Here is a 115,343-nt window from a genome sequence, read left to right on the forward strand (position 1 = left end):
ATGCGGCACCTTCTCCGGAATAATCGGATTAGGTGCCGCATTTTTATTTTCTCGCTTGAATTTACTCAAAAACCTTAAGTTTTTCAGTGGCCTCCACAAAAAGTGCGCTTCTTTTCTTATTTCAATTCCTTCTACAGTCATCCTTCCAAGGCTGCCTTCTGAGCAGCAACCTTCCGGCGATACTCCAAAGCCGGTAATCCGCCCCAACCCCAGTTGTCCGTGTCTACTTCCTCAATCACAACGAAAGTCGATTCCAACGGCTTATTCAGCACCTTAAGCAGCAATTCGCTTACGCCCTTGATGAGAGCTGCTTTTTCTTCGGCGGTCACTGAATCTCGGTCAGGCGTCGTGCCCTCCCGTGTCACTTGAATGTTTACGATCGGCATAAATCTTCTCCTCCATTCGTTTACTATCGTATTTTTGCTGCACTCCTTCAGCTAGAATTAGTGCCCAGCGCTTTGACCGCCATCAACGTGAAGAATTTCACCCGTTACGAACTTCGCTGAATCCAGATACAGCACCGCATCAACAATCTCTTGCTGCTCGCCCATGCGTCCCATCGGATGCAGCTTAGACAAAAATTCGAACGTTTCAGGAGCATGCATAGGCGTTTTGATTACGCCTGGTGAGATTGCGTTTACGCGAATGCCACGTTTCGCATATTCGATCGCCAAAGCTTTCGTCGTCGAGTTCACGCCGCCCTTCGTTAAGTTCGCAAGCGCGGAAGGCACTTGCTCTGAAGGAGAATCCGTCAGACTAGTCGTGATATTGATGACATGGCCTGCACCTTGTTTCAACATTTGCACAAGTGCACGCTGTGTCAGATGGAAAAATCCAACTACGTTCGTACCCATGTATCTCGTGAATTCTTCTTCGGTGTATTCCGTGAACGGCTTCGCGATGAAAATACCCGCATTATTGATTAGTGTGTCAATCCGGCCGAACTTAGCCAACGCTTCGTCGACTAGACGCTGCGCGACTTTGGACTCCATGACATCACCAGCAACAATATGCACTTGCTTCCCTGTTGGATCTATATCTTTCGCGGCATCGGCCAACGCTTGTTCACGTCGTCCGTTGATGACGACATTTGCTCCTCGCTTCACCAATTCGACTGCCATTGCTTTACCAAGTCCACTGCTGCCACCAGTAATCACATATACTTTATCTTGATTGCTCATTATTTTTTCCTCCCGGGTTCCTATTAGTATTGTTGCTCAAAACGTTTGGCTTGATGCTCAGCTGCCTGTATAAGACGGTTTCTTACTGCTGTTTGAAAGCATTGATCAGATCTGCAGGCGACTGAAGACCCGTTAATGCGTGATTATCGTTGATGATGTAATAAGGAACGCCTCTGATACCAAGCTTCTGCGCATCGCGCTGTCCTTCTTCCACATGATCAAGTCCTTCTCCGTTGAGAAGTCTTGCCTTAAGTGCCGCGGGGTCATTCGTGATCCCACTCGCTTGTGCGATTTCCACAAGACTGTCCACATCGCCAATATTAACGCCTTCCTCAAAATATGCTGTATACAATCGTTCAAGCAATTGCGACTGCAGATGCTCCGGCGTAATGGCAATCAGCTGATGTGACAACACTGAATTTGGCGTATATTTGACCAAATCCATATTATAATTCAGTCCAAAATGAGCGCCAGTTTGATTATATTGTTTCATTCTTGCTTCGAATTGGGCTTCTCCACCTAAGCGGCCGATCATCACTTTACGGTAATCCTCGCCTTCCTTGCGAATACCAGGATTCAGCTGAAACGCATGATAGCGAACTGTAGCGTTCATGCCTTCTGGCAGGTCTTTTAAAGCAGTTCTCAAACTAGCATCACCCATTCGGCACCATGGGCACACGGTATCCATATATACGTCGATTGTTACGTTTTTCATTTACGCCACCTCCACAGGTTTAACTGTCTTAATGTGCTCTATATATGCTTTGCTACTCTGTGCCAAACGCTCAGGCGTTACGTCGGAAGTGTCGTTAACTGAGAAGTGCGGCAAGTAAACGGCGCTGATGAAACGCGCGCTTGCTTGAATCGGAGCCAAAATTTGTTCCAATGTCAAACGGTTAGATCCAGTAGGCTGATACGATTCTGTTGTGCCATACGTCGAGATAGCTACGCCAATTTCTTTGCCAGTCGTTGCTGTTGCTTCCGGACCATACGCCCAGTTGTATTGCAGAACTGTATCGAACCATGTTTTGAGTAGCGGCGGCATGTTGTACCAGTAAAGCGGGTATTGGAAAATGATACGGTCATGCGTTTCGACCAGTTGCTGTTCGCGCTGAACGTCGATATTTGCGCTTGGATATTCCTTGTACAGCTCGTGGATCGTGATATCGCCATTCTTCTTTAGTTCGTCTACCCATGCTTTATTCCAATTGGATGATTCTAGATTAGGGTGTGCGACGATTACAAGTGTTCTCATCAGATTCGCTCCATTCAATTCTTAGATTTTATTTTTTTGGAAAATGTATTCAGATTTTGCCTACCTATTAAAAGGTAGAAGAAACTCAAAAACGATCCAGCTCATTCTCTGTATTCGCAAAATACGAATGAATACTCGACGTGATGCGTATGTCGACTTTCACAGCAGTATGCGAAAAACTGTGTTGTTGTTGTTCATGTATCGTATTCTACCTTTCAGTAGATAGAATGTCAATAGCCTTTTTCGGCCATACTAGTATTAAGGTAATCTTCAATCATAGGAATGGCCGAGAACCGCCCTTCTTGCAGGAAATTCCCGACCCATTATGACTTGATGAGTTTTCAATTCATATAGCGATATTGGAGCAATTTCTTCAAATTTGATATTTTCTGCAGCAGCCTCTCACCGACATTCGTTTCCCTTACCAGCTTCCGCTCCAGTTCTTTGTCTACCAGCCTTTTTAACGACAAGACATCCGTTCCATTGCATAACACATCTTCTTTTGAAATAAATTTCTGATGGGCAACGAGTTGCATGCCAAATGAATTATATAACAAGGTATATCCGGCGATGCCTGTTGTAGATTGATAGGCTTTGGAAAAACCGCCGTCAATAACAATCATTTTCCCGTTTGCTTTAACTGGGTTCTCTCCACGAATTTCTTTAACGGGTGTGTGGCCGTTTATGATATGTCCATGATCCGGATTCAAATCAAACTCCAGCAAGATATTCCGGCAGATCTCCTCATTTTCACGCAAATGGTAATACGGATTTTTTCTCTCCTTATACGTTTCTTTATTTTGGATAAAGTACCGTTCGAAAGTAGTCATTTCACACTTTCCAAATAGCGAGGAACATTCCCCTGTCCAGATGTACCAGACCATATCCGTAGCTAGATCATCTGTCTCTTCTGGATGCGTAAATGCGTAACGTATATAATATTCAAATACATCAAGCAGCTTACGGCCCGAATATGTCTTATCTTCAATCTGCATTTCTTTCATGTTTCCTTCTTCATCCAATGGAATACAGCCGTGATATAACAAATTTCCGTTGTATTTTAGATACATGCTGCCCTTTTTCATAAAAAAATTCATATGTCTCGCTAGCTTTTCGGAATGCTGAACAGAGAACAGCAGCTTTTCCATCACCTCTTGTTCTTCCTCCAGCAATTTTTCAGGCTGCAGTGGATTTACAGTTGCGAAGCAAGTGTTTTCCAGTGGGTACGTTTTACCGCCGATCTTGATTTCAGCTTTGTCATAATGGATATAATTAAGCAAAAGCCTTTCCGACATATTAAAGTAAGGGCGTCTCTTAATAATAGGCATTTCCAGTTTGAACTGAATCATGGCAATAGCTTGATGAATTTTGGTAATTTGCAGGATTTCCTGCTCCGAACCGTGACGCTCGCTCTGAAGCTTCGGCCGAAAAGCCGGATTATCCGTATAGTATTTCTCTGCCAAGTTCAGCAAGGGACGAAGATTGATGCCATATACGTCTTCGATGATGTTCAGATTGTCGTATCTGGCGCAGATTCGGATAATATTCGCAAGGCAAACTAGGGAACCCGCATAAGCGCCTATCCACAGGACATCATGGTTTCCCCACTGAATGTCTACAGAATGGTAGTTGATCAGCGTGTCCATAATTTTATCGGGATCTGGCCCGCGGTCATAAATATCCCCGACCACATGAAGATGGTCAACCACCAGGCGCTGGGTCGTATATGCAAGGCCGATAATGAGCTTATCCGATTGACCTAAAGAAATAATTTGCCGGTATATTTCCTCATAATAAGGGTCCTTATTATTGGTCGAATCCGTCTTGTATAGCAGTTCTTCTACAATATATACAAACTGATCCGGCAGAGCTATACGCAATTTCGAGCGCGTATATTTGGATGACGCAAAAGAAATGAGTTTAAGCATTTGTTCAATCGTTTGTCTATACCATCGGTTCAAGTCTTGTTTATTGCATAGATCTCCTTTAACCAGCTGTATTTTTTCTTCCGGATAATAGACTAACGCCGTAAAATCATTGACTTCATGATCCGTCCAAACATCTCGGAACAACGCCTTGATTTTCTCTTTTACGGTACCCGATCCATTTCTTAATACATGCTGAAAAGCCTGGAACTCCCCATGCAAATCACTGACAAAATGCTCAGTTCCCTTCGGAAGGTTGGAGATCGCTTCAAGATTGATGATTTCTGTTACAACTTTTTCTTCCGTATCATATTTCTGGGCCAATAAATCTAGAAATTGCTCATTCAAAAGAGAAGTCCCCCTTCTAGGAGATATGGTAATTCCGTGGTTCTCTTTGGTACTCTTAATATCAGCTAGTATAACTGAACCTTCACGAACTTAAACAAAAAGGAAGCAGCTGCCGTGCACGGCGATCTGCTCCTCCTGATTATTCAACTATTCTTCCTCCATTAGAGTTCAACAAACCGCACTTTGTTTCTAACTTTTGAGACAGAAATTCCTTATGTCCTTCAGAGAGCTTTGTGGAAAAGCCTGACCCAAGCCTTCTATACTCACTGTTAAACCCTGTGTTCCCAATTCAATTTGACTGTTTGGTCTCCCTCCACTTCACTACGTTAAAAATTTCACGAGTGTCAATTATGAACCCGGGGAATTGTTCCAACAGGAATGTGCAGAAGATCTTCACTGATCGTCCATAGCCTTTCTGCCGATGCCGAATCGATGGCCCACGAACGAACTCCGCGTTGCAGAGGACTGTCTGCCGATACAACCTCCGCGATATCGCCGTCTTCGCAATAGACACCACCTTTGCCTTTAAGTATCGGACTGACTGCACACCATACGGATGTCGCGGCGCCTTGCTCAGTTGATTTGAAACCTCCAGAAGACCTATAAGTGCCATCTTCGTTCCGTATTACCCCCCAACCCGCTAAATCTTCATTGCTCAAGTGTCGGGCCAAACCAGACAGGATGGCGCCAGGATGAACCGCAAAAGCGCGTACTCCGTACTCTCGTCCTCGTTTATCGAGCTCAATAGCAAATAATGAGCATGCAGTCTTCGATTCTCCATAAGAGACAACCTTGTCGTACGTTCTCATATTAAAATGCAGGTCGTCGAAATCGATAGGCCCTGCTATATGGCCGATCGACGAAAGAGCGACAACTCTAGCATTCCCTGCTCGTTTTAGTGGTTCCCATAACTTATTCGTTAGTTGAAAATGCCCTAAGTAATTCGTCGCAAAATGGGTATCGAATCCCCGCTCATCTTTAATCGTTGGAGGAAAACTAACGCCAGCATTTAAAATTAATAGATCGAGCGCACGATTGGAATTCTGAAAGACGCTGGAAAATTGATTGATAGATGATGGATCCGCCAGATCAAGACGAATCACCTCAACATTTTTTAGTTGTTTGAGTACTTCGTGAGCTTTTTTTGTATCACGGGCGCCGACAATGACAGTTGCACCGGCTTCAACAAGTGCTCTGGTTGTTTCGAGTCCGATTCCTCCATGTCCACCTGTAACGATAGCAAGTTTTCCAGTAAGATCTTGCCCAGCCACTACCTCTTGCGCGGTCGTTTCAGGTCCGAATCCCGACATTAACGGTTTTTGTTCAGTCTTCATGGTTGTTTGCTCCTCTATAATATAGTTAGACAAAAATCATTAAATGTCTATGTGTCTATACTATACAAGTGGACAAAGTTTGTAAAGTGTATAAAATGGATATATGGACAATACAAAAAAACTTGAAATTGTTGCGACGGCGTTAGAGGTATTCTTCAAGTATGGTTACAAACGGGTAGCGATGAACGAAATTGCAGAGGCCGCAGGCATTTCGCGCGCAGGTCTATATTTGTACTTTAAAAGTAAGGAGGAAATTTTTAACGCCACTATTGTTCACCACGGCGATAATCTCATAAGAGAGATTGAGAACGGTCTGTTGTCCCAAAATACAACGGAAGACAAAATTTTATTTGCCCTTGAAGTGTGGGCGATCCGTAATTTCGACGATTCGTTGCACTCTCCAGAACACAAAGAAATAACGGATAGCTCTTACCAATTTGCCCGCGAAGCGCTCAACACAAGCTACGGTAAATTGGAAGCCTTGCTGGCCGACTTGCTGGAAATGTATCCTACTGCCACAAGTGGTATTCCTCCAGCGAGATTGGCACATCTGCTAACCGGTGCGTTGCGCGGATTTAAAACTGTCGCCAATAGCTCCAACGAGCTTCGCCATTTAATTCAGGACTTGCTCCAAATCGTCCTTCCAGACATCAGGAAAACGTGATCATTTTAATGTTAGGCCATAATTCAAAAAAGGAGCTCGATATTGGGCAAAAAAAAGAAAGGAGTGCGTCTGCAGCTCCTTTCGAGATATTTAAGTAGTGATTCTATAGATGTCTTAACTTGTCCGGATTTGCGACAGTATAAATCACTTCGATCTTATGATCTCGATAAGCAAAAGAATAAACATATTGGATCCCTTCATCCAAAAAAAGTGGATTCGGGGGTGTTCATTCATCATGAGGAACGAGTACGTAAATTTACCCGCTTGCATGTTGATCACATTTTGATGAAGCTTCTGCACTTGCTCAATCCCGCCAATAGGCACTTGTGCCGCGCTTACTTTGCCTCCGCCGTCTCCATTCAAATTTTACCTGTATGACGGGCAATTGGCAATGGATGTGAAGTGTGACAGAAAAGTAAAAAAATTTATGGGAAATACGGTTAACCGAATTTTCCAATTAGTTCCCTATTTATGCTGATTTCAAATCTTCACTTTACCACTATTTATAATAGGGTTCACCGTACATGATCTTAAAAGCCACTCGTTTTCGCAGTGGCAGCCTCATTTTATAGTTATTGAGAAGTAACGTTTCTGCGTTAACGCAATTGATAATCTTTGTGACCTTTCGTTCACAAGTATTGCCCCTTAACTGCTGGTAGCTGCTTATATATGTCGTTAGCCTGCACAATTTCGATAATTGCATTTGCCAGTTTAGTCATCATTTTACCATCTTCGTTACTATCACATTCTGTCCAATGATAGTGGCGCTTTCCACTGTTGATATGAACCGTCAAATCATAACTTACATAAGGATTTCTATTGCATTTGTTAGATAATTCTTTATCACCTAAGTAATTTGCAAGAACCATCTCTTTATATATTTTTTGACGATCTTCTTTATTAAAATGAAAATCACTAACCTCGGTCACTTCCCCATTTTGAAGGTCTTTAACTATATTATTATTGATTGTATTTATTTCATTTTTTTGGTTCACCCCATATCTTAAATCAAATTCAAAAGTGTCTTGATTCTCCACATCAAATGGTATTTGGAGAACCTCAATTTCTTTCCTATCTCCATCACACCCCGATAGCGTATATTTCAGGAATTTATCAGTCTCGTTTCTTTCTAACTTTGCACAAGTGCATGTTTTAACAAGTGGCGAACCGAATTTGTCTTTTGTTGTATCATTTCTCATTTCATACTTATTATCCTTATATGTTAAATCGTTGAAGATTGGATCTCCCTCAATGGTGTAATGAACCACTCGTTGGGTACTATTTGTTTTATTAATAAAAGCATCCAACTTTTCGCGATTTTTCACGATGATTCCGTGGCTATTTATAACATCTTCCTTCTCATTAATTTTGTAGCTGATTTGCATGTCTCCATTTTTTTGTTGTTTAGCACAACCTACTAACATCGAGAGAGCCACTAGAACAATCATATAATTGATTAGTTTCATTTTTCAGGAAACCTCCTTATCTTCTAGCCTAGTTGCAGACAACTCCTATCTGGTACTCGTCTTCGTAAATAAGAATACCAGGTAGATCTTTTGAAATGGATTTAATTATCTCGATGTTATTCATAAGATAATGATAATTTAGGTGAACTCAATTAATTTCTTATCTATCTCTCCAATTTGTCCAATATGCGATGAACCGTCCCACAGAATAATTGCCCTAGCTTCTTCATTTTCAATAAAATCATCAAGTTGGCATAGTTGACCTGAAAACAAAGCACCAAACTCAGTCCTTTCTGGACCATGAAAACTTGGTTTGAGTCTAAATTTCATTAACCCTTTGAAGTCAACTTCTTCTAACTTTTGATTGGTCTCCTCAAATAATTCCCTAATTACACATTGCTTTGCAGATTCTCCTTCTTCGATAATACCTCCGGGCAATTCCCAAATGTTCCTCCATTTATTATGCATGAAGAGGTACTTCCCCTGGTATTTTACAACAATTAACGCATGTGTTAGTGGTGCATCGAGTTGGATAACATCTAGTTGACTCTCTGCAATTTCTAAGAATTCTAAGAAAATATTACCTTTCGCATCTGTCATGATTACCATTTCTTAACCCCTCCATTTACATATGTGTTAAAACAAAAAACGCGCAGGACCCATTGGGCCTGCGCGTTGTATATCGCAGGATGGGAAGCGCGAAGAGCGTTAACCCATCCCAAATCTTTAGGAATGTGCTAACGCCTATCATGATGAGGTTGTTTAAAAATCAAATTATACATGTAATTACCCCATTTCCACTAATATTATGGTAATAATAACCATTAAGTAGTCATGCGTCAAGACTTAATTTATTCAGCCAACTGACAACTGCAACCGACCGTTATATTACGACTTGCATACCGAAATTTGCTAACAGTATCTCACCATTAAACATAACAGCAGCCTCTTCCTTCAATAACAGCGTATCACCAAAATGAGGCAAATGTGATAAAAGTAACTTCTTTGCAGCTGCCACCGAAGCTAGCTTCCCTGCTTCATGTGAATTCATATGACCATATTGAGATGCATTGAACCCTGCATAAAAAGAAGATTCAGTAATAAGTAGATCCGCATCTTTAAGGAAAGGTACAAGTTGTTCATCGTATCGAGTATCAGCGGTATATACCAATACTTTCCCTTCAAATTCAACCCTCACTCCTAAGCAATATCCATCATGATTGGTACGGAAGAAGGTTAACTTTAAGCCATCCTCAAATGTTACAGCAGCACTTTCGTTAACTCCTGTTTCATGAGTGCCTTTCATAACAGGAATTGACCATTCTTCTTCAATTTCCTCCGCTGTTAGGAGCCTCAGCGGCGTGTCTCTACGTTGTAGATCCATATCAATTAAACATGCATACTGGAGGCAACCTAAGTCTGCCATATGATCATAATGTCGGTGTGATAGAAATACAGATGTTAATTCTTTTAATTCAATAAATTTTTGTAAAGCTGACAATACACCACTTCCACAATCGAGTAAAATTTTGTGATTACCGACTTCTAATAGATAGCCTGAAGTTGCTTCACCAGCTTTTGGAAATGCGCCCCATCTCCCAATGACCCTTATTTTCATTTGAATGCTTCCTCTCATTTTCGTTCTCTTATTATTACTTACCATATTGTAGAATTATAAGAACGATTTCGGTATCACAGTGGATTTATGAGCTATAAACCAAACTAAAGAAACCCAGAATATGAAAAAGCATAACGGGATAAAAAAACTTTTGAATACGGATCTCCAGTTATAAACTTGTCGCCTATAAGAAAGCCATTGATCTACTAGAAAAAATAATATTGCTGCAAGAAGACTGATATAAAGGAGAACCATGCCAAATGCAAGATGTAATAGGCCCATTAGAATAAATTTATTCAAATTAGATTTTCGTAGTGGTGTATATTCAAAAATGTTATAGACTATAAATTCACAGATTAATGATGTTAATGTTCCATAGATTAATATTACTGGGAGTGCATAAGTAAAATATATGGGGATCGAGGAAATACTATCTTTTATATACCCTTTAAATGAATTGTATTCAAGGATAGGAATATCGCTCCAAACACTTGGCTCAAACCAAGCGAAAATAATTACAAAAATACAAGAAGAGACTGATGCACTGATTAACTTTCGTGAGATTAAACTACTAATAAACAACGCAATCCCCTTCTTTCCGATAAATTTTAAGCTTGTAAAAAATCGTGCATTCGATGGCATTTACTTTGGTGAATTCTTCTGGTTTGTGGCAGCAACCTCATCAACGTCATCAGAATTGCTCAGGAATTTGAGCACACGTTGTAAAAGCAAAGCAGTCGCATCAGCATCGTATGACGACAAACTGCTATCAGCGAAGTAGTGTTGGTTGCCTGGGTACACATACAAATCGGCATGATTCGCAGAGGAAACGAGCTCTTGAGCTGCCTCTAAGTCACCTTCCTCAACAAAATAGGGATCGGCGTCCATCCCGTGAATCTGCACCGGCAGCTCCGCTGGCCAAGGTGAGCCGAACATTGAGGTCGGCACACACGAGTAAAATAATAGCGCGCCACGGGCACCTTCTCGGGTCTGGGCAAGCTTCTGTGCCGATAAAACACCGAGTGAAAACCCAGCATAGATCATATCACACGGCAACTCACTTGCCACGCGTGCACCGCGCGCTATCATCTCTTCGAATCCAAGCTCATTCACGTAGGCCATACCGTCATCGATTGAGGCAAACACACGACCTTCAAAAAGGTCATGCACATGCACAGTGTGTCCCCTCGCTCTGAGCTCGTCGGCAAACGTAAGAATACCCTTGGTCAGCCCCAGCGCGTGGTGAAATAAAAGAACCTCAGCCATCTATTTTATCCTCCTGTTTGGAACAATTATTGTAAGTTATCCATCTATTCCACATGATCTTCTACCAATTCAATAATATCTAAAGAATCATAGTTCGCTTTCATTTTCTCAACTAATGATCTCACTCCAAAAATCTCTGTGAACGTGTGACTTCCCACGATCAGGTTCATTTTAATAAACTTTGCATACTGGATTGTGTACAAGACTTTCTCTCCAGTGATATAAACATCGCATTCGGAATAATGGGCATCGCGAAGGCATTTTGTAGAGTTTCCGGCTCCTGTAATCATTCCCACTCTTTTTATTAGCTTTTCGGAGTTTTTCCACGATTTTATGGTTTCACCTAGGACCGTGCTAACCCGTTCACTTAATTCTTGAAAGCTAATCGGATACTCGAACTCTCCTATACCAGGCAGACTCCGACCATCGCTCTCAATGGATTTTTGAATAACATGATCTATGCCAATTGCCTTAAATAATGAAGTACACGTGCCAAATTCAACATAATCCAGTGGCAAATGCACAAAAAAATGACTGATTCCATGGGATGCCAGGAGTCTATGACATTCTTCTTTCATTCCAAAAACAAAATCCCATGCATCATGGTGGGTCACGATAAGATCAACTTTCTTTTTTGCGGCTTGTTCAATTATTTCAGGAGTCATATTTGTTGCATACCCAATTCGATGAATGCATTCAGGACCATAGGTATAAAATGCAAATTCCTCTCCATATTCAGATTGGTTTAGGAGACCAACAAATAAGGTTTCGATTAATTCATGAAATTGTTCTGTATTCACGCATATCCCCCCAGTTATTAACATTTCATATGGATACTTGTATTCGGCGAAATACACAACAAACCTGCGCGTTGAAACTAATATCTGTGTAAACAGCCAAAAAGGAACCATCAGACTGCGCGGCAGTTAACGATCCCTATTAGACTATCTACTTTATTGCGTTAGCACGAGCTCCCCATAATCCACTACTAGCCAGAAATTTCCGCCGTAATCCTTACGATTAACCATATGAATCTTGTAGACGAAGCCGTCCTTTGTAATAACCCCAATCCATTGCTGACCGTCTTGATCACTTAATGGCAATAGGGTCTCTACTTCTTTCTGCAGAGTCGTCTTGACGAAAGATTGTAAAACTTCTCTGCGATCCTCTTGCGTTTTTTTGGACCAAATCTCCTTTATCTGAGGCTGTGTGTACGATATAGTGACTAGATCATCCACGTTCTGGAGCACTTCCCGAAGTGCATCCCCATCCTCCAAGAGTTTCGCAGGGACTTTCGGACGTAATATTTCTCCTTTGGTAACGAAGACCGTATAGCTTTCCTGCTCCCACTCTACAGGCTTTCCAAGCAACTCGGATAGCTGACGAATGCTGACATAGGTACGCCCATATTCCTGAATCGTCCTCATTTCAATCTGAGGATTGTCTTGATTAATTGTGAGCATCCGATCCGGCAGTTCGAGCGTGATCTGCCTCTTGTCCTCGATATATCCAACCTTATATCCCATCGCTTCAGTCATTGCACGCAGCGGCACCCAAACACGCCCCTCTTTGCCGTCTAGATACGCAGGAACATCAGTCAGCAGTTGTTCTCCAAAAAAGTTAATTCTTACGGCATCGTATTGCTTTATTTTGATACCGGACTGATCCTTCACATAGAGGTACTGTGTTGCATTTACAGGCAACCATCTATCAAAATAAGGGCAATTAGGACACTCAATTGGAAAATCACCTTGGCGTGGACTTTGTGACAGCACCTTAGAGAAGCTTGCGTTCAAAGTGAACCAACGGTCGCCTTGTTCCAAAACATATCCATCACCACCACTCGTTGGTGTAAATGTGACGTAATTCATTCCGGTCAGAAGTGGTGACAACTCGGATAGTCGAATGCTTTTTTCTTCCTTCCCTTCTGCAGAATATACGGTAATCGTCCCCAGCTCTTGTAAGGCTAACTTTCCATCCTTCATTGGAATGACGTTAACATTACTTTTTACCGGCAGTGTGTATAGAATCTTATTAGAATCAGGGTTAACCGCAGCCACTTGAACCTGCCCACCTGAAAGCGAGTTTAACGTCACGTACAAGACTCCACCGCCAAACTGAACGTCGAACACATACTGATTCGGATTTTCTTCCTGGCCGAGAGCCTCCGCCAAATCGATCGTCAACGGACCGTTCGCCTCATGCCAACCAAAGCGAAGAAGTTGGAGAGAACGATCCCTCTTAATTTTATCACCGCGTGGTGTGGCGATCGAGTCGTCGATTACTCCTTTTTTTATCGTCCAAAATCGTTCCTTCTCATCCATGGTTACCGCGGACAGTCCTCTTCCTCGACGCTCTGTTTCGGCCGGAACCGGTATATTCGATGAACCACTCGAACTGTTTTGCAGTACCATAATCAGAAATTCGACCAACTCCCCATTGGCATTATTGGAAAGTACCGACGTTGTTGGGTTTTGATTATTTACGAATATCGCTTTACTACCATCCCAGAATGAGTGTATGGATCTCATATAAAATCCATCCTGATAGCCTATCTCCTTCACCGTCTTCGTTTTGCCAAATAAGAAACGATCTCCTTGTTCCTTTACCGATAATATAGCAGAGTCTGATTGGGCATTTTGTGCTGCTTGCTCCGCATGGATACTGGAAAGCGGCATTGCAGTATGTATGCCTGTGATTGCTATTAAAACTACGATGAATTTCTTAAGTCGTTTCATTGTTCACCTCAATTTCCTTTTTTTGTATGCTTAACCATTAGACATTTCTTTCAGCTAAAAGTTGCGATTCACGCTCTCGCTGGAAAAAGACGTGTAACCCAAAACACTACATTCCCATTAAAATAAAAAAACACTTGATCTTAAGATCAAGTGCACTTGTCTAGGCTTGAAAAAGCACAAGCTTTGTGCTCAAGCAAGCAACTGCCAGCTGCGACGACGTCCTTGCGCACAATTTATTTTTGTGCAGACCTTTGTAATATAAAGGCAACTACCTCTACAATCAACCATTTACAATAATCGACAGTCTCTATTAGGAAGTTAGTAACTTAACTCATAATAAAGCCGCTACTTAATTCATTTATCATTATTACTGACTCTTATTCGATGTTAAACTCTCTCAAATTACATTCAGAATAATATCTTTTAGTTCCATCAAAGTCTTGATTCGATAGGTAGCTTGTGAGAAGTCATGTGTTTTTGTGAAGTCGTTATGCACAATAGCACAGTCGATACCAGCCGCCACGGCTGAATTCAAGCCTCTGTTTGAATCCTCTACAACCAAGGTCTTTTCTTTGGTAGCTCCGAAGCGTTTTAGGCCGGTCAAGTATGGTTCTGGGTGCGGCTTGGTGCGCTCGTAGTCTTCACGAACCAGTACGAAGTCCATGAATTGTCTAATCTGACGTTTTCATGAATAAGTTGAAAATCCGCACGTTTTGCAGTCGTCACGATGGCCATTCGGACGTACTTGGATAGTTCGGCAAGAGTTTCAACTACGCCTTCTATCTCTATAGCTTCAGTTCTTAGATATTCCTGATAATAGGCATTGCGGACCTCGCGCTGTTTGCTGATGGTCTGTTCATCTATACCAGCGGCCATAGCTTGGGACCAAGTGCCCAATGGCTGGGTCATGTCGCGAAGGTACTGATCTTTATCCAAGGTAAATCCAATGTCAGCCAGTGCGCGTTCTCCCGCCTTGTAATACCAGAATTCAGTATCAACAAGAACACCATCATGATCGAAGAGTATGTACTTTTTCATTGTTTCGTTCTCCTTTGTAAGCTGTGGAGTCAATGAGTGCCATCACGCGACCGCTCACGATTAGTATACCACTATGGATTTCAGCAAAAACTGTACATTGTACCAAGCATTGGACAGACAGATGGAGTCACCTTCTCATTGAAAAAGCCTATGAACGAAATGCATTGTGTTCATAGGCTCTATACTAGAATAATTTCGTCACATACTGATAAACTTCTCCATTTGTCATATAACATATATCCTTACGACCACTTATAATCTTACAAAAATACTCAAAACTGTCCCAGCTCTTATATTTATCAAATTCAAAGCTATGGCCCCATACATAAAAAAGCATATCTTCATGAGCATCTGCTTCTACAAATTTTTCTGCAAGTTGTATCAACTGTTCATCATTTTGATGGCAGGTTGGCTGCCACTCCATGAAATTACTTGGCAAATGAAAAGAATTATGAGAATGAATATTCCGAGCGTAACGGATTGGCGTATTGTTCAAGATTGTTTCAATGGTAAATTCATTATAGTAAGGACCTCCAGGGTAGGCCATGCCTAGTATAGTTTTACCAGAAAGTTCTGTTAAACTTTTATAATCTTGGTTAACTTCTTCAATAATCTTCTCTTTCGAGCAATTTAGTAAATTGGGATGGGTTACCGTATGGACCGCAATCTCATGATTTTTATATAATTCTTTTACTTCGGATGCTTGAACTTCATCGTGACATACTTCAATGCCTTCGTGCACAATCGTATGTACTTGTCCAAAAAATCCAGAGTTCAAATTAAAGGTACATTTCAAATTATATGTATCAATTAGATTAATAAAGCGTCTATCCTGAATCGTTCCATCATCAAAGCTCATCGTAAACATTTTTTTAGCTAATTTTTGACCCAAATCACATAGCCTCCAATACTTTTAAAAGAATACATGTGGTACAAGTGATGTATTCCACAATGCTTTGTTATATCCTTTTTTCTCTGCCGTTGTTGCAGCAAAAAGGGATCATCAAACTGCGTGGCAGTCGACGATCCCTATTCAACATCTATGTCATCGTAGATTTTTATACTTAGAACAAAACCTAACGATACCATGTTAATCAACAGCGAGGTGCCTCCATAGCTGATAAAAGGAAGCGTGATTCCCGTTATTGGCATGATGCCGATCAGCATCCCGATATTTTCAAAAACTTGAAACAAAAACATAGCGGAAATCCCACCAATGATATAAATACCTGTTTGGCTGCGAATGTTAAGTGCGATAATGATCATTCGATAAATGAGTAGAAAATAAAGGAAAAGTAGCACCGATGCTCCTACAAATCCAAATTCTTCTCCCACTACAACGAATATAGAATCTGCATACGTATATGGAACCTGACCAGTCTGTACGGAAGTTCCCTGAAGATAGCCATCTCCTTCCAACGAGCCTGATCCGATTGCTTTAATCGCTTGTTTCATGTGATACGTTGCTTTTTCAGAGGCCTGGTCTGGCAAAAGGACGGCATCTACCCTATCCAACCAATACTCTTTATGTTTGGAGGCCATGAATTGTTTTATTTCCGGATGATAATTGATATAGCTCCAGAGGGAGCTTCCGCTTACGATTATCATAATTATTAGACCTATCCAAGCATGCTTGTAATTAATATGCCCGAACCAACAGACCACAATAAAAATAACCAAATACGCAATGGAATTACCCAAATCTGGTTGCATGAGAACCAAGAGAAAAGGAATTACGGTTATAACACCCATTGGAAGTATTTCTTTAAACAGGCTTAATGTCTCTACTTCTCTTTTGGATAGAAAATACGATAAAAACAAGATTAAAATGAGCTTACACAGTTCTGCTGGTTGAAAGCCAATCCCACCGGGAAGAATAAACCACCCCTGAGCATTGTTGATAGTATCCCCTTTAAAAAATAATAAGACCAGCAGCCCCACACCAATGGCATAGTACACCGGCGAAAAACGCAATATGAGTTTATAGTTAATAAATAGCATAATAAATAAGACCATAAACCCTAAACCGTAAAAATACATCATTTTAATGTAGGATTGAGAATAATCTAGATTCGTTCGTGTTGCGCTGTAGATGCAGAATATACTGATGATCATAAAGACCAGCAGCAGCAACAAAATAATGGCATCCAGCCCTTTCATAATTCTTTTCAACATGTAAGCAAATTGCGTTCCTCCGAGGATATTCTCAATAATGAATCACCTATTTCTGGATATGTTAACTAAGCTACATATAAGTATAAGAAAAACAGTTAAATAAAAAGTGAGGTATTTATTAAATATTCCTTAAATTATCCGGTGCAGTTTTTTGAATCTCTATTGGACTAAACTCCCGTTATTCAAATGAAAACAGGGAACAGCTGCCGTGTGGCAAACTGCTCCCTGTTTATTATGCAATCGTTATTCTCAAAGCTGTCTCTGGAACCATTGCTCTGATTCAGTAATCAAAGCACTTCATTGTAACTAACAGTGATTACATATCCCCCCCAATCTAGCCCTACTAATGCAGGTGAGCAATACTAGCAAAATCAACAAATTTAAATCCTTCAGAGTCTAGTCTTATTTTCGTTATAGAGCACTCTGAAACCAGATTACTTTGTTCAATTGTAAAATTCGGATGTTTAGTATTAAGCTCTTCTTGAGAAAATTCATTCAACAAAAAGTCTGTAATTAACCCACCGTGAGTCACGATAACCGTGTTTTCCAGTCGATATTGAACAGATATATCTAATAAAAATGAAGATAATCGTTGACCTGCCATTCTTGCGGAATCTCCTATGGGAGGCAAAAAATCTCTTTCCTTGGTACATCGATCCCACATTTCAACAAATTCCTGGAAAGTTTGTCCTGGCAGGTCACCCCAATTAGCACGTTCTCGTAAGCGAGTATCCTCAATAATCTGTAAGCTTGTAGCATTCCCTATAACCTGAGCGGTCTGTTTTGCTCGATTAAGTGGACTACTGAATATGCTAGTTATACGCATTTGTTTCATGTGGCTTGCTGTCGCATGCGCTTGCTCTAAACCCTCAGCTGTAATAGAGACATCACCAACATTTTTTTCTTTTACAGCATGCCTAACAAGGTAAAAATCAATGCTCATCTTTACCACTCTTTCCATGTGATTTCACAATTGTTTAATTAGGTGGGTATCTAATTAGATTATATGATAATTTCAAAGTTTTTAAAAGAAGAATTTATAAACACATTAGATTATCAATTGTTTTTCACTTTGTATTATGCTCATTTTGTTCGCTCTACAGCATACAGAAAAAAATCCATATCTATATTCCTAAAATTCTTAGTATCTTTATCAATAATGTTCATACCGTTTCGAATAGCAACTTTTTGAGAGCTTATATTGGTGTCCCTAATAATAGAATAAACCCTATTTGCATGAAGAACTGAGAAAGCGTATTCCTTGCAAGCAATTGCCGCTTCTGTTGCGTAACCTTTGTGCCAATGCGCTTTTTGAAACAAAAATCCTATCTCTAAAATTTCTTTTTCTCTCCAGACTTGCTTTGTCAAGCCACATTGACCAATCATCTCGTTTGTTTCTTTTAATACAACAGCCCAAAGTCCAAAACCATACGCTTCATATCTTTTAAGATGTCTATTAAGCCAATTTTGTGCTTCTTCTAAGTTGAATGCACTTTCATAAGCAGCACGCATTACTTCCTCATCACACAATATTTTGCACAATGCATCATAATCGGACTGCACCATTTCTCTAATGATAAGACGATTTGTTTCTATCAAAACTCTCCCACCTTTCTATTAACCATTCAATCAATAGCCCCCTTATTGCCGTTGCGACGGATCGAAACACTAGCTTATTTATTTGAGTGTTCTGCTGGTGAAAAAAAGACAAGTGTAGTGAGGTCTTCTGTTATATCATAGAATCTATGTTCTTTGTTTGCCTCTACGAATAGGACATCCCCTTTACTAATTTCACTACAGGTATCTCCATTCTGAAATGAAGATTTCCCTTCAATTACCAAATAAACCTCATCTTCTGTATGAGGCTTTTGGTTGTCTTTTTCACCTTTATTCAATTTATAGAGCCCGACACTCATCGAAGGGACCTTCAGAAATTCATAATATGAAGTGTTCTCTACATTTTTAAGCTGATTTAGATGATTATACAATTCAATTAAATTAAAATTCAAAGTCTAGTCTCCTCTCATTGCCATAATATCTGTTACATTAAATTATAACGACACTTTGTCCCATTCATACTGTAAGATGCCGAATACAAGGGAATCTCTCCATCCGTCCTTTATTAATAATGCATCCCTCAATCTTCCTTCTTGTGTCATGCCTACTTTACTAAGAACTTTAGCTGAGCCAATATTTCTGGGATCACATGTAGCGTAGATTCGATGAAGATGAAATTCTTTAAAGCCGCAGTTAACTAATAATTTGGCAACTTCTGTAGCAATTCCTTTTCCCCAATAATCAGGATGTATGATATAGGCGATCTCGCCGCTTAAATTTGTTCTACTTCTAATATTAATTTCTCCTGCACCAATCATTTTCCCCGTGCTTTGCTCAATTATCGCAAAAACAAAACGGTTTCTAGGCGTTTTCTTTGCATCCTCTAGAATTTGTCTGACAAACACTTGAGTTTGTTCTTCATTGTTAGGACCCCAAGGTTGAAAACGGCAAACAATTTCCTGCGAAGCATATTTATGTACATCTATCCAGTCATTAAAATTAAATTCACGCAAATGAACTCTATCACCTATAAGAGTGCTCACTCATAAATCTCTCCTAGTATCGTCCCATATTTTTTTATAATAATCTGCTTTGACCATACCATAAAACACTAAATCCTCGTGTACTCCCCATTTCAATACATGTTGAGGAAAAGTACCTTCTTCTTTCATGCCAATTTTATTCATTACCTTATAAGAACCAGGGTTTTTCGTCATGGCAGCAGCAAAAATACGGTTTAATTCTAACTCTTCGAATCCAAATTTTACTATCCTGTTGGCAGCTTCTGTTGCAAATCCTTGTCCCCAAAAAGGCTGACCGATCCAGTAAGCAAGCTCAGCACGCTTATGATTTTTGGAAACACCTAAGCTCATACATCCAATTAATGAATCATTTTCCTTTTTCACCAAAGCAAAAGTATAAATATCCCCTTTTTCCAAAGATCGAAGGGTGTTTTCAATCCAAGCTTCAGCCACCCCATCTGGATATGGATGAGGAATTGATAGTGTTGTGCCAGCCACTTCAACGTTCCCAGCTAAAACTTGAACCATTTTTGCATCAGATTGTTTGAAAAGCCGAAGACTCAAGCGATGTGTTTCAAAATTAAGTATCATTTCTTCTCCTCCGTAAAAGCAAAATTCACTATTTTATCCGTTCAGCTCTCGAGATTAAGAAGAAACTGCCGTGTACCTTGATAGGCGTCTTTCCATCCCATCTTCGCATAGAATCGCAGCCCATCGAGTCCCTTGAAATAATAAGCGCCAATTAGACGAGCTTTGAAGTTTGGTATAGTGATATCACATTTGGCTTGAAACTCTTGGTACGCATGAATGACACCGCTCCGTGACATATGCCGATCGAGAATCGCAAGGTCCACGAGAGGATCGCCGTACATACAGTTGCCGTCAATGATACCGGTAATATACTCGCCATCCGACAAGATATTCCACTGGTGAAAGTCTCCGTGAATAAAACCTCTGTGCGGTTCGTTATACGACAGACAGCTCATTAAGCGGTTATAGATTTCTTCATAAACGTCTCGCTCTAAGCAAGAAGTTCGATAAAGGTCGTGCCAATTCTCCCAGAATGTCCCGGTCTGATCCTCCGCGTTAAACGCAATGACGAAGTCTTTCCAGGAGGCGTAAGTTCCATTGCCATCAGGACCGATCCATCCATACCCGTTCGATGATCCGACGTCCACGGCAGCCAGTTTGGTCAAGATGCTAATAAGCTCAGGTAAGAGAGCGGCCTGTTGCTCTACTGTGTAATCAGCTAGATTGCGTCCGCCTATCCGTTCAGTGATGATATAGGTCAACGGACCGGTTTTCCCTAACGCCAAGCATTTCGGAAATGCAATGCCTTGGCCCGACAGCAAGTCAGAAACAAAGCTCTCCGTCTGATATGCGCCTTCCAAATCGCTGAATTTTACGACGTAACCATTGGCTTCATGAACAAAGGAAAATACGCTGCTCAAGTTCCCCCCAGCCAGTGGCGTTATCTCGGCCGCACCAGGTCCCAAATGCTTCCGCAACACTGCCTCGATTTCACTCACGGCCAAACTTGGTTTTTCATAAGCGGTCATGGTCTCAGCTCCTGTTCATATTAGTCATATATTGTCATTTTGGTATGTAGCAAGTTACATGGAACACTCAACAACATAAAAGAAAGTTCCTTCTCCATAGCCATCTTTGACGCCATGTACAACTACATGATTGAATCCATTAGACTTGATTGTATTTTCAAATTCTTCTAAAGCATAAAGTCGAAGCGGGAAATCCATCATTTCCGTTTTACGAATCTGCCCATTAATGACCGACTGATATTTGAACCTGGTCGTCAACATACTTTCTTTCTCGTTGTACTGAACTTTTTTGTAGGTAATAATCCATTCATCCTCAAACTGTACCCTTTCTGTTTCTACCCAATCAGGAAACTCCTTTATTCCACTGTGTTTTAACATAATCGTTAATAACAATTTCCCATTACTTTTTAGAGCAGATTTTAAATTAGTAAGACTTTTATCAACTAACGCATCTGGCAAAAGAGAAAAAGAACCAAAAGGAATGATGATTAAATCAAATTGATGATTCCCTTTATATTCTTCTATTTTTCCATACCAAACATTTGGCTTGAGGTTTAGTTTCTCCCCCTTTGCTTTACATACTTTAAGCATTTCCTCTGAAATATCAAAACCTTCAATACGAATGCCATTTTGCATAAAAGGAATCAGCATTCTACCATTCCCGCACATAGGTTCCAGTACTTTCATATTCTCGTCTTTAATAAAAGAAAGGTAGAAATCCAGTTCTTTCCCTTCAGACAGCGATTTACTGCTTTCATACAATTTTGTGCAAAGTTCGCCATAGTAATCAGACATACGGATGCTCCTCATATTCTCTTATTAGTAAGTAATTCCATATTCTTTTGAACTTTCCTGTCTGTTTAGCGGAACCCCAAGTTAACTTCTTTGATAATGATTTCTTTTGTAAGATTCGCTTCTACTTCCAAATATAGGGTATAGTAGCAGTAGTTGAAAATACTTTTCAGGAGGCTACAGCTATGTCACAAAAGATTTGGATTAACCTGCCCGTCAAAGATGTTGAGAAGTCAACTGCCTTTTTCAATGCAATTGGCTTCCACGCTGTGAGCTTTGGTAACGAGAGAGCCACTCTTGCCATAGATCAAACAACGATTCTACTGTTCCCGGATGCGGTGTTTGAGAAATTTACAGGTTCACAAATCGCGAATACTTTGCAAAGCGCTGAGGTCATATTTTCCATTGGTGCTGAAAGCAAAGAAGAAGTAGATACCTTTATTCAAAAAGTAGAGATTGCCGGAGGCAGTATCTTTGGCAAACCGAGTGAAATTGACGGATGGATGTATGGCGCAGGATTTGCCGATCTGGACGGTCACCGCTGGAATCTGCTGTACATGGATGAGAGCAAAATGCCGAAACGCTAATAAATAGGTAAACGCCGGTCACCTGCTTAAGGTTACTGGCGTTTTTTACTATCTATAATTGCCTACTTTGTTGGATAGCCAGTCTTTCAATGCATCTTCATGTTGTGCATTAAAAAGCGGTGGTAAATCCTCAACAGCAAAAAATCTTACCTCTAATGATTCTGCTCCGTCTGCAACTATCTCTCCACTCACTAATTTGCACTGAAAGAAAAAAGCAATAGTCTGAGCTTCATCGCCATTTGGATATTTATCGAAATATTTGGTATATACGCCGATTAAATGTTCAACATTCACTGTTAAACCCGTTTCTTCAAAAATCTCGCGAATCGCTGTTTCCTCAGCTGATTCTCCAAGCTCCATTGCTCCGCCTGGAAATCCCCAAGCATTTCGATCTCCTCGTTTTTGTAATAAAATTTCATTCTTTTCATTGTAAATAATACCGCCTGCAAAGTTAAGAAATAGTAAATCATTTCCAACCTTTTCTCGAATAAAACGAATATAGTTTGGATTTTCTTTCATATTACCCTCCAATATTGAACTTGTTAATTGTATCCTGTTCCACCTGCTCTACTGAGGTTATAACGATTTATAGCGTCCTATCTTCGTTTTAACATTCTCAAGCAGAGGCGCAGCTAAAGCTCTTGCTTTCTTTGCTCCTTCAAGCAGGATACTGTCAATTATTTCTGGTGATGCCATTAACTCATTGTATCTTTTTCGCGGTTCTTCTAAATAATCATTCATAACTCGAAATAGCTCTTGCTTTGCTTCTCCCCAACTAATTCCTTTTTGATAGTTCTCCCTTAATTCTTGAATTTGGCTTGGGTTTGCAAATTCCTTGTACAATAAAAATACATTAGATGTATCTGGATCTTTGGGCTCGTTAGGAGGTATAGAATCCGTTTTAATTTTGTTTATTAGTTTTTTCAGACTATCAGCTGATTCAAAAAGTGGTATTGTATTCTTGTAGCTCTTACTCATTTTTCTTCCATCAAGTCCAGGAATGACATACGTGTTTTCATCCACAACATAGTTAGGCAATTTGAATGTGTCTCCATAGCTCCTGTTGAAGCCATCTGCGATATCTCTTGCTATTTCAACATATTGAATCTGATCCTTACCAACTGGAACTTTGTCAGATTGAAATAACAAAATATCCGCTGTCATTAGAATCGGGTACGTGAACAAGCCCATATTAACGCCGGTGTCCGTGTCCAATCCCAGCTGCTGATTATGATCAATAATTGCTTTATATGCATGAGCACGATTCATTAATCCCTTGGGTGTCAGACAAGATAGTATCCAATTCAGTTCGAATATCTCTGGAACATCCGATTGTCTATAAAAAATGACTCTATCCGGATCTAGCCCTAATGCCAACCACGTTGCTGCGATTCCATAAGACAGTTCATTGAACTCGTCTCTGTTCTGAATAAATGTTAATGCGTGATAGTCCGCAATAAAGAAAAGTGCGATGCAATCACTCTCTTTTGCGATTTGCAGTGCAGGTTTTATTGCAGCGATGTAGTTCCCTAAATGAACTTTTCCAGTAGGCTTAATACCTGTTAAAACAATTTCATTTGTCATGTTATCCCTCCTCAGCATATAACAAAAAGGGGTATTCTCATCCATAAAAGGACGAGAATACCCCGTGATACCACCTTAATTAGCCCAAATATAGATTTGGACTCACTCTGACGCATCGAAACATGGAATCTGTTTGAATGCGCGTCTCTTGTAACGACGAGACTTTCGCCAAAGCCTACTCAACGAATTTTCGGTTTGGATGCTCAGAAGCCCACTTCAGCATAATCCCTACACTGATTCACACCAACCATCAGCTCTCTGGAGTACTCGTTATGCTTACTCTCTTCATCATCGCAAAGTAATATTGTATTAATTAACTTTTACAACACAATTGAGCATTTGTCAAATACTAGGTGATATCTAATATAACCGCTTCTTAGTCTTTATAGAGCTAACGTTATCCGTTAGATTCAATGCTATTCGATTTTCGAAACAATCCAGTAAGTAAACCTGAAACACCAAACATTGAGCTTGATGCTTCCATTTCGAGCATATCCCGTAATTCGATTACTTGAAAACCATTAAAAATTTCTCTTAATTTTTCGTCCGTGTTACCTAACCCACCTCTGAGGCTCCTTAGTCTATACACTTCCCAATCAGATATATCTGAGCCCCCAAGTGCTCCACCAACCTTAAAACAAGTAATCGCAAATAAACCATTTGGCTTTAGCGCTTTCTTTAATAATGATAAATAACTCATCCTTCGATGAGGTGCGATATGGTGAAAACAACCCGAGTCATAAACAATGTCATATACACCTTCTTCAATATCTAATTCAAATATATTTTGTTTGATAAAATGAACTGAGACATTTTTATCCGCTGCACGTTGCTTGGCCCAATCAAGTGCCTCTTTGGATAAGTCCACAGCATCAACTTCACAGCCCTGTTCTGCAAAGTAGATTGCATTTCTCCCTGGCCCACAACCTAGTTCCAACACCTTTCCTGACTTTACATATCCTTGTTTAAAATACTGAACTAAATTTTCGTCAGGTAAATTCACGAAAAAAGGGACTTTCATTTCCTTTTCCGAATAAAAGTTATCCCAATTAAATCGTGATTGCTCTTTTAACAACATATCTAGCATGTTCAAGACATCATCATCATTTAAAATTGATTCTTTCATCGAATCCCTCCTAACTTATAGGTAAATTATACCATAGTTAATGCCCTAATAACTTAACAAGGAGCAGCTGCTACGGCAGTCTGCTCCTTGACTATTAAATGCTATAGTTCATTTTACTTTTGAGCTAGACGATTCTTATACTCGATATTGAATTCTTCCGTTATCTTTTGGTAGTTAGCATCTTTCTTAAGCGAGTCAATATATTTATCCCACTCTTCTAATGTAATTTTCCCAATGATGACTTGCGTTTTCATGTCAGATATTTTTTTCTTGTAGTCGGCGCCGATCTTGATATCTGTATTGGACACGAGCCCAATCGCCGGATTTCCGATGGAAATCTTCGCTCTTTCTTCGGTGATTTTCATGTTTCTCTGATACGTCTCTTTAGGCATGCCAGCCGCATACTGCCATAAATCAACAACAGGCGTACTGAACATTTTCCCCCACGTTGCCGTTCCTACGCTATCTGCCACCGCTTTATCATTAGACACTTTTAAACCATCCGTAAGCGTGTAATGAACATCTTTGATACCATACAATGTTAAATCCAACCCTTCACCGCCGGATCCGTAATTCACGAATTTTAAAATAGCCTTCATCTTCTCTTCCGGTACCGATTTCGGTATAGCGAGCACACCGTTCATCCCTGTACTTTGGGGCACATAAGCTTTGCCTCCCGCTTTGGGAGCTAAGGAGATCATCGGCGTCCACTCTACCTTAGGATCTTTCTTCCACTGGTCCATAGTATATCTAAACAGCGCCTCTGGCGTTTCAATTGTAATTCCAGCTCTACCACTTGTAGCAAGTTCCCAGTATTGATTTTCTTTCAATACAGGAAAGTCTTGCGGAATTAAGCCTTCTTGGTATAGTTTGCGTTGGTAAATGAGTGATTCTCTCATTTCCGGTTCCAGATACATATTAACCAGCTTGCCATCGACGGCCTTCCACATGCCAACTGTCCCTAAGAATACTTCGTCTATGGTTGCGGAACCTCGCATCGTATAACCAATTGTATCCTTTTTACCATCTGGCGCATTCTCCTTAAATGCCTTCATCACTGTATATAGCTCATCCATATTCGTTGGCATCTTGAGCCCAAGTTTATCCAGCCAATCTTTACGAATGTCGAAGAAGCCGCCTCCATCCAAAGGCCGTCCCGCAGGAATTGCATAACTTTTGCCATCAATTTTAGTATTGCTCCACGTTTTTGGATTAATGGCCACTAGGTTCGGATAATCTTTGATATATGGTGTCAGATCCCAGAAAGCTCCCTGCTTCACCATTTGACGGAATAAAGCTGTCGTGATGTCCGGAATTTTAATCAAATCGGCAATGTCGCCTGCAGCTAGTGCCACATTGACACGGTCTGCATAATCACTTCCCGGGATCCATTGTACCGTCAATTTGGTGTTTGTTCTTTTCTCAAATTCTTTTAGAACCGGATTATCAGTACCCGGAGGCTGGGTTATTGTGAAATCTGCCATGATTTTAATCTCGGTAGGCTTCGCAGGCGCTTGGGTCCCTTCATTCGGAGTCGACACCCCCTCCTTATTTGGAGCCGAAGATGGCGTTGAGGAACAGGCTACTGTAAGGGATAAGAAGGCAACCATTGTAGATAAAACGAGAAGCGTTTTTTGTTTATTTAACAATTTGGTTTCACCGTTTTTCATTTTTAACTCATCTCCCGTAAATGTAGTTGATAAACCGCTTCACCTTACCTAGGCTGCGCTTACATTATGTTTGCTAGTGTACCTTAAGTTACACCGTCCAGCCATATGCTCTAACTTTGTTTTCATAATTCGCATCATCAATATGTAAACCGAAGCCAGGAGACGAAGGCACGGAGATTTTACCCTCCTTAATCCTATAGCCTGATGTGTCGATACCTGGAATCTGTGCCTCATCCCATTCAACAAACATAAATCCTTCGATGGCCGGATAAACCTGAGCGGAAGCGAAGTTGCCGTAAAAACCACCGTAATTGTGTGGAGCTGCTTTTACTCCGCTTTTTGCCAATCTTTTGGCTAATTTCAACCAATTTACAATCCCATAATCTTTCAAATCGTACTGAATCGCATCGATCAAGCCCTGCTCAGCCCATTCCACAATTGGTCCTGCTGCTAACCCTTCCCCATCTGTGATGAGTACGTTCAATTTCTCCTCTGCCAGCCACTCCTTCAGATTGCGGTAGAGCCTGTCATCTTCGTGAAAAGCTTCCTCTAGCCACAGCAGGTTGGACTGTGCTGTTTCTTTCAACACATGTTTGGTCAGGTTCAAATTGTACCCATTGTTGGCGTCAATAGAAATGTTACATTGTGGACCAACGGCATCCCTAATTCCGTTCACAATCGCAATATCTCGTTGGGTGCCTGCCATGACATCCATATGCATCGCACCACGGCCTACTTTTATTTTGAAACCACGGAAACCTTCGTTATAGCCTTCCATGGCTTCTTCCTGGAGCAGTGCAACCGCATCCTTATCAGAACTCAAATGTAGATCATCGAAGTACAAAGAAGTATCGTAGCAAGGAACAGATAATGGAGATTCCCACTTTCTAGGGCTCAACAATTGATACACGGGAATATCTCTTACTTTAGCAAGCCAATCCAACAATGGGAATTGAATGCTTTGAAACCGGTCTTTAATCCATTGCTCTTCACAAAATATGTCGCTGACGGATGCTCCGATCATGGTTTCAGCAGCTTCACGAGAAATACGAGACCAACTATAACCCGTGATCCCCCCTATCGTTATTCGAACCAGAGGAAAACTTACTTCTTTTCCATGTACACCAAGCCTTGCATTACAGCCCGCCAATCTCCTACGTTCACCTTTCATTAGCACCTGCTCGATTTTTTCAATACGCCAATTTCTTTCCAAGTCCGCAAAGTTAGTCATTTTATCCTAATCTCCTTTATGATCCTATTTTTTGTCAAGCCTGCTGGATGAATCAGCTCTGATTATCCTTTTACAGAACCTAACATCACACCTTTTGTAAAATGCTTTTGCAAGAAGGGGTAGACCATCAAAATGGGAACCGTAGACACAACAACAGCGGCCATCTTAATCGTTTGCGTAGGCAATTGCTTATCCGAAGCCATCTCTACCGCCACTGCTCCGCCGACTGAAGTATCGGAGTCAATGAGCATATTGCGCAGGACAATTTGTAAAGGCACCTTCGTAAAATCATTGATATACAGCACGGCGCTAAAGAACGTATTCCAGTAGGCAACTGCATAAAACAACCCGAATGCGGCTAGCGATGCGACAGAAAGCGGTAAAATAATGCGGAAAAAGATGCTTAAATCGTTACACCCATCAATCATTGCAGCTTCTTCCAACTCTACGGGAATACTGTCAAAGAAACTTTTCATCAATATCACATACCAGCCGCTGGTCAAAACAGGGACAATCAACGCCCATACACTGTTTATGAGGCCAAGATCGCGGACTAAAAGATAGGTGGGAATAATGCCTGGATTAAAAAGGATCGTAAACATCACCATGATCATCATGGCTTTCCTTCCACGCAGTCTCTTCCGTGATAGTCCGAATGCGAAGGCTGAGGTTACGATGAGGCTTAATATTGTTCCCACCGTTGCTAGAAAAGCACTAACCCCTGTTGCACGAATGAAAGCGGAAGTGGAAAGCAAATACTCATAAGCACCCACACTCCATTTACTCGGGAACAGGACAAAACCATATTTTTCTACGTATTCACTAGGTTCCGTAAAGGAAACAACGAATACGTAATACAAAGGAAATAACGTAATAATGCCAACAACCACAAGTAGCAGGATATTCGCTATTCCAAATATACGGTCACCTAAGCTTTCTCTCATTGCATGTCCTCCTCAAGCTTAATACACTCCCTCTTCGCCGAAGCGTTTGGCCAGCCAATTAGCCCCTACCACAAGCACAAGTCCAATAACTGATTTAAATAAACCGGCTGCAGTCGTATAACTGAATTGCCCTTGTTGAATCCCATTTCGATATACATACGTTTCGAAGACGTCGGCCACGTTGGCAACTGCGCCATTGCTCATCAAAAACACTTGTTCAAAACCAACATCCATAATTTGCCCTAGGCGTAGAATTAGAAGGATAATGATGACATTACGAATACCCGGCAATGTAATATGCCACATTTGTCTAATTCGACTGGCACCATCCATCTTCGCTGCTTCATAAAGTTGTGAGTCTATACCAGTAATGGCAGCAAGGAAAATAATCGTTCCCCAGCCTGTGTCTTTCCAAATATTTTGACCAGTAAGCAGACCCCAGAAGAAATTTTCGTTCGTCAGAAAATCAATTTTGGAAAAACCTGCATATTCGAGCATCATATTCACAATTCCATTCGATTGCGAAAGCAATAAAAAGGTAATCCCTGCAATAATGACCCACGAAAGAAAATGCGGCAAGTACACAATGGATTGTATAACGCGTTTAAAATATTTGTTCGTTACTTCATTCATACATAGTGATAATAAAATCGGAAGTGGAAAGAAAAAGAACAGACTCAACAAACTAATCATTATGGTATTACGGAACAAAATAAAGAAACTGGGGTTCGTAAAAAAGCGAACGAAATTTTCAAAGCCTACCCAAGTACTCTTAAACACGCCCATATAAGGTGAATAATCCTGAAAGGCGATAACCAGCCCCCACATTGGGTAATATTTGAAAATAAGAAAATAGAGGACACCTGGAAGAACCAATAGATATAGGTACTTGTCACGCTTGAATTCGGACCACAGTGAAGTCTTTGCCTTCCTTTGAAGAAGTTGCCGTTGATTTGTCTTCGTCACTTGGATACCCATGTACCAATCCTCCCTTCCCTTACTGGTAATCAGCTGATGGCCTAAATGTAAAGCACTTGCCGGGTGAAGGCAATAATAATAAATTATTACTACGCCTAGAAAAATTTCCAGCTATCGTCTTTTTTTGAAATGAATAAAAAAGCCCTTCAGACACGTTAGAAAGGGCTTGTATACGATGATTGCGTATGCTTTTCCCGATACTGACGGGGAGTGATATCTTCACTCTTCTTGAACATTCGGATTAGGTAGGACGGTTGATAATGCAATTGCTCCGCGATATCATTGATTTTCAAATCCGTTGTAACGAGTAACTCCTTACACTTCTCTATCCTCATTCGAACTATCGTATCGATAAAATTGATTCCGTTGATTTGCTTGAACGCTTTGCTTAGCTTGGAAGGACTCATTTGCAACTGATCCGCGTACATTTCAAGCGATACATCCAGTAAAATATCCTTCTGCATTTGCAAAATAAGATTATCAACGATCTCTCTTAAATGGCTATCGTAAGTAATGGTTAACGTTTTTACAAAAGGCCTTATCAGCTTGTATTGGAACCACTCCACGATCTGGTCCGGCTCGGACAGCTGCATAAGCTGCTCATAAAGATGAACCCCTCCATATAAGGCAAATAGGTTGGATTCGTGCTTGATAATCGCATGATGAATAGTTCCGAGCAGTTTCATCATCCCTTGGTGAACCATTAATTCAGCGTTATTATTTTTTTGCAGCTCAAGCATGAATTGCTTGATGAGACGCATTGCCTCATCTTCAAGTCCCATACTAACTGTATGCACAATCTCTCTTTCCAGCTCAAAAGGGAAATGATTCTGACTCGTGGTCGTCAACATGAACTGACTCATATCCAACATTTGATTGGATGTATGATGATCTCGAAACCGCAGTGCTTTTCTCGTCTGCTCCAGAATCTTAGGTATGTCCTTCATCGAATCCGTTATTCGGCTAGTCACGATCGTAACCTTTAAATTCAGCACATTATTGATCGCTACGATGTAGTCGTGAGCAAGCTTGTTGAAATTTGCTTTAATCGCTTCATCTGAACTGTTGGGATCTAGAACAAAAAGCACACCAATGGATAAATCCTGAAAGTTAATGATATGAACCAAATTTGCTTTCTCGGTACTTAGCTCCTTAATAATATTAGAAGCCGCAAACGTGACCAGCTGAGCATCTCGCTCCGAAAATTTTCCGCCTAAGTCCGAGATACCGTGAAACTGCGCGACCATTATGGCAAACCTTTTATATGCCACATCCCAATCCAGCTGCTTCAATTTCTGAATAAGCTCGGATTCCGTATGCGTGTACAAATTACCTTGCAAAAATTGCAGTAAAAAGCTCTCGCGGAGCGCAGGTATGGACTGCTTAATCTGAATGGAAAGATCTTGTTCTACTTGAAGCTGCATCTTCCATTGATGCTCGATATACGTAATTTCATCTTTTTCGTTCAACTTATTATTTCTGGAGCTTTCAAAAAGACTCTTCAACCGATGAATCGGATCATATATTTTATTGGAAGCAAACCAAGACAGTGCCAACCCCATAGTCAATCCAAACACACTAATCCAGAGAATAAACTTTGACAAGGAAGTAACGGGAGCTACGATTTGTGATATCGGTGTAGCGGAGACAACCGTCCATTTACTACCTAACTTGGCTATCTTCCCGTACGAAACGTTATATTTTTGATGATGCCAATCGAACTTAAACATATTTTCATTGGTATTTTGTACGCTTATTTGGCTCTTTAACGCATCTTCCAGCGTCAGTAACTCTTGACTGTCTTCATGACTTGGCAGCGTAGTTAAATAGTCTCCATTTTCATTAAAAAGAAAAGCGACGCCTTCCCCTGATACGAGTTTCTGAACCATCGTGTTTAATTTATTTTGATCTAAATAAATAATGAACATTCCGAAGGAACCATACATTTGTCCACCTGGAAGCTTAATAATGATCGCTTTATTAAGCGAGTCGGGCATATTTAACTTTTTCAATGAATAATTCCAATAGATCGTTCGCTCTGTATCCAACAATGCATTCAACAGGTTTCGGTCCTCATCTGTTCGGACAGAATGAAACCCCGCCTCATCTCCGATAATCTTATCTGAACCACGTAAGTACAGGTTTACACTGTTAATAAGAGAATTCGATTCCGTTATAAGTGAAAACGATTTCATAAGTTCATTGGTTGTTTGGAACTCCTGAACGAAATCCAACTTCTTCAATGTCTCGTCCAAACTTCGATCGAAAGCAAGTCGCACCACAGAGTGCTCCAAATTAGCCAAATCATCTGTCAATTGCTGGATCGATGATTGGAGTTGATTCTGATGAGCTTTGTTCACTTCGGTTTCGATCCGTTCTGTTCCAATATAATAAATAATGACACCTATAACAGCGATAGGAATGCAGGTAATGAGAAGAACTATACCTAAATTTTTCCAAAATATCGTTCCCCTGCTTTTACTAAGCAGCATATTCATCTCCACTTCTTCACTCCCTTGGCAGTATAATTTCACATGAACAGATCAAGGAGCACTAGAAAGCTATTAAACTAGAGCTATTTATTGTCATATACAAAGCCGAGCTTAAACAAAAAAGATTGGATTTTTTCAACATTTACATTTTTAGGTAAAACAGTATCTAGAATTAGTTCTCCCTCAACATACTCAAGATCCAGGTCCTTATAGTGTTCTTTTAAGTCCGATAAATTTGTTATTAATTGATTAGGTAATGGAGAGATGCTTCGACTAGCAAGTCTTTCTGACCAAGTTGGCTCATCACTGCAGATACAATGTATGATTATTAACTCCCCACCTCTTTCTGTAATCCAAATTTCTAGTTGTCTTACATCTACAATATTATTTAGTCCATAATCGAGTATAATTGTGGCATTTGAATGAATTACGGTTTCTAAGAACCGATAAAGCAAATCGAAGCAAATTTTGTTTCTTGAACCATGCTCTGCAACGAATCCAGCAACAGAATCATAAATATCATCCTTATGTAATACGGGCACATTGATTCTCTTAGCTAGATCGTTGGAAAACGTCGATTTACCAGTTCCGGCTCTTCCTCTAAATAAAATGATTTTAGGCATACAATCCCTCCATGCTTTTCAATCTTTCACCTAATTTCAAAAAGACTCCAGAAAGTGGAAAAAAGTTCAAATCTAATTTATTTCTTAATGGGTACAGGAAATTAACATTTTCCCGTTATCTTCAGCTAAAAGTCAAGTTAGCCTAACAATTTGGTTAATGGTTTATCATCCCAAATTTGCACTTCGATGTACCTCTCGGGTCCATCTTTTCCCTGACTGTTCCATTCTTGTGGTAATCCAAATTCTTCAATTACATGATAAATCTCATTTAACGTATACACCTGACCTCGATATTTCTTTCCATCTTGATACCTCATGGTTGGAAACAAATCCCCATATGTAAAACTTAGAGTCATTGAGTCGAATTCTGCAATTGGAATTCGAAGCACCTTACCTTGATTATACCAGTCCATGAGCCGCGGACACTCTCCAACAGTCATGTAATGGGGATAACTTCGAATAGGTTTACCACCTTTTTCTATAAATAATTCCCTTGCTCTATTTTCAAGATTTCGACGAATCGTAAGATAGTCCATTGATCTTTTACTCGCAAATCCTCTTTTCTGAACACGAAGATCATTGAGAACTCTTTCAGCTTCTTCGGGTTCTAAATCAGATAAATTACAAAAGGGTCCTACGGAATCATCGTAATAATGGTATAGGAATTCAATCATCCAAACGCCACCTATTTTTGCAAAATGAATTAAGTCACTCTCTATCTTCGTTAAGCGTTATCTTGAATAATACTTATTACTTGCTGTTTCACATTCTCAACTTTATTACTGTCGTCAATTGCAAAAAAAATAATTAGCTTCGTGCAGTTCTGGTTTTGTCCATTCGCCATTGTCCAATCGAGTTTCCTGCCGACTAAGCACTTCTTCAAAAGAAACTGTAATATTCAATGCAGAACTTCGTCCACTCATGAGGATTCTTTTTTGAAGAACATTAAATGGGAGATCGAAAAAAACAATTATGCTTATGAATCCATTGACATGCAAATCCTCGAGCAACTTTGTACGAGACAAATAATCGAGGTTTGAATTGCAAAGAATGAGGTGCTTGTCTGTTTGAGAAATAGCATAATCCAGAATGGTTCGCGTTATAGCATGTTTTAGTATTTTAGAATCTTGAGGCGAAACTACCTCGTATAGTAGGACGTAAGGAAACCAGCATGATTATCTTGGTCAATTACCACTGAATTTGATAATCTACTTTCGATGTCTTTTGCAAACGTGGATTTTCCACTATGCTTTTTCCAACAGTAATAATTACGAAACGTTTCATCTGGATTAACTCCTTACATTTAGAACTGTTCCATGTCCCTGATACTGAGAGCCACTTATTCAGGCAGAATTTTGCCTGCTTCGAGCTTTGTTAGCGATGAAACATCGTACTTACTGCCTGCTCTCATATTTAATTCACGAATCTGTTCCTTCTGAGTCTTGGTAGCTGGTTGTTTCTGTAAGCATTGGCATAGGCGAAAACGAATGTCGTGTTAGGATATGCAACCAATGCCTCCTCCAACTTGATAATGGAAAACCCTTTTCTAACTTATCTTTTGCTTCTTGAAGAGCCATGGGATCCTTAAATTAATACCAGAAAAAAAAGGGATGATCCGATCAGGATACCTCTTGTAATTTGTCCAATTAGACATGTCATGCAAGACTGCGATTCCCCTAGAAACCTCGCCAAATAAGACAACTCGATCTACATTTGCATTTTCCCACAAGCTTAACTTTCCATAAATACCCAGAACTGAACCATGGTTGTGAGCATCTGCTACTGGAATTCCATCGAATTCTTTAACCCAGTCCTGGATGCTTTTCTGCTTCGTACTGGTTGAAGCCTTTTCAATACACTTCCACCTCCCTTATTGTTCACGATCTTATCAGAAAGTTCTAGCGTTTATAATTTTTATTTGGTAAGAAGCTACTCTATCAGTTTATTTTATTGGAAAAGTTTGGACAATATAATTAATAATTTTATTCAATGATTCACTCAATAAAAAAAGCCTGATTTCTCAGGCACTCACATTTGTTAAATATCGAGAATTTATCAATTTCAATTAACGCTCGTAACCCGGATCTTCGTAATCTGTATTTGTAAGTTTATTAAGGATGTTCGTATCATGAATATGAGCCTTCGTCTTATCAGTTCCCAAATCGTAGATGAATTGATAGAGTTTGAGTAGATCATCGTTAAATTGATCCGTAGCTTTATCGTGATCGGCGGATTTATACGGAATTGCTGCTCTAAATTGTGTCACATCATCGTCTCGCTTTAGTTGCTCAAGCATTTGAGAAAGCCTTTCGAGCTCTTCCTCTGTCCCGCGGACTTCAAGCTGTTCATTCATGGAAGCTTCCCTATCTATACTTTTATTGGATACAGAGACGTAAAGCGTATGTATAGCAGACATGCCAAACACTCCTTTTCATATAGACTACTTCCTATTAAAGCCAATACGGCTTATTTGAAACAGCATTTGCGAGGTCATACACGCTTTCACACTGTAAAAAGGATTATTCAATCATTTTATCGAACACCTAAGCCATCTAGGAAATTACACTACCCAACTTAATAAAATCTAGAGGAACAAACGACAAGGAGTGAAGTTATGAAATTATTGCTCACATCTGCAGGTGTTAATAACAAAAGTATACACGACGCGCTAGTTGACATGTTGGACAAGCCGATCGCCGACTCTAACGCTCTGTGCATTCCCACTGCGATGTACGGACACCCCTGGGTTGGCCCTGGCGTCAAAGCCTGGCAGTTCATCAGCGGGATTTCCGAGAATCCTATGTTCAAAAATCCCATGGTTGATCTGGGCTGGAAGTCCGTTGGCGTGCTGGAGCTAACAGCGTTGCCGAGCATCAATAGAGACCGCTGGGTGCCGCTGGTCCAAGAGACGGATGTCCTACTGGTGTCTGGCGGGGACGCCCTCTATCTGTATCACTGGATGCGACAGTCCGGACTCGCAGATCTTTTGCCATCGCTGCAGGCAGTTTATGTCGGAATGAGCGCCGGGAGTATGGTGATGGCACCTAACATTGGGGAATTTTTCGTTGGCTGGACTCCCCCCACTGGTGGTGATGAAACGCTGAGTCTGGTTGATTTTGCAATATTTCCTCATCTGGATCACGAAATGCTGCCTGGAAACACCATGGCTGCTGCAGAGAGATGGGCCGCGGGGATGCAAGGACCGACGTATGCGATTGATGATCAGACCGCCATCAAAGTAATTGACGGAGCAGTCGAAGTTATTTCTGAAGGGAATTGGAAACATTTCTTGCCCTAGTATTTTCCTGCGTGGAGTTAACTAACAACGTTAGTGATACTCCTTTTCTTACTTGTAGCCAATCCTTCTTCCCAGGCTGCCAAGATTTCATAACAAAGCAATCAATTCTTGTAACGAATTTATTATGTAATCTGGAGAATAATTTGCTGGCAATACTTTATTTTTCCGATTAATCCAAGCAACCTTAACTCCTGCGTTTTGGGCACCTGCAACATCACTAGAGAGTGAGTCACCAACATGTAGAACCTCTAAAGGGTTGAGTTTATATGCTTTAAGGGCTTGCTGAAACATATCCAGTCTTGGCTTATATGATTTGACATCCTCACTGGTAATCAGGTTATCGAATGATAATCCATTATGATTTATTGCTGATTGAATGTCATTTCGGTCGATGTTTGAAAGGATTATTTTGGGGGTGGTGATACTGTTTAAAAATACATTTGTATCCTCAAATAGTTGGGGAGCTTGCCAGTGATTAAATAAAATTTCGCTAAGTTCTCTTGGATTTTCAAATGAGTTGAAAAAGGAAATCGTATCCTCTAACGATAGTATTTCGATTTCTCGTTGCGTTCTAAAGTTAGCACCATACGATGAATAAAAGGTTTTCGAAAAAGAATTCCACCAGTATTTCCCAATCTCTTCAGTCGTAGTTGGAGTTGAAGTTGATTTCAATATTTTCCTACATATTTCCTCCACTAACACATCATCTTCGTGTACGAGTGTACCGTAGAAATCAAGAAACACCGCTTTATACATAATTCCCTACACATCCTTTCTTCACCTCTATATCGTTGTACCACTTTACCACAGTAACGCGCTTAGGTTCATTTGTATATACAATTTCACTTCATTTGATTAGCACAGACTTTACGCCACTTCAATGACAAAGAGGAGCTGCCGTCAAGCAAGCCCCTCCATCTTTTGTTCTCCTATCGTTTTCTTGCCTTAATTACAAAAGTGACAGGAAGCATCTTCGCTTTTTCCGCAAATTTGTCACCGCTAGTTCGCGATTGCAAAATATCATCATCAGATTCCTCAATCAATTGCTCAATAACAAATCCCGCTTTTGCCAACGCATTCACATAGGTTGATAGTTTACGGTCCGATAATGTTAGCATACTTCCGCCAAGAGATAGCTTGTACCAAGATTCGTCGAAATAAGATTTTTTGAAAATAAGCCTTTGATCTTCTGCAGCAACACATTTCTGTATAGGGTGAGACCAGCTGAAAATAAATACGCAGTCTTTTTTTAGATAAGATGCGATCCGGCGAAAAGTACCTTCAAGATCGGTGGTCCAGCCTATTGCATACACAGAATAAACAAAGTCAAAATAATCATTTGGTAGGCCACATTCTTCTTCCATGGGAGAACAGATTAATTTTGCTGAAAGTCCAAACTCCGTCAAATGTTGCTTTGTCTTCTCGAGTTGGTTTTCTGATATATCCATTCCCCAAAGTTCAGATGCGTTGCGTTCCCCTAGAAATTGCAAAGATTGACCGCTTCCACAGCCTATTTCGAGTACCTTTTTTCCTGTGACATCGCCAAAAAGCTGGCATTTTTCTTCTGAGACAAATGCGCCATAAAGAGGAAGCGAGGTTGCGCCTAAAACATCATTTCCATTTGTATCCCAAAATAAGCTGTTTGTTTCATGAATAACACTCGTAAGCATGTCGCCGACCGAGATGACACTAATCTCACTACCGCCAACACTACTTTTCCCATAAGTAGAATGCTTGTCCATACAGTCACACTCCCAAAAAGAGATTCAATCATTATCAATATGTGATTACACCACAAATTTCTCAAGAGCAACAGCAACACCATCATTATCATTTGATTCGGTAATGTGTTTTGCCGAATTTTTCAGCTCAATGATCGCGTTTTCCATAGCGATCGGAAATCCGCATGTATGGAATAGTCCTAAATCGTTAAAGTCATCACCAAATACCATTACATTTTCTGGCTTCACCCCGATGTCAGTAAGCACCCATTGCACGGCATCTTCCTTGGATGCTGATTTGTGCATAATTTGAACCAATACGCCTCCATCGGTTGCAATTACGTTCAGATGGTTACCGAATTGCTCGACAACATCTCTCCAGTTGTTATAACCATGAACCAATATTTTTGTAGGGGACAATGAACTTATAAAATCCCTATTAACAACCAGCGGTTTAGGATCATTTGCACGGATACCAAAATGACTAAGTTGCGTATCATGAATTGGCGAACATGTGTACCATGAGTCATTGACCTCGTATGAAATAATCGACTGGTGTGCATGAAACGCAATGAAATTGTTAATCTGTTGGCTTATTGCCATTGGGATGCTAATGTGCCGCTGAATTTGCTTTGACTTACATGTTATTAAAGCACCATTGTAATAAACCAAGTAATCTACAAAAGGAAAATTTTTCACAAATTGATTTGCTGCTCTTGGTGGTCGTGCCGTTGCAACAATGATATGAATACCCGAATCAAAACATCTTTTAACACTCTGATAATTTCTAAGTGATATCGATTTGTCACTGTCGAGCAATGTACCGTCCAAATCTAACACAATGGCCTCTATTTCCGACATCTGTCTTCTCTCCTTCAACGTATTTTTTCCAATAATACCCTGATTTTAGGAGATATGCTAGACTGAATTACTCAAGTATCCTGATAGCTAATGTACAAGCTAATTTTTCATAGCCCAGTCTCAACTTCCCAACTTCAAGGTGTCATTTAACAAGTTGCCTACATGTTTCGGCGTCATTTGAAATAAAACACCGTCACCAAAATGCACACTATTAACATGGCACCCAAGATCCATACATCATAGTCTTTATCCGTCATAAACCACATTTTATATGCTACATTCACTTGTTTTGTTGGCGTATTTCCCTCACCCAATTGCTTGTCAATCTGGTTAAGTAACTGTACTTCTTTAACTGGAGCGCAAGGACTACTCACTAACTCTCCGTCAAGATTTTGGATGTAAAGAAAGTATGATTTTCCTTTTTCAAACGGAAATCCCCACGTATAATCCACTGCCACAATGATTTGTGAGGGAACCTCCATGTTCCAGCTTCTATCCACATCAACCAGTATGTTAGTAACATACTCCTTAGGTCCGATAAAACCCTTTTGCTTGATTTCACCCTTAATCTGAATGACTTCACCATATACGGCTCCTCCGAATGTCAGCAGTCGCTCTTTAGGATCATCATCTACCTTGCCACAAGATAAGGCATTCACATCATTTGGGGACGAAACAAGAAATATAAGAATAACGATCAGTAACGACAAACAGACTTTAAACTTCAATCTACTCAACCCCTACATGTGTAAAGTACTTTAAAGTAAAGACGAGACATCTATCCATATGTTTCAAAAATTCCCAAATTTGTCGAACAGGCACCACTCCTTCAAACAAAAAAAGCCCGCAATAACAATCACGGGCTCGCCAATGTTTCCTTTAGGAGATTGAAGCTTCGTAAATAGACCGAATGGAACGAGTCAGCATCTCGTTGAACTGCTCATCCGATTGTTGATCTGACAAACCTTCAGCCAATGCACGAGAGAAGCTAGCGATCAAGCCTTGATTCCGAGCCAGCCGTTCGTTGGCTTCGTCCCGTTCATATCCGCCTGATAGTGCGACGACCCGTGCGACATGTGGATCTTCCATCAGATCACTGTAGAAGTTATCCTCGGATGGAATTGAGAGTTTCAACATGATAGACATATCAGGCGCAAGTGTTGACAGTTGTTTGACGATCTCGTCCTTTAAGATCCGTTCCGATTCCCTTTTGTCGTGGCTGTTAATATCGACTTCAGGCTCGATGATAGGAACAAGTCCCGCGGACCAAATTTGTTTGCCCAACTCAAACTGCTGTTCAACTACCCTGCGAATCCCCTTCGGATTCGCTTCGTGAATGACCGAACGCATCTTAGTTCCAAAGATGTTGCGCTCGACTGCACGCTGGAGCAAACCGCTTAGATCGGGCATAGGCTTCAGTACCTGCACGCCGTCTTCTAACTCTGCCAAGCCCTTATCTATTTTTAAAAATGGTACGATGCCTTTCTTCTCCCACAAGAAGTCGGCTGTCAACAGCCCATCGATCTCCCGGTCCATCGTGTTCTCAAAAAGAATGGCACCAATGATGGATTGTGCGTCAAACGCAGGACTCATGATAATGCGCGTCCTCATCTCATGCACCAGCGCAAACATCTCCTCATCGTCAGAAAAACGATTTGCCTCGATGCCGTACTGCTGGAGTGCTTTCGGTGTGCTCCCTCCACTTTGGTCCAGCGCTGCTATAAACCCTTGCCCCGTATGAATTCGCTCCAATTGCTTCTTGTTCATGTATACAGATCCTCCCTTAATTGCTGTTTTTCTTTCATTGTACATGAAAAGGGTTCAGAATAAAAAAGGGAGTGGTCAATTCCCTCCGACCGACCGATGTAGTGCCCCAACCAGCTCGACAAAGTGACGCCCGCGCTCTTCAAAGTTAAGATATTGGTCATATGCCGTGCACGCAGGACTCAGCAGCACAGTGTCCCCAGGTACAGCCAAATTGTGAGCCTGAGCCACCGCTTCGACCAGTCCTTCGCATTGGACAATAGGCGGGCAATTCGGCACTTTTCGCGCCTCAATCTCGATTTGATTGGCCGCTTCTCCGATTAACAGCAGCAACTTGACATGTTCAGGCAGCTGCTTAGCCATCTCATCAAACGGAACTTTCTTATCTCGCCCGCCGGCGATCAGCAGCACTTTGCCCACATGCGCATGCAATGTAGCAACAGTACGAGCTGGGCTCGAGCCAATTGAATTGTTGTAATAGTGTACACCATCCACTTCTGCTACCCACTGGTTTCGGTGCTCCACGCCAACGAAATTGCGCACCGCTTCTAAGATGGCTTCATCAGACACGGTCCCCCGCACAGCCGTCATGGCAGCCATAACGTTCTCCACGTTATACCAACCCGGTATACGAATATCACTGATGGGCAATAGACCATCGATTATGCCATGTTCGACAGTATGCATGCCGAAATACTTGGTCCGTCCTCGCCCGCACAGATCGGAGGTCGCTGGATTGTCGCCGTTTAGGACGGCAAAGTCATTAGCACCCTGGAAATCCAGCAAGCGGCGCTTGGCAGCGGTATATTCATCTATCCCGCGGTGCCAGTCGAGATGATTAGGCGAAAGGTTGGTAATTACCGCCACATGGGGAGAGCGCGTCATGTCCATCAGCTGAAAGCTGGACAGCTCGACCGCGCACACATCCATCGACGACATCTCGCCCGCACGTGTTAGAAGTGGCGTCCCAATGTTGCCGCCAAGATGAACCGTACGTCCCCCGTCAGCCAACATGTCTACAATCAACGAAGTAGTGGTCGTTTTGCCGTCCGATCCGGTCACGCCAACAATAGGACAAGGGCACAGCGCAAAGAACTCCGCCATCTCACTGGTCACACGGCTGCCGCTAGCACGAGCCATTTCCAACGCCGGATGGTCAGGACGCATGCCTGGCGTGCGGAATACGACGTCGCCTCCAACGCGATCCAGATAATTCTCGCCCAGCAGTAACCTGACGCCTAGTTGGTCCCACTCCTCCCGGGGCAAGGCCGGGTTGCGATCACGTAGTGTGACGTGAGCCCCTTCTGAGCACAGCATGCGGATCAGAGGTGAATTGCTGACGCCGGCACCGATGACGTTCACATCCCGTCTGGCCAGTGATTGGATATAGGTGTCAAAAGCAGGATTCATAAGCACCTCCGCTTAGAGATTTGTTATTCACTAAATATACCACATATTGGAATCAATCTTCGTTTACAGTTGGGTTCAGCATTCACCAATTACATGATCATTTCTTTTAAGAAAAGATAAAATCCATATCGTGTACATAATGACAACCATAAAAACTGACAAATAAAACAACACATTGAATACATAAAATTTCATATATTGACCGATAAAATCATATCCAAATGCTAGTATGAACAAATAGCTTATTCCCCGCATGGCATTATAGATCCAACTATCGCTCTTAATTAGGAACTCATCGATTCGAATTTCTCTTTTGAACGTATTTCTATAACATAAACCAAACAAAACCAAGTGGACAATAATATGAACGATTGCAAACATAAAACTTCCCATAATTGCAGCAATGAATGGTATTCCCATGCTATCTCCATCAGAGGGGAGTTGTAAGGATTCAACGTACTCATTATCAACAATCATATGCCAAACTGAGGCGGTAAAGAGAAAACAAGAAAATATGGAAGCCAAAATGCTAATCGTAAAAAAATGGTATTTATTTAGTTTCAGATAATCCCCCCCCTTATTTTGCAATAAGATCACAATTGAATTAATAAAATTCTACCATAAATTGGAACAAATATCGTATAAAACTAAAAAAGGCCAACCAGTAATCTTTGGTTGACCTAATAATACGAAGAAGCTGTCCAGAATCCTGTTCTTTAATAGAACAAAAGTAAGATTTTGCACGCATAGGTTACCTGTCTAGGGGAAAAGTTCCAAAAACATATTCATTTGAATATGTTTTTCTATTCTTATTGGAATTATTTGAAAATAAAAAAAGCCCAAGTAATGGGCTTTCAGGATGGTCACCTCGCTGTTTCGGCTATAAATTAATGAATTAAAGTAGAAAATACGGATTACAAGTTATTTCTTCTTGACCGGGATCCAAATCTCCCCCGTAACCTGCCCTGCCGTTCCATAATACATTTCGAAGCTCGGACCTTCAACTTGTTCATATTCCGATGTTGGAAACCATTCCGAATAAATCCGTCCCCATAACTTTATTAAATCACATTGTGGTTCCGGGAAAATCGCCCACGTTAATTCCGGAACAAATAGTTTTGTAAATCTATCCGGAAGTTCAATCCCTTTTGGCAGAAAATAACTCACCATATATCTTAAAGATGTACCCGTATGATCATATAAGGCAGCGTGCAAGATTGTGTTACTAAAGCGTCCAAGTAGTTTATTCATACCTTCAACACTGCCATCAACATCACATTGTTGACGGAATTGAGCAACTTCCTCATATACTTTTTGGGGATCGGAATTAATTAGACCCGAAGCTCCAAACATTTCAAAAGAACCTTTTGACTCGATGCGGTAATTCATTTCGATATCTCCTTTAATTGAAATATGAAAGGACATTCGAGGATAGGCTTTTAGAGTAACGCCTTTATCGCGCGCAGATATCGGTATTATCCCATGAAGATTCTTAAACGCCCGTGAAAACGCCTCTGGCGAATCATATCCATATTTCATAGCTACATCAATAACCTTTGCATTCGTTGTCTGCAAATCAAATGCTGCCAATGTCAACCGTCGACGTCGAATGTACTCAGATAACGATACGCCAGTAATAAACGGGAACATTCTTTGAAAATGATACGTAGAGCAACAGGCGATCTGCGCTATTTTATCATATGAGATTTCGTCCGCTAAATTCGTTTCAATATATGCTATGGCGCTATTCATCCTTTCCAACCAATCCATCGTTTTACCTCCCTTCAAGATAAATGTTATCTCAGTTACGAAATGATTACCGTGCATTATCTGCACGAAAAAGTCAGTACTCTCCGTTAAAGCCTTCATATCATGGGTGAATGGATCACCCGCATAAATCTCGACTAAATCCCCCTCAAATTCCAAATTCCATAATGATGCAAATTCATTTCCTGTTCTGCGTGCAGATCTATTCAAATAGTTCTCTGTTTACAGCTTCAATACCTGTTACCCCCGTCCCATTAGATAGGCGGCTTTTGGAATAGTTAAATTAGAAGGAATTCATTTTAGACTATAGCAATATAATTAGGAGAGACAACCATTAGGTAGAGATACGTGGCTTTGGTTTGAGTAAAAAGTCGTTGATTTTTTCCCCGATTGTATTATATATTTATTTATAATAATTATTATTTAAAATTTAATTTAATCTGATTGGAGAGGTATAAATGAACCCAATGGACACTGCTAACTCTGGAAAATGCCCGTTCTCTCATGGAAATGGAAGCGCTACGAGTCACAAATCTAGTGGCACAACGAATAAAAACTGGTGGCCTAATCAATTGAATTTGAACATCCTCCATCAACATGATCGCAAATCCAATCCTCTAGGCGACGATTTCAATTATGCCGAGGAGTTCGAGAAACTAGACTACCCCGCGCTTAAACAAGATCTACGTGAACTCATGACGAACAGCCAAGATTGGTGGCCTGCTGACTTCGGACATTATGGTCCCTTCTTTATTCGAATGGCTTGGCACTCCGCAGGTACATATCGGACAGGTGATGGGCGCGGAGGTGCTGGAACTGGCACACAGCGTTTTGCTCCACTGAATAGCTGGCCTGACAACGGCAACCTAGATAAAGCTCGTAGACTCCTCTGGCCGATTAAGCAGAAGTATGGCAACAAAATCTCTTGGGCAGACTTGTTCATTCTTACTGGCAATGTGGCTATTGAATCGATGGGCGGTAAAACGTTTGGTTTCGGCGGCGGTCGTGCAGATGTTTGGCATCCCGAAGAGGATATTTACTGGGGTGTAGAAACCGAGTGGCTGGGAGATAAGCGTTATACTGGCGATCGTGAGCTTGAGAATCCCCTCGCTGCCGTTCAGATGGGACTTATCTATGTAAATCCAGAAGGACCGAACGGCAAGCCCGATCCGCTTGCTAGTGCTCGCGACATCCGCGATACTTTCAAACGTATGGGTATGAACGATGAAGAAACCGTTGCCCTCGTTGCTGGTGGACACACATTCGGTAAAGCGCACGGCGCAGGAGATGCCGCTCATGTAGGTGCAGAGCCGGAAGCGGCTGCTATTGAAGCTTTAGGCTTAGGTTGGATCAGCACACATGGCTCTGGCAAAGGCCGGGATACCATCACTAGCGGTATTGAAGGTGCTTGGACAGCGAATCCAACACAATGGGATAATGGTTTCTTCGAACTTCTATTCGGATATGAATGGACACTAACGAAGAGCCCTGCTGGCGCTCATCAGTGGACTCCAGTCAATCCTGCTGAAGAGCATCTGGCACCAGACGCTGAGGATCCTTCCATTCGTGTGAAGACAATCATGACTACCGCAGATATGGCCTTGCGTGTCGATCCAGCGTACGAGAAAATCTCCCGTCGTTATTATGAGAATCCAGACGAATTTGCAGATGCGTTTGCTCGTGCATGGTTTAAGCTCACCCACCGGGATATGGGGCCACTTGCCAGATATTTAGGACCAGAAGTTCCTGAAGAAGTTCTGATCTGGCAAGACGCTGTACCGACAGTGACCTACACATTGACAGAGGCAGATGTTGAAGATATCAAAGCCAAGATTCTAACATCTGGACTTACTGTCAGTGAACTCGTATCTACAGCTTGGGCCTCAGCCAGTACCTTCCGTGGTACGGATATGCGCGGCGGCGCCAATGGCGCTCGCATTCGACTCGCCCCACAAAGTGACTGGGAAGTCAATCAACCAGATCAACTGACCAGAGTGCTTACCATACTCGAAGGTATTCAAGAAGACCTAAATGTTGAAATCAGCATCGCTGATTTGATCGTACTTGGCGGCAGTGCCGCGGTGGAAAAAGCAGCACGTGATGCAGGCTTTCAAGTAACGGTTCCGTTTACTTCTGGACGTGGTGATGCAGCCGAAGATCAAACCGACGTAGAGAGTTTCGCCGTGTTAGAGCCAATGGCTGATGGTTTCCGTAACTATCAGAAGAAACAATATCGTGTAAGCTCCGCTGAGCTTCTAGTCGATAAGGCACACCTGCTTAACTTAACTGCACCAGAAATGACAGCACTTGTTGGCGGTATGCGTGTTCTAGGTACGAACTTCGGTGGCACTAAGCATGGCGTATTCACTGACCGTGTAGGTACACTCACCAACGACTTCTTCGTAAACTTGCTCGATATGGGCATACACTGGAACCCTATCGGTGATGATGTGTTTGAAGGACGCGATCGCAATACTGGTAAAGTCGTTCGTTCTGCTACGACAGTTGACCTCGTCTTCGGTTCAAACTCCGTTCTACGCGCCATTGCAGAAGTGTATGCGCAAGACGATAATAAAGAAAAGTTCGTGCGTGACTTCATAGCTGGTTGGGTCAAGGTCATGAATGCCGATCGATTTGATTTGAAATCGTAACGTAATCTTATCCTTGTTAAGGAAAGAGCTGTATATCTCATGATATACAGCTCTTTCCTTTCTTTTTTACGGATATATACTTATATAACCAATACATGATATTGTTGGAATAAATATAGAAAAAACGCCACGTAAACTACTTCATTCAAAAAGGAATGACAATGTGAACAATTCGAAAGTATCGCAAGTGTTACTAGCCAAATTCAATCGTTATCATTTTCTACTTATTGCTACCTCGATACTGCTTGTTTCTTTACTTAGTTATTATCACAACGATTTTAAATTTCCTCGCAATTATCACTATGAAAAACAGAAAGCTTCCAATGGTGTCCTATTGCATACCATTCGGACAACCCCTGATAATATTCGACTTCAGGCCATTGATACAAATGTCACCAAAACGTCCTATTATGGTATTAACGGGGGCTTCTTCTGGGAAGGGGCACTGTTAAGCATTGCAGTTATGAACGATCAACCGCTGCAAGGTTTGCCTGGTGATTACGGTTCTGGCTGGTACAACACGGGCATTGACACGAACTTAAAACGCGGAACACTCGTATGGGATGACATCACTCAACACTTCTCCATTCAAGTCGTCACGCACGCTGGAGAGTTGACTGTCACAGATAAACACCACTATTGGGCTCAGGGGGGTGTCAGTATGCGGCTTAACGATAGCACCCGTTGGGAGAATGACATGATTTTAGAGGAGATGCCAGCCTATGACGAACGTCGTATGCGTACAGCAATTGTCTATGATCATCTGGAGAACATGTATATGATAGTTACTCCTACATCTTGTACGATAGCAGAGTTCCGAGCAGCTATTCTTGAAACGTTAGGTGACCGGAAATTAGTTGACGGCATCTATTTGGACGGAGATGGTTCCTCCCAGATGCAGTGTCGCTATATCCGGTTGCATGGAGATCAACGTCAAATCTATCAAATGCTAACCCTAATCCAGTAATATAACTCCTGGTTCATCTCAATCTCCTGTTAGATCCTCGCGAACGTGATGTAATCGACTTGCGCAGGCTCTGCAGATGCGATCCGAAGTGCCTGATTGATCTGTCCGCGATGATATTGACCATGCAAGATGACCTGCAACAGGATATCTCGAACAGACGTTCGGAACGGAACCCCACTCATGTTCGAATAGTTGACCATCTCGTCCAACTCTGACTCTTGGAGCGCTTCGATATAGACGCGATATTGCTCGGCGTTTTCTTCGAACATTGTCCTGATCACGATCAGATCTTCCGCTTCCTCCCACAACGAATAATGCGCGTTGCTCTTGTTCTGCAAACGGGATAACCAGACTCGTTCCGCGACCGCAACGTGCCGAACCAGCTTCAAAATGTCATTGTTCATCGTCTCATTTTCCTCGAGCGCGTCCAAGATGCGTCTGTTCGCCCAATACAGGTGGTTCATCATTCCTTTAATCGACTTCATTTCGATTTCCCCCTATTCTTCTCATCGTTGTTCTAACACTACAAAAACTGTACGGACAAGAAGCAGCTCCCCGCCGTGGGGAGCTGCTTCTTTCTTATCTCACTAATTTATGTACACTCGAATTTATAACGTATTGGATGCTTGCTTCAGTAGCCCAGACAACGTTAAGAGATCTGGCGTGCTCCCTTCCTTTAACTTAATCCACTTTCGTTCAGCTGGACCTTCAAATTCTTTCGGAAAATCAATGCCGTTTGCATTCATGATCATAAAGGCAATTGCATCTTTAGAGGGCGAAATAACCGCTGCGTAATGTCCATTCTTCAGAAAGTGTGGTTTCTTGTACTGAATCCGTTCTACGGCATCCGGAATCGTCTCATGAACCAAGTTGCGCAAAGTCAAACTGATATCTGCTTGCCATTTCGGCAAATTTTCTATGTAGGCAGTAACTTCCGGATTCATACTTCAGATCACTCCAATTGGTATTATTTTACTTACGCTAAAAGTATACTGTTGCTTGTACTTGCAGTCAACGCTTTAGTATCGCGTATCCCGCACGCCACAAAACGCATCTACAGGGCTAACACCTTTGAAAGATGAGTCACCCATGATCTTCAATATCGTTTGTCTGATGATGTTCTGGGTTGGCTCATAAGCGTTAATGTACGTTTTCACCATGGGGACATCGTACAAATGGAAAGGATTATGCAGCGAAACGAATACGGTCGGCATCGAGCTGACATACCAAGGAATTTCTGGCCCCATGGGAGAAAGCCACTTAATCCTGGCGTAGTTCTCTTGGGCAAATTGCTGAACATTTGCAAACAAGAATACCGCATCGAACGAATTGACGAACTCCGTTACTTTTTGCCGTTTGAAGAGCTGTACAGCAACTGGCTCACCAGGTCTCTCCCGTTTTATTCGTTCTGCTTCAGCTAAAGGAGACTCATAAAGGGTAACCTCGAAACCTACCCGCTTAAGTTCTTCAGATACTAACGTTCGTACCCCTGCCTGCTTAAGTCCAAAAAACATCATCTCGTCCCCCAGCATATATACCATAATACGCGGATGCGTTTCTGGCCGAATCGGCAAGTCGGGGCGAGTCTGCTTCACCAGCGTAATCGAGCGATCGGCCACTTCTTCGGCAATAGCCAAGTGTTCGCTGCAGCCAATTCGGCTTAAACCCGACTTCGGAGGAATCAGCGTCCCCTCCTGCTGCTTGCGATGCAGCCCGATTGAAGCCTTGAGCCCAAGTATGCGACGCAGGGCGTCATGCAGACGCTGTTCCGTAATGACACCGTTCTTATAACCGTCCATCATGAACTGGTAATCCTCTTCTGGATCATTAAAGAACAAGAACATATCGCAGCCCGCCGCAATCGCCTGAGGCAGAATGGCGGAGCGTTCCATCGCGGAAGTTAAACCAATCATTCGTGAGGCATCGGTGAGTACCAACCCGTTAAACCCGAGCTGTTCCCGTAAAAGACCTGTGACGAGTTCCGGTGACAGCGTCGCCGGAAGAAGATCTTCCTCCGCCAAATTCGCGTTAAGCCGCATGGAATACGAAGGAAGCTTGATATGTCCAACCATGACGCTTTGCACACCTGCTTCAATCATTCCTTTGTATACTTTGCCAAAGGTTTGGTCCCACTCCTCGCACGACAGCGTATTGACGCTGGTCAGCAAATGATGGTCTCGTTCGTCAACCCCGTCACCGGGGAAGTGCTTCATCGCCGCCGCGAAACCGCTTTCACAAATACCTTTGAAATAGGCTTTTGACATGTCCAGCACATCATCTGGATCATCCGCAAAGCAGCGTGTCATCGTGACAGGGTTGCGCCAATTATAGTTAATGTCGACCACCGGAGCAAACGTCCAGTTACAGCCGACCGCTGCACCTTCAACCCCACTTACATACCCCATCTGGTATGCATATTTCGGATCTCCGGTTGCACCAATCTGCACATGCGTGCCGATTAATGTTCCGTCTGTGCAAGCGCCATTGCCTCCGGATTCCATATTAGCAGCAATTAAGAGAGGAATTTTACTCTGTTGGTGCAAATATTTATTCTGCTCATAGATCTTTTCCGATGTATTCGGATTGTAGCGTACGCCTCCGATATGGTATTTATCTAACATCTCCTGCAAATATTCCTCATCATGACGATACCCTAAATTAATAAAAAGTTGTCCAATTTTTTCGTTCAGACTCATAGAGTCAATCGTTTGTTCTACCCACTGAATGTCTTCATCCTTCAAATGAAACGGTGCCGTCTTTAAATTCAACATACTACACATCCTCCCCAGTGGTTTTGAGTCAACGTTACAATAGTCACTATATAAATTCTATTCATATGAACCTAATCCCTTGTTGTTGCAAAATAGGACAAAAAGAGAGCAGCCACTTAGCCTGCTCCCTCCTATCGCGTATCATTCTGACAGTACAAGGTCCAGCCAACATTTCGCCTCACGGTATAGAACTGGATTGTTTTCAGGTGTGTAATATGCCAGAATTGCCACCGCCTGTGATAAGACCCATCCACGGGCTCTAGCCCACGTAGCGTCGTCCGTCGGTAGATATTTGCGGAACTCATCACGAGCCTCGGGTGAGTGTAACTTCCATGCAACCATGACATCGCATGCGGGATCACCAATGCCCATTTCACCCCAATCGATCACCCCGGTGATGCGCTTATTTCGAACGAGCCAGTTCCGCACGTCAAGGTCGCCATGATGCCAAACTGGCGCGCCGTCCCACGGAGGTGCAGCTAGCGCTGACTCCCACACATCCGTAATGGCAGAATGGCCATCGAAACGCTCCAGCCAGGGACGGAACTCCTTATCCCGTTGAGCCAAAGGAATACCACGCCCCTGGGGCCCACCTGAGGGATCAAGTTGTTGCAGCACTGAAATGAACATCGCTAGATCACGCGCAGCCTGAAGCGCGTCAATCTGCGCTATCGGCACCGACTCGCCTTCAACCCACGAATGTATTTCCCAAAACCACGGATATTCACGACTCGGATGTCCTTCAGCGATAGGTACAGGGGTTTCAAGCGGTACCATTGGCGAGAGCTTGGACAGCCATACAAATTCACGACTGCTAGGTGTCGTTGGCCCCATGCGACGTGCAAGCCGAACGGCATATTGTTCACCTAATCTGAAGATGGCATTCACTGTGCCAGCCGGCTCAACTCGTCTCAAGCTAAGCTCTGCCCAGTGAGGGAACTGCGCGGCAAGCAATCGGCGTACGAGTGCCTCATTAATTTCCATTTCGTCGACGTGCATTTTTACACCCATTAGCGGAACCCCCGTTTGCTATCAACATACACTTGTTTCATCTATCCTTATTTCAATTGTTCCATGGACAGATCTCAACATCTACATTAATAAGGTATCAAATAAATATAGTTTTGAGTTAATAATACTCATTTATAAGTAAACTATCCAAGTCACTGCAACTTGAATCTGTGCAGATGATCGGTCAAATGTTCTCTCTTTAAGATTTCAATCTGCTTGTTCCCTATCAGGTCATAATGTGGATATTCATCACGCAGATGTATGTAAGCTGGATTTAAACCATTGGCTAGGCACCATTTCTTTAATCGTTCCAAATCACAGCAGCCTACTTTAGTAATCGTTTTTACTCCTGGAAAACGAGGTTCTAGCCAATAATGCGTCAAAAAGGCAATTTCTCCTTGTAAACATTTGCGTTTCCATTCATTGAGTTCAAGTCTCGAAATTCCGAAAGCCACGTCATCACTCTCCTATTGCGTCCCAAGCTCCTATTAATATGGAATAGTATGAAACTTTTCCTTGGAAAAACATACACTGACAAACAAAAAAACGCGATAAGCGATGGACGTTGTCCTACATCCTTGCCGCGTTTCAGGTTATCTTACCTTAGATTCTCCGGAAGCCATTCGGCAGCCGACCACTGTCGCGAATAGCACGAATCTGTCTCAGTGTCAGGAATTTGTCAGTCGAGATCAGTGAATTTGCATCGTTGCCGCTAATGATATTATCGAAATCGCTGACGTTCCTTACTCCGTGAAAGACTTTAAACGTCCCCCTGAATCTAGTTAGGCTAAAGAGTACAAGCGTTGCACCCGGATTCGTGGAGAAAAACCGAAGGCTCTCCATTCCTCCTAATGGTATGTCGAAGTTAGGGATACCGATGTTGCCGCTCAAGATGGCATTGCCTCCCTGGAAATACTTCTCACTGTAAACGGTCAAGCGGGGGTAGGTGACTTTTGCTTGGACTGGCATTGGCGTTCAACCTCCTTTCACTGTCTACGATATGTGGACAAGCGAAGGAATGTTTGTACGTATGTCAGTGATAATAAAATCCGGGCGTTCTCCCACCGTTCAAAAATGTCATTTAATAGCTTTGTGAACGAGGATGTTGACTGAGATTATTTAAAATCTCCTGATCTATCGGTATGTTCAGTTGCTTTAACGCGAGTAACACTGCGCCAGCTACTGGTGAGAATGAAGGTTGAATAAGCTTATATGTCTTGTTGTTACCCTGACTCAATTGGGAAGCGAGCCTTCGTTGGAAATAATCACTATTAACAACACTACCTACGAATGAAACACTTACTTCTGAATCGGAGAAGTAAGCTGCGAGCATTTCAACCCCAGCAACTATTTGATGAATTGCACGGTCGCAAACTACTGCGGCCAATTTACTATTTTGAAGCGCCGCCTTGGTAATTAAAGGGGCCATTTGACCAAACTTTTTATTACGTTCTCGTTGATCTATAATAAATCCCTGCTTTGCAAGTTGAGATAACTCTGTGACAGTGGTCAAACCCCAAGATTGTAAGATCTCAATAACCAAATCATGATCACTATCGTCGATGTTACCCGAAAGAATTTCGAAAGTGGCGTCATAAGCTAGAAATCGAGCAGCACTAGCTGCATAGTGATGTAGATCATAATTCCTGATCTGCTCTCCTTCCTCATTTATCGCATAAATAATTGATCCTGTTCCAGCTATCACAATAATGCCCGGTTCTGTAAGAAGTGCTCCGCGATGAGCTACTACCGCATCATTGACGTGTTGTTTCAGGCAATTCAACCCTTCAAGTGCGGTCAATGGCAATACCCAGTCAAGATCAGCTTTCGAATCAAAACCAGCAATTCCCGCCGTCAACGCTTGCACATGTTGCACATTTCTTCCCGCCTGGGCAAGTGCTTCTTCGATTGCTTGTTGTACATTTTCTCTTGCATGCAAATCCTTATGTATGGAAGAAGCTCCCTTCTCAATGTAGGACAGGACGTTTCCTGCAAGATCTACGGCCATTACTCTCGTATGAGTGCCGCCACCATCCATACCAATAACAATATCTTTCGCTCCCTGTACGATGATTGATCACTCCTTTTTCAAACATATCAAACATTAACGTTAGGTAAAGGTTAACAGCTTATCGAATTGGTACAGCTAGGATGATATGCAGCAATTCATTCATTTTAAAATGCTTGGTGATGTAGCCATTCGATTCAAATACATCAACGAGTTCTGAAAGCGGAATATAATCCTCGCCCTTCTCACCTACTGCGCCTTCTATACTGTCCGTCATTAAGTCAGCGATACAGATTCGACCATGTGGTTTCAATACTCTACGCATTTCTTTAATAGCCAGCCGCTTTTGATCATCCGTAAGGTGATGAAAGGCAAAACTCGAAACGACAAAATCAAATTTTCCGTCCAGGTAGGGCAGCGCTAGGAAATTGCCAAGCTTGGTTTCCATCTCTGGAAATTTACGTTGACACTTCTTTAACATCTCAATAGATTGGTCGACTCCCGCCATTACTACGCCTTCAACAATTAGACGACCGGCTAGATTCCCAGTTCCCGTTCCGATATCAAGTCCCCGTTCCCCACGAACAGGTGACACCCACTTCACGATGAGGCGCAGCGCTTCCTCGTAATCTTTATATTTCCGTTGGTTTTCTTGCACCAACTGATCGTGTTCGCTCGCCAAGTGGTCAAACCCCCATTTGTCCTCCCATGTCCGCTGTTCTCTCAACCTTCTTGAACCTTCCGCGAGCGTATAGATGTCATCCAGCTGAAGTACTTGATTATTCTTGAGGCTCTCAATCATTTCGTCTGTCGTTTCAATAATCTGTTTCATTTCGATCCACTTGGCAAACATCACCGACCTTTGGAGCTCCAAAAAATATTGCAATTGGTTGTATCCCTGTACTTCAATATCCGACAGTACCTTCTGGATATCGCTAACCACCATCCCAGATTCCCGTAAGGCAATGATCGTCTGTAAGCGCCAGATGTCTTCTTCGTCAAACACGCGGTAGTGGTTGTCATTTTGCTTGGAAGGCGCGATGAGGCCTTTTTCTTCGTAAAAACGAATGGCCCTTTGTGATATTTTCAATCTGTCTGAAACCTCTTTTATTTTCATCAGGAACCACCTTTAATTTACATGACATGTATATGATCACCAATCACATATCATCTTGACCTTCACTTTACGTCAGGGTTTAGTATAAAACAAGACAAAGGAGGCTGTCATGATGAAAAAATTAATTAAAGGCGCGACTATCCTAACTATGACAAGCAATGAACCATTTGTAGGGGACATACTCATTGACGGAGATCTTATATCGGACATTCAAACTGTCATTACTACTGAAGTCGATGAAGTGATTTTCGCCGAAGGAAAGGCAGCGTTACCTGGGCTTATTAACGCTCACCAACATACGCCAATGAGCTTATTGAGAGGATTTTCTGACGATCTCAAGCTTATGGACTGGTTAAACAAAAAAATGCTGCCTGCTGAAGCCCGAATGACGCCTGAGGACATTTACTGGGGCGCAAAACTCGCGATGGCCGAAATGATCAAATCGGGTACGACGGCTTTTGCCGACATGTATATCCACATGAATGAAATCGCAGCTGCGATCGAAGAAGTCGGCATGCGGGCTTCTTTAACTCGCGGGTTGGTCTTCCTTGAAAATGACGGAGGTCGCCGAATGTCAGAGGCGCTTGATCTCATCCATCGCTGGAGCGGTAAAGCCGAGGGCCTCATCACCACAATGATAGGTCCCCACTCTCCTTACACGGTTCCTCCCCAGCCCTTTACAGAGATAATCGCCCTTGCTGAGCAGGAGAACATTGCCATACACACGCATCTCGCGGAAACGAAAGAAGAAGTAAGTAAGATTCGTGAAAAGTATAATCAAACGCCGACCGAATATTTATATCACCTCGGTATGTTTGAAAAAGCTCATGTGCTCTTGGCTCACAGCGTTCATGTTAATCGCCGCGACATAGGGTATTTAAAAGGTATGCGAGGTGGCGTGTCGCATAATCCGGTAAGCAACCTCAAACTTGGATGCGGTATTGCCCCCATTATGGAGATGATTGAACAAGGAATTACTGTAGGAATTGGAACAGACGGAGCTGGCAGCGCCGCAACGTTAGATATGTTTGCGGAAATAAGAGCGGCAACTTGGTTGCAAAAACTGGATTACGGTGACCCCACGAAACTTCCCGCGTTTGATGTTCTTCGCATGGCAACGGTTGGAAGTGCACAACTGTTGAATATCGGGCATGAAGTTGGCACTCTGGAAATCGGAAAAAAAGCGGATATGATTCTGATCGATTTGAGAAAACCCCATCTACAGCCGATCCATAATATTCATTCGCTGCTCGCCTATTGCGCTAACGGATCGGATGTAGACACAACCATCGTAAACGGCAAGGTGTTGATGAAAGATCGCCAACTGCTGACGATCGACGAAGATGAGTTGTTCAAGCAAGTAACCATACGATCGAAACGTATCGTCGACGGTATCTGACACCACTTCCTACAAACGCGGGCATATCTGCTCGCGTTTATTATGCGAATACAATGATTGGTACGTTATTCGTATGGCATAACAATCGTGGATAATTCGCCCGGCCTATAGTAAGGATAGTCCATCATGATTTGGACCTTTTTCGCCACATCCGCATTCGATAATGATTCAATGAGGTACAAACCTAAATCAATAGAAGCTGAAACACCGCCGCCCGTAAAAATATCCCCATCCCGTACAATACGGGCTTTAACTACCTCTGAACAATAAGGTGTCAACAATTCGTATGCAGATGGGTTCGTTGTCGCCTTTTTTCCATGTAAGAATCCTGCAGCTCCTAAAAGCAATGCCCCTGTACAGACAGATACTTTGTACTGTACATCGCTCGCGCTTCGAATCCATGCAACAAATTCCGTATCATATCTTAAGTCTCTAGTGGACATTCCTCCAGGAATAAAAATTAAATCGTACCCGGATAAGTCTGGGCTAACGTGCTTTATTTTTATTGTCATGCCTCGATCGTCCGTAATCTCTTCTTTGTTTGCACAGAGATCCCATGTTAATCCTTCTTTGACTTTTAGAATTCTTAACCAAGATACCGCTTCGTAAAACCCAACAAAATCTAAGGCTGTCATCTTATCAAACAGAATATAAGCTATTTTCATTTCGTAACACCTGCCTTTTTTATTAATAGAAATAAAAAAAGTACCTGATCCAAGATCAAATACTTTGCCCAGGCGAACGGCGTATGACATATGTGCTTCCTTGTGGTACTCCACGTTTTCGCCAGTCGCACATACGATTACAGTAATACTATTTTCAATTGCATGCAATATTATATTTTCTAGTAGGCAGCTGCTTTCTTCTCATATTGCTCGATGACACGTACGGAATCCACTTTCAGCTTCTGATATAAAGAGATGTATCTATCTAACTCGTGGCTAATTGCAATCACATTTTCATTAGTAAGACTACTATGTACTAATGCTTCTTGAACCATTTGAAGTCGCAATGTTTCGATTTTTTCTAAGAGGAATTGCTCCATTTACGTATCTCCAATCCTGTTCAATAAGTCGACTAGGATATTATAAAACAGATAAAAACAAAAGGTTGTTACTATTTGTCGAAATTATAAAATAATATTTCAACAAAATATCCACCTCTTGATTTTATGTTTCAAACAAAAAGCTTCCTTACTTGCGCTTCCAACAAATTAAAAGTTACTTCTTTAAAAGTAGGTGCAACCTTTTCATTACCCTATCCGTTTATGATTCTGAAAGCCCAGAAATACAAACAAATCCCACTATGAGGTGAACCAGAAATGAAAAAAACGATCAAAACACTTACACTAACAGCAGCAACTGCATTGCTCTCACTTACTTTAATTGGTCAAAGCTTTGCGGCATCCGCTACCTTTACTGACTTGGATAACGTTGCGACAAAAGATAAAATTATCTCGCTACAACAAGCTGGTATCGTCTCAGGTATCACTACTGACCTATTTGCTCCTCTAGAAAAGCTTTCAACTGCTCAAGCCGTTCAGCTGTATGTGAATGCTCTTGGTCTTAATCTAGACCTTATCCGTTTCGTGAAAGAGCCAAAGGCAACTGACTATTTTGCCAATGCTTCTAACGATGCTTGGTACGCAAATGCGTTCATTGTTGCTGCAGCCAACGGTGTGGAACTTCCTAAAGATCTAGATCCAAATAAGAAAATTACACGTGAAGAATTCACACATCAGCTTGTACGTGCAATTGAAATTAGCAAAGGTCTTCCTCTTATTAACCCGGTTCTGGAAGATATCAAAGATACAGACCAACTGAATGTAGAATATTCGGGGTCTATCCAACGTGCCCTTAAATACGGGATTATCAAACTGAATGCTGAAGGTAAATTTAATCCTAAAAATGAGATTACACGCGCAGATGCGGCAGAGGAAATTTTCAATGCACTAGCTTATTTGAAGGCTCATCCAACTCCAATTGTATCCGCAGACCCTATTACTGCAACACAAAGTGTTGAATTGATCAAAGGTGCTCTAGGTGAGCTTGGCACAGATATTCAGATTAAAATTGACCCTGATGCCAAAGTAACGCGCGAGTCGTTCACATACATGCTCATTCATACGCTTCAAACCAGCGAGAAACTGCCGTTAATTAAAATATCACCTGTCGAAATAAAAGATAATGATAAGATGGATATCTTACATGTTGGTGCTATCCAAACAGCACTTGCTTTAGATATTGTTGAATTAAATGCGGACGGTGCTTTTAATCCACAAGATGGTATCACGCTGACAGAAGCGACTGACATTGTGAAGAATGCAACGAAAGCTGTTGAAAGTTTCAAACAAAAGTAAATAATTAAGGTCATTAACTAATTGTTTCAGAACATAAAAAGCAGACCCTATTCATAACGAATCGGTCTGCTTTTTTCTGTGTATTTCACGTTTTATCGTGCACGTTCTACGATCAAAGCACAAGCACGCTCTATCTCCTCCATCGTTGTATAACGCCCTACGGAGAATCGTACTGTACCCGCCGCAACCTCCGGCGTCAATTCCATGGCTTTCAAGACCGGTGACATCGCACTGCTTCCTGTATGGCAAGCCGACCCTGTCGTAGCCGCAATCTCGGGAATCTGAGCCAAAATTTCTTGCCCAATCCTATCTAAAAAACTGACGTTTAACGTATTGGGCAATCGTTGATCGGGGTGTCCATTCCTTCTGATTCGAGACTGAAATGCCTCCGATAATCGTTCCCACATCAAGTTCGTTAAGGCCAACGTATCCGCGATATTATCCCTGCTGTAGGCAAGCTCAATCGCTTTTCCTAGACCTACAATGTATGGCACGTTCTCCGTACCTGCCCTTCGGCCCGACTCGTGACTCGCACCGTGATTGTGAGGCGTGACAGCGGTTCCTTCTTTTATGATTAAAGCTCCTACCCCCTTGGGAGCATACAGCTTATGCCCAGCAAGAGTCATTAAATCAACTCCCATGTCATGCCAGTTCACATCTATTTTGCCTATTGATTGTGCAGCATCCGTATGGAGAAGAACCCCGTGGCGTCTTGTGATTTCAGCGATTTCCTGAATGGATTGAACAGTTCCCGTTTCATTATTGGCATGCATGATAGAAACCAGAATCGTCTCATCGGTTATCGCTGCCTGAAGTTGTTCCAAATCTACTATCCCATACGCATCCACATCTAAATAGGTCACTCTCGCTCCTAAAGATTCGAGAAAAGCACACGGCTGTAGCACAGATGGATGCTCAATTTTCGTCGTAATAATATGATTGCCACGATGCTTATTGGCAAAATAAACGCCTTTAATGGCATGATTATTCGACTCGCTGCCACCACTCGTAAATACAACTTCATTGGGATGACATCCGATACTAACGGCAATACGATGTCTAGCAAGATGAATGGCTTCTTCAAGTTTCTCGGATGCCCAATGAGAAGACGATGGATTACCGAAGTGTCCGTATACATACGGAAGCATTTCCTCAATTACAGCTGGATCGATCGGAGTACTTGCATTATAGTCGAGATAAATACGCGATTTTGCATCTTTATTTTGTTCACGGTGCTCACTTGTCATCATTTCGTGCACTCCCCATGTACGCCTATTCAATTATGTAGATCAAGCTGAATATAGGCTTTAACAGCATGTACAGCTTCATCTAGATTATGGACATTCAAGGGATGTATGTCTTGTATGTCTCGCTCATGTTTGTTCATTGCGTGTTCATATCGCGGATCATAATAGTGAGTTAAGAGCAGATCAACAGCTTTATCAAAATAATCGCTCTGCAAAGCTATTTCAATTTCCTTTGCGATCGGAGTGTGGATTCGGTCTTTAATATGTTGATACGCTTCCAGTAACGGTTCTTTATTTTCCCAAGGACGGTAATCCTCGATAATATGTCGAACACGTTCATGTATCGGCATTTGAATGTACAAGTGTGTACCGGTTTCCTTTTTATTAAAAAGGATATCTGGCATGACCGCCTTGCCAATACGTTTACTTTCACCTTCTATGAGAAGATATGGAGAATCCTTTAGTTTCATGAAATCTGTTACAAAATGAGCTTCAAAAGTCTTCTGATTGTTCGCTTGGAGTCCCACATGTCCAAATATAGATCCACGATGCCCCGCATAGGCTTCTAGGTCCAGAACGGGATACCCTTCCGACTGTAGACGCCTCAGAATGGCTGATTTACCTGCTCCGGTATTCCCAGAAATCACATATACACGTGGTTTGAACTCCATCTTCTCAAGCGTATCTACAACCCATCTACGATAGGAACGAAATCCCCCTGTCAACCGATATGTGCGTATGCCCATTAATGAAAGTACTGTAGCTGACGTATGACTCCGCATGCCGCCGCGCCAACAGAATACAGCTTTGGGCTCTTTGATGGCTTCGATTGTTTTGACAAATGCCGGGAGCTTAGCAGATATGATCTCTAATCCCCGATCTTTAGCTGCTTGTACACTAACTTGCTTATATATGGTACCTATTTCTGCACGTTCGTTATCATCAAAAAATGGAATATTGATACTACCAGGAATCGTGGCATCCTGAAACTCAGAAGGCGAACGTACATCAATCATAACCAATTTCTTCTTATCATTGAGCGCCAAAAGCTCATCTATGCTGATGTCTTGAAACAATAATCTCGCTCCTTAAAAGATGTCTTTATTTAGATAACAACGATACGACCAGGATGATCATCCGTTGTTTCTCCGATTAGGCTCGCTTCCACACCAGCAAGCTTCAATTTACTCAGTAAGTCCTCTGCTTGATCACCAGCCACAGCGATCAGCAGCCCTCCCGATGTGACAGCATCACACAATATCCATTGGCCGATTTGATCCAACGTATCAGGGAATGTAACGTCTTTCTGAACATGAGCGAAATTATTTTTCGTGCCGCCAGGAACAAACCCTTCTTCAGCCAATTCCCTAACTCGTGGCAATAGAGGTACATCATTAGCAGTAATACGTATGCCGATTTGGCTGCCTTTGGCCATCTCAAGTGAGTGCCCGATCAAACCGAATCCCGTCACATCTGTGCAGGCGTGTACGTCGAATGGCTCCATAGTCTCTGCTGCTGTTTTGTTCAACGTAGCCATAACCTGTGTGACACGAGCAACCTCTTCTTCATCTAACCGATCTTTCTTAATCGAAGTTGTCAATATGCCCACACCAATCGGTTTCGTTAAAATCAATTTATCCCCTAGACGCGCTCCTGCATTGGTACGTATCTTCTGTGGATGGACTAATCCTGTTACAGCTAGACCGAATTTAGGTTCGTTATCTTCAATCGAATGCCCGCCAACAAGCGTGATGCCAGCTTCCTTCATTTTATCGCCAGCACCTCGTAATATATCAGCCAACACTTCTTTATCCAGTGTACGTATCGGAAAAGCAACGATATTTAATGCCGTTAATGGTCTCCCACCCATGGCATAAATGTCACTTATCGCATTCGCAGCGGCTACTTGTCCGAACGAGTATGGATCATCAACAATCGGCGTGAAAAAATCTACCGTTTGTACGAGCGCAAGATCTTCACTTAATTGATAGACCCCCGCATCATCACTTGTGTCGATACCAACAAGCAGATTAGGATTTGGTAGAGCTGGAGGTAATTTTTTAATAACTTCTGAGAGATCTGCAGGACCAATTTTGCAGCCACAGCCACCCTTGGTTGAATAGGAGGTTAGTTTAATTTTATCAGTAGTCGACATGATTTTCTTCCTTCCTTTGCTCAGCAGAATAATTATGATTACATGTGTTCTAAGTTTCATAATAACCGATTTATCCGGGCAATATCTAATTTTTGATGAAGAAAAGACTGCCGAATGATCGGCAGCCTCATCTATCCTAACATCGCAGCTTGTCGCTTATACAGATCTTCTAGTACTAAGCAAGCCATCGCCTCAACTACAGGTACAATTCTCGGGCAAATACAAGGATCATGCCTGCCTTCTGTCCGAATGTCTTGCTCCTCTCCCTTTACATTCAGCGTTCTCTGGGTAACTGATATAGAAGAAGTCGGTTTGACACTTATGCGGAAAATAATTTCTTGTCCCGTACTGATTCCGCCCAGAATGCCGCCAGAATGATTGCTGAGAAATCCGGATTTATCCATCTCATCATTATGTTCACTGCCTAGCATGGAAGCTGCAGCAAAGCCTGCGCCGAATTCGATACCTTTAACAGCACCGATAGAGAGCATCGCTTTGGCCAATTCGGCATCTAATTTATCAAATACAGGCTCCCCAAGTCCTGGCTGAACGCCACGAATCCGACATTCCACGATGCCGCCACAACTATCGCCAATCGCGGCTAATTGCTCAATCTTTTCAATCATTTTGGCGCCAGCAATTGGATCGCACGCCCTTACCGCATTCAGCTCAATGGCATGTTCATCAAAAGTTTCACAAGGGATTCCACCGACTTCTTGGGTATAGGCTAACACCTGTACGCCTCTTTGCTCTAAAAGTTTACGAGCTACGGCTCCGCCAGCTACTCTACCCGCGGTTTCCCGTCCTGAAGCTCGCCCACTTCCCCGATGGTCGCGGATTCCGTATTTCTGAAGATAGGTGAAATCCGCATGACCAGGCCGAAAAGAATGCTGAATGTCGTTGTAGGCTTCTGGTTTCATATCTTGATTATATAGGCTTACAAAAAGCGGTGTCCCCGTTGTTTTCCCTTCGAAAACCCCAGATAAGATGTGAATCTTATCGTATTCTTTGCGTGGTGAAGTCACAGAGGATTGACCTGGTTTTCTCCTGTCCATTTGCTTTTGAATATACGCCTCATCGATCTCGACGCCAGGAGTAACACCATCTACGATGACGCCTACAGCGGCACCATGGGATTCCCCAAAAGTTGTAATTTTAAAAATTTCACCAAACGTATTCCCTGCCATATGCCTTGTTCCCCCTGTGTTAGTAAGTAATTTCTACGCCTAGTGCGGACAATTGTTCAAAATAGTCTGGACACGTTTTGGATACGCAGCCTGGGTCGTTGATTCGAATGTTTTCAACTCTTAAGCCGATTAAAGATAACGCCATGGCCATGCGATGATCATCATGCGAATCGACTAGGGCTGATTGCGGTTTCCCTGGATATACGGTTAATCCATCCTCATGCTCATCTACATGCACCCCGAGCTTGCGAAGCTCTGTGCATATCGCAGCAATCCGATCGCATTCATGATGGCGAATATGCGCAGCATCCGTTAGTGTAATGGGTCCATCCGTAAAAGGAGCCAAAGCCGCAATCGTCAAAGTTTGATCGGACCATTTCTTCATACTGAGCGTAAATCCACCTTTAAGATGAGTTGTACCCTGTACTTCTACAAAGTCATCGCCGCGTGTGACAGTACAACCCATTTGCTCCAAAACATCTAAAATCTCAATATCTGGTTGACTCGTGCGTCTCGCATCAATGCCATCAATTCTCACGCTGCCCGCTGTTAGCGCTGCTAACGCCCAGAAATAACTACAGGTAGAAACATCTGGCTCCAGTTGGAGTGTCTGCGCTTGATAGGTCCCCGATGGAACGATGATAGATTGGCCATCCTCGGTGAACTGTGGTGCGGCACCGAACGAACGCATGATATCCACGGTCATTTGCACATAATCCCGTTGCACGATTTCTCCCTCAATCTCGATCGTAAGCGGCGTTTCCGTGTAAGGTGCAGCTAACAAAAGTCCACTAATAAATTGGCTGGACGTTGAGCCTGGAAGGCTTACATGGCCACCAGCTAATCCGGACGCCTGGAGTTTGTAAGGCAATCGATGTTGCCCCTCCTGATAGTCAAATACTGCTCCAAGGCTAGAAAGTGCAGTTAGCAACGGCGCCAGAGGCCGCTCGCTCAATCGTCTGCTTCCTTTGATCTCCCAATTGCCATTCCCTATTGCCAAAGCAGCAGGTAAGAATCGAGCAATCGTGCCTGCAGCACCCATATATAGTTCCCCAGATGGTTGCGGCCATTTCCCTCCACATCCCTCTACATAAGCAGTTTCGCCATCAACAACTACAGACACACCTAGTTTAGTTAATGCGTCTATGCACCAGTACGAGTCATCGCTTTTCAATAGGCCATCTAATCTGGATTTACCTTCAGCCAAGGCTGCGATGATCAACGCTCGGTTCGTTAAACTTTTACTGCCAGGTACTCGAATTGTTCCTTCTACCTTGGATGTTGGAGGACTTATCTGTACTTCTTTCGCCTTGTTCGTAGACCACGGAGAACGAGCTTCTAAATCCGGTTGATGTAACACCATGTTAGCCACCTCTTTTGAATTATTTCGTTAAACCAATTATAATGAGTGAAATGAAATAAATGAAATTGGAATTTTACTATTTTGTCATAGAGGTGTTCTATATCACATGATGAATTTGGAATGGTATCGTATCTTCTTACATACGGCGAAGTGCCGAAATTTAACGAAAGCTGCGCAAGAACTTCATATTACCCAACCTTCCGTGAGTTATGCTATTAAGCAGATTGAAGAAACGGTAGGTCTCAAATTGTTTCATCGGTTATCCAAAGGGGTAGAGCTCACAGAAGAAGGACGCACGCTTTTTGATTATGTAGAGCAATCCTTTGCGTTGCTGCAATCAGGGCAGAAACATCTTCAGAATCTTAAGCAATTACATCAAGGTGAACTTCGTATTGGGGCCAGTGATTCACTGATTAAGCACCTCTTACTTCCTCAGTTAAATTCGTTTCATCAGCAATATCCTGGAATTCGAATTCGGCTTTCACATGGAAAAACGAACGAGATTACGAAACGCCTTAAGGAAGGGGAAATCGACTGCGCCATCGTGCACATGCCGATCGAAGATCCGGAACTATCTATTCACACGTTAGCCGTATTAGAGGATTGTTTTGTGGTTGGGGATGCTTTCCAAGAGCTTGCGGAACGTAAACTCACTACGAAAGAGCTAGCTGGGCTTCCATTAATCTTTCTATCTCCTGGCAGCAGTACCCGAGTGTTCATCGAAAAGTGGTTTGCTGCTAAGGGGTTCGATGTGAATCCCGATATCGAATTAGGAAATATTGATCTCCTATCAGAGTTTGCAAGATTAGGGTATGGTGTTGCCTTCATAAGCAAGTCATTTGTTCTTGAGGAGCTACGATCAGGCATACTGTTCGAACTCACCATAGATGAACCCCTTCCACCGCGAAGTATTGGGTTGGCGGTTCGCAGAGATATGAAATTGTCGCTTGCTGCCGAAGGCTTTGTCGAGATTCTTCAATCGTAAATTTGCCATAATTGAACGATTTTCCCTTTTGCAATGTCCCTATTTAAGAAGTAATTAATATGGTTAAGGAGTATACGCATGAAAAAATTTCTAACATCACGATTGAAGTGGCATACGAAGATGGAACAACTGGAGTCTTATTGGGAAGCCAACCTATTGAAATGGAAGAAACGGTTAAATCCTTTGACCAATAAAATCGGATTTGGCATCTATTTTTATAAAAATTTGACCCTAAATTTGAATCGATTGAACAAAGAAATCTTACAGATTGCTGAAGATCATATCAACCTTTCGCTTCTCAAGAAATCCGAATTCCCAAGCTTTATTTCCGTTGTTGATGGCATAAGTGCTTCCACGCTAGTAATGAAAATACCAAACCATATTACAAAGCAGATCACGTCGATGGTCAGAGCTCTACCAGGCTTCAAATCATTACAAGCCATTGCATGTGAGTATGGGTATAAATGTGAGCTGCATTACAATCAGGGGAAAGCATTTTTCGGTTCATTGCAGATTCACTTTATCAAAATTAACACCTTTCCTTCCTTACCAGCTTGAAGCACCAATACCGCGGCAAAATAAAAAAATCTCCACTTATGGAGATTTTTTTCTATGTCTGCTATTCAATTGTGTAACGAATAAATGCTAGTAAGGCTAATAAGCCTGCAGCAATTGATATCACATATAAAGAAGTAAGCCTTACCCACTTCGTACCTGTTTTTTGAAAATAGGACTGATCCCCTTCACGGTTTTTACGAGAAAAGCCGATGATAAACGTCGATAATAAGCCAAATAATAAAATAACTGAAAATATCACCAAATAGATAGACGTATGCATAAGAAAACCAACCACCCTTCTCTTGTCTAGTTACACGCTCTTCTTCTAAATTATATAGGAGCTTGTCTTATAAATCATCTACATCCGCTTTCATGTTCATACAAATTTCAAATAAAAATGTTTGTAATGACGTGGAAATGTCACTTTTATCACAAGTGAGTTAACTTAACTTATATTATGTAAACTTTATGCGATTATAATTAATATACAGTAGCGGAAATATTGGTTATACTCGTATTTTCATTTGAACAGCTCACCATACAAGCGTTATGCTACTCACATAGACTACACCTATTGGAGGTCATAACCATGTTAAAAATCGGAATTATACTAGGCAGTACTCGCCCAGGACGCAGAGGTGAAGTCGTTGCTCAGTGGATACACGAAGTTGCAAGTAAACGAACGGATGCCCTGTTTGAGATCGTCGATCTGGCAGATTTTAATTTGCCGCTTTATGATGAACCTCATCCACCGATGATGATGAAATACACGAAAGAACATACGATAGCTTGGTCGAACGCTATTCGTGCCTATGATGGTTATATCTTCTTAACTCCGGAGTATAACCACGCTGTGCCTGCTGCTCTTAAGAACGCAATTGACTTCCTATTCAATGAATGGAAGGATAAAGCCGCTGGCATCGTCAGCTATGGTGGAGGTACGGGTGGAGCGCGTGCTGCTGAAAACCTCAGGCTTATTTTAAGTGAATTGCATATAGCTAGTGTACGTGCACAAGTGACATTATCCCTCTTCACCGATTTTGAAAACTTCACCGTGCTCAAACCAAATCCGCGTCAAGATGCTGCTGCAAACACGATGTTTGACCAAGTCATTGCTTGGAGTGGCGCTTTGAAGTCATTACGATAAAGAAAAAAGCTGCATTAGGAAAACCCTAATTCAGCTTTTTTTCACTCTCATCGAATCGCAAAGTGAATATGATCGCCCATTCGATTCTACTTAGCGCTTCTGGTGTGAAGTCCAATGTACGGATTTCGTTCGTGCTTGTCGCGTGCATCCCCCACACATGAGCAGGCTCATTGGTTCGCAATGTTCGCGGATCCCTACTCTCGAGAATCAGTCCCGTTCCTGTCAGTTTACCATCCCAAGGAACAGTAAACACGTACGTATTGGTGCCAGAATCGCGGCGCGTACCGACTTTAATCGTGCTCATAGCCGCTTGAGCATCGATAGTTACTTTATCCATCGAAATGATAACTTCCAACGCATCACGATTTCTTGCCTCAGAGCTATAGAACATATCGCCAATACTACCGATCGTCTTCACTTTCTGCCCATTTTGCCATAGATCAATATCTAATGTAGCGTGCGGGTTCATTCCCTTATAGCTCAATTTAAATGCACCTGACCAAGCCCCCAAGAATGGACGAAACTTAGCACCTTCCCCTTTGAACAGGTCGACCGGTGTAAGTGTGATTTCGCTCGCTCTGACGCTTGGCTTGGATTCAACCCCTGTACAACTAGCTATCCATAGTGCTAGCAGAGATATCATAAAAATGAAGCTAGTTGACTTTAATTTTCTAATGATGATGGCTAACCTCACTCTCGCAGCCTATTTGTTTACATAACTTATATTATGTAACTTATTTTAATTATTCCAATTTGAAGCTCGTTCTTATTTTACTAATCTGGTCGGTCATAGCCTTAAATTCCGCTTTAAGCGTATCATCATGAGGATTATATTCCACATCGCCTGGAGGGATTAAAAGGAACACATGCTTCTCGTCCTCTCTTATCTTGTAAAGCTGTCCTACGCCCTTCGCGGTGGGCCCATTCGCAAGCCAATCTTCCTTTGTCCATACGGAAATGCTAAACACGACACCACCAAAGGCACTATTCGCCTTATGTATAAAAAGGAAGTTCACCCGTTCAGATGCTTCATCTAACCGCTCCTCAACTTCATACTTCCCTTCCCAACTAGTCGGGATATTCAAGGAGAAATGATATTTCGGATTGGCATACATCGTATGTGGGACCTCGCTAATTATTCGATTGTTAACTGCCCCAATATAAAGGTAAACGGCATCGTAATGTCTGAAATCACCATCCCCTTCCGTGACAAACGTTTGGGTATCAACCCCAAATTGATTTCCCGAGATGGCAGCTTCTCCTATTTTCTCATTATTCTCGTTGTAGAAGGACAAGCCCGCTCCGATCATATTCTGACTGTTGCCAACACCGCTAATCGTCAATTGACCTGTCACCTTGGTCTTATTTCCTGATTTCGTTGCAATTAAATTACCAACCGAAACTTTCGCGTAATCAGGATCTACGATGTCCAATGCTTTGTTTTTAATCAGAATTTTTTCGGATTCCGAATCATAATCAATCGCAGCTCCTAAATGTTCAGCGACAAAGCGCACCGGGACATACACATGTCCGTCCACATTCAGAACCTGATACTCCTTGTTCATAGCTACTTGACTGCCATTGATCTCAAAACTAGCTGGAAACAATAACGCTTGAATAGTATCTGATGCGAAGGCAACAGACGTGCCTGCAAGAAGAAGACCACAACTCACGCCTAGAATAAATTTCTTCATCGTTGATTCACCTCCTCTGAAAATCCCATATTTTAACAAACATAACATATTAGACGCATGGTCTAAGTAAATGTTTCATCATACAAAATGAAAAAAAAGCCGAGCAACTTTCGCTCGACTTGAATGACTTATTTAATGGATTGGATAACCGCGGTCCATTTATCATTTTCCCAATCAATCTGTGCCCCAAGTGCCTCTGTCACGAAACGTAAAGGGACATACGTGGAACCTTCACTCGATATGAACGGAGCCATCGAAAGTGTCTGCCTTATTCCGTTTACTAGCGCTTGTTGCTTTCCAATGGTGAGTACAATCGTTTTGGCGTCTTTGATGAGCGTGATTTCGCTGCGTGTTCCCTCCCATAGTACTTTAGCTCCCATGGCCTCAAACACCCCGCGAAGCGGGATAAAGGTACTTCCATCTATTATTTTAGCTTTAGGCGTAACTTCGATATAGGTACCATTGATGCGAATACCAACGTCATTAGGATGATATTGTTTCGGGCGGTCTGTTTTCACGGGATTACCTTTAGGTTCCGATTTAGGCAGATCTGGGTTGTCTACTGTTGTGAAAGACCATGTTTTATTCTCAACGGATACCGTATAAGTTTCCCCATAGGCAAGCTCATATTTGGGGATGATATGCCATGCGTTCGTATCGCCAAGTTCTTGCTTTAATTTGAAAATCTCGATGGCTTGTCCTTCCCTATTCACTAGCGAGGCGGTCACATCCGACTTATCTTGGTCTACCCCCGCATAGGTGATAAAATAACCCGACTTCTCCAAATCAAATGTTTCCAACGGATTCGGGATCTCAAGGCCATAGAAGCCAATCGGCACCCCCTTCTGACCATCATAGGGATACACACCTGTTCCTGTATGGGTGAACCATCTCTTTGCAGAATTTAGGACAATCGCATGCTTGTTATAACCTACACCCAATAAGGACATGTCAGGGAGAATTAAGCTTGATCTATGAAGCGGAGCATCCAATAGGGACTGCACACCAATCTCCGGCGAATCCGTATCGAACGACACATCCTCAAATACACCGAACTTATCCGTATCAAAACCTGCTGCTGCTGCCCGATCCCAAGGAAGTTGACCTGAGTATCCTTGTTTACTTGGTGTTTCTGTATGTCCATTCTCCTGGTTCATGGACAGATAACTCGCATGTTTATCGGCCGCTGTGGTAAGTGCAGGATCTAGACTCATCGCTTGAATTCCCATGTGGGACCTTACTTCGTTCAGGTAGTTTAGTGCTGCGATTGCGCTGCTGGGGTCGTTTGCCGCGGCTAGCGAGCTAGGATTGCCAATCACGATGGATAAGGCTGTAATGGCCATTGTCAACTTGACATTCATCTTCCACAAATTTCTCATCGTACCTCCGTATTACATGGTTTACTTGCTATAAATTATATATTTTCGACAAATTCCAACGTTTTCCTGCAAAAAAAGGCATAAAAAAGCCGTCAAGTCCTAACTCGGCAGCCTGGATACTCGTACAGTTCTCATCCTTTTAATCTAATTGAACTTCTTTATCTGGAAATCTTACATAGTCAAACATGCTTTTGACCTGAGCAACTGTATTTCGTTCAGCTGATAATTCCGGTAACTCATGTTCACCAAAGAATTGCACTTCGCTCGTTTCCACACCGCCCAGAGCCTTCCCGCCAGTTATTCGACACAGAATAAACATCTTATAAATATGATAAGGCTCTGGCGGATGGTCATGAAACTTTTTATCCAGAACAGCGAGTAATTTCACAGGGACTACTTCAAATCCGGCTTCCTCTTGAATCTCTTTCACAGCAACTTCCGAAGGCGAGTAGCCAATATCAGCCCACCCCCCAGGCAGTGACCACGCACCATCTGCTTTTTCCTTCACGAGTAAAATTTTGTTATCTTCAAAAACCACACCTCGAATATCAACCTTCGGCGTTGCGTAACCCGTTTCATTAGCAAAACTAAGGTTAATTGTATCCATCCCCACCATGGTGTAGGTATCAAGAATGTCCTTACTGATTTCTCGCAAAGCTTGGAAGCGTTCCAGATCGAAGACATCCTTCGAATATGTTAAACCAATTTGAGCAATTGCTTGGATTTGCTTCGCCCAGTCTAACCATTTATGGCTTACATTGTGTTCATTTTTAATCAACTTGTGAAACTGATCTACGCTTGTAAATAGACCATCAGGCTCCATTTCGAAATGACTGCTTTGGTACGTAGACAGCCATTGAACACCATAAGTCCGTAAGCCCGCTGCTTTACCAGCCTTAATATCCGCATTACTGTCGCCTACAAAGACGGCTTCATCTCGGGTAACACCGAGAAAATCCAGCGCTGTGATGATCCCTTCGGGATGCGGCTTAGGCTGTTCTACATCATCACCTGTTATCACAATATCAAAGAAATTCGATAATTTCAGACTCTCGGAAGAGATCTGATACGCTTTTCTACTTTTGCCGGTGATAATACCCATTTTCACTTCTATCGTTTTCAAATAGGTGAGTAGTTGGTACATCTCGTTTGACATAGGAACTTCTTCAGCATGATGGTTCTCGTACATGTGGTAATAGTCAGCAATAGCTGCTTGCACAGTCTCTTTATTTCTAAGATTTCCAGCGATAATGTCATCCTCTGTTGGCCCAAACATAGCGATTAATTCATCTGTTGATACATCCCGATCATCGTACTTTTTAAATACATGTTTAAACGCATAAAAAGATAAAGGTAATGTATCCGCTAGTGTCCCATCAAAGTCGAATAATACAGCTTTTATCGCCATCCCATTACACCCCTATTTTTCTTCCAATATATAACAAATGCGAGGAAATCCCTAGAATAGAGGGGTCGCGAGCTAATTTTATGAGTACATCAATGAACTCGCCGCTTTCTCCTCGGTCAGACCAATATTGTTTCTGTTCCTGTGATATGAGTGCAGCAAGGTTGGATGAACCGATCAGCTCTAACGTCTCAAACCCCTGACTTTCCATAAAAGGCTTGATGTCTTCTACATTGAAATAGTAAGCGCCTGTAAATCGGCCTGCATCCGTATGATTAAAAATGCCGTCTTCTTTAAAATGTGAAATAGCGGCCATATTGTCATTCGGTTTCCAAGCATTCGGGAAGAGCAAAGAGGTAAGCAACATCCGCATCCGACTTTGAAAAGCGACAAATACAATACCATCGTTCTTCGTTACACGATACAGTTCTTTCGCGGCCGCTATTCGATCACCTTCATCCTGCAAATGATACAGAGGTCCGAGCATCAACGAAGCATCGAAGCTATCATCTGAAATTCCCCCTAAGGATGTGGCGTTCAATGTATGAAATCCTTGAAACTTATCCGCTAATCCCAACTCACTTGCTTTGCCCTTCGCGAGCTCGACGAGATTAGGTGTTAGATCAGAAAGCGTCACGTTATAGCCGAGCTTGGCGAGCTCCATGGCATATTTGCCGGGGCCAGCCCCATTATCCAGGACATGCCCTGATTGTGGGAGATACGCCTTCATGTAGTGCCAATTTACCGTAAACTCTATCGGCTCGCGATCCAATCTTCCCCACTCATCAAACTTCGCATAATAATCGATCACATTCTTCATCGGTTTTCCCTCCCTTTTGTGAAAAAACAAAAAAGACCTATCGCCTACAAAGAGGCGACAGGTCTAACCAGCGCGGTACCACTCTTCTTGATTTGCATTATTCGTGCATACAAATCCTCGAGACCTGATGACGGGGGTTAACCGTTAAGATCTACATGACACTTCGACCTTACCACTCATGGGTGAGTTGGGGATTCTATTGACTGTCTTCCACCTAAGCGACAGCTCTCTGGACAATAGGCGTTCCTTACTAGTCCCAATCATTGCGTTTGGCTATGAAATTATGGAATGTGATGTAAGTTTATTCTCCCATATACTTCCTGTCAATGATTATATTTGTTAAATCTAAAGATGTTACAAATGCGTTTTCAATTGATCGATGATTTCCGCATATTCTTCTTCTGTCAGTTGCTTATTGTCAGCAGGATTCATTTCGAACATTTTCCCCCACGTGTATCCATCCTTATATTTCGGCACAATATGGAAATGAACATGAGGCATGGTATCGCCGAAGGCGCCGTAATTAATTTTGTCTGGAGAAAAAGCACGCTCAATGGCAGAAGCAGCTTGTGCTACATCGCGCATGTACGCATCCTGGTTTTCTTGCGACAAGTGGTAGAATTCGGTATGATGCTCATTCAAAGCGACAATACAACGGCCCTTATACGTTTGTTCTCTAAATAAATACAACGTCGAAACACGCAATTGACCAATTTCAATCATCAAGCTCGCTAATGCCTCATTCTTGCTGCAATAATTACATACTTGGCTCATGTGAAAGTCTCCTATTCTAGCAGTCAGATAGTGGGAATGTTTACTAGTATCATAGCACACTCATCTTCGATCTGAACAGTAAGGCTCCGCTAGCTTCCTCACGCGCTCGATCCCCTCCCACATGTCGCCAGGACCATCATAAACAAGTGTTAGGGGCCCTTTATAGCCAGCTTCCTTAGCAATGTCTAAGCATCTTGTAAATTCTATCTCATCTGGCAAGCCATCGGCATTCGTTTGTGCTTTGGCATGGATGGATTCACTATGCGGAATCGTCAAGGCAAGCGCATCAAATTTGTCCGAGCCTTTGAAATTGCCGAAATCCGATGTAAATCCGATAAGATCTCCGCATCCTGTCAAAATCTCTAGACAATTGTCCGCGGTGGAGGACAACGATTTGAAATTCTCTGTAACTACGCGTACACCATGTTCAGCACCATACTGTCCTAGCTCCCGCAGTGCTTCGATGGATCGCAACAAGGCTTCACGGTCTGATGGCTCTGCTTCCCCAGCGATGATGCGCACCCTTTCGGCACCTGAGCTTGCCGCGATATCAATCCAGTCTTTCATCCAAGCGATGTCTGATTGTCTACGGAACTCATCTGGGCTAGAGATATCACCATATTCAAGCAATAACGTATAGAATCGCAGGCCAGCTTCTGTGCACGCTTGCTTCAAATTTTGTAGATAATCCTCACCCGTCTCAGGAAAATGAAAATGACATACCTCCATTGACGAGAAACCCTTCGCTGCTAATTCAGCTGGCAACTGGATCAGAGAAAGTAACTCAGGTTGTTCTTGTGTGTCTGTGAATGGCGTACGTGTATGTTCGTCCCAGCGTGTCCAACGCAGCGGCCCTAGATTCCGATGTAAACTCCAACTCGTTAGTGATAGAAATGGCATAGCTTCCATCCTTTCGTTTGTCCTATTTGGCAATATCTTAGCAAACTCATAGGTGAATCACCATATTCGAAATCGCAAATAGATGTCTTATTCTGCTATTATCTGAAGCAAACTCCTTTGAAAACAATAGTACACCTCATTAATAATTAATGACATTAACTAAAGAGATGACTATATGTAAGATAACAAAAAGAGCAGGTCACCTAAGCTCCTGCCCTCCTATTTCTCAACTATTTCATACGCTCCAGAAGATCCGCTAAACGTTCATAAGAGTCTTGCATCCCTTGCTCCATGCCGGAATGGAGCATGCCATCACGATCAGCAACAGATTGGAACACAGATTCCATCACCAGCTTAGTTTGACCGCCGTCTAGCGCTTCAAATCTTGCCGTTTCCAAGATTACATGACCTTTCTCTGGAAGTCCTTCAAATTCAAACGTTTGAATAATCCGTTCAGGTGCAGCGACTTCGTGATACACGCCGCGAAAGGCAAATTCATTCCCATGACTATCCTTATGGATATAACGCCAGCTGCCTCCGCTCCATGGTTCGAATGTCACCAACTGCATCGTCAGTTGCCGAGGTCCAAGCCACTCAGCGAACAGCTTTGCATCCGTAAAAGCTTTGAATACAAGCTCACGTGGTGCATTGAACACTCGTGTCATACAAATCTGCTGACCTCCGGGCTCGTAAGTGAGAATCGCTTCATGTTCGATCATCCTATAGCACTTCCTTTCTTCTAATTACTTGCCTATGATGCGATTCGACCAAAAGCCTTCAACGTCATCAAATTATGCAGGGTCAAATACCCCTGCCATTCCAGCTTAGCTTGCCCCCATGCTTCCTCAAATCTTCCCCACGACCAATTTGGACTCCAGGTTCCATCCTGACCTTGCGCAAGTATCAATGCGTCCAAATCGCCAGCTAGTACATCCTGATACTTGGCATAAAAAGGAGATTCAGGACCATCCACAATTTGAAGTGGAACCGCACAGTAGCCATTTCGATCTTCTGCTCGTTTTATTACGCAGTTGTCCATGAACTTTTCCATTGTAGGTCTGATGTCGTGCTGCAGCTCCTTAGGTAAGCGCACAAATAGTCTGGTATAGCAAAACAGTTCGTGCATTTCCAGTAGGCTCGATGTTTGCAAAAGATGCGTAAATGCCCTCGTTTGTAAGACTTCAGTTAATGAAGGATCTGCAATCTCACTAAAGGCATAGAAATAACCAAGAATCTCCGCATTTGGGTTTCCCCAGTGCGCTTGAAAACCCTCATAATTCCACCAAATTGCACGCGGCGCGTCATTGGCAGCTTCTGGAATGATCTCCCAGCCTTGATTCTCCGCGATGTAGGTTTGTTTGAGATAATCAAAGCAATCCTCAATCAATCCTAATCTAACATTGGAATTGAGCTTGGATGCATACTGAAGCGCAAGCGTTGTAGCAAGTACAGATGAGGCATCTGCTCGTAGATCAGGTTCCAGCGCACGACCGAAACCTTTATCGTCGTTCTGATAACTTCGAAGTGCTTGAATGACACCTTCAGGATCCCCACCTTCGAATTCATACAGAAACATCGCCTTATCAATCTCTCTTACCTGACTAAGTAGAAAGTTCCTCGATTTTTCAAATTGCTCGCTTGTCAACATCATCCGTTCTTCCCCCTATCATCCCATGCAATAGCTGAATCATTGACTTATGTACCAAGCTCATGCTGCTTCCTTCGATAATAGATCACTGCGCCAAACACCACTACACAGGCCATCGAGACCCAAGAACTATATAGAAAGACTTGTCGCATGCCATAGGCTGCACTCATAATACCTCCCACGAAGCTGCCGATGATACGAGCGGCTCCGAGGCTAAGCAGGCCATTGAGTGTCTGTCCGCTTGCTTTCCACTCAGGAGGCACTTCACGATTAATAATTGTCGCTAAGGTCACGGATAGAACGATAAAGATAAGTCCATGCAAGACTTGTACAGGTAATATCCAATACGCAACTTCAATCTCTGAAAATAAGAACCAACGAAAAGCTGAAGCTAGTGCTGCCACGAGTAAAATGACGGAGACCGGAACACGTTTGAATATGATGCCTGAGAATAACAGAAAAGGCAGCTCACTTAAGGACGATATCGCCATCGACCAGCCTAACATCACACTGTCTCCGCCCATTTCCTTAAAGTAGATCGGGAAAAAAGCATAATAATAGCCAAGCGTAATTTGGATAATAAAATTGATGCTGAGATAGAACATCAGTTTGCCATTTTTGAACAATTCACGGAACTTCCGCCCCATAACATTCGCAGGCCGCCCTGCAGCAGCTGGAAACCTCCATAGACAGAAAAGCCCAGCTACCATCGTACAGGCATAAACAGGGAACATAGAACCGATATAGGACTTTGCAATGAAACCGAAAAGAAGTGACATCAAGGCGAAGCCTATCGTACCACCTAGACGAATCCAGCCAAAGCTCCATGTGGGATGTCGATCTAGTTCCTCCAATGTAATCGCATCGCTAAGTGCAAATATCGAAGTCTGAAAAAAAGTAAAGATACAAATAAACATAAGGATATAGAAGAATTCATGAGAAAGCGGAAAAAATAAAATTGAGATTCCACTTCCAATAAGTAATACACGCAGGACTTGGTTCTTCGATTTGGCACGATCACCAAAAGCCCCCCACACGGGTTGACCAATCATAGCAATCAACGGCCCTAGACTCAATAGGAGCCCAATCTGTTCTTGAGAGAATTTCGCGTTGTTGAGATAGACAGGCATGAATGTCCCATACACCGCGTTCCCCATATAAATGACAACATAAAATAGTAAAAATGCAATCAGTTTCGTCGGCATACCCGTCTTCCCTTGTTGTGAGTTAAACAATGCCAATCCTCATACGATATCCAAATAATATCGATCGTTCTTCACCAGCGAACGCCTTCTCCACAAGCTCGCGAAATTCCGCTGCTTCTGACTCTAGTTCTTTCGCACCTAACTTTAGTGCGGTTTGCAAGCTGCCCTGACTTAACGCGAGGTTTACATATCGGTTCGCATCGCAGGACTCCCAATTGTGAAACACGATTTCTCTCGCATAGCGAAATAGACCCGAAGCTTCAATTTGCTTCAAATGCTCGTCCTTCTTCCATTTATGCGCTTGCTCATGCTCCGGTGCAAGTTCAACAGCTCGCTGGTCGCCTAACGTTGTCAGCTTCAAGTACTGCTGCTCGATTTGCCAGTCAATGACTGGCGGCCAGTCACAATCATAAGCGGCGAACACTCCGCCAGGGCGAAGGATACGAGCAAATTCACGCAATGTGCTTTGCGGCTCCATCCAGTGAAACGATTGTGAGCATGTCACAATATCAGCAGAACCAGATGGCAACCCCAACTCGTGGGAGAGTCCGTTTTGGAAAATAAGAGATGCTGGCTTGTCCATTGCTTCCCACTTTGCTACGGCAACCGCACGCATATCATCGCTTGGCTCAACCCCGATAATCTGATCTGCGTCATCAATCCACAGAAAGGAAGACAGGCCTGTACCGCACCCTACATCTACAACAGTTTGAGGTTTTCGACCCAAATAAGCAGTCAAAATTTGAATGACTTCCTGTGGAGCCGTTGGACGGCTGCCATCGTATAAAGCACCAAATCCAGTAAAGCGCTTTACATTACTTGTGCGAATATGTTCGATCATACGTTCCCCTCCTCGGATTGGTCACAAAAAAAGCTCAACCGTAGGATGAGCTTCTAACTAATTATTTAACGTACATGCACGTGCAATCGTCCCTCGAGATGGTGGATGCCTTTATCCTGAACGGCTTCCTTGGCGATCACATGAATTCGCTTCAACCACTCTTCTGGCTTATAATTGCGAGTTGCCGCTTGAACTAACCGCTCCGCATGATCATAACAGGTATCATAGCCACCTAATTTACGAATGACCTCAACATAGTCAACAACAAGCTTCCGAGCATCTTGCGGGGTATAATCAAAACTCTGAACAATGGCATCAACGATTCCACGTTCATACAGATTCAACCGAACTTGTGTTTTCATAGTAGATCCACCTGCCTCCCGTAAAAATGTTATAACCAGTGAAACGAAGGGATGCTTCCCATTTCTCTGAGGAAAACACCACTTGATTGCCAAGTCGTAAAGCATCTAATTTCCGACCTCGCGTAGTTCGCAGAATTTGATCATAAAACCAATGTACATCTCTATTTAATTGTACTGCTTCTTCAATAATTCGTCCAGTATCACCATCCGCCATCGGACCAATGATAATATCAGGGTGCTTATGACAGGGGTCTGGTTCCCCTTTTTTCATGACACTGCGATGCGACATCACAAACTCAGCCCAAGCCAAGGAATCACTTAGAAAAATGAGCGGCTCCATCTTCGAAGGAATCGCGATCATCTCAATTTCAAGCACACATGGATGCTCGTGCCCCATAATCGATCGGGCCGATGCTTTTCGTGCCCAGTTCCTCGCCTGCGCCGCTGAGATTGTTGTATAAAATCCTTTGCCAAAATCACGGCCAGGTCGAAAAAATTTGCTATCCAATAATTTAACTTGAAAAAGGTTGACGAGATTGTCCGTTGTTCCATGATATAAACGTTGTGGTGTTATTATATCCATTTCGCTTCCCCCTGAAACCCCATCCCCTTCTTTGTTGGGCTAGTAAGCGCCACGAATGTGTTCATGTACTTGCGTTGTATAAAAGCTTTGCAAACGTGCAAGCTCATTAGGTGTAAAAGGCGGCACTTCTAAAGTGGCCAAATTATCCTCAATTTGCTTCACATTTTTAAAGCCTGGAATGATGCACGTAATATTGGGATTCTCCAGAATCCAGCGCATGGAAGCACGTGCCATGTTACCACGCACCTCACCGATCCAAGCTAACTCCTTCGCGAGTTCTACGCCTTTGGTAAATGGCAGCCCTGCGAACGTTTCACCTACGTTAAACTGGTCACCGTTGGCATTAAAATTACGGTGATCATCTGCAGCAAATGTGCTGGCAGCCGTGAACTTTCCGGTTAATAAGCCGCTTGCCAAAGGAAGCCTTACTAAAATGCCAACGCCAGCAGCGTTCGCTTGAGGAAAGAGTGCTTCTGCTGGCTTTTGACGGAACAAGTTAAAAATCACTTGCAGCGCTTTAACACCAGGAACCGTGAGACAGAACAACCCTTCCTCTACGGTTTCAACGCTCACGCCATAGTGACGAATTTTGCCCTCGGCTTTCAATTTCTCAAGTACCTCGAAGACAGTACCGTCTTTCAATATGGCCAGAGGCGGACAATGAATTTGGTAGAGATCGATTCGCTCACGATTCAAACGTTTCAAACTATTTTCAGCAAATTGGCGTACGGCTTGTTCCGAATAGGTGGCAAGATCGTGGATATCACCAGAACGGCAAAACTTCGTAGCAATATGTATATCATCTTCTTTGCCTTTCGTTGCTTTCGCGAGTAGCTCTTCTGCATGTCCTGACCCATAGACATCTGCCGTATCAAAAAAGTTAACGCCTGCGTCCATCGCACGATGTAACCCTCGTATGGATTCATCATCATTGGACTCCCCCCAACCACCACCGATGGCCCAAGTTCCGAAGCTAACCTCACTAATTTGAAGTTCTGTATCACCCAGTTGACGGTATTTCACATCATTCACTCCTCTTATGTAGAACTTTATTTATGGACTTCCCTTGTTTACATCACTATCCATTTCGCCATAGCATCAGTGGAAACCTGCCTATTTATGCAAAAAAAAAGGAGTCCGTCTATGCCGGAACCCCCTCGATTGCTTCGTATGAAAGAAAAACTAGCGCTTCCTTTTGTTATACCCTTTCTCCTCATACGGCTCTAACTTCTCTAGCCATAGTTCAAGCAAAGCATCAATTTCGGCTCGATAGCTTTTCAGATCCGCGGCATCCAACATGACTTCATCCCGAGGCTCGATGCGATCAAGTACTTCAAATACGAAGCTTTGGCCACCGTACGTCGCCCAGTCCTTTGACAGCTCATTGAATGTATTGGTATTCATCTGCTTGCAAAATTCAAGCCGATTCTTCATTCCATCTAGATCCATGCTGCAATTTACAAATATTTTATCGTTCTGTGTGTTACGAATTTGATAGACACCCATCGCGCGAAACGATTGCTTATAGGTAGTGGCTAGCTCCTTTTTCTTCTGTTTGTCCAACATGTCAATCAGTACCCCATTTCTTTCAAAATCCTGGACAGTGTGCTCAGCCGCTCCCCGATCAGCTCTCCGTCATCACTCAAAGCTTGGCTGAACAACTTGATATCTTCGTTAATTTTCTCATTATCTGTACATACCTCAACCGTCATGGCATCCCCTTGAAGACCAATTCGGTCAATAATAGGATTTTCGGGATTATATGAGTTCTCATAGCGGTAAGCCTCTTCTTGGAAATGCAGTTTTGTCCGGCAGACAAGGATGGCTAGATCTAGCACACGGTGCAGTGGCAGCTCCTCGGATTGACGTGACCATTTCTCACCGGTATAACGCCAGACTTTAGCCGAGATATCGACTTTACCTCTATCGTTCCACTGGGCAAGACCTAGCGAAAGCCCTTGTGTATCCGTATTTTGTGTATATCTACCGTCAATATTGGCATAATTCTCTGCAACGATGACTGGTTTATGTTTAAGAGTTGTTGGTATTTTCATTATGATTCCTCCAAGGGATACAAAGTATGGTTCTTTTTTTAAAATAGGATTTTTTATTTAGTAATTTACTAAATTACTAATTGATAAACCGATGAGATGAGTATACCTCAGCTTTTTTTTCAAGTCAATGGATACCTCTCCCGAATGATACTCACATCTGCATGATGTATAGGTATCTTCAAATTTGGCTAAACTAGATAGACGCGAACGGCGTTCCCCATACAGAAAAACTCCCACAATTGAGCCTCTTTGGCACAGGTTGCGGGAGTTTTTCCTTTTACACTTATAAGTCCTGACTTAACCGAATCATGTCTCGACATTGAATCCCGTTTTCAAAAATAGGTTCCTTATAATGCCTTGTAAAAAAATCAAAATCGACACCATAGATACGAAAACCGCACTTCTGATAGAGACTAAGCTGCTGAACACCAGAATTACCTGTACCTACCTCAATGGTCCGATAGTTGAATGTCCTCGCCGTTTCCACCGCGTGCTTGACGAGTTCCTTTCCATAGCCCCTGCCTTGTTTCTTCGTAATTACAGCCATGTTCACCAGCTCAACCGTTTTCGGTCTCGTTGGGAGCAGCAAATAGGAGCCGATAATTTCATGTTTATCTTCCAAAACGTAGCATTTGCTTTGATAGACATAAGATTCAACCATCGCAAGCTCAGGGTCAGCCAAAAGAAATAAGTGAATTGGATATTCCTCGGTCAGCTGCAATTCTCTAATGTGCAACATCCTGGGTTCCTCCATCCTTAGTAAGCTTTTATTCACAAGTGAAACCTTGCTTTAATCAGCGCCGCAACGTCTTCTGGAGTCACATCTGAATTGTTGATTCGCAAATAATTGTCTCTAGTAATTTCGCCTTCATATGAGTTCAATCGATGCTTCTCCATACTTAAGCGTAAATTCTGTTCAGATGTGACAACATCTCGCTTTGTAGGCTAATGAGCGAGCCGATGAGGCGTATTATTTCGTTAAACTCTTTCCTCCATTGACGCTTCAAGCTCAACGAAACAGACCTCGCCACTACCAATTTCATCTCTGCACCTCACTAACTTTTCCCTCAACCTATTTTATCATGCTCCCTACCCATTTATTTGGAAAAAATAAGTAGTATTCAAATTTTCCTAGCTTAGGAGCTCAGGAAAAGGGGAAGATACTCGGAGTAGAGATACTCGAATTTCTCGAGTATCTCCATCGCCTGGGGCCTCCCCAGCCAGCATCTAAAAAAGGATGCGAATATACATCTTTTTCCACTAGAGAAGTCACGTTCTATTAGGAAAGATGCGAATATGCATCTTTTTTCACCGAATTTACCCTTTTCATGGATTAACGGTAAAAAAGGATGTATTTTCGCAGCAATTCCTCGATAAACGGTCTATTTCCATTGAAAAAGATGTATTTTCGCAGTTCTCTGCTCATACCGTCAAAAAAAACAGCCGCCATAGGCAGCCGTTTCTTAGTTATAAGTGATTTTCAAGCCTAATTCAGCAGCACGCACGAGCGCGCCGTCTGAGAATTTCGGCTTTTTGTATTTGACTTCGAACTCTTCCTTGGTAAGCGGCGTCCAGTTAAAATCTCGGTTCTGGTACACCCACGTTTTGGTTCCCCAATCGACATGAATGGTACGACTTGCTACCTTTTTCACAACACCGATTTCAAGAATAACGCCTGTTTTGCCAAAAAACTTTGCACAATACTTCCCTACCATTTCACTCATGATTCTTCCTCATTTCCACTAGTCAAATCTCGCAGGATGGCAATCGCGATTTCGAAGGTATCTTCTTCGGACTGAAACTCATCCAAGAAAGATTTTCTAAAAACCTGATGAATCGCTTGTCCCAACCCTGCTACGCTTATATCTTCTGCATGCTTAGTTATGTAAATGGTTACGCTGCGCGCTTCACCATCGTACTCATCCTCAAGACTTCCAGGCTCAAGCAATTCCATGGGATCCCACTGATCCAGATGATACTTCACAACGCCAATAATGGGTGAAGGATCATACGGCAGGGATGCTAAATACGTATTTTCTTTCATTATTTCCTTCTTTATACACCAAAGCATGTAATTCATCTTGGTTTCACGCGATACAGCTCGAAACTTCACAGAGATGGCCTCCTTTGTTGAACACCAGCTTAACCTGCTGCTTTAGGGATAATCAGATCAATCCGTTGCGGTGTTGCCCCATAGCAGTTTATCATGTTCCCAAAAGGATGCCAACTTTTTATATTTAATCACATAAATCATTAATGGCATTAATCATAAAAAACTTCGTCTCAGCCAACCGATTCTGATTGTTATTGTGATCCTCAGGCTCCAACCAACCAAAACCATCGCCTGCATATCTGGGAAAAACGTGCACGTGAACATGGCCTAAATCGTTGAAAATACCGCCATTCTGGATGATTGTAACGCCATCAGGTTGAAAGCATTTTTTAATTAGACGAGACATCTTCATGGAGGTTGTAAGCATTGCGGCTGCAACCTCTTCCTCCATCTCATCCAATTCAGCAACGTGTTTTTTGGGAATCAGCAAAACATGTCCTTCATTCAACGGTGCAATATCTAAGATTACCGTCAACCACTCATTTTCATATACGACATGTGCCTCAACTTGTCCATTCGCTAACTGACAACCTAAGCAAGATTTCTCCATCCTACATCCACCCTTCCTACTCCCAAGTTACTCCTTACACTTCAACCAGCACTTACTTATTCCTTTCCTTGCTGAAAATTACCTTCCAAAACAAAACAAAAACAGCCCCTCAACAGAGTGACTGTAGATTAAGCTATCTCGCCGATTAACTAGAATACGTATAAAATCCTTGCCCTGATTTACGTCCGAGACGCCCTGCCTTTACATATTTCCTTAATAGCGGACAAGGGCGATACTTTGAATCCTTGAAGCCTTCATGAAGTATTTCCATGATGGATAAGCAGGTGTCCAGACCAATTAAATCGGCCAGTTCTAGCGGTCCCATTGGATGATTCATTCCTAGCTTCATCACTGTATCTACAGCATCAACCGTTGCTACCCCTTCATAAACAGTAAAAACAGCTTCATTAATCATCGGCATAAGAATGCGATTCGAGACGAATCCAGGAAAATCCTGCACTTCCACAGGTGTTTTACCAAGTTCCTGACTAAGCTGAAAGATCGCATCAAAGACAACTTGTGAGGTTTCTAGACCACGAATGATTTCGATCAACGGCATAACGGGAACCGGGTTCATGAAATGCATGCCGATGACCTGTGACGGGCGAGTAGTCGCCGCCGCAATCTCCGTAATCGGTAATGATGACGTATTCGTCGCCAATATTACATGAGGTGCACAGATGCCGTCCAGCTTTTGAAAAAGCGCTGTTTTCCAAGCCATATTCTCGGATATCGCCTCAATCACAAGATCCACTTGCACTGCCTCGTCAATAACTGGCGCAGGCAGAATACGACTAAGTATTTCCGCCTTCTCTACTTCCGTTAATTTGCCTTTGATAACACGACGTTCTAGTTGCTGTCGAATACTCGTTACGCCTGTGTCGAGCAGTTGTGTGGATAGATCGTGCCACAGCACAGTACGCCCTGCGGATGCAGCAACTTGCGCAATGCCACTTCCCATCTGCCCAGCGCCAACTACCATTATGGTTTGAATGGACATGGTATCTCGCTCCTACGACTTCTTTCTAACCCTTATCCCTTAATCCACGCGCAGCAAAATGGCATCGCCTTGCGCCGTTCCACTGCATATGGCTGCAATCCCATAACCACCACCATTTCTGCGGAGCTCGTGAATTAAAGTGAGAATAATTCGCGTGCCGCTAGCACCAATCGGATGACCGAGCGCAATCGCGCCTCCGTTGACATTGACCCGCTGCGTGTCCCAACCTAACAGGCTTTCGCACGTAAGTACGACAGCGGCAAAAGCTTCATTCACCTCAAATTGATCGATCTGATCCAACTTCATTCCCGTTTGCTGCAGCAGCTTTCGTATTGCTAAAGCAGGTGTAGTTGCGATATATGGCGCACGCTCACCCACACTCGCATGGCCAATAATTGTCGCGATCGGTACAATGCCTTGATCTAACGCCTCATCCTTTGCCATGACAACCAGAGCAGCCGCCCCATCATTCACGCCAGGTGCGTTTCCCGCTGTAATGCTGCCTCGTTTATCAAAAACTGGCGTTAATGCAGATAGCTTAGACAGATCCGTGTCCACACGCGGTCCTTCATCGTGAATCACCACATTCTTTCCAACATGAACGGGTATAATTTCCTCAGCTAAATACCCTTTTGACATGGCTTCCAAAGCTAATTGATGACTACGCAGTGCCCATTCATCCTGTTCCTGACGTCCAATCATGTACTCGGCCGCAACGCGACTTCCATGAACAACCATATGCACATTGTCGAATGGGCAAGTCAGACCATCGTGAATCATGAGATCAATAAGCCGCTGTTCACCCATTCGTGCGCCCCAACGCGCATGCGTCGCCAGATATGGAGCCGAGCTCATACTCTCCATGCCGCCTGCTACAAGTGTTGACGCATCGCCGGCACGGATGATTTGGTCCGCCATGGTCACACTCCGCATGCCTGAAGCGCACACTTTGTTAATTGTCTCTGACGTGATCTGCCAGGCGAGTCCGGCCCTGCGTGCCGCCTGACGCGAAGGAATTTGTCCTGCACCTCCTTGCAATACCATACCCATCAAAACTTCCTCAATCGACGAAGGATCCAGAGACGCACGTCGTATAGCTTCTTTTATCGCAATCCCACCTAATTCGACAGCTGAAATCTCTTTCAGTGCGCCACCGAATTTGCCAAATGGGGTTCTTGCTCCGCCAACGATGACACTTTCTCTCATACACCTCGCCCTCCAGTCCTTCACTTCTTACTCATCAAACGAACAATCGCTCTCTGCTGCTCTTCCATCGTGGCTTCGACCATCTGGAGCATCTTCGCATCGCGCATGTAACGTTCAACTGGAAATGCCTTCGTATACCCGTAGCCGCCTAACGTTTGAACGGCTTCAATGGTTACGGCCATCACCGTTTCTCCCGCGAAAAGATTGGAGATCAGCTTTTTGCTATTGACGTTGTCGTTATCATTGCCGTTACCAATGTCCTTTTCTCCGCCGTCCGCACCTCCCCCCTGACTCTCACGCCATGCAGCTTGATACGTAAGCAATCTAGCTGCTTCGATGTGCACAGCCATATTCGCAAGCTTGAATGCGACAGCCTGCTGCTGCGCGATTGGCTTACCGAATTGCATGCGCGTCTTTGCATACGCAATGGCTGCCTCCATGGCTGCTTGCGCGAGCCCAACCGCAAGTGCGGCAATGCCGCTGCGGGCACTTTCTAGGGTTCGCGAAGCAATCTGATAACCATCTCCTTCCTCGCCAAGTCGATTCGCCACTGGAATACGGCAGTCCACAAGTTCTAACGAGAGGCTAGGAGCACCTAGCGTGCCGAGTTTTTTTTCCTTTTTGCCTAGGACGAACCCAGGTGTGCCTTTCTCAAGTATAAATGCGCTGCACCCATGTACCGATAGATCATCTCCAGTCGCTGCAAACACGACAAAGATATCCGCTTCTGCCGCATTGGTAACGAAGGCTTTCGTACCTCGCAACACATATTCATCACCATCCCGTACAGCGCTTGTATGCAGCTCTAGGTTGATATCAGACCATGTAAATGCGCCAAGTTTCACAGCACTCCCCATTGGGCCCAGATACAGCTGCTTTTGCTCCTCAGTGCCAAACATCGAAATGGCCGCACTTGCCAAAGCACTATGCACAAACAGCGTATATCCAGTCGATGCACATGCACGAGCTAATTCCTCCAAGACCAAACTATGCGTGAAAGCATCCAAGCCAAGTCCGCCATACGCCTCAGGCACAAGAATCCCAGCTAAGCCAAGCTCACCCATACTCTTGAATAACGAGCGATCAAACCGCTCTTCTTCATCACGAAGCACCGACTTCGGCGCAACCTCCCCAGCTGCAAAATCACGCACCATGCTGCGAATCATTTCCAATTCCTCTGAAAGGCTGTAATCCATGTGGAGCCCTCCCTCAAGCCGCTTGCACCTCTAACTCTTTTCCTCCCATGTTGATCGTGCAATAGAACCGTCCAAGGTCTCATAATCTTCATACCGTATGGCCTTATATAACTCGCTGCGCGTTTGCATGGCATCGAGAGATCCGACCTGCGTCCCTGCCTGACGTATTTCCTCAAAAACCCGTTCATAGGCCTTCGCAGCCACACGAAGCGACGTAACCGGATAGAGAACCATCCGGATGCCCCAGCTTTCAAATTGCGCTGCCGTATAATACGGCGTCCGTCCGAATTCGGTCATATTGGCCAAAAGAGGTGCATCTACTTCCTTGCGAAAATGTTGAAAATCCGCCTCGCTTTCTAATGCTTCCGGGAAAATCGCATCCGCTCCAGCGGCGAGATAGTCTTTAGCTCTTTGAATTGCTTCCGCCATGCCTTCGACACTTTTCGCATCCGTGCGTGCAAGAACGTACAATGTCGGGCTAACCGCTTTGAGCGTGCGGATTTTTTGGCACATTTCTTCTGAAGAAATGAGCTTCTTACCACTCAGATGGCCGCATTTCTTGGGCATATCTTGATCCTCTATTTGCACAGCGGCGACCTTCGCCTCCACCATCTCCTTCGCTGTTCGAGCGACATTCAGGATGCCGCCGTATCCCGTATCAATATCAACCAATAATGGAAGTCCTGCTGCGCGGACCAACTCACGTGCGCGATCCGCTACCTCATTGGAATAAATAAGCCCCAGATCAGGCAACCCTCTACTCGCCGTATATGCGGCTCCTGATAAGTACAGGGCCGAAAACCCAGCTTGTTTAGCCATTCTAGCGGCCATGCCATCGTGGGTACCGACAATTTGGAACAGGGAACCCGCTTCCACTAAACGTCGCCACTGTGCAGCTAACTGCGCTTGACTGGGCTCCTCCTCAATCAGCCATGACATAGTGACCTCCTACTTCTTCACATTCAACCGCTCGCAGCAGCTCAAATCACGAAAAGGGACATATAAGCAGGAACGGTCGTCTGAATGAGCTCCTCGTAATCAAGTGAAATCTTCATAATTTCTTCTGTCTGTTTCCGCGGAAAACGCGTTTGCACATTGGCTTTAAACTTATCGATAACCTTCGGCAACCCTTCAGCACGCCGCCGGCGGTGTCCGATTGGATATTCACAGACGATTTTTTCCGTAGAGGTTCCATCTTTAAAGTAAATTTGAATGCTGTTTGCTATGGATCGCTTATCTGGATCCAAATAATCCTTGCTATATTGCTCGTTCTCTACAACGACCATGCGCTCACGAAGCGCATCAATGCGGGAATCCGCTGCAATATCATCTTCGTAATGCTCAGCAGTTAACGTCCCATAAAGTAGGCCAATGGCAACCATGTATTGAAGGCAATGATCCCGATCTGCCGGATTATGCAGGGGACCTTTTTTATCTATAATGCGCAGGGCAGATTTATGAGTAGTTAACATAATTTTAGTTATGTCAACTAATCTATCCTTGATACGGTCATGAAGTGTAAGTGCGCACTCAACGGCTGTTTGGGCATGAAATTCTGCAGGAAACGAAATTTTAAATAAAATATGTTCCATGACGTAACTGCGCAAGGGGCGCGCTAGCGTTAACGTCTTGCCTTCGAAGAGTACGTCTTGAAAGCCCCAATTCGGCGCCGTCAATGCAGAAGCATACCCCATTTCCCCGCCTACGGCCATGAAGGCCAAACGAACCGCTCTACTTGTCGCATCGCCTGCTGCCCATGATTTTCTAGGTCCTGTATTCGGCGCATGGCGATACGTGCGTAAGCTGGCTCCATCGATCCAAGCATTAGAAACGGCGCTGCATACCTCCTCCTTCGTACCTCCCAGCATAACTGTCGCCACGGCGGTTGATGCCACTTTAACCAGATGGACATGATCCAATCCGACGCCGTTCAAGCTATTTTCCAAAGCGAGCACGCCTTGAATTTCATGAGCTTTGATTGCCATGGTCAAGACGTCCTTTATAGTGAATGGAACGCCTCCCTCTGCCATTCGCTTGCGACTGACGTAATCGGCAACAGCGAGAATACTACCTAAATTGTCGGAGGGATGCCCCCATTCTGCCGCTAGCCAGGTATCGTTGTAATCGAGCCACCGAATCATACACCCGATATTGAACGCCGCTTGAACCGGGTCCAATTCGTAGCGAGTTCCAGGCACACGTGCACCGCCTAGGACCTCAGCACCTGGAACAATCGGACCGAGATGCTTCGTACAAGCCGGAAAACGCAGGGCAAGCAAGCCTGTTCCCAATGAGTCCAGTAGAACATGGTGCGCAATCTGATACGCTTCCTCACCTTCAATCTCGGCATGCAAGGCGTATTCTGCAATTTCTACAATAAGCGGGTCAAAAATCATCTCCCTCTGAGCAGGTTCTCTAGGCGTACTCATACGATCTCGTCCTCGCTTTCAGTAAGACTTTGTGCTTGAGGCGGGTGCAAATCTCGCCCACCGGTATAACGGACCCGAGGTCGGAAAAGACGATTGTTCGCATGCTGCTCCATCACATGTGCACTGATACCAACGGTGCGCGCAGCAAGAAAAACAGGTGTAAACAGCTCAATTGGAATGCCAAGCAAGTAGTAGACAGGAGCAGCATAGTAATCTAGATTGGGATGGAGACCTTTCTCCCTCCGCATAACGTCTTCCCCTCGTACACACATGTCGTAAAGCTCCTGCTGATTACAAGCGGGTGCAAGCTTAGCCAAAGCCTCCTTCATTAGCAGGGCACGTGGGTCCGGTTTTCGCATATAGACACGATGACCAAAGCCCATGATGCGCTCTTTCCGAGCAAGCTTAGACCGAATTAAGGCTTCGAGATCATCTTCGGAACCTGCTTCCAGCAGCATGTGCATGACCGCTTCGTTCGCTCCGCCGTGCAATGTGCCTTTGAGAGAGGCTACCGCGCCAACAAGCGCACCATATAAATCCGACTGCGTTGAGGCGATAACGCGAGCCGTAAACGTTGAATTCGGTAATTCGTGTTCGCTGTACACAATAAGAGACTGATCGAAAATCGCTTCTTCCATCGGAGAAGGAATCGTTCCCGTGATCATATACAAAAAGTTAGCCGTATACGATAACTTAGACTCAGGTTCAATGAGCGGTTGCTTCGTAATAGCTCGATAGCCGTAAGCAACAATTTGCGGTACTTTAGCTAAAAGGCGAATAGCTTTACGACGGTTGGCCTCAGGTGATCGATCATCAAGCTCCTCTTCAAAGCTCGCTAGCGCGGAAATACTCGTTCGAAGTACATCCATCATATCCGCTTGATCTGGCATCAAATGCAGCATAGCCCGCACATTTGGAGGTAATCCATAGACCGCTTGAATTTGTGATTGAATCGCATGGCGTCTAGTTTCATTCGGCAATTCACCCTCTAACAGCAAACCAACGACATCTAAGTACGTCATGTACTCAGCAAGTTCCATCAAATCGTACCCGCGAATCACAATTTCTTCTTTCTCAACATCGAGAAATGAAATACTGGTCTCACTGGCAATGACATGCTCAAGTCCAGGCAAGTAGTGATCACTCATGTTTTCGCACTCCCTTCCTACATACTTTCAGAAAGCAGCAAACGCGAAATCACAATACGCTGAATCTCATTCGTCCCTTCATAAATTTGTGTTACTTTGGCATCTCGCAAATAGCGCTCAACCTTCGACTCCTTCAAACAACCCCATGCGCCACAGAGCTGCACAGCCCGCAAACAGACTTTAACCGCCGTATCACTGGCAAAAAGCTTCGCTATGGCAGCCTGCTTCCCGTACGAGAGCCCTTGGCTTTTGCGCCAAGCGGCTTGATAGGTCAGCAGTCTTGCGGCCTCAATGTGCGTCGCCATCTCGGAGATATGAGCATCGAATAGCTCGCCGCTGAGCGAGCCAGCTCCTGCTCCATAAGCAACTACAGCGTCCAAGGCTCCTTGGCCGATACCCGTTGCTTGCGCAGCAATCCCAATCCGCCCGCCATCCAGACTTCGCATAGCGATGCGAAATCCTTCTCCGTCGGGCCCTAGCCGGTTCTCAGCCGGTACTCTGCACCCCTCAAATCTTAACTCCATCGTAGTGGATGAGCGGATGCCTAGCTTTTTTTCCTTGGTACCGAAAATAAGCCCTTCCATCCCTTTTTCAACAATGAAGGCCGTGCAGCTCCTCGGCTTATTCATCGCATTCGTCACTGCAAAAACGATATACACTTCCGCCTCCCCGCCGTTCGTCACGAAGAGCTTGGAGCCGTCAATCACGTAGAAGTCTCCATCCTTCGTTGCTGTCGTGCGCATGGCACCAGCATCTGAGCCGGATTCGCTTTCCGTTAGACAGTAGGCGCCCAGCTTATGCCCTCCAGCCATAGGGAGCAAAAACGTTTGCTTCTGTGCATCCGTACCATACGTATGAATCGCCCAGCTGGCTAGCGATGTATGCACAGAGAGCATGACACTCGTGGAAGCACACACGCGAGATAGCTCTTCAATGACCATCGCATATGTTAGAAAATCAGCCCCCCCGCCGCCAAATGCTTGAGGCCAAGGGATCCCGGTCCAGCCAAGTTCACCTAGGCTGTCGAAAATACCACGATCAAATCGTTCCAACTCATCCCTTTCTGCTGAAGTAGGTTCCACGCGAGTAAGTGCAAACTCACGTACTTTCTTTCGCATGTCTTGCTGAGCTGATGTATAGGAGAAATGCATGCGACGACCTCCTTCGACGTGTTCATGCTGCTCACTCCTGATTGGCCGAGGTTGATTGGGTCGATCGTAATTCTTCGGACAAGCTGTAAACGCTTTCAATATATGTTATGTATACACGCTTTTGTTAGCCAATAGACTGCGCCGCGACAAAAAATGAAAAATACGCCTGCAATAAAAACCCCTTCCGTTCATCACGGAAGGGGTTCGTATTCACATCGTTAAAGCTCATTTGCTTCCTTTTTTATGGTGGTTATGCCCTTTATCATCGTGAGCATGATGGTCTTACTTTTTAATAACAAGCTCAGCCGTAATAGGTAAGTGATCCGCTGCTATCGTGTCTATGACCTTTCCTGTTTTAATTTTCACATCATCAGATGTATATATATAGTCAATGCGACGATTAGGCTTGTCTGAATAATAATAAGAGGTGTAGGCATCATTCATGCCCAGTTCTGCAAATACGTCATGATACTGCGCAGACATTTTTATTATTTCTGGACTATCTGGCGTGGCATTGAAGTCTCCCACTAAGATGCTTGTTCCTTTACTTTTATGGACAATGTCAAGGATCTCATTGACTTGAATATCTCTTTGTTCAGCTCTCTTATTGTCCAGATGCGTATTGTAAAAATTAATGTGATTTCCTCTCACGTTAATAACTGTTTTCGCAAGACCGCGTTGTTCTGAGGGATATTGCGTATTATCGAGCAAATGATTTTCGCTAGAAAGAATAGGATATTTACTTAAAATAACCGTTCCGTATTGACGACGAGGTTCCCCCACATTTAAAGGATTGTTGTCAAGATTCGCAGCAAACTCGTAATGCATACCTAAATAATTGGCTAACCATTTCGCTTGATCTTCGAAATTACTGCGTGCGGAAAAATGATTATCGACTTCCTGCAAACCAATGATATCAGCACCCGAAGATTTAATAACGTCACCAATTCTGTTCAAATTTAGAATGTCATCCATGCCTTCGGCATGGTGAATATTATACTCCATCACTTTGATGGCCGTCTCTTTTCCATTCGTTAAATCTGCGGCATAAGATGCCTGACTTAATGAAAACATAGGAATCATAGACATCAATACAACCGAAGAGATAATAACTGACTTTTTAAGCATGTTCAACATCCTCTCGAAGTTATCAATGATAGGCGAATATGCTACTATAATTTCATATTCTGGTTTCTATTTCCATAGGCTGATAGATGTAGATTGCTCTTTGCAAATATTGTCTTTTACTAGGACCATGTGTAAAGGAATTGTAATTATAGCGAAAAAAAGAGGCGCAGATCATCTGCCCCTCTTCCCTATCATGCTATTCAGATTTCATCTCAACGCCCGCCGGCAATACCCGCTCGACATGCTCACGAAGTGATGTATTCGTATATAGCTCGTCGCTGAAAATCGCGATAATTCCACTGTCCTCACGCGTTCGGATCAATCTCCCCATACCTTGACGCAGGCGAAGCAACATGTAAGGAATATCCACTTCTTCATAAGGTGAAGCCGCAGCCTCTCGTTTCGCATTAAACACAGGGTCTTGCGGAGGAAACGGCAGTGCCCAGACAATGACATTCGAAAGTGATGGACCAGGAATATCAAGTCCCTCCCACAAGCTTACGGCAGCTAAAACACTGTGTTCATCCTCCTGGAATGAGGCGATCACATGCGAAATCTCGCGATCTCCTTCATAGAGGAAAGTGAGATCTTTACAGTCCGGATGAGAGGACATCTCAACCTTGAAGCGTTGTAATTCCTGATGCGTCGGGAACAGAATCAACGCTCTGCCTTCCGTTCTTTTCAACAATGCAACAGCTGAATTCAGCTTCTCTTGGAACGTTCCGCCTTCTTTGAAGCGCGGGGCAATGACTTCCATCCGTTCGACATAATCATAGGGAGAATCTACGGAGAAAGAGAGATATTTCTCTAAGCCTAAGCTATTTGCCACATAGTCAAAGCTGCCTTCTACCGAAAGTGTCGCCGAGGAGAAGACGATCGGCATTTTAGAAGAAAACACATGCTCCTTCAACACTTCCTTCACCGTTCTAGGCATAATGACAAGACTGAGTCCAGTAATGCTTTCCGTCGCCCAACAAATGAAGCTATGATCATTGCGGAATAAGGCAAGAGCCTTTTGCATCATTTCCAAATGTTCCTCGACGATCTTTAGCTGATAGTCATTGAGCGTAAACATCTCTCCTTCAAAGACGAGCTCCTCTTCGATCTCGGACAAAATATCACAGAACGTATGAATCTCCCTTTTCAAAAGATCACTCATGATGATTTGTTTACGATCAGAGCCTGCAATCGGACGACAGCAGCTTTCAAGAACCTCGAACATACGTTCGCTCTGCTCGATTGCTCGATCAATACAAACCGCTAAAGTTTCGCGAACTTCCCCTTTTAACAAGCGAATGACCAATTCCTCGAAAATGACATGCTTGAGCTTATAGGTCAACGCTTTTTGGGCAGCGGATTCCATTAAATGCCCTTCATCAAATACAACCGTGCAGTGATCAGGCAGCAATGGCAGCTGTCCTTCTCGTTTTCTAGCGTCATAAGTCCATACATGCTCCATGTAGAAATCATGCGAACATATAATTAAATCCGTCGATTTGCGGTAGGATTCCCGGGATAACGTTTGTCCACAACGATGGCGTTTATCACATACAAAGCAGTCTTGGTACGCATCCCAGTTCATTCGGTGCCATTGTTCATCGTTCAATTGCGGGTAGTTTTTACGATCACCGTAAGCATAGAACGTTTGTAGTGCTTCACGCGTGTGAACAAAATCAGGAAGGCTCTCGTAGACTTCACGGTATAGTCCTGTATCTTCGTGGCCAAATCTAGCTTCATCCAGCTTGACTAAGCATGCATATTGATCTGGCGACTTCGCGAGTCGTGCATCAATTTCCATATTCAAATGGCGAGAAATTTTGTCGATATCCCCGCCTGGTTTTACAAGCTGCTCAATTAACGATTCATCGGCACAGGCGATGATGGCCGGTTTCTTCGTAAAACGCGAATAACATAGTGCGTATAGCAGATAGACTAACGTTTTGCCTGTCCCAACGCCAGCTTCCGCAAAAATCGTCTGCTTCTCCGCATAGGCCCGCTCCAGCTGAAAAGCCATATAAATTTGTTCATCCCGAACCTCAAAACCTGCTTCAGGCAATATGTCATAAAAGATATCCGCAATCCAGTCGGACACTTGCTGCATATATGGCTGCGCATGATCATATGCAAATGGATAACGTCCCACGTTAATGCCCCCAACCTCTAGTTAAGAATCAAACTTGTATTATCTCATGGATATTAAATAAAAGCAAAAATGCTCACTCCGCAAGTAACTTTGCTTAACGGAATGAGCCTTCTTTTACATACTAAAACGTTCGCGATAGCCGCATTTCCGGCATAGTTCCTCAACCACTTCACGTCTGGAAAAGCCTTCGAATAACCGATTTGCACGTTCTCCCTCAACGATTTCGGAGAAAGGCGTGTGGTTAATATTCCCCAGATTGATAACCCCTTCGCCATCCAAACAGCAAGGAATAACGGTGCCATCTACGAGAATACCAGCCTGATTACGCAGAGCATGACAGAAACCGGGACCTGAAATCTCCTCCGCCTTCAAATCCGGCCACTGGAACTCGTGATCCTGATTCAAATAGACACGATCCGTAAGCTTTACACCAGTTCCGCGGACGAACTTTTCATCGATTTTGTAATCAAGCTCGAACTCTTTCTCTAGCAATTCCAGCACTTCACGATTTCGATTCCGTTCCAAATTCGTCTGATTATCCGTATCCAAATTCCATAACCGGAAGGAAATAATGACATTGGATTTCGCAACAATTTCCTTGGCAAATCGCAGGATACTGGTCACATAGCCTTCCTTATCTTCAGAGCCCTCATGGCCGTCAAAGCTGTGCAGGGAAAAATTCATTTGGCGAAGCGCCGGCTTATCGAGCAGCTTGTGCCTATTTTTGTTAATGAGTGTCCCATTCGTCGTGATATTTACTTTGAAGCCCTTTTCGTGGCTCAAATCTAGTAATTCATCGATTTTGGGATGGAGAAGCGGCTCCCCCTTCACATGCAAGTAAATGTGATCCGTGTGCGGCTTGATTTGGTCAAGGATATTCGTAAACGTATCTATTTTGATGAAATTCGCTTGACGTTTCGTCTGTGGACAGAATGTGCAAGCCAAATTGCATACGCTCGTTATTTCAATATAAAATTTCTTGAACTTCTTCATGGTCGGACTCCGTTTCTTCTTAACGCTACTATGATAGAGGCTATTATACCAAGCAAGGGCGATGAAAGAAAGGATTTCACATCGATTAGAAAAAGAACTGCACAATCCAGCCGATAAAATACGCCGACGGCACTAGAAAAACCTGTGCAAGCAACGTCCCTAAGAAGCGTGTCGTCATGAGTAATGCGTAGATTTTGCCTAACTGACTCCGTTGGGTTTCGTCGTGCAATGCCTTGTCCGTAATTAGACCCAACTGAGGATCAATAAAGATGGTTAACAAAATAGTAGCAATCCCGTTAATTAGTCCCGAAGCTTGTGAGGCAGTCGTCGCGTGATCTGGCCATAAATGAGCCGCATAAAGCGAGGCAAGAACTCCTACTGAGTAGAAAGCTGTCACAATGATATTAATGAACAGAAACCTTTTAGAGATGCCAAGATACCGGAACTGACTGAGCTTTACCTTGGGTTTTTTGATATATTTGGTCGTGTTCTTGAGTTGTGTGATCGTGACATTGGTGAGCATTTTCGGCAGCGATCCTGCGAGTTCAAGCCGAGCAATAACTCTAGCACTGATGGAGATAAAAGTCGGGAATAACGCGATCGCGATGACCGTCCCGATAGAAGAAGCAAGCAGAGATATGCGTAAATATCGGACCAAATCAAACGTTGGCTCATGCTTCGCAAAATCAACAAAATGCGCAGTCATCGGCGCCTGTATCAGATTCGCTGTGCGCGAAACGAGCACGACGATGCCGACCAGCGACAGCGCTACCGCGAGTTTGTTCACCCGAACACCTGCATAACGAATCGAGTACGATAGCGTCTCAGCCGTATGAATAATCATCGTTAATACAAAAACCAAAATGAGCGTGTTGATCATCCGAAGGGTTCATCCTTTACTTGAGTGATAGGTAAGATACAGTGAATGGAAACGAAGGTGAAAACTCAAACGGAAAGCCAATAGGAAACCCAAAAGGAAACCCACCTTCTGTTAGCAGCATTAGGTGGGTTTCTTGGTGTTTGGATGAGGCAATTGTGACTTTGGAGCGAGCTTCCTCCCCCTCCGTTCGGTGGTTCGGACAGGAATAGATGGAAAATAGGTTGTTAATTTCGCCGATTTCACCCAAATGGACAACTTAACTGGAAAATATGTAGCTATTTTCACGGATTTCAACGTTTTCAGCGCATATCATTGAAATTAACTACAGAAAATCCAGTTAATTGAATTTTCTGTAAGAAATCCGGAAGATTAACTGTAGTTTTTACAGTTAATTGATTTAATTTGTTTAATGGGTTAGTTGTTGAAAATGATGTTGCTGAATGAGTTTCGACAGAATCAAATCTATTGTGTTCTTCTATTCGTGATGAAGCACGAATTCCCTTTATTAATCGTCATGCAGCGTGCAGGAGCTTTGTCCCTGACTACGCTTTACGGTCGTCGCCGTACCACAGCTCACGGAATGTGGAGCTGTGGCGCAGCAGTTCCTCCGACGTGCCTTCCGCTTCGATGTGGCCGTCCTTCATCACGATGATGTGATCGGCGCGCGTCAACGCGGTTTTGCGGTGCGATACCACGAGACATGTCGCATCACTGCGACGCTCGAACATTCGCTCCCAGAGCTTCTGCTCCGTCTCGACGTCGAGCGCGCTCGACAGGTCGTCGAAGACATACAGCTCGGCGTCCCGCACGAGCATACGAGCTGCGGCCGTCCGCTGCGCTTGGCCGCCGGAGAGCTTCACCCCGCGCGGGCCGATGACCGTGTCCAGCCCGCCAGGCAGCTGCGCGACGTCGTACTCGAGCACCGCCGCGTTCAAAGCCTGCTGCAAGCTGTCATCTTGCTCCGCTTGCCCGAGCAAAATATTATTGCGCAGCGTATCGCTGTATAACCGCGGCACCTGCGCGGTATAGGCGCTCTGCGGCGGTGTAAAGAAGGTGCCCGGATCTTCAACGGGCACGCCATTCCACGCAATCGTTCCTTTCTCCTTGGGCAGCAGCCCAAGGAGGGAACGAACCAGCGTGGTTTTGCCTGAGCCGATCGTTCCCGTAATAACGGTGAACGATCCTCTTTGCATGGCGAAGTGAATGTCAGCGATCCCTCTACCCGTATCCGGGTAGGTGTAGCTGAGACCATTCACTTCCAGGTGCTGCAGCGGAGGCGCAACGACGCTGTCTGGGCTCTTCACATCAACCTTTTCCACCCGCTCTTTTTTCAAATAAAGCGGCTTTACCATCGTCAACACTTTTGCCGATGCACCTTGCAGCAAGAACGTCAAGCGTTCTAGTGAAACACTCATTTGCTTAAAATACGTGATAAACTTCCCGACATTCGTAATAAACTGTGTCACGAAGGTCAAATAGTAGACAAATAATGCAAGATCACCAACAGTGAACGTCCCTGCTCTCATTTTGGTACCTGCTAACAGAAGCAGTAAACCTGTACCCAAATTCACAGAGTTAGAAAAGACTGAATCGAGAAGTTCGCTCATTAAGCGGTCCTTCAGCATCGCTTTTCGACGCGCATCACCGAAGCTGCGGAACCGCTCCATCACGCGATTCTCGGCGCCAGCAACTTGAATGGCCTGCACATTACCGAACATTTCGCTGATTTCTCCGGTTACCTTGGAGGTAGATTCGCGGCTGGCTGCGCGGTATTTTTGCAAACGAACGGTTGCCAATTGAGCGGCTGTGATCACGATTACGATTGGCATAAACACAAGCAGTGTCATTTGAGCATCGATGCGAATCAATATGTATCCGGACACGAGGGCGAAACAAGTCATTCCAAAAACATCAACCGACCAGCTCGCCGCTTCCTCCGATTGGTCCACATCGTCCCGGAAATGGCTAATTGCTTCCCCTGGTGAAACTGGTATCGCTTGTGCGCCAGGTTGCTTTAGAACATGCTCTAACAAATTGCGTCGAAGCAGCATCCCCATGCGAAAACGGAAATGCACATCCGTTATGAAACCAATAATAATTAATAAGATTCGCCCTAAGGCTGCCCCGATCAGCAAAGCGATCAAGCCCCACACGCCAAATTTCAACGTAGCATTTCCCGTTAACGTATCAAAAAAGGCTTTTGTTATGAGACCAGGAGCAATAGGTGCCAAGTAAATAATTGTCCATGCTAACGCATTGATAAAATACCGGAAAGGTCGATACATGATCAACCCTTTTAAATATTGAAACGTCGTCATGCCAACACCTCCTCTAACCCTGTCGCGAGTAATTGGCTAAAGCGGGAATTCGGATTAGCGGCCAGCACTTCTCTTCGACCAGATTCCAGCACACGTCCGCCGTCCAAAATAACGATGTGATCCGCACGCTGTACAGTGGCAAGTCGATGGGCAATCATGATGCAAGAGCGCTCCGTCAATAATTTGGATACAGCTTTCTCCATGCGTTGCTCCGTTAATGGATCCAGACGTGAGGAAGCTTCGTCCATAATAACCAGTCCCGGATTCGTTAGGAATACTCGGGCAAATGCCAATAATTGCGCCTCTCCAGCAGATAAACTGCTTCCTCCGGAAGCGAGCCCTGTATCTAATCCTTCCGGCATCGCTTCATACCAAGCACCTAAGCCGAGTTCATGCAGTACCGCAATAATCTGTTCATCCCGAATCGACGCATCATAAAAGGTTAAATTATCGCGAATTGTTCCTTGGATGATTTCAATATTCTGAGTTACAAGCGCGACACGTTTCCGTAGATCTGCTAGTTTACATGAACGAATGTCTGTTCCACTTAGTGCAATCACACCGCTTTGCGGATCATAGAAGCGCAGCAATAGCCTTGCAATTGTGGACTTTCCGCTCCCTGTGCGGCCTAGCAATCCTAGTACTTCGCCAGGTTTTAAAGTCATCGTTAAGTTATCTATCGTCGGTTGATCCTCGTCATAACTAAACACAACATCTTTGAAATCCACACCCAGCGGCCCCTCCGGAAGCCCAGCCCCTGGTCCATCTTGAATCTTGGACTTTATCGCGAAAAGCTCACGAATACGGGAAATACTTGCATCTGCTTTCTGCAAATCTTCCATTTGCGTTCGAATCTTTTCGATCGGTTTCGCAAGCAGTTCGGTATAGAAGAAAATGAGGTACACCGTACCCAATGAAATACGATTGCCATGCCATAGGTAGGCGCTAATCCCAAAGGCCATGGCATTCCCTAATGCAAACACGAAAATCGACATGTTCCACATCGCACAAAAACCAAGGAATGCTTTGACGCGCAGCGGCAGCATCGTGCGGAGCATCGTATAGAAACGATTCATTACGAAGCGTACTGCACCATTAGCGCGAATATCTTCCGTACCTTCCAAATGTTCACCGATAAATCCATAAAACTCAGCATTCGCTTGACGCCACCCCGCCCAGACAGGAACAGCAAACTGACGAATCCATTGAATCAAATAGATTGCGCAGACTACGAAAATAGCCATCCCTACGCCAATTAACCAATTTTCGCGAAATAATAGAATTAGAATGCCTGCCATCAACAGCACATTCCCAAATAAATGAATGATCATGCTGGAGAAAAAATTCGCAAGCGCATTCACATCGCCATCTACGCGCTCAATTAGGGAGCCGGATGTATGACTTTTATGAAAAGACATATCCAGCGATAGACAATGTGCAGCTAAATCGACACGCAGCTTATTCGTTGTTTTCCAACCAACATTCTCACTGAAATAGGTCGCAATCACGGATACCAGCTGCTGCACGAGTGCAAAGCCAATAAATAATAGCGCCGCTGTAATAAGTGGCTCCATCGCCCCTTGCGACTGCGCCGTATCAATAAAATAGCGGATAATTTGCGGATTAATCAGCTGCAACCCAATGGACGCGAACAACAGGAATGTTAGTCCGATCAGTGTCCCCTTCTGCGGAAACAAATAGCGTCCCAATAGCTCGCGATATTGCCCCATCGAGTTGCTTTTTTTTCGATTATTTTTCATGGTAATGGAGTCCTCCGTATTCCTCTTGACGTACTCTCCATCATACTAAATTGACATCTTCCCGACAACGGACTCTTTCAATATAACAAAAAAAACCTGAGGTATCCCCCAGGTCCAATCCTCAAAGCTCAAAAAAATCTTGAAGTGATCATCTTTTTCTTCGTATAAAATTCGACGCCGTCCTTGCCATTGGCATGCAAGTCGCCATAGAACGAATCCTTCCAGCCGGAGAAAGGGAAAAAGGCCATCGGCGCCGGGACGCCAACATTGACGCCTAGCATGCCTGCTTCGACCTCCTCACGGAATTGGCGGATAGCCTTGGCATTCTCCGTGTAAATGACCGCAGAGTTCCCGAATCGCGATCGATTCACTAAAGCTAACGCGTCATCCAAGTTCTCCGCACGGAATAGGGATAACACCGGCCCGAATATCTCCTCTTTCGCAATCGTCATCTCAGGCTTCACATGATCGAAAATCGTTGCTCCGAGGAAAAAGCCCTCCCCTTCGCACGCTTCAGCCCCTCTCCCATCGATCAGCAGCTTAGCACCTTCTGCGATCCCCTTCTCGATGTAGCCCGCGATTCGCGTACGCTGTTCCTCTCGAATAATTGGAGTCAGTGAAACTTGCTCCTCCATGCCATTACCAAGCACCAATTGTGATGCAACAACTTGGAGTCCATTGACAAAGGCATCCCCCTGTCCCACAACAACGACTGCAGAACACGCCATACACCGCTCACCTGCCGAACCGAACGATGACATAACAATATTCTCAATCGTTTTCTCCAGATGTGCATCAGGCATGACAATATGATAGTTTTTAGCTCCTGCTAAAGCTTGCACTCTCTTGCCTTCAGCCGAGGCCCGTTCGTACACATACTTGGCTACAGGCTGCGAACCTACGAAAGAAACAGCTTTGACCGCAGGCAAAGTCGTCAGTGCATTCACGACCTCATGTGCCCCATGAACAACATTCAGCACACCATTTGGAAGACCTGCTTCTTGCATCAGTGCTGCTAATTTCATCGCTGTCAACGGTGTTCGTTCCGATGGTTTAAGGACAAAGGTATTCCCACAAGCAATCGCAAGCGGGAACATCCAGCACGGTACCATCATGGGGAAGTTAAACGGAGTTATCCCTCCGACAACGCCTAGCGGTACTCGAAATAATTCAGAATCCATATCCGCTGAAATGTTAGCCAGTGTTGACCCCATCATGTGCGAGGGGGCGCCAGCAGCAAATTCAACACATTCGATCCCGCGCAGCACTTCACCTAGTGCTTCCTTGTAGCTTTTCCCATTCTCCTTCGTGATCAATTCAGCAAGTTCATGCTCGTTAGCTTGAAGAAGCTGCCAATAATGAAACAATATGCGAGCTCGCTTAGGAACAGGTGTTCTACTCCACGATTCAAACGCATTTTGGGCAGCGTTCACAGCTTGCTCTACGTCTGCAGCAGTCGAAAGTGGTACACGTGCAATCACTTTTCCCGTAGCAGGATTAAGAACATCACTCATTTCACCAATTATCGAATCAACCCATGCACCATGAATCAGATTTTGCAGGTTCGTCAATCTTGTTCATCTCCTGAGGTTAGAAATTTTCTCCACAACGCATTGGACACATTGTATAATTAGATTCATTCCCTATACATTTGCAATTACGTCATCTTTCCTAACATGAAAGTGGTGATTTTGCTTGGTACAGACCCTATTACAGTTAACCGTTCAAGATATTCTTCAGCGCCCTCTTTTTAGTAAAGCCGAGGCGATCGCAACGGAAGAAGCTTTAGCTCGTAAAGTTCGCTGGGTTCACATCATGGAAGTTACACAAGTGGGTCACCTTTTGAACGGAAATGAACTCATTCTGAGCACGGGGATCGGTTGGCATGATAAGGAGGAAACGAGCCTTTCATTCTTGCAACAGTTAATTGACAGCGGTGCTTCAGGTCTTTGTATCGAGCTGGGTACGTATACGAAGCAGCCGCTTGAAAGTATGAAAGAGCTAGCTTTGCAAGCTAATTTTCCACTTATTTTTTTCCACGAGGAAGTTCGCTATATTGATATCACACAGGATTTACATACGCATTTCATTCATCAACATCACAAAATGGTCTCTGATCTAGAATCTCTTTCCACGAAACTCAATCAGCTGCTTTTGTCTGGCAAAGGACTGCTGCCTCTCCTCCAATTGCTACAAGAAACAACGCAGGTGCAAGTTGCTTTTTTCCCTTTCGATACGGATGCTGTGTTCGTACCCTCTTTGCCTAAAGAAGCTGGTGCTGCCTTTTATGAAAAATGGATATTTGGCGAACTGTTTCACTTATTTGATATCAAAAACAAGCTGGCGCATCGTCCTATCCTCGCATTAGAACACTTGTTCGCAGACCTGCTTTTATTTGCCGAACAGGAGTTAAGTGAGTTCCAAATACTCGCTTTAGATCGCTGCGCGACTGCGATTGCACAAGAAATGATGCGTACCACCTATATCGAGGAGAAAACACGCTACAAACAGGATCTCTGGGTGACCGATTGGTTAGGTGGCAAGCATTCACTGCCGGATATTCGCGACTATGTGATGAGCGTCAAACCTGCTGTAAAGCTAGGTCCGATCATCGTTTGTGTCTTTGATAAAACCACAGGGAACGAAGGTTCCAAATCGCAAGAAACGCTCCTTTTTCAAAAACAAATGCTTGCCCGCTCCTTGTTTGAAAGAGAAGGCTTCTATTTATTCCCGACGGTGTATGAGCAGCGAATCGTGTTTATTCTCTTAGATCAATTGCCTTCAGGGGCTAGTCATGAGCGTATTCTCCGAACGATTCAACGCTTACAGAAATCACAAGAGACGCACCTTTTCCCTGCACTTATCGGTATCGGCAAGTCAATCAATGACCCGCTTCAACTTCGTGTCAGTTATGACACAGCGATAGAAACGTTGGTGATCCAGAAGGATGTTGGCATACTCCCGAAGCCCTTCTATCACGAACTTCACGTTTATAAAATTCTTCTGCTGATGAAGCAATCTGGTCAATTAACGTCGATTATCGAGGAATATCTAGGTGGCCTACTCTTGTATGATCGCGAGAAAAATGGTCAGCTTCTGAAAACATTACACATGTATCTAACGTTATCCGGCTCCAAACAGGAAACAGCGAAAGAACTGTTCATCGTAAGGCAAACGCTGTATCATCGGCTGGACAAAATCGCGGCCATTCTTGGAGACGATTTCATGCAGCCGCAGAAACGAATGGCTCTAGAGCTCGCTCTGCATGGCTATGAATATCTGAATGGAGCCATCCAATCTACCTACGATTAAGCTTTCGATTTCCCTTGTGACAACAGCACATTGACGTAATACTTCCTAGCGTTAGCCGTCTTCAAATGAAGCCTCGCCGTTTCCCCGCCGGGGTGCTCGAGATCCAGCCATGCTCCTTCTAGATCTTCGAGCACGCCGACTATTTTGAATTTCTGTGCAACGTAACCATCCAACTTTTGCTTTTCTGCTTGAAATTGCTCAAATTCAGACATGGGGGGCACCTCCTTGGACCGTTTCCTTCTTCCCTACATTCACTTCTGATGAAAATGAAACATATGTTCCCCTCTTGATGAATTGACCATTCCCCGCCTCTCCCACGAACTGTTTATCCCGAATAACGAACTCTCCACGTGAAAGAACAGTTACCGGCTCTCCCGTTATTTCAATTCCCTCAAACGGATTATAATCCACATTCATATGGTGCGTTTCGGCAGAAATCGTGCGCTTCGCATTCGGATCAAATATCACAATATCCGCATCCCCGCCAACGGCAATCGACCCCTTTTTCGGAAACAAACCAAACAACTTTGCACTTCGCGTAGACACGATGTCCACGAACTGATTCAACGTAATACGCCCTTTCCCTACCCCTTCAGAGAACAGAATCGAGAAACGGTCCTCAATGCAAGGCCCCCCGTTGGGAATTTTACTAAAGTCCCCGAGACCTAAATCTTTTTGACCATTAAAATTAAACGAACACTGATCCGAGCCCACCGTTTGCAACTGGCCCGTTTTTAGCGCATTCCACAGTACGTCTTGGTGAAACTTGGGTCGAAGTGGCGGCGACCACACGTATTTCGCACCTTCGAAATCCGGCTTTTCTAGATACGATTGGTCAAGCATCAAATATTGCGGACACGTTTCACCCCAGATATCGACACCACGATTGCGAGCCTCCGTTATTTGCTGTACAGCTTCCTCACACGTCACATGAACCACATAGAGCTGCGAGTTGGCTAAATCCGTGAGCTTCGCTGCACGCCCTGTCGCTTCACCTTCGATTAAAGAAGGCCGCGTCAAGGCATGATAGATGGGGTCGGTCTGTCCCGCTTCTAGCGCTTCCTTGATTAGATACTCAATGACATCGCCATTTTCTGCGTGAACCATGACGAGAGCACCATGCTTTTTCGCCTCCAGCAAAGTCCGGTACAGTGTGCCATCATCCGCTTGGAAGACGTTCTTATAAGCCATAAACACCTTAAGGGATGTAATCCCCTCGTCATGAATCATGGAAGGCAGTTCGGCAAGCACCTCATCGTTGATTTCGGCGATCATTAGATGAAAGCTATAATCAATGACGGCTTTCCCTTTCGCCTTCTGATGCCAAGTCTGTACAGACTGACTGAGGGGCTTCCCTTTATTCGTCAGGCAAAAATCGATCACCGTCGTCGTGCCGCCGAAAGCCGCAGCCATCGTTCCTGTCTCAAAATCATCGGCTGTGACCGTCCCCCCAAATGGCATATCCAGATGTGTATGAGGATCAATACCGCCAGGAAATACATATTTCCCTGTGGCATCTACAATTTCGGCACCTTCTTGCGACAGATGAAGTCCAATTCCTGTAATAATGCCGTCCTCGATGAGGATATCCCCTTGATACTGATCTGACGAAGTGACAATAGTTCCATTCTTAATGAGCTTGGCCATGGCTACACAGCCTCCTTCTTATCCGTATCCTTACCCTCTGACAACTTGGCGACGGTTACCTGACGTTCGTTCCAGGTCATTGGCTCCTCAGTGTGTGGGACCTCAACCATGGAAATCGCACCATCTACTGGACACACTATCGCACACAAATTGCAGCCAACACAGTCCTCTTCTCTCACTTGTAAATAGGCTTTCCCCTGATCGTCCGTACGTCTCTCAATACATTGATGCGACGTATCCTCGCACGCAATGTGGCACTTGTTACAGTTAATACATGTTTCTGTATCGATCTTGGCAACGACCGCATAATTCAAATCCAAATTACCCCAATCGGAGTAACGTGGCACCGATTTTCCAATAAGCTCAGCTACGCTGGCGAGACCTTTGTCATCCAAATAGTTATTCAATCCATCAATCATATCTTCCACAATCCGGAAGCCATGATGCATAGCGGCTGTACATACCTGAACCCCCGTTGCACCCATCAACATGAATTCTACGGCATCTCGCCAAGTGGAAATGCCACCTATGCCGGATATCGGGATGTTTACACCTGGATTGCGAGCACAATCCGCAACCATGTGAAGTGCGATTGGCTTCACAGCAGGACCGCAGTAGCCGCCGTGTGAGCCTTTACCTCCAACATGCGGAATGGTGTTCCACGAGTCTATATCGACGCCAGCCAGCGAATTAATCGTGTTGATGAGGGAGATAGCATCCGCCCCTCCCCGAACAGCCGCTAATGCGGTGCTCGTGATATCCGTGATATTTGGCGTCAGCTTCACGATGACAGGCGTTTGTGCGGCTTCCTTCGCCCACATCGTCTGCGCCTCGACAAGGTCTGGCTGCTGGCCAGATGCCGAGCCCATCCCCCGTTCAGCCATCCCATGCGGACAGCCGAAGTTCAGTTCAAGTCCGTCTACCCCAACAGCTTCGACTTTCTTGACGATCTCGTGCCACTTCTCTCGTTTGGGCTCAACCATCAAAGAGACGACCAGAGCATGATTGGGAAACCGTTTCTTCGTTTCATAGATTTCCTTGAGATTGATCTCAAGTGGACGATCGGTGATCAGTTCGATATTGTTAAAGCCCGCAACACGCTGCCCATTGAAATGAACTGCAGCAAAGCGGGAGGAAGTATTAATAATCGGATCTCCCAGTGTTTTCCAGACCGCGCCTCCCCAGCCCGCCTCAAATGCCCGCTGAACCTGATACCCCGTGTTCGTCGGAGGAGCCGATGCCAACCAGAAAGGGTTGGGTGACACAATTCCAGCTAGATTCGTTCGTAAATCTGCCATGCTGAATCCCTCCTGATTCTGTAGTGACCCTGTAATAACCACTCATTCAAGCCGACGCTTCTTGCCCCTTCACGAGCTGCTTATAGATTGCATAGGCGGTTAACTTTCCTTGCTGAGCCGCCGACACAACCATCGCTTCGCCCTGTCCATCGCCGAAGATGACATCCCCGGCTGCGAACACTTTGGGGTTCGACGTTAAACCTGTAGAGGGATCAACCAGCGTTACAGTCCCCCGCGAATGTGCGAGTCCTAACTGCTCGATGAGCGCAATATGCTTCGTTTGTCCAATCGCTTTGATCACAGCATCCACATCAATGACGAATTCGGAGTCCGCAATGGCGACAGGACGTTTGCGTCCGCCATCCCCCTCTACAAGCGCCATCCGCACACATTCGATACCAACGACGTTGCCTTGTTCATCCCCGAGGATCTGTTTCGGAGCCGTCAGCCACTGAAAAGCAACGCCATCGAGTTTAGCGAACTCGTATTCAAAATCATACGCAGTCATTTCAGCTTGTGTTCGTCTGTACACGATTTGGACATGTTCCGCACCTAGCCTGACTGAGCAGGTCGCGGCATCAATGGCCGTATTCCCTGCACCAATTACGGCCACTCGCTTCCCAACAAAGGACTCATCGAGATCTGGAGTGACTTTCGTCGATTCTACAAAGTCAATGGCATCATACACTCCGGCCAGTTGCTCACCGGCAATTCCGAGCATAGGGACGCTAGACATGCCAACTGCTAATACGACAGCGTCATAATCATGCAGCAGCTCCGCAGCGCTCACTTCTACACCTACACGCGTGTTCATTCGAAACTCGACGCCAAGCTGCCGTACTTGGTCAACCTCCCAAAGTGAGATCTCCTGCGGAAGCCGGAACGACACGATGCCGTAAGTATCCAAGCCACCCGCTTGCTCCTTGGCTTCGAACACCGTTACCTTGAAGCCGAAGCGGGCTAGCTCACGCGCTGCCGAGAGTCCAGCAGGTCCGCCTCCTACGATGGCGACCGATTTGCCATTACTAGCGCCTTTTTGAAATAATATCTGTTCATTGTTAATTGCCCAATCCGTCGCATAACGCTGTAATTGGCCAATCAAGATAGGCTTGGACGAATGATTGAGTACACAAGCCCCTTCACATAATTCCTCGGTGGGACATACCCTCGAACACGAAGCACCTACCGGATTGGCATCCATAATGGTGCGTGCTGAGCCTTTTAGATTGCCGGAGGCAATCTTTTTAATAAAAGAAGGAATATCAATGCCTGTCGGACAGGCGTTTATGCAAGGAGCGTCATAACAGAACAAGCAGCGGTTGGATTCTTCGATCGCCTCTTTTGGCTTCATTCCCGCCTTCACTTCGGTAAAATTACGCTTCAAATCCGTTAGCGAAATAAATGTCGAACTCATCTTCGCTCCTCCTCCCCATTTAAAGTTGCGTGATTTGATCATACGTTTCTGGCCTGCGGTCCCGGTAAAACTGCCAAAGATTACGAACCTCGCGAATCAGCGATTTGTCTAGGTCTCCGATAATCACTTCATCTTGATCCCGACTGCCGATTGACACGAACGACCCGCGCGGATCCACCAAGTACGATTGTCCGTAGAACTCTCCCATGTTCCAAGGCGCTTCTGTTCCCACACGGTTTATGGCAGCAACATAATAACCATTGGCCACAGCATGCGCGGGCTGCTCAAGCTTCCATAAGTACTCTGACGTGCCAGCAACGGTAGCTGATGGATTGAACACAATCTCCGCACCGCCAAGTCCAAGGGATCTAGCGCCTTCAGGGAAATGACGATCATAACAAATGTAGACGCCTACCTTGGCATAAGCGGTATCAAAGACGGGATAACCGAGATTGCCTGGCTTGAAATAATACTTTTCCCAGAAGCCGCAGGATCCAGTGCCTGCTCCAACATGAGGAATATGATGCTTTCGATATTTGCCCAAATACGCGCCGTCAGCATCAATAACAGCTGCCGTATTGTAATAAGAGGCAATGCCATCCCGCTCATAAATAGGAAGGATAATCACAACACCAAGCTCTTGTGCAAGCTCTCGAAAAAGCTTTGTCGTCGGCCCATTCGGAATCTCCTCGGCCGCATCATACCATTTCGTCGTTTGCTCTGCGCAAAAATACGGGCCATAGAATATCTCCTGTAAGCAAATCAGTTGTGCTCCCTGGGATGCGGCTTGGCGTACCAAACCTAGATGCTTCTGTATGGCTCGCGCTTTATGTTCGGCAATTGGTGCATCGCCATGCACGTCGTGGGAGGCTTGGATGAGACCGACTTTGACGATACTCATGCTTGTAAACCTCCTCGATCAAGTGCAATACGCCTAGCGGTACGGTACAACAACTCAGTTCCTAAAGTGATATCCTCAGGACTAGCATATTCCTTAGGATTGTGACTAATGCCCTCGAGGCACCGTACGAAAATCATGCCGTAATCACACACATAAGACATCGCCAGCGAATCATGAAAAGGACCGCTCATAAGCTCCGGCGGCTTCATCCCCATTAGACCCGCTTCCTTATGAAGCGTATCTTTGATCCAAGTTGCACAATAACGAGGCTCGCTATTCGTATCTTCTCGAATGGTGTAGGTGAGACCGTGCTCATCGGCTACGTTCCTGATGCAGCTGCGAAGTTCCACTTCGAGTGCATCACGACGATGGATATCGATGTCGCGTAAATCTATGGTAAAGCTGACCTTCTCTGGGATGATGTTCCGTGAATCCGGAAACACCGTAAGGGAGCCGACTGTTCCTACTGTTGGTGCACCTGATTCCTGACGTACGAGTTCGTTAAGAGCGACGATAATTTTGGCACTGCCAAGCAGCGCGTCATGACGCATCGACATCGGCACAGAACCTGCATGACCCGCGAATCCGATCATTTCCACAGTGAGCCACAAGGGTCCTGAGATCCCTGTCACGATACCAATGGGCTCATTCATTGACTCCAACACAGGTCCTTGTTCGATATGCAGTTCAAGAAATGCCCCAATTCGGCCTTCTTGAAACGTATATCCCTCGAAATCCGCTGGATCACAGCCGAATTCTAATAGAGCTTCACGGCGGGAGACGCCGTTTTTATCCGTTCGGTCCAGTTCATCGGCTTCCAGTTTACCCGTCATTCCCCTGACCCCGAACAACCCTTTGTTGAAGCGACAGCCCTCTTCATCACAGAAAGCGACCACTTCAATACTGCACGTAGGTTTCATGCCTTCTTCGACCATCGTTTGCACCGCTTCTATGGCGCCAAGGACGCCAATTGCCCCGTCGAACCTTCCCCCATAGGGCTGCGAATCGACATGTGAACCGAGCATGAGCACAGGAGCTTGCGGATCACTCCCGCGCCAAACGCCGATAAGATTAGCAAAGGGATCGATATAAGCCTCCATCCCAGCTTCTTCCATCCAGGATTTCACCAGCTCTATGCCTGCTCGATCTTCCTTCGAAAGGGCAAGTCTGCAGACGCCCGTTTCACCGATCTTGCCGATTAGTGCAAGTTCATTGATATGCTGTTGGAGACGTTCTGCATTAATTCGAAATTGTGAGATTGTCGACAAGTCGGATCACCCTTTCTCAATCACTTCACCGAATACAGAAAGTAAGGTTTCGATTATAAAAGTCACATCTTCGTCCGTTGATGATAACGGGGGACTCAGCGTAATAATGTTGGCATAACCAGGTACGGTATCCCCATTTTTCCCGACGAGCAACCCTTTGCTTTTGCAAGCCACGATCATACTTGTTACCCGTTCAACCGAAGCGGGAATCTTGGATATACGATCCTCCACGAGCTCAATGCCCATTGCTGATCCGAAAATGCGTATCTCCCCCACATGAGGATGATGCTGTAGAGGCTCTAAACCATTTTGAAATGCTTTACCAATCTCAGATGAACGTTTGACAAGTCCCTCCTTCTCAATAATCGCTAGATTCGTCAAGGCTACCTGACATGAAACGGGGTTTCCACCAAATGTATTTACGTGTCTGAAATGGCTTGTTGCCTCTTTTTCTTTGAAAGATTCATATAATTCAACGGATACTGCCGTTGCAGATAGCGGTGAATAGGCACTTGTTAAACCTTTGGCCATCGTGACGATATCTGGACGTACCTTATAATTCTGATGGCCGAACGGCTTGCCCGATCGTCCAAAGCCGCATATCACTTCATCTACAATGAGCAGCACATTGTACTTATCACAAATTTCCCTAACCATTGGTAAATAATCATCAGAAGGAACGATCATTCCTCCGCCTGTAATGACCGGCTCTAGAATGACACCGGCAACAGAATCTGCGCCTTCCCACACGATGGCATCCTCGATCGCTTTGGCACATTGTAAGCTGCAGCTCTCTTTCTTCTGCCCAAAAGGACAACGATAACAATAAGGCGGAGGCACATGCTGGAAGCCAACTCCGAGCGGTTCGTATTTCAATTTGCGCTGAGCTTGACCCGTTGCACCCAAAGCGCCCATGGAATTCCCATGATAAGCACGATGACGCGAGATAAACTTATGTTTACTAGGCTTGCCATTCTGATGATGATATTGACGAGCAATTTTGAAAGCAACTTCATTGGCATCCGAACCTGAATTGGAATAAAAAATGCGATACTCCCCATCAAGCCACTCATTTAATTTCGCCGCCAACTCAATAGCAGGAATGTGGGATTGTACCAGCGTTGCATAAGCGAGTTTCATCATTTGCTCCGCAGCTGCTTCCGCGATCTCTCTCCTGCCGTGCCCCACATTCACACACCATAAGCCTGACATCCCATCCAGATAGCGGTTACCATCAATATCCTTTACCCAGCTGCCTTCTCCGGAAGCGATGATCATCGGATTCTCATTATGTGCCGTCATATGATGCCAGACATATTTACGATCCTTCTCGAGCAGCGACTCTTTTTCCTGTGGATCAACGTCTCCTTGAGCACTCATACGTAGTCCCCTCCAGTTGGCTGATTCTCTTACTATATTTCTATGTTTGCAAATAGGATGTAATCCCTAGCTCTTGATATCATTTTTCATTTAGTAGAATGCATGACGCTTTGTTTAAAAGTTAATCGTTTGAGGGTTCATTTCCCTCGTTAATAGACTTTTGAATCACTGTGGTTAATTCCTGAAAAAGGGGGGATTCTCGGGTTTGCAAAGTACGATTACTACCTAAGGGAACTTGGTGAATCGCATGTACGCAACCTGGATTTGCGGATAAAACGATGATTCGATCTGAGAGGAATACAGCCTCTGTAAGGCTGCGAGTAACGAAAATGATGGTTTTGTTCATTTTCTTCTTCATTTCAAGGACATCTAGCTGTAATTTGTCCTTCGTAAATTCATCTAATGTGGAGAAAGGTTCATCCATGAATAGGATCGGAGGATCGAGGGATAACGCACGGGCCATAGCAACTCGAATCTGCATACCGAGACTAAGCTGCCAGGGATAATAATCTTTAAACTTGGCAAGGCCAACGGTGTCGAGGAGCTGGTCGACTTGTTCGCGATACATCTGACGCGTCTGTTCAAGAACTTCAAGTGGCAATTCGATATTCTCACGTACGGTTCGCCATTCAAATAAGTTAGGTGTTCGAAAAATAATACCGAACTTACGACGTAACCGCACCTCTTTGGGGTGTTCCTTTCGTACCGTAATCTGACCACTAGACGGCTGAAGGAGATCTGCCATAAGACGAAGTAATGTAGATTTACCACAACCGGATGGCCCTAATAAGGTAACGAATTCATGCTGCTCTACATCAAAGGTAATGTTCTGAAGGGCCGTGATCTGCCTCCCTTTTTTACCGAACACCATACCGACGCCTTCTAACGAAATTTCCACTTTCTGACGGAAAAAGTCTGAATTCATCGGGTTCCTCCCTCTATCCATGTACACTTACGTTATCTTTCTGTCAGTATTAATAACCCTATATGTTATATTATATAAGGATTTCATTCATTTTCATTATACATTCTGTTCCTAAATTAGCTGTTGGATTTGACATAGTGTAAAGTCAGTTACTGATTATGTTACATAATTAATGTTATGTAAACAAATTATTGGTGTATTTTGGATATCCATATTTTGATCATATTCTCTATTTCTTCATTTTGATAGAATGTGTACGTACACATAAAGACATCAAGGAGGAAAACAGTGAGAAAACTGATTCTAACAACGGTTGTCGCTACTAGTCTTATGTTCGGTGGTATGGCGCAAGCAGCTCCATCAAGTACTTACATAGCCACGGATTCCGATACGTTCTGGTCTATTTCACAGAAGTTTCATGTGCCACTGTCTGAGCTTATTGCAAGTAATCCGAAAGTTGATTCGCAAAACATTTATGAAGGCGTTATCATTTCTATCCCCACTAAGGTTTTTCAGAAACAAAGCTGGGAAGTGAAAGCTGATGCGATCATTGCAACGGGGATGAAACAGCTTGGCGTCCCTTATGTTTTTGGTGGGAGCACGCCAAATGTTGCTTTTGATTGCTCTGGTTTTGTGCAATACGCGTTTAATATGCATGGCTTTAACCTGCTTCATTCCGCAGCCTTACAAAGTCAATTAGGAACGCCTGTGGAGAAAAGTAATCTGCGAAAAGGCGACCTCGTTTTCCTACAAGGAACCTATACAGCTGGCGTTTCCCATGTAGGTATTTATCTAGGCAATAACCAAATGCTTCAAGCCGGTACAATGGGAACAAGAGAAGTAAAAATCAGTACGCTATTCGGCACGTCTTACTATGATGAGCATTATTGGGGAGCACGTCGCCTAATCAACTAAGGATGAGAAATAGCCGCGGTTGCTGCCGACGGCTTTTCTCCCTTTTTATCTAAGAACTGACTGTAGGCTCAATAATGGTGAGCGTGTTATTGAACGTATCGAGATCAGCTAGCGCTCCAATCGGAATCGCAGCTTTATAAAAGCCGTGGGCTGAGCTCAAGTTCGTAAGAAGCGGCTTCCCTAACGGCGCGATTAATCCGACAATTAAATCCTGGTATGTTGTGGCATATGAAACTGTACAATTCGTACACTGCCCCATGACGATACCGACACAATCACGGAATTTCCCAGCCATAATGAGTTGCGTCAGATAGCGATACACCGCATTCGATGGTTCATGTGTCTCTTCAAGGAAGATGATCTTCCCCTTTGTATTCACTTCGAATGGCGTCCCCAATGTACCTACGAACGATGTGAGGTTACCGCCTACGATTTGCCCTCGTACGACTCCTTTTACCAAGCTAGTTAGTGGCATATCAGGCGGATTCTGAATGAGTCTCGGACTCATAAGTGTGGATGTCGCCGTATAAAATTGGTCGAAATTATAAGCGGGTGTACTCGTTTTAAAATCAATGAGCAGCAGGCTTTGAAATGTAATTAAATTAGCAAACTGGTACAGCACATTTAATAAAATCGTAATATCACTGTACCCTGTGACAATTTTCGGATTGCGATTAATGAATGGATAATCCAAGTTGGGCAAAATATCTTTAACCCCGGTTCCCCCTCTTGTGGGCAGAATCATCTTCACATTCGGATTCGCAAACATCTCCATCAGGTCGTCTGCTCGCTGCTGAGCTGTAGCCGCAACAATCCCACCATACGCATACGCGTATTTCCCCACAACTACGTTGAAACCCATATTTTTAAGCGTCTGGAGCCTAGCATCTATCGTGCTTGCGTCCAGTGGACTTCCTAACGTCACAATGCCAATGGTATCTCCACTTTGCAATATGGGGGGTCGTATTGCCATACTTCAGCCTCCTAGACAGAACATCATTTAGAAATGGAAAGTCTCTCCTTTGCCTTATATGCATAATTTTAGTCATTTATGTCACTTAAATCCCCATACCAATCGGTATGAACGCTGATACCCGATTCATCGCATCCTGCTTTTGTTTATCTCCTACGTGCGTATAGATCTGCGTCGTTTGAATGCTCGCATGTCCGAGCAGCTCCTGCAGCGTTCGAATATCCGTCCCAGCTAATACTTGCATCGTGGCAAATGTATGTCGCAGCTTGTGACTCGAGAACGACTTGCCCTGCAACTCGATGTACTGACCCTTCAATTGGCCGAAATGTTTCTCGGCAATCGTTTGAATCATTCGAATACTTATACGTCGACCGAATTGGGAGACAAAGAAAGGCTGCTCAGCCCCATTCCTCGCTTCCATACGCTCTTCAAGTGCCCGCTGGAGCACCTGAACAATCTCATTCGGGAGCGGGATCACACGCCACTTACGCCCTTTCCCGAGAACCATTAATGAATTCGTGCCCCGATTGAAATCGGACATATTCAGACGGTGAAGCTCACTGACCCGCAAACCTGCATAGCTCATTAATAGAAACATTGCAACATTCCGAATCTGATATTTCCCTTCGATGGATTGCAAAAATACAGACAGCAGCTCCTCACTCAAAAAGGTCGGAACTGGATTCTTCTCAACCTTCGATTTCTTCACAG

At 43.8% G+C, this 115,343-nt stretch carries 113 protein-coding genes, 1 pseudogene, 1 riboswitch and 2 other annotated features (1 of these 117 running past the window's edge); of the genes and pseudogenes, 12 read left to right on the top strand and 102 right to left on the bottom strand.

Going from position 1 to position 115,343, the window contains the following annotated elements; translation table 11 throughout:
- Positions 1 to 137: 137 nt before the first annotated feature.
- The 6 genes from J2736_RS18680 to J2736_RS18705 form a co-directional block, all read right to left on the bottom strand.
- Complete coding sequence (locus tag J2736_RS18680; RefSeq protein ID WP_310500110.1) at positions 138 to 386, bottom strand: tautomerase family protein; 249 nt, start codon at positions 384 to 386, stop codon at positions 138 to 140.
- 57 nt (positions 387 to 443) lie between these two features.
- Positions 444 to 1,181, bottom strand: coding sequence for an SDR family NAD(P)-dependent oxidoreductase (locus J2736_RS18685; protein WP_310500111.1), 738 nt, complete (start codon positions 1,179 to 1,181; stop codon positions 444 to 446).
- Positions 1,182 to 1,263: 82 nt separating this feature from the next.
- Positions 1,264 to 1,896 carry a DsbA family oxidoreductase gene (locus J2736_RS18690; protein WP_310500112.1) on the bottom strand — a complete coding sequence of 211 codons (633 nt, stop codon included), beginning with the start codon at positions 1,894 to 1,896 and terminating at the stop codon, positions 1,264 to 1,266.
- On the bottom strand, positions 1,897 to 2,436 hold the full coding sequence (locus J2736_RS18695; RefSeq protein WP_310500113.1) for an NAD(P)H-dependent oxidoreductase: 540 nt from the start codon (positions 2,434 to 2,436) through the stop codon (positions 1,897 to 1,899). It abuts the gene before it with no gap.
- A gap of 341 nt (positions 2,437 to 2,777) precedes the next feature.
- Positions 2,778 to 4,709, bottom strand: coding sequence for a fructose-1,6-bisphosphatase (locus J2736_RS18700; RefSeq protein ID WP_310500114.1), 1,932 nt, complete (start codon positions 4,707 to 4,709; stop codon positions 2,778 to 2,780).
- A gap of 344 nt (positions 4,710 to 5,053) precedes the next feature.
- Positions 5,054 to 6,043 (bottom strand): SDR family NAD(P)-dependent oxidoreductase, encoded by a 990-nt coding sequence (locus J2736_RS18705; protein WP_310500115.1) that lies wholly within the window; start codon positions 6,041 to 6,043, stop codon positions 5,054 to 5,056.
- A gap of 103 nt (positions 6,044 to 6,146) precedes the next feature.
- On the opposite strand from J2736_RS18705, the gene J2736_RS18710 reads away from it, so the two are divergent.
- Positions 6,147 to 6,707, top strand: coding sequence for a TetR/AcrR family transcriptional regulator (locus tag J2736_RS18710; RefSeq protein WP_310500116.1), 561 nt, complete (start codon positions 6,147 to 6,149; stop codon positions 6,705 to 6,707).
- A 144-nt stretch (positions 6,708 to 6,851) separates the two neighbouring features.
- Here J2736_RS18710 and J2736_RS18715 read toward each other — a convergent pair whose 3' ends face one another.
- From J2736_RS18715 to J2736_RS18800, 17 genes and pseudogenes are all read right to left on the bottom strand, one after another.
- A complete protein-coding gene (locus J2736_RS18715) occupies positions 6,852 to 7,070 on the bottom strand; it encodes a hypothetical protein (protein ID WP_310500117.1) in 219 nt (72 codons plus the stop codon).
- Between the two features lie 266 nt (positions 7,071 to 7,336).
- Complete coding sequence (locus tag J2736_RS18720; RefSeq protein WP_310500118.1) at positions 7,337 to 8,173, bottom strand: DUF4362 domain-containing protein; 837 nt, start codon at positions 8,171 to 8,173, stop codon at positions 7,337 to 7,339.
- A 138-nt stretch (positions 8,174 to 8,311) separates the two neighbouring features.
- The gene (locus J2736_RS18725) at positions 8,312 to 8,782 is read right to left on the bottom strand and encodes an NUDIX domain-containing protein (RefSeq protein ID WP_310500119.1); all 471 of its coding nucleotides are present in this window, start codon (positions 8,780 to 8,782) and stop codon (positions 8,312 to 8,314) included.
- Between the two features lie 274 nt (positions 8,783 to 9,056).
- Positions 9,057 to 9,791, bottom strand: a complete 735-nt coding sequence (locus J2736_RS18730) for an MBL fold metallo-hydrolase (protein ID WP_310500120.1) — start codon at positions 9,789 to 9,791, stop codon at positions 9,057 to 9,059.
- Between the two features lie 642 nt (positions 9,792 to 10,433).
- Positions 10,434 to 11,057, bottom strand: a complete 624-nt coding sequence (locus tag J2736_RS18735; RefSeq protein WP_310500121.1) for a dienelactone hydrolase family protein — start codon at positions 11,055 to 11,057, stop codon at positions 10,434 to 10,436.
- Between the two features lie 44 nt (positions 11,058 to 11,101).
- Positions 11,102 to 11,857 (bottom strand): Nif3-like dinuclear metal center hexameric protein, encoded by a 756-nt coding sequence (locus tag J2736_RS18740; RefSeq protein WP_310500122.1) that lies wholly within the window; start codon positions 11,855 to 11,857, stop codon positions 11,102 to 11,104.
- A 153-nt stretch (positions 11,858 to 12,010) separates the two neighbouring features.
- Positions 12,011 to 13,795: a copper amine oxidase N-terminal domain-containing protein gene (locus J2736_RS18745; protein ID WP_310500123.1), complete on the bottom strand. Its 1,785-nt coding sequence runs from the start codon at positions 13,793 to 13,795 to the stop codon at positions 12,011 to 12,013.
- A 435-nt stretch (positions 13,796 to 14,230) separates the two neighbouring features.
- Positions 14,231 to 14,833: pseudogene (locus J2736_RS18755) on the bottom strand (HAD family hydrolase); the annotation flags it as partial.
- 184 nt (positions 14,834 to 15,017) lie between these two features.
- Positions 15,018 to 15,725 carry a polysaccharide deacetylase family protein gene (locus J2736_RS18760; protein ID WP_310500126.1) on the bottom strand — a complete coding sequence of 236 codons (708 nt, stop codon included), beginning with the start codon at positions 15,723 to 15,725 and terminating at the stop codon, positions 15,018 to 15,020.
- 137 nt (positions 15,726 to 15,862) lie between these two features.
- On the bottom strand, positions 15,863 to 17,008 hold the full coding sequence (locus J2736_RS18765) for an FtsW/RodA/SpoVE family cell cycle protein (RefSeq protein WP_310500127.1): 1,146 nt from the start codon (positions 17,006 to 17,008) through the stop codon (positions 15,863 to 15,865).
- Between the two features lie 343 nt (positions 17,009 to 17,351).
- Positions 17,352 to 17,951 (bottom strand): histidine phosphatase family protein, encoded by a 600-nt coding sequence (locus J2736_RS18770; protein ID WP_310500128.1) that lies wholly within the window; start codon positions 17,949 to 17,951, stop codon positions 17,352 to 17,354.
- 140 nt (positions 17,952 to 18,091) lie between these two features.
- Positions 18,092 to 18,607, bottom strand: coding sequence for a GNAT family N-acetyltransferase (locus J2736_RS18775; RefSeq protein ID WP_310500129.1), 516 nt, complete (start codon positions 18,605 to 18,607; stop codon positions 18,092 to 18,094).
- Positions 18,608 to 18,681: 74 nt separating this feature from the next.
- The gene (locus tag J2736_RS18780; protein ID WP_310500130.1) at positions 18,682 to 19,017 is read right to left on the bottom strand and encodes a cupin domain-containing protein; all 336 of its coding nucleotides are present in this window, start codon (positions 19,015 to 19,017) and stop codon (positions 18,682 to 18,684) included.
- A 42-nt stretch (positions 19,018 to 19,059) separates the two neighbouring features.
- Positions 19,060 to 19,608 carry a GNAT family N-acetyltransferase gene (locus tag J2736_RS18785; RefSeq protein WP_310500131.1) on the bottom strand — a complete coding sequence of 183 codons (549 nt, stop codon included), beginning with the start codon at positions 19,606 to 19,608 and terminating at the stop codon, positions 19,060 to 19,062.
- Positions 19,609 to 20,178, bottom strand: a complete 570-nt coding sequence (locus tag J2736_RS18790; protein WP_310500132.1) for a GNAT family N-acetyltransferase — start codon at positions 20,176 to 20,178, stop codon at positions 19,609 to 19,611. It abuts the gene before it with no gap.
- Positions 20,179 to 20,219: 41 nt separating this feature from the next.
- The gene (locus tag J2736_RS18795; protein ID WP_310500133.1) at positions 20,220 to 21,146 is read right to left on the bottom strand and encodes a phosphotransferase family protein; all 927 of its coding nucleotides are present in this window, start codon (positions 21,144 to 21,146) and stop codon (positions 20,220 to 20,222) included.
- 54 nt (positions 21,147 to 21,200) lie between these two features.
- Positions 21,201 to 21,941 carry a class I SAM-dependent methyltransferase gene (locus J2736_RS18800; protein ID WP_310500134.1) on the bottom strand — a complete coding sequence of 247 codons (741 nt, stop codon included), beginning with the start codon at positions 21,939 to 21,941 and terminating at the stop codon, positions 21,201 to 21,203.
- A 182-nt stretch (positions 21,942 to 22,123) separates the two neighbouring features.
- On the opposite strand from J2736_RS18800, the gene J2736_RS18805 reads away from it, so the two are divergent.
- Entirely contained in the window at positions 22,124 to 22,525 is a 402-nt protein-coding gene (locus J2736_RS18805; protein ID WP_310500135.1) for a VOC family protein, read from the top strand.
- A 48-nt stretch (positions 22,526 to 22,573) separates the two neighbouring features.
- On the opposite strand, the gene J2736_RS18810 is transcribed toward J2736_RS18805, so the two are convergent.
- The 11 genes from J2736_RS18810 to J2736_RS18860 form a co-directional block, all read right to left on the bottom strand.
- A complete protein-coding gene (locus J2736_RS18810) occupies positions 22,574 to 23,044 on the bottom strand; it encodes an NUDIX hydrolase (RefSeq protein WP_310500136.1) in 471 nt (156 codons plus the stop codon).
- Positions 23,045 to 23,101: 57 nt separating this feature from the next.
- The gene (locus tag J2736_RS18815) at positions 23,102 to 24,109 is read right to left on the bottom strand and encodes a tryptophan--tRNA ligase (RefSeq protein ID WP_310500137.1); all 1,008 of its coding nucleotides are present in this window, start codon (positions 24,107 to 24,109) and stop codon (positions 23,102 to 23,104) included.
- A 44-nt stretch (positions 24,110 to 24,153) separates the two neighbouring features.
- Positions 24,154 to 24,410: a binding site (T-box leader), on the bottom strand.
- Positions 24,411 to 24,506: 96 nt separating this feature from the next.
- Positions 24,507 to 25,235 (bottom strand): class I SAM-dependent methyltransferase, encoded by a 729-nt coding sequence (locus J2736_RS18820; RefSeq protein ID WP_310500138.1) that lies wholly within the window; start codon positions 25,233 to 25,235, stop codon positions 24,507 to 24,509.
- A 113-nt stretch (positions 25,236 to 25,348) separates the two neighbouring features.
- On the bottom strand, positions 25,349 to 26,905 hold the full coding sequence (locus J2736_RS18825) for an extracellular solute-binding protein (RefSeq protein WP_310500139.1): 1,557 nt from the start codon (positions 26,903 to 26,905) through the stop codon (positions 25,349 to 25,351).
- An 88-nt stretch (positions 26,906 to 26,993) separates the two neighbouring features.
- A complete protein-coding gene (locus tag J2736_RS18830; protein ID WP_310500140.1) occupies positions 26,994 to 28,136 on the bottom strand; it encodes an enolase C-terminal domain-like protein in 1,143 nt (380 codons plus the stop codon).
- A gap of 62 nt (positions 28,137 to 28,198) precedes the next feature.
- Positions 28,199 to 29,080 (bottom strand): carbohydrate ABC transporter permease, encoded by an 882-nt coding sequence (locus J2736_RS18835; protein ID WP_310500141.1) that lies wholly within the window; start codon positions 29,078 to 29,080, stop codon positions 28,199 to 28,201.
- Positions 29,081 to 29,098: 18 nt separating this feature from the next.
- Positions 29,099 to 30,058, bottom strand: a complete 960-nt coding sequence (locus J2736_RS18840) for an ABC transporter permease (RefSeq protein ID WP_310500142.1) — start codon at positions 30,056 to 30,058, stop codon at positions 29,099 to 29,101.
- 155 nt (positions 30,059 to 30,213) lie between these two features.
- Positions 30,214 to 32,556, bottom strand: coding sequence for a helix-turn-helix domain-containing protein (locus J2736_RS18845; RefSeq protein ID WP_310500368.1), 2,343 nt, complete (start codon positions 32,554 to 32,556; stop codon positions 30,214 to 30,216).
- Between the two features lie 77 nt (positions 32,557 to 32,633).
- Positions 32,634 to 33,173: a P-loop nucleotide/nucleoside kinase family protein gene (locus J2736_RS18850; RefSeq protein WP_310500143.1), complete on the bottom strand. Its 540-nt coding sequence runs from the start codon at positions 33,171 to 33,173 to the stop codon at positions 32,634 to 32,636.
- Positions 33,174 to 33,310: 137 nt separating this feature from the next.
- Complete coding sequence (locus J2736_RS18855; RefSeq protein ID WP_310500144.1) at positions 33,311 to 33,847, bottom strand: hypothetical protein; 537 nt, start codon at positions 33,845 to 33,847, stop codon at positions 33,311 to 33,313.
- Between the two features lie 1,391 nt (positions 33,848 to 35,238).
- The gene (locus J2736_RS18860; RefSeq protein WP_310500145.1) at positions 35,239 to 35,589 is read right to left on the bottom strand and encodes a hypothetical protein; all 351 of its coding nucleotides are present in this window, start codon (positions 35,587 to 35,589) and stop codon (positions 35,239 to 35,241) included.
- A 198-nt stretch (positions 35,590 to 35,787) separates the two neighbouring features.
- On the opposite strand from J2736_RS18860, the gene J2736_RS18865 reads away from it, so the two are divergent.
- A complete protein-coding gene (locus J2736_RS18865; protein WP_310500146.1) occupies positions 35,788 to 36,471 on the top strand; it encodes a Type 1 glutamine amidotransferase-like domain-containing protein in 684 nt (227 codons plus the stop codon).
- 87 nt (positions 36,472 to 36,558) lie between these two features.
- Here J2736_RS18865 and J2736_RS18870 read toward each other — a convergent pair whose 3' ends face one another.
- The 8 genes from J2736_RS18870 to J2736_RS18905 form a co-directional block, all read right to left on the bottom strand.
- Positions 36,559 to 37,227 (bottom strand): HAD family hydrolase, encoded by a 669-nt coding sequence (locus J2736_RS18870; RefSeq protein ID WP_310500147.1) that lies wholly within the window; start codon positions 37,225 to 37,227, stop codon positions 36,559 to 36,561.
- Positions 37,228 to 37,400: 173 nt separating this feature from the next.
- Positions 37,401 to 38,213, bottom strand: coding sequence for a class I SAM-dependent methyltransferase (locus J2736_RS18875; RefSeq protein WP_310500148.1), 813 nt, complete (start codon positions 38,211 to 38,213; stop codon positions 37,401 to 37,403).
- A 45-nt stretch (positions 38,214 to 38,258) separates the two neighbouring features.
- Positions 38,259 to 39,053 carry a Cof-type HAD-IIB family hydrolase gene (locus tag J2736_RS18880; protein ID WP_310500149.1) on the bottom strand — a complete coding sequence of 265 codons (795 nt, stop codon included), beginning with the start codon at positions 39,051 to 39,053 and terminating at the stop codon, positions 38,259 to 38,261.
- Between the two features lie 173 nt (positions 39,054 to 39,226).
- Positions 39,227 to 39,781, bottom strand: coding sequence for a hypothetical protein (locus J2736_RS18885; RefSeq protein WP_310500150.1), 555 nt, complete (start codon positions 39,779 to 39,781; stop codon positions 39,227 to 39,229).
- Between the two features lie 151 nt (positions 39,782 to 39,932).
- Positions 39,933 to 40,820 (bottom strand): fructose bisphosphate aldolase, encoded by an 888-nt coding sequence (locus tag J2736_RS18890; RefSeq protein WP_310500151.1) that lies wholly within the window; start codon positions 40,818 to 40,820, stop codon positions 39,933 to 39,935.
- A gap of 75 nt (positions 40,821 to 40,895) precedes the next feature.
- Positions 40,896 to 42,227, bottom strand: a complete 1,332-nt coding sequence (murD, locus tag J2736_RS18895; protein ID WP_310500152.1) for a UDP-N-acetylmuramoyl-L-alanine--D-glutamate ligase — start codon at positions 42,225 to 42,227, stop codon at positions 40,896 to 40,898.
- A gap of 75 nt (positions 42,228 to 42,302) precedes the next feature.
- Positions 42,303 to 42,647 carry a hypothetical protein gene (locus tag J2736_RS18900; protein ID WP_310500153.1) on the bottom strand — a complete coding sequence of 115 codons (345 nt, stop codon included), beginning with the start codon at positions 42,645 to 42,647 and terminating at the stop codon, positions 42,303 to 42,305.
- Positions 42,648 to 43,148: 501 nt separating this feature from the next.
- Positions 43,149 to 43,997 carry an AraC family transcriptional regulator gene (locus tag J2736_RS18905; protein ID WP_310500154.1) on the bottom strand — a complete coding sequence of 283 codons (849 nt, stop codon included), beginning with the start codon at positions 43,995 to 43,997 and terminating at the stop codon, positions 43,149 to 43,151.
- A 455-nt stretch (positions 43,998 to 44,452) separates the two neighbouring features.
- Between J2736_RS18905 and katG the strand changes: the two genes are divergently transcribed.
- A complete protein-coding gene (katG, locus tag J2736_RS18910) occupies positions 44,453 to 46,645 on the top strand; it encodes a catalase/peroxidase HPI (protein ID WP_310500155.1) in 2,193 nt (730 codons plus the stop codon).
- A 163-nt stretch (positions 46,646 to 46,808) separates the two neighbouring features.
- Positions 46,809 to 47,612 (top strand): hypothetical protein, encoded by an 804-nt coding sequence (locus J2736_RS18915; RefSeq protein ID WP_310500156.1) that lies wholly within the window; start codon positions 46,809 to 46,811, stop codon positions 47,610 to 47,612.
- 29 nt (positions 47,613 to 47,641) lie between these two features.
- Here J2736_RS18915 and J2736_RS18920 read toward each other — a convergent pair whose 3' ends face one another.
- The 8 genes from J2736_RS18920 to J2736_RS18955 form a co-directional block, all read right to left on the bottom strand.
- A complete protein-coding gene (locus J2736_RS18920; RefSeq protein ID WP_310500157.1) occupies positions 47,642 to 48,097 on the bottom strand; it encodes a DinB family protein in 456 nt (151 codons plus the stop codon).
- Between the two features lie 123 nt (positions 48,098 to 48,220).
- Positions 48,221 to 48,556 (bottom strand): DUF1801 domain-containing protein, encoded by a 336-nt coding sequence (locus tag J2736_RS18925; protein ID WP_310500158.1) that lies wholly within the window; start codon positions 48,554 to 48,556, stop codon positions 48,221 to 48,223.
- A 75-nt stretch (positions 48,557 to 48,631) separates the two neighbouring features.
- Positions 48,632 to 50,383 (bottom strand): glycoside hydrolase family 3 protein, encoded by a 1,752-nt coding sequence (locus tag J2736_RS18930; RefSeq protein ID WP_310500159.1) that lies wholly within the window; start codon positions 50,381 to 50,383, stop codon positions 48,632 to 48,634.
- Between the two features lie 141 nt (positions 50,384 to 50,524).
- Positions 50,525 to 51,394: an aminoglycoside phosphotransferase family protein gene (locus J2736_RS18935; protein ID WP_310500160.1), complete on the bottom strand. Its 870-nt coding sequence runs from the start codon at positions 51,392 to 51,394 to the stop codon at positions 50,525 to 50,527.
- Between the two features lie 152 nt (positions 51,395 to 51,546).
- Positions 51,547 to 51,849 carry a hypothetical protein gene (locus J2736_RS18940; RefSeq protein ID WP_310500161.1) on the bottom strand — a complete coding sequence of 101 codons (303 nt, stop codon included), beginning with the start codon at positions 51,847 to 51,849 and terminating at the stop codon, positions 51,547 to 51,549.
- 148 nt (positions 51,850 to 51,997) lie between these two features.
- The gene (locus J2736_RS18945) at positions 51,998 to 52,363 is read right to left on the bottom strand and encodes a hypothetical protein (protein ID WP_310500162.1); all 366 of its coding nucleotides are present in this window, start codon (positions 52,361 to 52,363) and stop codon (positions 51,998 to 52,000) included.
- Positions 52,364 to 52,475: 112 nt separating this feature from the next.
- Positions 52,476 to 53,432 (bottom strand): N-acetylglucosamine kinase, encoded by a 957-nt coding sequence (locus J2736_RS18950; protein WP_310500163.1) that lies wholly within the window; start codon positions 53,430 to 53,432, stop codon positions 52,476 to 52,478.
- A gap of 91 nt (positions 53,433 to 53,523) precedes the next feature.
- A complete protein-coding gene (locus J2736_RS18955) occupies positions 53,524 to 54,519 on the bottom strand; it encodes a MerR family transcriptional regulator (RefSeq protein WP_310500164.1) in 996 nt (331 codons plus the stop codon).
- Between the two features lie 109 nt (positions 54,520 to 54,628).
- On the opposite strand from J2736_RS18955, the gene J2736_RS18960 reads away from it, so the two are divergent.
- Complete coding sequence (locus J2736_RS18960; RefSeq protein ID WP_310500165.1) at positions 54,629 to 55,918, top strand: amidohydrolase; 1,290 nt, start codon at positions 54,629 to 54,631, stop codon at positions 55,916 to 55,918.
- Positions 55,919 to 55,983: 65 nt separating this feature from the next.
- Here J2736_RS18960 and J2736_RS18965 read toward each other — a convergent pair whose 3' ends face one another.
- On the bottom strand, positions 55,984 to 56,583 hold the full coding sequence (locus J2736_RS18965) for a DJ-1/PfpI family protein (RefSeq protein ID WP_310500369.1): 600 nt from the start codon (positions 56,581 to 56,583) through the stop codon (positions 55,984 to 55,986).
- A gap of 59 nt (positions 56,584 to 56,642) precedes the next feature.
- Positions 56,643 to 56,722: riboswitch (ZMP/ZTP riboswitch) on the bottom strand.
- A gap of 40 nt (positions 56,723 to 56,762) precedes the next feature.
- Positions 56,763 to 56,963 (bottom strand): aspartyl-phosphate phosphatase Spo0E family protein, encoded by a 201-nt coding sequence (locus J2736_RS18970; RefSeq protein WP_310500166.1) that lies wholly within the window; start codon positions 56,961 to 56,963, stop codon positions 56,763 to 56,765.
- A gap of 276 nt (positions 56,964 to 57,239) precedes the next feature.
- Between J2736_RS18970 and J2736_RS18975 the strand changes: the two genes are divergently transcribed.
- On the top strand, positions 57,240 to 58,277 hold the full coding sequence (locus J2736_RS18975) for an S-layer homology domain-containing protein (RefSeq protein ID WP_310500167.1): 1,038 nt from the start codon (positions 57,240 to 57,242) through the stop codon (positions 58,275 to 58,277).
- 92 nt (positions 58,278 to 58,369) lie between these two features.
- On the opposite strand, the gene J2736_RS18980 is transcribed toward J2736_RS18975, so the two are convergent.
- The 5 genes from J2736_RS18980 to aroA form a co-directional block, all read right to left on the bottom strand.
- Positions 58,370 to 59,527 (bottom strand): cysteine desulfurase family protein, encoded by a 1,158-nt coding sequence (locus J2736_RS18980; RefSeq protein ID WP_310500168.1) that lies wholly within the window; start codon positions 59,525 to 59,527, stop codon positions 58,370 to 58,372.
- Between the two features lie 26 nt (positions 59,528 to 59,553).
- Positions 59,554 to 60,600 (bottom strand): tRNA 2-selenouridine(34) synthase MnmH, encoded by a 1,047-nt coding sequence (gene mnmH / locus J2736_RS18985; RefSeq protein ID WP_310500169.1) that lies wholly within the window; start codon positions 60,598 to 60,600, stop codon positions 59,554 to 59,556.
- 29 nt (positions 60,601 to 60,629) lie between these two features.
- A complete protein-coding gene (selD, locus tag J2736_RS18990) occupies positions 60,630 to 61,679 on the bottom strand; it encodes a selenide, water dikinase SelD (RefSeq protein WP_310500170.1) in 1,050 nt (349 codons plus the stop codon).
- A gap of 131 nt (positions 61,680 to 61,810) precedes the next feature.
- The gene (aroC, locus tag J2736_RS18995) at positions 61,811 to 62,866 is read right to left on the bottom strand and encodes a chorismate synthase (protein WP_310500171.1); all 1,056 of its coding nucleotides are present in this window, start codon (positions 62,864 to 62,866) and stop codon (positions 61,811 to 61,813) included.
- A gap of 19 nt (positions 62,867 to 62,885) precedes the next feature.
- The gene (gene aroA / locus J2736_RS19000; protein ID WP_310500172.1) at positions 62,886 to 64,229 is read right to left on the bottom strand and encodes a 3-phosphoshikimate 1-carboxyvinyltransferase; all 1,344 of its coding nucleotides are present in this window, start codon (positions 64,227 to 64,229) and stop codon (positions 62,886 to 62,888) included.
- A 106-nt stretch (positions 64,230 to 64,335) separates the two neighbouring features.
- Here aroA and J2736_RS19005 point away from each other — a divergent pair, with 106 nt between their 5' ends.
- Both J2736_RS19005 and J2736_RS19010 read left to right on the top strand, forming a co-directional pair.
- A complete protein-coding gene (locus tag J2736_RS19005) occupies positions 64,336 to 65,214 on the top strand; it encodes a LysR family transcriptional regulator (RefSeq protein ID WP_310500173.1) in 879 nt (292 codons plus the stop codon).
- 78 nt (positions 65,215 to 65,292) lie between these two features.
- The gene (locus tag J2736_RS19010) at positions 65,293 to 65,772 is read left to right on the top strand and encodes a hypothetical protein (protein WP_310500174.1); all 480 of its coding nucleotides are present in this window, start codon (positions 65,293 to 65,295) and stop codon (positions 65,770 to 65,772) included.
- A gap of 61 nt (positions 65,773 to 65,833) precedes the next feature.
- On the opposite strand, the gene J2736_RS19015 is transcribed toward J2736_RS19010, so the two are convergent.
- On the bottom strand, positions 65,834 to 66,052 hold the full coding sequence (locus J2736_RS19015; RefSeq protein WP_310500175.1) for a hypothetical protein: 219 nt from the start codon (positions 66,050 to 66,052) through the stop codon (positions 65,834 to 65,836).
- Between the two features lie 309 nt (positions 66,053 to 66,361).
- Between J2736_RS19015 and J2736_RS19020 the strand changes: the two genes are divergently transcribed.
- A complete protein-coding gene (locus J2736_RS19020) occupies positions 66,362 to 66,919 on the top strand; it encodes an NADPH-dependent FMN reductase (RefSeq protein ID WP_310500176.1) in 558 nt (185 codons plus the stop codon).
- A gap of 25 nt (positions 66,920 to 66,944) precedes the next feature.
- Here the strand turns inward: J2736_RS19020 and J2736_RS19025 are convergent, their stop codons facing one another.
- The 34 genes from J2736_RS19025 to J2736_RS19190 form a co-directional block, all read right to left on the bottom strand.
- Positions 66,945 to 67,562 carry a hypothetical protein gene (locus J2736_RS19025; RefSeq protein ID WP_310500177.1) on the bottom strand — a complete coding sequence of 206 codons (618 nt, stop codon included), beginning with the start codon at positions 67,560 to 67,562 and terminating at the stop codon, positions 66,945 to 66,947.
- A gap of 100 nt (positions 67,563 to 67,662) precedes the next feature.
- Entirely contained in the window at positions 67,663 to 68,613 is a 951-nt protein-coding gene (locus tag J2736_RS19030) for a stalk domain-containing protein (RefSeq protein ID WP_310500178.1), read from the bottom strand.
- A gap of 128 nt (positions 68,614 to 68,741) precedes the next feature.
- The gene (locus tag J2736_RS19035; RefSeq protein WP_310500179.1) at positions 68,742 to 69,992 is read right to left on the bottom strand and encodes a stalk domain-containing protein; all 1,251 of its coding nucleotides are present in this window, start codon (positions 69,990 to 69,992) and stop codon (positions 68,742 to 68,744) included.
- A gap of 139 nt (positions 69,993 to 70,131) precedes the next feature.
- The gene (locus tag J2736_RS19040) at positions 70,132 to 71,400 is read right to left on the bottom strand and encodes an NUDIX hydrolase N-terminal domain-containing protein (protein ID WP_310500180.1); all 1,269 of its coding nucleotides are present in this window, start codon (positions 71,398 to 71,400) and stop codon (positions 70,132 to 70,134) included.
- A 4-nt stretch (positions 71,401 to 71,404) separates the two neighbouring features.
- Positions 71,405 to 72,217: a class I SAM-dependent methyltransferase gene (locus J2736_RS19045; protein WP_310500181.1), complete on the bottom strand. Its 813-nt coding sequence runs from the start codon at positions 72,215 to 72,217 to the stop codon at positions 71,405 to 71,407.
- Positions 72,218 to 72,264: 47 nt separating this feature from the next.
- Positions 72,265 to 72,490 (bottom strand) — a binding site (T-box leader).
- An 81-nt stretch (positions 72,491 to 72,571) separates the two neighbouring features.
- A complete protein-coding gene (locus J2736_RS19050; protein ID WP_310500182.1) occupies positions 72,572 to 72,991 on the bottom strand; it encodes an HIT family protein in 420 nt (139 codons plus the stop codon).
- 60 nt (positions 72,992 to 73,051) lie between these two features.
- Entirely contained in the window at positions 73,052 to 73,891 is an 840-nt protein-coding gene (locus J2736_RS19055) for a sugar phosphate isomerase/epimerase family protein (protein ID WP_310500183.1), read from the bottom strand.
- A 230-nt stretch (positions 73,892 to 74,121) separates the two neighbouring features.
- Positions 74,122 to 74,610 (bottom strand): SRPBCC family protein, encoded by a 489-nt coding sequence (locus tag J2736_RS19060; RefSeq protein WP_310500184.1) that lies wholly within the window; start codon positions 74,608 to 74,610, stop codon positions 74,122 to 74,124.
- Between the two features lie 32 nt (positions 74,611 to 74,642).
- Positions 74,643 to 75,542, bottom strand: coding sequence for a hypothetical protein (locus J2736_RS19065; protein WP_310500185.1), 900 nt, complete (start codon positions 75,540 to 75,542; stop codon positions 74,643 to 74,645).
- Positions 75,543 to 75,586: 44 nt separating this feature from the next.
- On the bottom strand, positions 75,587 to 76,774 hold the full coding sequence (locus tag J2736_RS19070; RefSeq protein ID WP_310500186.1) for an MFS transporter: 1,188 nt from the start codon (positions 76,772 to 76,774) through the stop codon (positions 75,587 to 75,589).
- Positions 76,767 to 77,585 carry a class I SAM-dependent methyltransferase gene (locus tag J2736_RS19075; RefSeq protein ID WP_310500187.1) on the bottom strand — a complete coding sequence of 273 codons (819 nt, stop codon included), beginning with the start codon at positions 77,583 to 77,585 and terminating at the stop codon, positions 76,767 to 76,769. The genes J2736_RS19070 and J2736_RS19075 overlap by 8 nt, the downstream gene beginning before the upstream one ends.
- Before the next feature lie 65 nt (positions 77,586 to 77,650).
- Positions 77,651 to 77,947, bottom strand: coding sequence for a hypothetical protein (locus tag J2736_RS19080; protein WP_310500188.1), 297 nt, complete (start codon positions 77,945 to 77,947; stop codon positions 77,651 to 77,653).
- On the bottom strand, positions 77,916 to 78,530 hold the full coding sequence (locus J2736_RS19085; RefSeq protein WP_310500189.1) for a DUF3990 domain-containing protein: 615 nt from the start codon (positions 78,528 to 78,530) through the stop codon (positions 77,916 to 77,918). The genes J2736_RS19080 and J2736_RS19085 overlap by 32 nt, the downstream gene beginning before the upstream one ends.
- A gap of 39 nt (positions 78,531 to 78,569) precedes the next feature.
- Positions 78,570 to 79,553, bottom strand: coding sequence for an aldo/keto reductase (locus J2736_RS19090; protein WP_310500190.1), 984 nt, complete (start codon positions 79,551 to 79,553; stop codon positions 78,570 to 78,572).
- Between the two features lie 159 nt (positions 79,554 to 79,712).
- On the bottom strand, positions 79,713 to 80,096 hold the full coding sequence (locus J2736_RS19095; RefSeq protein WP_310500191.1) for a GIY-YIG nuclease family protein: 384 nt from the start codon (positions 80,094 to 80,096) through the stop codon (positions 79,713 to 79,715).
- A 5-nt stretch (positions 80,097 to 80,101) separates the two neighbouring features.
- A complete protein-coding gene (locus J2736_RS19100; protein ID WP_310500192.1) occupies positions 80,102 to 80,584 on the bottom strand; it encodes a DUF6530 family protein in 483 nt (160 codons plus the stop codon).
- A 283-nt stretch (positions 80,585 to 80,867) separates the two neighbouring features.
- On the bottom strand, positions 80,868 to 81,320 hold the full coding sequence (locus tag J2736_RS19105; protein ID WP_310500370.1) for a GNAT family N-acetyltransferase: 453 nt from the start codon (positions 81,318 to 81,320) through the stop codon (positions 80,868 to 80,870).
- Positions 81,321 to 82,047: 727 nt separating this feature from the next.
- Complete coding sequence (locus J2736_RS19110; protein WP_310500193.1) at positions 82,048 to 82,308, bottom strand: hypothetical protein; 261 nt, start codon at positions 82,306 to 82,308, stop codon at positions 82,048 to 82,050.
- Entirely contained in the window at positions 82,305 to 82,697 is a 393-nt protein-coding gene (locus J2736_RS19115; protein ID WP_310500194.1) for a hypothetical protein, read from the bottom strand. Before J2736_RS19115 ends, J2736_RS19110 begins: the two co-directional genes overlap by 4 nt.
- Before the next feature lie 124 nt (positions 82,698 to 82,821).
- On the bottom strand, positions 82,822 to 83,247 hold the full coding sequence (locus J2736_RS19120; protein WP_310500195.1) for an HIT family protein: 426 nt from the start codon (positions 83,245 to 83,247) through the stop codon (positions 82,822 to 82,824).
- A gap of 145 nt (positions 83,248 to 83,392) precedes the next feature.
- Positions 83,393 to 84,247 carry a 3-hydroxybutyryl-CoA dehydrogenase gene (locus tag J2736_RS19125; protein ID WP_310500196.1) on the bottom strand — a complete coding sequence of 285 codons (855 nt, stop codon included), beginning with the start codon at positions 84,245 to 84,247 and terminating at the stop codon, positions 83,393 to 83,395.
- 39 nt (positions 84,248 to 84,286) lie between these two features.
- Complete coding sequence (locus J2736_RS19130; protein ID WP_310500197.1) at positions 84,287 to 85,453, bottom strand: acetyl-CoA C-acetyltransferase; 1,167 nt, start codon at positions 85,451 to 85,453, stop codon at positions 84,287 to 84,289.
- 20 nt (positions 85,454 to 85,473) lie between these two features.
- Positions 85,474 to 86,649: an acyl-CoA dehydrogenase family protein gene (locus J2736_RS19135; protein WP_310500198.1), complete on the bottom strand. Its 1,176-nt coding sequence runs from the start codon at positions 86,647 to 86,649 to the stop codon at positions 85,474 to 85,476.
- Between the two features lie 30 nt (positions 86,650 to 86,679).
- Positions 86,680 to 87,588: a methylisocitrate lyase gene (gene prpB, locus J2736_RS19140; RefSeq protein ID WP_310500199.1), complete on the bottom strand. Its 909-nt coding sequence runs from the start codon at positions 87,586 to 87,588 to the stop codon at positions 86,680 to 86,682.
- Between the two features lie 41 nt (positions 87,589 to 87,629).
- A complete protein-coding gene (locus tag J2736_RS19145) occupies positions 87,630 to 89,078 on the bottom strand; it encodes a bifunctional 2-methylcitrate dehydratase/aconitate hydratase (protein WP_310500200.1) in 1,449 nt (482 codons plus the stop codon).
- Positions 89,075 to 90,226 carry a citrate synthase gene (gene mmgD, locus J2736_RS19150; RefSeq protein ID WP_310500201.1) on the bottom strand — a complete coding sequence of 384 codons (1,152 nt, stop codon included), beginning with the start codon at positions 90,224 to 90,226 and terminating at the stop codon, positions 89,075 to 89,077. The genes J2736_RS19145 and mmgD overlap by 4 nt, the downstream gene beginning before the upstream one ends.
- A gap of 17 nt (positions 90,227 to 90,243) precedes the next feature.
- The gene (locus J2736_RS19155) at positions 90,244 to 91,377 is read right to left on the bottom strand and encodes an acyl-CoA dehydrogenase family protein (RefSeq protein ID WP_310500202.1); all 1,134 of its coding nucleotides are present in this window, start codon (positions 91,375 to 91,377) and stop codon (positions 90,244 to 90,246) included.
- A gap of 282 nt (positions 91,378 to 91,659) precedes the next feature.
- A complete protein-coding gene (locus tag J2736_RS19160; protein WP_310500203.1) occupies positions 91,660 to 92,505 on the bottom strand; it encodes an endonuclease/exonuclease/phosphatase family protein in 846 nt (281 codons plus the stop codon).
- 196 nt (positions 92,506 to 92,701) lie between these two features.
- Positions 92,702 to 94,648, bottom strand: coding sequence for an ATP-dependent DNA helicase (locus J2736_RS19165; RefSeq protein WP_310500204.1), 1,947 nt, complete (start codon positions 94,646 to 94,648; stop codon positions 92,702 to 92,704).
- Positions 94,649 to 94,762: 114 nt separating this feature from the next.
- On the bottom strand, positions 94,763 to 95,641 hold the full coding sequence (locus J2736_RS19170; protein WP_310500205.1) for a radical SAM/SPASM domain-containing protein: 879 nt from the start codon (positions 95,639 to 95,641) through the stop codon (positions 94,763 to 94,765).
- 85 nt (positions 95,642 to 95,726) lie between these two features.
- Positions 95,727 to 96,521: a lipid II flippase Amj family protein gene (locus tag J2736_RS19175; protein ID WP_310500206.1), complete on the bottom strand. Its 795-nt coding sequence runs from the start codon at positions 96,519 to 96,521 to the stop codon at positions 95,727 to 95,729.
- A 542-nt stretch (positions 96,522 to 97,063) separates the two neighbouring features.
- Entirely contained in the window at positions 97,064 to 98,839 is a 1,776-nt protein-coding gene (locus tag J2736_RS19180; protein ID WP_310500207.1) for an ABC transporter ATP-binding protein, read from the bottom strand.
- Positions 98,836 to 100,599 (bottom strand): ABC transporter ATP-binding protein, encoded by a 1,764-nt coding sequence (locus J2736_RS19185; RefSeq protein ID WP_310500208.1) that lies wholly within the window; start codon positions 100,597 to 100,599, stop codon positions 98,836 to 98,838. The genes J2736_RS19180 and J2736_RS19185 overlap by 4 nt, the downstream gene beginning before the upstream one ends.
- 128 nt (positions 100,600 to 100,727) lie before the next feature.
- Complete coding sequence (locus tag J2736_RS19190; RefSeq protein WP_397341088.1) at positions 100,728 to 102,170, bottom strand: CoA-acylating methylmalonate-semialdehyde dehydrogenase; 1,443 nt, start codon at positions 102,168 to 102,170, stop codon at positions 100,728 to 100,730.
- A 124-nt stretch (positions 102,171 to 102,294) separates the two neighbouring features.
- Here J2736_RS19190 and J2736_RS19195 point away from each other — a divergent pair, with 124 nt between their 5' ends.
- Complete coding sequence (locus tag J2736_RS19195) at positions 102,295 to 103,911, top strand: PucR family transcriptional regulator (RefSeq protein ID WP_310500209.1); 1,617 nt, start codon at positions 102,295 to 102,297, stop codon at positions 103,909 to 103,911.
- Here the strand turns inward: J2736_RS19195 and J2736_RS19200 are convergent.
- The 8 genes from J2736_RS19200 to J2736_RS19235 all read right to left on the bottom strand — a co-directional run bounded on the left by J2736_RS19200 (position 103,908) and on the right by J2736_RS19235 (position 112,744).
- Entirely contained in the window at positions 103,908 to 104,123 is a 216-nt protein-coding gene (locus J2736_RS19200) for a hypothetical protein (protein WP_310500210.1), read from the bottom strand. The two genes, J2736_RS19195 and J2736_RS19200, sit on opposite strands and share 4 nt — an antisense overlap.
- Positions 104,116 to 105,558: a dihydropyrimidinase gene (gene hydA, locus J2736_RS19205; protein WP_310500211.1), complete on the bottom strand. Its 1,443-nt coding sequence runs from the start codon at positions 105,556 to 105,558 to the stop codon at positions 104,116 to 104,118. The genes J2736_RS19200 and hydA overlap by 8 nt, the downstream gene beginning before the upstream one ends.
- A 2-nt stretch (positions 105,559 to 105,560) precedes the next feature.
- Positions 105,561 to 106,856 carry an NAD-dependent dihydropyrimidine dehydrogenase subunit PreA gene (preA, locus tag J2736_RS19210; RefSeq protein WP_310500212.1) on the bottom strand — a complete coding sequence of 432 codons (1,296 nt, stop codon included), beginning with the start codon at positions 106,854 to 106,856 and terminating at the stop codon, positions 105,561 to 105,563.
- A gap of 46 nt (positions 106,857 to 106,902) precedes the next feature.
- Positions 106,903 to 108,270: an NAD(P)-dependent oxidoreductase gene (locus J2736_RS19215; RefSeq protein ID WP_310500213.1), complete on the bottom strand. Its 1,368-nt coding sequence runs from the start codon at positions 108,268 to 108,270 to the stop codon at positions 106,903 to 106,905.
- A gap of 19 nt (positions 108,271 to 108,289) precedes the next feature.
- Positions 108,290 to 109,171 carry a nitrilase-related carbon-nitrogen hydrolase gene (locus J2736_RS19220; RefSeq protein WP_310500214.1) on the bottom strand — a complete coding sequence of 294 codons (882 nt, stop codon included), beginning with the start codon at positions 109,169 to 109,171 and terminating at the stop codon, positions 108,290 to 108,292.
- Positions 109,168 to 110,439, bottom strand: a complete 1,272-nt coding sequence (locus J2736_RS19225) for a M20 family metallo-hydrolase (RefSeq protein WP_310500215.1) — start codon at positions 110,437 to 110,439, stop codon at positions 109,168 to 109,170. The genes J2736_RS19220 and J2736_RS19225 overlap by 4 nt, the downstream gene beginning before the upstream one ends.
- Before the next feature lie 6 nt (positions 110,440 to 110,445).
- Positions 110,446 to 111,819 (bottom strand): aspartate aminotransferase family protein, encoded by a 1,374-nt coding sequence (locus tag J2736_RS19230; RefSeq protein ID WP_310500216.1) that lies wholly within the window; start codon positions 111,817 to 111,819, stop codon positions 110,446 to 110,448.
- Positions 111,820 to 111,940: 121 nt separating this feature from the next.
- A complete protein-coding gene (locus J2736_RS19235; RefSeq protein ID WP_310500217.1) occupies positions 111,941 to 112,744 on the bottom strand; it encodes an ABC transporter ATP-binding protein in 804 nt (267 codons plus the stop codon).
- A gap of 288 nt (positions 112,745 to 113,032) precedes the next feature.
- Between J2736_RS19235 and J2736_RS19240 the strand changes: the two genes are divergently transcribed.
- Positions 113,033 to 113,659 (top strand): C40 family peptidase, encoded by a 627-nt coding sequence (locus J2736_RS19240; RefSeq protein ID WP_310500218.1) that lies wholly within the window; start codon positions 113,033 to 113,035, stop codon positions 113,657 to 113,659.
- Between the two features lie 49 nt (positions 113,660 to 113,708).
- Here the strand turns inward: J2736_RS19240 and J2736_RS19245 are convergent, their stop codons facing one another.
- Together J2736_RS19245 and J2736_RS19250 are read right to left on the bottom strand one after the other, a co-directional pair.
- Positions 113,709 to 114,632, bottom strand: coding sequence for a S66 peptidase family protein (locus tag J2736_RS19245; protein WP_310500219.1), 924 nt, complete (start codon positions 114,630 to 114,632; stop codon positions 113,709 to 113,711).
- An 85-nt stretch (positions 114,633 to 114,717) separates the two neighbouring features.
- Positions 114,718 to 115,343: the 3' portion of a tyrosine-type recombinase/integrase gene (locus J2736_RS19250; RefSeq protein WP_310500220.1), read on the bottom strand. 298 nt of this gene lie beyond the right edge of the window; the window shows 626 of its 924 coding nt (coding positions 299–924); the start codon falls outside the window, past its right edge; the stop codon is at positions 114,718 to 114,720.

The organism is Paenibacillus qinlingensis, from assembly GCF_031455095.1.
In the GTDB taxonomy this organism is placed as follows: domain Bacteria; phylum Bacillota; class Bacilli; order Paenibacillales; family NBRC-103111; genus Paenibacillus_E; species Paenibacillus_E qinlingensis_A.

Coding starts and splice junctions, on each gene's coding strand:
- J2736_RS18870 (WP_310500147.1), bottom strand. CDS start 37,227: ATGTATAAAGCGGTGTTTCTTGATTTCTACGGTACACTCGTACACGAA.
- J2736_RS19145 (WP_310500200.1), bottom strand. CDS start 89,078: ATGAGTACGCCTAGAGAACCTGCTCAGAGGGAGATGATTTTTGACCCG.
- J2736_RS19055 (WP_310500183.1), bottom strand. CDS start 73,891: ATGCCATTTCTATCACTAACGAGTTGGAGTTTACATCGGAATCTAGGG.
- J2736_RS18690 (WP_310500112.1), bottom strand. CDS start 1,896: ATGAAAAACGTAACAATCGACGTATATATGGATACCGTGTGCCCATGG.
- J2736_RS18900 (WP_310500153.1), bottom strand. CDS start 42,647: ATGGGAATACCATTCATTGCTGCAATTATGGGAAGTTTTATGTTTGCA.
- J2736_RS18695 (WP_310500113.1), bottom strand. CDS start 2,436: ATGAGAACACTTGTAATCGTCGCACACCCTAATCTAGAATCATCCAAT.
- J2736_RS19020 (WP_310500176.1), top strand. CDS start 66,362: ATGTTAAAAATCGGAATTATACTAGGCAGTACTCGCCCAGGACGCAGA.
- J2736_RS18825 (WP_310500139.1), bottom strand. CDS start 26,905: ATGAAAAACGGTGAAACCAAATTGTTAAATAAACAAAAAACGCTTCTC.
- J2736_RS19175 (WP_310500206.1), bottom strand. CDS start 96,521: ATGATCAACACGCTCATTTTGGTTTTTGTATTAACGATGATTATTCAT.
- J2736_RS19245 (WP_310500219.1), bottom strand. CDS start 114,632: ATGGCAATACGACCCCCCATATTGCAAAGTGGAGATACCATTGGCATT.
- J2736_RS19040 (WP_310500180.1), bottom strand. CDS start 71,400: ATGGCGATAAAAGCTGTATTATTCGACTTTGATGGGACACTAGCGGAT.
- J2736_RS19010 (WP_310500174.1), top strand. CDS start 65,293: ATGAAAAAATTTCTAACATCACGATTGAAGTGGCATACGAAGATGGAA.
- J2736_RS19060 (WP_310500184.1), bottom strand. CDS start 74,610: ATGATCGAACATGAAGCGATTCTCACTTACGAGCCCGGAGGTCAGCAG.
- J2736_RS19045 (WP_310500181.1), bottom strand. CDS start 72,217: ATGAAGAATGTGATCGATTATTATGCGAAGTTTGATGAGTGGGGAAGA.
- J2736_RS19220 (WP_310500214.1), bottom strand. CDS start 109,171: ATGAGTATCGTCAAAGTCGGTCTCATCCAAGCCTCCCACGACGTGCAT.
- J2736_RS19075 (WP_310500187.1), bottom strand. CDS start 77,585: ATGATCGAACATATTCGCACAAGTAATGTAAAGCGCTTTACTGGATTT.
- J2736_RS18845 (WP_310500368.1), bottom strand. CDS start 32,556: ATGAATATGCTGCTTAGTAAAAGCAGGGGAACGATATTTTGGAAAAAT.
- J2736_RS19120 (WP_310500195.1), bottom strand. CDS start 83,247: ATGGAGAAATCTTGCTTAGGTTGTCAGTTAGCGAATGGACAAGTTGAG.
- J2736_RS18710 (WP_310500116.1), top strand. CDS start 6,147: ATGGACAATACAAAAAAACTTGAAATTGTTGCGACGGCGTTAGAGGTA.
- J2736_RS18875 (WP_310500148.1), bottom strand. CDS start 38,213: ATGGACAAGCATTCTACTTATGGGAAAAGTAGTGTTGGCGGTAGTGAG.
- J2736_RS19065 (WP_310500185.1), bottom strand. CDS start 75,542: ATGATGTTGACAAGCGAGCAATTTGAAAAATCGAGGAACTTTCTACTT.
- J2736_RS19030 (WP_310500178.1), bottom strand. CDS start 68,613: ATGAAGAAATTTATTCTAGGCGTGAGTTGTGGTCTTCTTCTTGCAGGC.
- J2736_RS19235 (WP_310500217.1), bottom strand. CDS start 112,744: ATGAATTCAGACTTTTTCCGTCAGAAAGTGGAAATTTCGTTAGAAGGC.
- aroA (WP_310500172.1), bottom strand. CDS start 64,229: ATGGTGTTACATCAACCGGATTTAGAAGCTCGTTCTCCGTGGTCTACG.
- J2736_RS18770 (WP_310500128.1), bottom strand. CDS start 17,951: ATGAGCATTGATTTTTACCTTGTTAGGCATGCTGTAAAAGAAAAAAAT.
- J2736_RS18705 (WP_310500115.1), bottom strand. CDS start 6,043: ATGAAGACTGAACAAAAACCGTTAATGTCGGGATTCGGACCTGAAACG.
- J2736_RS18855 (WP_310500144.1), bottom strand. CDS start 33,847: ATGATTGAATTCCTATACCATTATTACGATGATTCCGTAGGACCCTTT.
- J2736_RS18980 (WP_310500168.1), bottom strand. CDS start 59,527: ATGATGACAAGTGAGCACCGTGAACAAAATAAAGATGCAAAATCGCGT.
- J2736_RS19160 (WP_310500203.1), bottom strand. CDS start 92,505: ATGCTTAAAAAGTCAGTTATTATCTCTTCGGTTGTATTGATGTCTATG.
- selD (WP_310500170.1), bottom strand. CDS start 61,679: ATGTCGACTACTGATAAAATTAAACTAACCTCCTATTCAACCAAGGGT.
- J2736_RS18790 (WP_310500132.1), bottom strand. CDS start 20,178: ATGATACTTAATTTTGAAACACATCGCTTGAGTCTTCGGCTTTTCAAA.
- J2736_RS18860 (WP_310500145.1), bottom strand. CDS start 35,589: ATGTCTGCTATACATACGCTTTACGTCTCTGTATCCAATAAAAGTATA.
- J2736_RS18925 (WP_310500158.1), bottom strand. CDS start 48,556: ATGAATCCGGAAGTTACTGCCTACATAGAAAATTTGCCGAAATGGCAA.
- J2736_RS19025 (WP_310500177.1), bottom strand. CDS start 67,562: ATGATATCTCTGCTAGCACTATGGATAGCTAGTTGTACAGGGGTTGAA.
- J2736_RS19125 (WP_310500196.1), bottom strand. CDS start 84,247: ATGTCCATTCAAACCATAATGGTAGTTGGCGCTGGGCAGATGGGAAGT.
- J2736_RS18795 (WP_310500133.1), bottom strand. CDS start 21,146: ATGACCGCTTATGAAAAACCAAGTTTGGCCGTGAGTGAAATCGAGGCA.
- J2736_RS19095 (WP_310500191.1), bottom strand. CDS start 80,096: ATGTTGGACAAACAGAAGAAAAAGGAGCTAGCCACTACCTATAAGCAA.
- J2736_RS18745 (WP_310500123.1), bottom strand. CDS start 13,795: ATGAAACGACTTAAGAAATTCATCGTAGTTTTAATAGCAATCACAGGC.
- J2736_RS18955 (WP_310500164.1), bottom strand. CDS start 54,519: ATGAAAATAAAAGAGGTTTCAGACAGATTGAAAATATCACAAAGGGCC.
- J2736_RS19130 (WP_310500197.1), bottom strand. CDS start 85,453: ATGAGAGAAAGTGTCATCGTTGGCGGAGCAAGAACCCCATTTGGCAAA.
- J2736_RS18730 (WP_310500120.1), bottom strand. CDS start 9,791: ATGAAAATAAGGGTCATTGGGAGATGGGGCGCATTTCCAAAAGCTGGT.
- J2736_RS18805 (WP_310500135.1), top strand. CDS start 22,124: ATGTCACAAAAGATTTGGATTAACCTGCCCGTCAAAGATGTTGAGAAG.
- J2736_RS18765 (WP_310500127.1), bottom strand. CDS start 17,008: ATGTTGAAAAGAATTATGAAAGGGCTGGATGCCATTATTTTGTTGCTG.
- J2736_RS18945 (WP_310500162.1), bottom strand. CDS start 52,363: ATGCCAGTCCAAGCAAAAGTCACCTACCCCCGCTTGACCGTTTACAGT.
- J2736_RS18965 (WP_310500369.1), bottom strand. CDS start 56,583: ATGAAAATAGCTTATATTCTGTTTGATAAGATGACAGCCTTAGATTTT.
- mmgD (WP_310500201.1), bottom strand. CDS start 90,226: ATGAGTGATCACTACTTGCCTGGACTTGAGCATGTCATTGCCAGTGAG.
- J2736_RS18810 (WP_310500136.1), bottom strand. CDS start 23,044: ATGAAAGAAAATCCAAACTATATTCGTTTTATTCGAGAAAAGGTTGGA.
- J2736_RS19185 (WP_310500208.1), bottom strand. CDS start 100,599: ATGAAAAATAATCGAAAAAAAAGCAACTCGATGGGGCAATATCGCGAG.
- prpB (WP_310500199.1), bottom strand. CDS start 87,588: ATGTCATGGCTGATTGAGGAGGAGCCCAGTCAAGCGCAGTTAGCTGCA.
- J2736_RS19050 (WP_310500182.1), bottom strand. CDS start 72,991: ATGAGCCAAGTATGTAATTATTGCAGCAAGAATGAGGCATTAGCGAGC.
- aroC (WP_310500171.1), bottom strand. CDS start 62,866: ATGGCAGGGAATACGTTTGGTGAAATTTTTAAAATTACAACTTTTGGG.
- hydA (WP_310500211.1), bottom strand. CDS start 105,558: ATGGCCAAGCTCATTAAGAATGGAACTATTGTCACTTCGTCAGATCAG.
- J2736_RS19110 (WP_310500193.1), bottom strand. CDS start 82,308: ATGAGTGAAATGGTAGGGAAGTATTGTGCAAAGTTTTTTGGCAAAACA.
- preA (WP_310500212.1), bottom strand. CDS start 106,856: ATGGCAGATTTACGAACGAATCTAGCTGGAATTGTGTCACCCAACCCT.
- J2736_RS19085 (WP_310500189.1), bottom strand. CDS start 78,530: ATGGATATAATAACACCACAACGTTTATATCATGGAACAACGGACAAT.
- J2736_RS18720 (WP_310500118.1), bottom strand. CDS start 8,173: ATGAAACTAATCAATTATATGATTGTTCTAGTGGCTCTCTCGATGTTA.
- J2736_RS19200 (WP_310500210.1), bottom strand. CDS start 104,123: ATGTCTGAATTTGAGCAATTTCAAGCAGAAAAGCAAAAGTTGGATGGT.
- J2736_RS18905 (WP_310500154.1), bottom strand. CDS start 43,997: ATGGATTGGTTGGAAAGGATGAATAGCGCCATAGCATATATTGAAACG.
- J2736_RS19080 (WP_310500188.1), bottom strand. CDS start 77,947: ATGAAAACACAAGTTCGGTTGAATCTGTATGAACGTGGAATCGTTGAT.
- J2736_RS18850 (WP_310500143.1), bottom strand. CDS start 33,173: ATGCCTAAAATCATTTTATTTAGAGGAAGAGCCGGAACTGGTAAATCG.
- J2736_RS18920 (WP_310500157.1), bottom strand. CDS start 48,097: ATGAAGTCGATTAAAGGAATGATGAACCACCTGTATTGGGCGAACAGA.
- J2736_RS19170 (WP_310500205.1), bottom strand. CDS start 95,641: ATGAAGAAGTTCAAGAAATTTTATATTGAAATAACGAGCGTATGCAAT.
- murD (WP_310500152.1), bottom strand. CDS start 42,227: ATGAATCCTGCTTTTGACACCTATATCCAATCACTGGCCAGACGGGAT.
- J2736_RS18950 (WP_310500163.1), bottom strand. CDS start 53,432: ATGGATGGTGGCGGCACTCATACGAGAGTAATGGCCGTAGATCTTGCA.
- J2736_RS18890 (WP_310500151.1), bottom strand. CDS start 40,820: ATGAACAAGAAGCAATTGGAGCGAATTCATACGGGGCAAGGGTTTATA.
- J2736_RS19180 (WP_310500207.1), bottom strand. CDS start 98,839: ATGACGACGTTTCAATATTTAAAAGGGTTGATCATGTATCGACCTTTC.
- J2736_RS19155 (WP_310500202.1), bottom strand. CDS start 91,377: ATGCATTTCTCCTATACATCAGCTCAGCAAGACATGCGAAAGAAAGTA.
- J2736_RS19015 (WP_310500175.1), bottom strand. CDS start 66,052: ATGCATACGTCTATCTATTTGGTGATATTTTCAGTTATTTTATTATTT.
- J2736_RS19230 (WP_310500216.1), bottom strand. CDS start 111,819: ATGAGTGCTCAAGGAGACGTTGATCCACAGGAAAAAGAGTCGCTGCTC.
- J2736_RS18815 (WP_310500137.1), bottom strand. CDS start 24,109: ATGACAAATGAAATTGTTTTAACAGGTATTAAGCCTACTGGAAAAGTT.
- J2736_RS19100 (WP_310500192.1), bottom strand. CDS start 80,584: ATGAAAATACCAACAACTCTTAAACATAAACCAGTCATCGTTGCAGAG.
- J2736_RS18935 (WP_310500160.1), bottom strand. CDS start 51,394: ATGGGTGTAAAAATGCACGTCGACGAAATGGAAATTAATGAGGCACTC.
- J2736_RS18735 (WP_310500121.1), bottom strand. CDS start 11,057: ATGGCTGAGGTTCTTTTATTTCACCACGCGCTGGGGCTGACCAAGGGT.
- J2736_RS18800 (WP_310500134.1), bottom strand. CDS start 21,941: ATGTCTGATTACTATGGCGAACTTTGCACAAAATTGTATGAAAGCAGT.
- J2736_RS19215 (WP_310500213.1), bottom strand. CDS start 108,270: ATGAGTTCGACATTTATTTCGCTAACGGATTTGAAGCGTAATTTTACC.
- J2736_RS18865 (WP_310500146.1), top strand. CDS start 35,788: ATGAAATTATTGCTCACATCTGCAGGTGTTAATAACAAAAGTATACAC.
- J2736_RS18970 (WP_310500166.1), bottom strand. CDS start 56,963: ATGGAGCAATTCCTCTTAGAAAAAATCGAAACATTGCGACTTCAAATG.
- J2736_RS18930 (WP_310500159.1), bottom strand. CDS start 50,383: ATGTTGAATTTAAAGACGGCACCGTTTCATTTGAAGGATGAAGACATT.
- katG (WP_310500155.1), top strand. CDS start 44,453: ATGAACCCAATGGACACTGCTAACTCTGGAAAATGCCCGTTCTCTCAT.
- J2736_RS18835 (WP_310500141.1), bottom strand. CDS start 29,080: ATGAGAGAAAGCTTAGGTGACCGTATATTTGGAATAGCGAATATCCTG.
- J2736_RS19135 (WP_310500198.1), bottom strand. CDS start 86,649: ATGGATTACAGCCTTTCAGAGGAATTGGAAATGATTCGCAGCATGGTG.
- J2736_RS18960 (WP_310500165.1), top strand. CDS start 54,629: ATGATGAAAAAATTAATTAAAGGCGCGACTATCCTAACTATGACAAGC.
- J2736_RS18680 (WP_310500110.1), bottom strand. CDS start 386: ATGCCGATCGTAAACATTCAAGTGACACGGGAGGGCACGACGCCTGAC.
- J2736_RS18975 (WP_310500167.1), top strand. CDS start 57,240: ATGAAAAAAACGATCAAAACACTTACACTAACAGCAGCAACTGCATTG.
- J2736_RS18725 (WP_310500119.1), bottom strand. CDS start 8,782: ATGGTAATCATGACAGATGCGAAAGGTAATATTTTCTTAGAATTCTTA.
- J2736_RS18880 (WP_310500149.1), bottom strand. CDS start 39,053: ATGTCGGAAATAGAGGCCATTGTGTTAGATTTGGACGGTACATTGCTC.
- J2736_RS18830 (WP_310500140.1), bottom strand. CDS start 28,136: ATGACTAACTTTGCGGACTTGGAAAGAAATTGGCGTATTGAAAAAATC.
- J2736_RS18840 (WP_310500142.1), bottom strand. CDS start 30,058: ATGGGTATCCAAGTGACGAAGACAAATCAACGGCAACTTCTTCAAAGG.
- J2736_RS18685 (WP_310500111.1), bottom strand. CDS start 1,181: ATGAGCAATCAAGATAAAGTATATGTGATTACTGGTGGCAGCAGTGGA.
- J2736_RS19035 (WP_310500179.1), bottom strand. CDS start 69,992: ATGAGAAATTTGTGGAAGATGAATGTCAAGTTGACAATGGCCATTACA.
- J2736_RS19005 (WP_310500173.1), top strand. CDS start 64,336: ATGATGAATTTGGAATGGTATCGTATCTTCTTACATACGGCGAAGTGC.
- J2736_RS18820 (WP_310500138.1), bottom strand. CDS start 25,235: ATGAAAGAATCAATTTTAAATGATGATGATGTCTTGAACATGCTAGAT.